Source organism: Bradyrhizobium sp. 141, assembly GCF_023074055.1.
In the GTDB taxonomy this organism is placed as follows: domain Bacteria; phylum Pseudomonadota; class Alphaproteobacteria; order Rhizobiales; family Xanthobacteraceae; genus Bradyrhizobium.
Map to the genome: position 1 here is coordinate 1 of NZ_JADPKR010000081.1, position 113,204 is coordinate 113,204.

Genomic DNA, 113,204 nt, shown 5'->3' on the forward strand with positions numbered 1-113,204 from the left:
AAGGCCTCGACGAAATCCTGACCGTCGTCCGGTTGAAGCTGCCGAAGGAGCTTCGTCGATCGCTCGCCTGTACCAACATCGCCGAGAACATGATGGGCACCATTCGCCGCGTCACGCGCAACGTCAAACGCTGGCGGGATGCCGGTATGGCCTTGCGATGGGTCGCGGCCGGCATGGGCTTCCGACGATTGAAGGCGCATAAGCAATTGTCGGTTCTGCGTGCGGCCCTTCAAGCTCGCCACAATCGCATGACGACCAACCCCGTTGCCCACGTCACGAGGGCCGCGTAACATTCATTCCGGCAACGTCGGCCCGACGTAGTTCAACAGCGATCGGGACATCCCCTTGTCGAGGCCGTCACCCGAAACAGCAGTAATGTCGGCGATCAACCCCACTGCAGCTTCACCCAGAAAGCTAAACCTGATATCCGGCTTCTTGCCGGTTGCGAGCGCCTGCTCAGACGTGAGCTTTCCTATTTTGCTAGAAGCATAGAGGAAAATTGTCTCCCACATCGCTGCCAGTCGGTCGCTACCTGGCTTGTTAAGTGCGAGCGGCAGCTTTGTCGCACTGATCATGGTCGAGCGCTTCATTTAGGTCATGAAGGCGCTGCTGAATTGCCCTCCTGGAAAAGACAAAGATGGGAATTCCGAGGCGATTTAGGGTCAGTCAGCTCTGCTGCTGTTTGCAGAATCGGTCGGAAACGACGCGGTGCGCTCTTGGCGTTTCGTCGATGTTGCGGTGGAAATTCTCCAAATGGTCTCTGAAGAATTGGTATTTTGGGCTTGTTACAGCGTCGGTCAGCTCGTTATAGACGGCGCGGAAATTCGAGAAATCGCTCATATTCGCCCTGGCTCAGCAATGGTATGTAGACAATACCATGCGAACGTTTGTGCTACACTGTCTGGTATAAACGAACCATCAGATCATGGACTGATAATCGTCATGAAGGTGGGCCGGGAAGAATCGGGTCTTCGCCGAACGGGCGGTTGATAATCGACAGCGCATCAGGCGCAGTGAATACGCGGTTGCGGGCATAGCCAGTCCGCTCCACGAGAATCTTGCGCTCGACAAGCTGCTCCACTGCTTGGGAAGCTGCCTGCACAGTGATGTCGAGAAGCTTAGCCAGGCGCTTCACGGTTAGAACTGGATAATGGGGTAATACATCGAGCGCGCGAAGGCTGGCAGAGCCCTGCCGGAATTTCCGACGTTCGCGCCACATAGCGCCAAGTGTGGCCAAGGCCTCGCGCGTCTTGAGTAGCTCATCGGTCGTGCCGACCACTGCATCTGCCATGAACCCCACGGCTTCGTGCCATTCCAGCCGTTGCTGCGCTGCCTTGAGGGAGTCGTAATAAGCCGTCTTGTGGGCCTCGATGTAGGGCGAGAGATAAAGCGGCATCATTCCCTCTGCCGCCATCATCAGCGGTAACAGCAGACGCCCAACGCGGCCGTTGCCGTCGCGGAATGGATGGACCGCCTCGAAATGCGCATGCGCCACTGACATTCGCACGATGAAGCTCTGGTACATCGCCTGCATCCCCTCGCAGCGCATGTATTTCACGGTGTCTTCGAGGCAGGCCGCGATATCGGCAGGTGGCGTTGGATTATAGGTCGAATACGCGATGTCGCCTCTGCCGCCGATCCACACCACCCGCTCTCGGAAATCTCCGGGCTTGTCATTATAGTCAGCATCGCCACGCATAACGGCACGATGCAAATCCTGAGTCAGAGCGGTCGTGAACAATTTCAGCTTTTCTTTGCGCGCGCGGGGCAGAAAATTATCGAGCGCGAGTGCGTAGTCGCGCACTTGCGCGACGGCTTCGCCCTGCGGGGAATCTTCGCTTTCCTCAACTGACAGCAGTTCGTCGAGTGTGCTGTTCGTCCCTTCGATCGACGAACTGCTTACAGCCTCGCGCCGGGGCAATATGCGGCTGATGAAATAGGGGTCCTTGAGTTCCGCCGCGAGTGTCTCAATTCGGACAAGGGCCGCGTCCGCCCCCTTAAGCCGTGCGAGGACCGGACCCACCGCAATCCCCTCCTCGGGCGGCGGCAGTGGAACGACCCCGTAATGCGAGTCGAACGGCGACGGTAGCCGTTTCAGTCGCTCCCGGATGGCATGGCTGAGATGGTCGCGATTCACGGAAAACCTTGGGTAAGAAAGCTCTATGCCTGTCCATATTCAATGTTATTGCTAAAAACTTCAATAAAGATTCAGGATTCCGGTCTGAATGCAAAGAAATTCGGCTATTTTTGCCTTTCTGGCATTGGGGAACGCATTTGAAATGTCGCCCGGCCGCATAGCCAGCGTCTCGCCTTGGGACAAGTGTTCTTATTTCTGCTCATTAAACGCAGAGCCAAATGCGGATCTGGGCTGCAGCCCACCCAATTGTGGCGGGCTCCCCTCCACCCGTCGAATTTCCGGCTGAAGGACCACTCTCATGCCTGCCGCAACCGCTTACGTCCTCCATGTTCCGGAGGGCCGGCGTGACATTATTCTGAGCTACGCCGAAGAAAATCGGCACGACGCCACGCGGTACGTCGCCGAACCCTGCCGAGCTTTTCCTACGGTAGCAACACGTTGGTCGTGCTGGCGTGCTTTCGCGACGGGCGCGATCACGCACATCGCCGACGGCCGAAAGGGCATGTCGGCGGGGACCGGGTTGGCCCGGCTCAACATGACCGAGTTGCAGAGATTGGAACGGCCCCTTCCATTTGAAGAACTTGTCGGCCTCGTTCCCGGAAGATTCAGGGCCCCCCTTCGTCGGCACCGGCGGATTGCTGCCGCCAAAGACATTCGCGGCCGCGGTGGACGCGTTGACGGCGCGCGATCCCAACCTGGCCGCAAGGCTGGCGCGGTTTTCGGAGAACCGCGCCCGGGCCATCCCGGGTCTGAGATGGAAAGAAAGAGAAAATCTTGCCGTGCAAAAGGAATCCCTGGGACTTGCACTTGCGATCGCAGGGGTGCCGCGGGCTGAAATGCTCTCTTGGTCGCCGACGCCTGGAAGACCGGCTTCGTTCCTCGAAGGCTTGCCGGGCGCACGCGTCCGCGAAGACGTGATGATCATCAAGGATTTCACATCCTTGCCCGGATTCAACGCCATCCGCGATGCTTCCAAGGTCGCGGCCATGATCTTTGTGAATCCGACCGATCGCCGTCAGGCACTCACGGTGATCATGGCGAACCGGACGCCCCTGGAAGAACAGACCGGCGCCGACCTTATCTGCTACAACGAGACCTACGGCGCCTTCGTGCTGGTGCAATACAAGGCGATGGAACAGGCCAAGGACGGCCCCGAATTCCGCTGGCGGGACGGCGATCAATTCACGCAAGAAATCCAGCGCATGGACGTGTTGCTGGCCGAACTCGCCAAGTGCGGCGCCGACCGCGCGCCCGAGGGCTACCGCCTTTGCAACAATCCGTTCTTCCTGAAATTCTGTCCACGCGTCGTGTTCAATCCGAACGACGAGGGCTTGTTCAAGGGAATCTATCTTCCGCTTGACCTTTGGAAGAGCTTGCATACGAACGGACGGTTCAAGGGGCCGAAGGGCGGCAACGTTATTGGGTTCGACAATGTCGGACGACGGCTCTCCAACACTGAATTCATCTCGCTCGTCACCAACTCCTGGGTTGGCACGACCATCCTGCAGTCTGCCGAACTTGAAAAAGTTATCCGGTCGGTTCTCGAAACCGGGCGAACCGTGATCTTCGCGGTCAAGCGCGAGACAGCGTCGGATGATTCGGACGGAATTCCAAGGTCAACCAAGAACAGCAACGACGCACTCTCGCCGCTGTTTACATCAGCCCCACAGCTAAAAGCCCGCGGTCCTTGCTCCTGAGATCGCAAGTATCCGATAGAACTCGACTCTCCAACATAGAGATCGACGCCCGGAGGACGCGGTCGCATCGAAACGAAACGTGGGCTGCATGTGATCGCCTCAATCTGAAACAGACCCCACTGTGGGGCCTGCCTTTGGGCGAACTGCAGCAAGACCGGCGCCAGAGGAGGCGGGCGCGAGGTGCTGAGGCCATTCGTATGATCTCGAAGGCGTCCGGTGGGCCGTCGCCGCCGCTCGTTGGGATGTTGAAATCCCGGGCGGCAAGCTCCAGCTCGAGCTCAGTGATCCGCTCAAAGATGCGAGCAGCAATCGCCTCCGACTCTTCCGCGGTTAAGGATCGAATGCCCCGCAAAGCAAGCTCGTCTCTGAGAACCTTCGCCACAATTAATTGGATGGCCATTGGATCAATAGTCCTAAAACGAATCCAACCGCAACCGGAGGGTGAGCGCAAGTGGTTAGGCGGTTTCCCGCGGTGCTCCGGCTAGCCCTCTCGGCATGGAATGCCGAAGCTGTCGCAGGTAATCGTTCGCTCATTGCTTAGGCCAGCTGATTGCTTCGGAAACACCCCCGGCGTTCGCGCGCTGGGGTTTTTTTTGCTTGTCAGGCCCAAGGCGGTCGACCTAGGCTGCTGTCATTGTTAACCGGGAGGCGGACGTGGCGACAGGCATTGTGAAGTGGTTTAACGCGACCAAAGGATTCGGCTTCATCCAGCCCGATGACGGCGGCCAGGATGTTTTCGTGCATATTAGCGCGGTGGAGCGCGCCGGCTTATCGGGCTTGGCTGAGGGCCAAAAGGTCTCTTATGAAGTTCAACTTGATCGGAAGCGCGGCAAGAGCAGCGCAGAAAATCTGCGCGTTTGACGACTGCCGCAACATTAGATCGGCGGTTTTGATCACTGCACTTTTTGCCCGAGGTCTCTCAAGAGCGCGTGGAGAAAGTCGCTGGCATGGTCGTAACGCGCGTTGCCATCCGTGATTTGATGGGCGCGCGGCTCCATTATGCGACCAACGGTTTCGAAGCCGAGCAGGTCAACTTTGTCCGACCATTGCTGCAATAGGCTTTCAGGAATGTCTTCCGCAGATCCGAACAGCTTCAAAAGGCAATGTTCGCCCTCGTGTTTGTGGTCGTGATGAGCCTTCGCAGCATAGAAGGCGAACAACCCACGAAAGGCATCACGGGAAACGGCAGGTTTTGCCATTGCAATGTCCCCCGAAAGAGCTGAGTTCTTAATGAGCCGAAGTCTGAAGCCGTCGTGAAGGAAAAGCTAGCAAAAAGTCGATTCATTCGCAGTCGATGTTAAACAAAGAGGCCGCCCGAAGGCGGCATCAGTTGTGTATGACGCCGATTTAAGATCGTGCTCAAAGCATGAGGTCACCCACGGCGCCGGCACGACCCAATCCCTGGCATTCAACCTATTGCAGACGGTGCGCTCTTACTCCGAGAAATAGCGAAGTAGGGCAAATACGGACCGGTGTCACGGAGCGGCGCCGTAGGCCGGAGGCTGTGGATGACGTTCCGGCCTCCCAAGAGTCTGAGCGCACCATCAGCACGATGTCGTTGAGCGCGCGCGCATAATCGGGATAGGGGGGAGCCTCGCGGCTCCGCCCCTCCCACACCACCGGACATACGGGTCCGTATCCGGCGGTTCGCTGGATTAAGCGGCAAGAGTTGTTCTATTGCCGCTGTAGTTTGGATATCAGCAACCGTGGCCTCGGCTTCGACTCCTCCGATCAGCGCCAGTCCGAGTTTCACCCTTTCTCCAAACGGAGGCCGGATGCCCGGAATTCAGCCGCATGCCGATGCTATGTCGCTTCATCTACTCGTCACTTCCAGCGTTCAGGCCTTCAGCGAAACTCGTTCCGCCTACTATGCCCTCTGCTGACTTCTGCACCGCGCTCAACACGCCTCACGGCGGGTTCAGTCCGGCAGGACCGGACAACGCCACAGATCTCCCGAGGTAAGTTCGACCGCCTTCACCGCGCACCCGCCGGATTTACCACCCCGGCCGTTGATGACCGTGGACTTCGCGATCCGTTGCTCGCTCGTCCGGCCGGGCGGGCCTCTTTTATCCGGTTCTTGTCCATCGGTTCGCGGCTTTGCTCCACGCTTCCTTCAGACCCTGACTCGCGGCAACGCCCTTGCGCTTCGCTAACCCTTCGCCGCCATCAGGCTGGGCAGAAGACTTTCACCTCCAAGCTGTCGAACATGCTCGGCACACAACGAAATAGGCCGCCATGGGAGGCGGCCTTTAGTTCATCTTCCTGCGGAGCTTCTTGATGAGCGCGCGCTGGCCTTCGATATCCTCTTGGACAGTCTGCCGCAATTCTTCTTATCGGGCTCCCGATGGTGCAGGGAAACGACCTCAGCCGTGGGCAAGGCAGGCTGAGGCCGTCCGCTACTTGGGGAACGGCGCCGGAGCCATCCCTCAATGAGCTCGATTGCCAATTGTTCCCGAAGAAGGGGCCGCCGGGGAACAAAGGGTATCGATCATCCGGAACACCAAAATAAACTTGGCACGGTCCGTGCAAGCAAGATGAGTATCCGGGATTTTGTTAGTTCCCTCTCGGGGCTGGACTGATCGCCGCCGGGACAATGTATTTCGATCCCGGCGGCGTATTCATTCGGCTACAGGCTCAAAGCCGATCCAGACGCTTGCCGAGCATTGCGAGGCACATGCTCGCCCTCAGCGCGTAGCTCGCCAGCCTGAGGGCGCATGGTTACGGCGAGAAGCTGGATCATCCTCTGCCGGATCGTCAAGCTCGCTGTCGTCGCCTTCGTCGTCGGGCTCCAGTTGCATATGGTTTTCGGTCGCGTCCAGAAACCGAATAAGCCGGTCAATCTCGTCTCTGGCCTCCTTGCGGAGTCTCCCGATAGCCTGGAAGATTTGCTCGGGGGAAGATGGCGCTGACGACGTCGTCCTTGTCCGGGAAATTCTCCGGCAACCTGACGTCGGACGACATTATCGCTAAGCTACGCGCCGCGAGCTCCTCGCAGATCAAGGAACTACCGGCCGGTAAGATCAAGACCTACAAGGCCGTCAAGGACCGCACGGGGCGCTCGCTAATCGTCGACAGCACGGGCCACATTGCAGAGGTTGCGAGCTTGTTAGACGGGCAGCCGAAGCCAAAGGTCGTTGCTGGACAGCGTACCGGCCGGCGTGGCTATCTCCATATCGAGGACGCGAAATGAGCCGGGCTCGTCATCATACAGGTAGCGAAGGTGCCAGACCGGGCCAAGTTCTGGTGTAACGGCGAAGTCATCTAAGGCAGTCGCGACGTATCGAACGGCATCGCGATGTGCTATCGGCGCGGAGAACATCGCGTCCAGCAGCGTGGCAAGGCTCATACCTTCAAGGAGCATGGTTCGCGCGACTTCGTCTCCGTAGACGAGCCTGAGGGCCGATACGAGGGCCGCGATAGCGTCAGGGTTCTTTAGAGGCACGGCAGATTCGTTTCAGGCCAAAAGCCGGACCATTGACGCAAGGGCGTGCGGACGGCGGTTGCGTGTTTTCGCAGGGCCATGGACGTCCGCTACAACACCTCAGCACGAACCTGAGCCACGCCACGATCCGTAATCCCCAAGCTGCGCGCGGCGGCGAGCGAGAGGTCGAGGACGCGGCCACGGACCCATGGTCCGCGATCGGTGATTCGAACCACCACCGACTTACTCGTCTCAAGATCAATGACGCGGACTCTCGTGCCGAACGGCAGACGGCGGTGCGCCGCGGTTAGTAGATTCCGATCAAACGATGAACCGCTCGCTGTCTTCCCTTTGGCATACGAATAGTACGAGGCTTTTCCGGAAATGGCTCGATTGAAAGATTGACCGCCTGAACGATCTTTCAAGGCCTCTTGTCCGTCCGGAGGTTGCGCTTGCGGCTCATCCTTCTTTATCTGGTCGAGTCCTTCAGGAGCGGGCTCCGCGTGAGCCTTTGGAATGATAGACCATCTCTCATTAAATGTTTGCCCAACAGCAGGGGTCGCGTGAAGCCCCGACCAAGCGGAGACCATTGCAATCACAATCATTCCAGAAAGCGGACGCATGATCGACCTCGCTACAAATCACAAAACAGAGAAACAATGCAAACTCATAAGGCGCGTTCCGGCACATCTGGGATTCATATGCTGAGAGGTGATTTCATACCGATGTTTCTGGAATGTGTTCGGAACGTAGACGCAGTGCAGCAAGCAGATAGCCCGCTGCAACGCATCACGTTAATCGGCGAGCAGTTCTAGAGCTCTCTGGCGAAGCGAGCGTCAACACCGCGTGTGCGTGCAGGCGATTCAATCAGTAGCGTGAATGTCTTCGCCTGACTATAGAGACTAGGAGGACATTGAACGGACCGCGACAATTCAGTGGGGCGAGAGGCCGCGTAAGACGCTGCGTACGTTATCCAGCCTCGCTCGCAGTGGATCGCAAACGGACGTAACGACCGGCTCGTCACGTTGGTCCGTCGTCGCCGCTCGTGGGGATGTTGAAATCCCGCACGGCAAGCTCCAGCTCGAGCTCAGTGATCCGCTCAAAGATGCGAGTAGCAATCGCCTCTTCCGCGGTTAAGGATCGAATGCCCCGCAAAGCAAGCTCGTCTCTGAGAATCTTCGCCACAATCAAATGGACGGCCATTGGATCAACAGTCCTAAAACCATGATCCAACCGCAACCAGAGAGCGAGCGCAAGTGGTTGGGCAGTGTCCCGTGGTGCTCCGGCTAGCCGTGTCGGCACGGAATGCCGAAGCTGTCGCAGGTATCCAGGCTATCTGATTGGTCGCGGTGCACTTTGCTTGAGCACGAGCTGACCAGCGTCTCCAGCTTCGATTGCTCTTCGCTCAAGCGCCTTTCGACAAACTGGCGCTCAAACTCGGTCAAGCTTGTTTGCAATAAGTGGCGATAGCGTTGAATATTGTTGCGATGTGCACGCGCCAACTGGTCGTCAATCATCGTCGTCTTCCTTTGACGAATGCTAATTCATTCCTTTTTTGCTTCACGGGGTGAGGTGGCCCCGAGGCAACATTCCAAAACGTCGCCGGAGCGGAGTATCTTCGCTCCGGGACGTCGCCATTCCCCTGACCGGGGCATTACATCCCGGCCATCTATTCTGACGGGACTTAGATGAGGGATGCAAAGAACACCCAAAGGGACAGTGCGCGCAGCGCTGTCCTTAAAACTAGTTGGCTTTTCTGCTGCAATCTGTGAACTACTTCACAAGCGAAACGGACATCGTCTGTTACTGATATCTCCCGAAGGTCTCAAGCAGGTCGGACGTCAAGCTCTCGTGCAAGCGCCGACCATGTGGCGCTGACCGGAGAGGAGGCGGGGGTGAATTTTCAGGTCACGGTGCTGAAGATCCTGGTGAGCTACCCGGACGGATTTGCCGTGATGGACGACCTCAAGCGCGACATGGCGATCCTGGCGACCGGCGGTCGGGACTAGGCCGATCGCACCAAGCGGCTGGCCGCGCGCGTGCCGGACCTGGACATCTTTTCGCAAGGCCTGGTCGCGCGCGAAAATGGCGGCTGGAAGATCACCGTCAAGGGGCGGACGGTGCTGGAGTTCATGGAGGCGCGCCCGGTCGCCGACCAGGCGATAGAGGCGGTATCAGCCGTAGACGCGCCGCTGCCGTCGCTGCCGCAGCCGGCCGAGCGGGCGAGGCGGCGTCGCGAACGTCGCGAACGTGCCCGCGAGGCCCGTGAACGGGCGCGGGCGAAGGCTTCCTACTCTGCCTAGCGGCCCCGTTCAGAACGCTCCTGGACGAAGCCGTAGCTCATTGCGGCGAGGAGAGCGCGCGGATTTGTCCGTCAGCGTCCGAAACCGCCGACCTCCGGATCACAGTGGCATCGCCCAAGTCACCCATCGGCGGATCCGGAACGGCTGTCCCCACGGGCAAGCAATCGAGCCTTTGCCACGGCAACGAAATCGCGCTTCGCGCATTGGTCGACGGGACAGGGTATCGACCCAGATGACGCCATGGCTCGGAGCAAGCAGTTCCTACTCGAGCAGATCGCCCGCGCGCAGCGTTTCGCGCCGGCGATGAATACCGACGCCGATCGGGAAAGATTCGAGAAGACGGCGGCCGAGCTGCGACGCGAATTGGATGCCGTTGAAGCGGCGGAGGGTCGGTCGTCCGCGGTCGGCGGGAGCAGGCGGTCCAAACGAACTCGTCTGCGCAGCCGGCGCCCGAGACCGCAGATCAGGCGGTAACGGCACCAGCGGCGAGTTCGGGAGGCGATCAGGGCCCAACGACGGACTAGCCGTTCTCAAGCTGCTCTGGCTGTGCGTCACGCGACGACGAGGTTCGATCCGACAGAGCGGAGAGGCTGATGACCGCCAGTCCGAGACGGATCTCGATCATCATGCTCTCGGATGGAGTTCTGATTTGCCCCCGCCCCGCCGGCGTCCATCAAAAGCAAAACGCGATGATTGGTTGCGCGTGAGGTACGAACCGCTGTCGCGGATGCACAGTCTTCCTCAAGGACGACTTCGCGCGGCCGCCTTTCGATCGACGTTCATCGTCACCCGAACGCCCCGGCCTGGCGCGGTTTGGACGTCGAGGTCCGTTTTTCCGCTTTCTCTCAGAGTCTGGACGATAAGCGCGCCGATCTTTCCCGGAACCGGCCAGACGCCGCCTTCGGGCAGACCGACGCCGTCGTCGGCGATGACGACACGATACCGGTCCTCGCTGTGGCGCACGCATTCGACCGTGATCACGCCGCGGTCGCGGCGACGGCATGTTTGAAGGAGTTGGTCAGAAGCTCGTTCGCGACAAGTCCCACAGACAGCGCGGTGTTGACCGAGACCGGCGCGTAGTCCGTGTTCTGATCGAGCCGAATTCCCTCGACGGCGCAGGTGTTCATCACGGCGGCCGCGATCTGGCTCAAATAGTGGCCGAGATCGACTTCGTCTCCCGCGCCGTCGCTGGAAAGCGCCTGGTAAAGGAGGTGCAAGGATTCGATGCGGCCGGCAAGCGTCTGCAGGTTGACCTTTTCGCCCCGCCTTTCGTTGCGCGCTTCGAGCCGTATGAGCGCGACGATCAGTTGCAGATTGTTCTTCACGCGATGCTGCAGCTCCCGCAGCAGGGTGTCCTTGTCGCGAATCCGGCGCGCATACTCCTCGCGCTCCGCGCGCGCCCGGTCGATTATGTCGATCAGCGCGACTATGCGATAATTTTCGCTCCCGTCCTCGTTCTGAATGAGACCGGACAAGGCCTCGACGACAAGCGGTTTTGGATGCTCCGCACGAAAGGTGCCGAGAAACTCTTCTCCGCTTCGCAGCATTGCCAGGTCCAGCGTGACCTTCGAATCGTTTTCGTCCTTGAATCCGGCCAGGATCGACCAGCCCTTGCCCGCGCAATCCGTGTCCCGGTCCAGGAGAGTTTCGAATGCTTTGTTCGCGTAGCAGATGCGCTGATCGCCGCGAAAGAATTTCGAGACGACTAGGGCAATGGGGATGTAATCGAGGAACTACTTGAATTCTTCCGTCTCGATGGCCCTTCGAGAGTTCTGCCGAGTCGAACTGATCGTTGATCTGCTGGGCGGTCTCGGACAGCTCCGGATCAGGTTGCTCGGACGACATCGTCGGCCCTTTCCTCGACTTCCTTGCGCGGCTTCGGCACCTCGTTTCCATGGCCGGCAATTCACCCAGCGGTCCGCGGGGGAGGCGCTTTTGCTGCGGATGCTAGGGCACGCGCGCGCCATCTGCAATCGGGAACGGAATGCCGCCGGATCGATTAATCGACATGTCCGAACGCGTGATCTACGAAAGCAGCAATGGCGATGTCTGGCTCTTGGCGCGCGCCCCGGCGTCGCAGATGCCGGCCGTGAAGCACCGGCCGAACGTCAGCTCTGGCGGCCGGTCGTCCTATACGGAGATCGGCAAATTCCTGCGCAATGGGGCCAGTGGCCCGGAACACCAGGCGCTGCTGCAGCTCATCGGCACCCTACTCGACGGCTGACCCGCCGGGCCCGCGCGCGATGTTCGTGCAACGGCGGGAGGTTGCGGTCTCTCAGACGAGGCGGTCTGCGCGGCTGGACCTGTCGGCGCTCGCCCCGTGCGGGTCCGAGGCGGCTGCTGCAGTCTGCGCGGTGGCGCTTAGCAGTTCACAATTCAATTGCGCTCCATAATGAGGAATCGAACAGATGCATCCTTTGTCAGCTCCCGATTTCGCCGGCGGCGCTGGAGCATGCAGCGGCGAGAGGGGTTATCAGACAGCGAAGGAAACGAGGGCGGCCTTGGGCTGCCTAGAAAGGAGTTGTTGTCGATGACGATGATCGCCCCAAACATGCGCTCGCGCATAGGCCCATCACGCTTAGCCAGCCAGAAAACGGCCGACGCTTGAAGAAGCCGGCAAAAACCCGGGAAGAACTCGAGGCCGCGATCAGGCTGGAAATGGAGGATATCAGCGAGTTGCCGACGGATCTCGCCATCTCGGTCGTGCCGCACGAGGATACCTGGAAGGTCACGATCATGACGCACGGACCGCAAGATGCGGGTCGCACCGACATGATCGCGGCGATCGCGGCCTGCGCAGCCAGTTCGACCTTAAAGGTTGACCTTTCCGCGCGGATCTCTTGGCTCTTTCATCGAACGCCTTCGACAGCGGTCTGCCGCCTTTCGCTTGCGCAGGGCGTTGCGCTCGCACCTGAGATACGGCGAGCTGGGAGAGAGGGCCTTTGGATGGCCCGCGTAAGTCCTAATCGGGCTGTCAGGCCTCGCCGGGCCCGGTGAAGACCGACGCCGGCGGCGTGATGCGTGGCACCGGCAGCGGGCGTTCGGCCCCTCCGGACCGCAAGGGCTCGCCCTTTGCGTCGTACCGCTTGGCGAGGTCCAGCAGACGACGCCGAGTGAACGGGTCGGCAGTCTCGGCAAGGGCTCGAACCCGGTGCGCGAGACCCCGATAGAACTCCTGCTCCATGACGCACTCCCACGATCACTGCCCAAAGTTGAGTACGTCCTTACCCGGGGAGTCAAGACGCGGTGCCGCCGGAAAAAGTTTCGGCATCCGCTTGAGTCGGCGCGGTCGCTGGAATTAGAGTTGCGGTGCGGGGGAGATCCGATGGCGGTGCTTTTTTCGATCAGGAAGGCGTGTCCGGTCTGCGGCAAGCCGATGGTTGCCGTGCCCGACAAGATCGACGAGCGGCGGTCGCGCTACGTTTGTACCCGACCCGCTGTGCAACCCGACGGCCCGCAAGTGGGCAGACAGTCCGCTGCGCCCCCCGACGAAGTAGTTGTCGGACGCTGGCGCGGGATGCGGGCGGCTGCGACGCCGTCGGCTTCTGCATTCGGAAATCCGGGAGATTCCGCCCGGTGAGGAACGACACCGGCGCGGTCTCGTTGGTGCTTCGGGCCCCGAAAATGCCTGGCCGGCGTGGTTCCGCCCCCAAGCCCCCAAAAGCCCCCAAGGCGGGGCTGCGCTCCAGGCCGCGATCCAGGATGCATTGTGCGGCGCTCCGGCGCTTAATCTTTCCGTTTCCCTCAAATGAGGTCGCTTTGCGACAAGTGCTACGCCGGGGCGGCACGGAACGTCTCGATCGGGGTCCGGCAGCCGCGGGGGACCTAGCGCTAGGCCCATTCACCGACTTGCCTCCCGCGACCAGGAGCCCGAGGCATTGCCGAAGCGCTCGCCAAAGGGCAGCCATGCCCAACTTCAGGCCTTCATGTCCAGATCGTCATGAGCCATCAATGCCGCAACTGCCGGTGAATCCGATGGCGGGCGATTTCGTTGCCACGCGCGTCGACCACCGATAGTTCGGTGTCGTCGTAATCCCGGTCATCGGTGCCGATCTCGACGGCGACGCGCGCGCCGTAGGCGTCCGCTTCGCGCGGCGTCGCGAATTCCATTCCCTCGTCGTCCACCGACACGAAGCCGCCGTCCCGGATATGAAAGAAGTACCTTCTCTGCATCGTTGCCTTTGAGCCTTCTGGAACCCAGGTCGGCATCGTGACGCGTGCATGTGGTCATAGGATGACGACGTCGGGTCGTCCCTCTCCGGAGGGCGCGGCGGCCCGCCGGGACGGCGGGCTCACAGCTGGAATCGCTTGCCCGTCACGCCGAGGTCGTCGCCCGCGACGCACCCGCCGGCAGATCGCCGACGTCTCCGATCTCGATCCAATCCTGTGGAATTTCGGAAACGCTCTCCCAGGCCCGGGGCGGCATCGCCGTCGATCCCGGCGACGCTGACGACGATCATGCGCTCCTCCGGCGGAGAACCGAGATGGTCCGCAGCCTCTTTTCGATCCGGCTCGTCCACACCATTGAGGTCGATCGCCCCGTACCCGGTCGCCGTTCCAGGCGTCGCTGCCGAATCCTTGGTATGGGACGACCTGGGGCCGCCCGGCGCCCGGACGGGTCAGCCGTCGCTATGAGACCCACCGCAGAATTCGCCGAACGCGGCGCCGCCCCGCACAGGTCAGCGTCCGGGCGAGAATCGACGAGAGGAGGGAAGCACGCCTGCCCCACTGACGCCTCCAAATCGCCTGAGGTTGATGGCCTGCCGGGCCGATCCGGTGGTACACAGCGGTGGTCACAAAACTCGACCGGTTTTTTGCATCCTTGTTTTTAGGCGGTTTTAGTGTATTCGCGGGATCGGGGGAGGGAGTCCCACTCTCTCCGCCACCGATTTTCAGCGACGAAAAATCCTTCAAAATCAGAGGTTTCGTGAACCGATGGCTTTTTGCGGTGGACACTACGGTGTAGCACTCTCCACCATGATTTATGGCGCGTTCGGACGAAATTCTCGACTCGAAAGTCCGGGCGACAGAGGCGATCGGCGCTGAATCCTCGCGCAGCCGCTGGATCGACGCTCGCGTCGCTTGGAGAGCGCAAGGAGCGTACCGTGAGGGCCGACGGCGAGGGGGTTTCAGGTGCTCGACGGCAAAGAGGGCGCGCCCTCACGGGTCAATTTCACTCCGTTCCCACCAGAGAGGGCTTGTCCGCCTCGCGAGTCATTGCTTCCCGTGCACGTCGTCCGCGGCTGCGCGCAACCTGCTGGGCCCGAGAAAGCCGTCCTGCCCGACGCGCGCCTCGCTCCGAGATAGCCGCTCTCCGAGTGATGGAACGGTATTGCGTTTCGTAACGATATAATCCAAGAGCAGTTCTGCGCCGCAGGCAGCACTGAGCCGCTTTCTTGCAACCTTGAGACTGGCATGAGATGCCTATCGCGCAGCGGTCGACACAGCGCAACCTGATGATCAGCGAGACCAAATGGCGCTCAAAAGACACTCCACTTTGCTCCGGGAAAATACATTTCGCCCCAATCAGCCCGTTGTAGTGAAAGAACTAAAGAGCTCTTGTTGAAACAAGAGCCCTGATCGGGTGGTCGAACCGGCGGCAGCTTATGATTCGCTTCCGTGAGTTAAGTCGCCGCCTGCGCGATAGAGTTTCCGATTCTCACTAGGCAATTCGCTTGGACCTGGCCCACATACTTGCAAGTCTCGGTGGCCAACATGAAGAAGGATCTACACGAGGCCTCCACAGCCGGGAATTGGTGCGAAAAACTCTAGCCAAAATCGTCACACTCGGCTGCCGCCCCTGATCGATGAGCTGTCCCTGGTTAAGGGTGACGGTCGCATCGCCGCGCGCATGAAAAGCCTCGCCAGGGTCGATCTCCTCATCCTTGATGGTGTGAACGGCCTCACCTCAACGGCATCATAGTGCCAAGGCGTGGCCGCCAGAGCGCCACAAAGAAGGAAGACCGTCCGCGACGAAGTTTACGTTGATCCGCCACAACGTCAGGCCGCCGTAGCTCGCGATCGCCGAGCTCGGGGATCTTCATACACAGCCCTGTCTGCCAATCCGTAGCGATCAGAGATGCAAGCTGTGCTTATGACGTAGGGGCGATCGCCAGATCCACAGCACGGAGGCCGCGCCCAGCACGCTGCTGGCCAATAGCGTAGTGCACAGGCCAGGCCCGGCGCCGACCACACCGCCAAGCAGTGCACCTAGTGGTGCAAGCCCCCACACTACGCTTCGGATGCTCGCGTTGACACGACCCTGCACCCGGTCCGGAGCTAGCGCGTATCGAACGAGGACCTGGTGTACGTTGTAGATCTCCTGACCGAACCACAGCACGAACTGCGAAAGCGCCACGCACACGATTGCCGCCCATCGCGGCTGCGTGAGAAGCGCTGTCAGAGTCATGCCTGCGGCGCTGAGCGCCAGGGCGACCATCAACACAGGCCCAAGGCCTATCGTGCGGCCGGCCCACGATGCGGTGAGCGCACCCACCACACCACCGAGGGCGCCGATGCTGAGTACTACCCCTGTCGTCCAGCCGTCCAAAGCTAGATGCTTCGTCAAATAGAGCAGAAAGACAGCGGAGTAAGCGTTGTAGCAGAAGATGAAGCTGCCGGTGGCCAACGTGACAGCACGCAGAATTGGGTTGCCAAACACCGTCGTCAGTCCTTCCGTGATCTGACCGAGTACCGAACCTGATCCAGCGGGCGGTGGCTCAGCCGCCCGCATTGGCACCAGTAGCAGCAACGCGGTCGCGAGCACGAAAGAGGCCGAGTCGGCGAGAATTGCGAACGGCGCGGAGAACGCGCTGACTAGCCAGCCTGCGAGGAATGGACCGACTGCCACAACGCCAGATCTGCTGAGCTGCCAGGAACTCTGCGCCCTGACGAGTCGAGCCCGATCCACGACCGTCGGCACACATGCCAAATAGGCCAAGTCGGCGATAACTGCGGCCGTCCCGACAAGCGTGGTCGCCATATATAGCAGGAACATTCCGAGTTGCCCAAGGCTGGCGAGAATCGGAATCGTTGCGAGCGTCACCGCCATCACCAAATTGGCGGTCAGCAGGATGCATCGGTGTGGGAGGCGGTCCACGAGCACCCCGGCGAACAGGCCGATCATCAGGTTCGGCGCCCGGCCGCAGGCAAGCAGTAGCCCGGTCTGTGCCGGGCCGGCCTCCAGCAGAGTGATTGCCGTCAGCGGTAGCGCCAGCACGGTCACTTCGGAACCCAATTCCGACACCGTACGCCCGGCGAGCAGTGCCAAATAGCTGCGTGGCAATCCACGAGCTGTTGTGGAGATCTCAGCGGGATTCACGCGTCGATGACCAGGCTCGAGGCCGACAAATAGCCCAATCGGGCCAATTCACTGCCGGCGATGCCCTCGAACTCCGCGATCTGCGCGGGCGTCAAATCCTGCGTGTGGCGACCAAGGCGACCGGCGTGCAAAGGCTTGCCCGTGGACTCGGCCGCCGGGTGGCCGTAGGGCCGTTCGAACAATGCGTGCTCACATTCGGCGTGTCGCAGCACGGCCCCGTCCCAGGGCAGGTGCAAGTGATTCAGAACTCGCATAAGGCTGGAGCGGGGACTCGTCACCAGATCTTCATAGCGAACCTCAAGATAGCGCTCTGGCGGCGCGAGGCGATGCGGCTGAGATACAATCTCGCGCCAGCCGTGCGCGGCTTCAGCTACGGTCCGGTAACCCCACTCCGGTACGGTTCTCAAATGCGAGGCCGCTAGGTCGCGACCATCGCGTACGATGTGCACGAAATGCGCATCTGGCCACAGACCAGCGAAGACGTCGATTTGGGCGATCTTGCGTTGCAGCTTCAGGCCCCATCGCTTGGCTCCGGTTTGCGCTCTGCGGAACTCACCAATCTCGTTGATCAGACTGCATCTGTCGGTGAACGAAACGATGTCGCTCGCTAACTCCTTCATCACGTTCGTGACGAGTCTACGCACGTCGTCGAAGTTCAAGCCGAACCGCAGGCATTGCACTACGAAGTGCGCGCCGTCATACCAGAACGGGTCGATTGCGCTTTTGACAATGCCGGTGACCCGTGGGTCATTAGCAGCGAGCAAGTCGGTCGCGTCCAGGACATGCGGGCCGAGGTTCGGCGGTTCTAGGAAATCGATCTCCGGCCCAACGACCAGATCGCGATGCGAATCCAGCACGACGCTCAGCAAGGTCGTGCCGGACCGGTTATCGCCCCCGAGCAGAACCGGCGAGGTGGAGAACGCGGCGGCCTCGGGCATGGCGGTGTCCCCTATTCGACTTCTCGTGTTCATGGATGGCTCGGCTCGGTGAACCAACGCCGGACCGAATCCGCGGTTGCGAGGAAGTGATCACCAGCAAACCGCACCGCCGCGGCCATCAGGTCCGTATCGCGGCCAGTACTCTCTAGTCGGACCAGAGCCGCCGGCAACGCCTGCCCGGCGGCTTCAATCGCGGCCTGCACGTCTGCATCGGACAGCGCGGCAGACGGCATGAAACGGCCACCGTACTGCATAAGGAAGCCGCGCGACCACATCTCCTGGAAGAACGCGAAACCAAGATCGGCGTTGGCAAACACGACGTCGAACATCGTGGGCCATGCGAACGCGCGAGCCCGCACCTGTTGGCTAGCGAAGACCCCGTTGAGACCGTTGATAATTTGCATGCCAACCTGTCGCATCCGGGCGAGCGCGGCGCCGTTGCGCAGGGCGTCCAGGGTGCTCAGCGCTGCCGCAAATGGGGTGATCTCGCGTTGATAGGTGTTGCCCAGGTAGGTCTTCTCGGCGGCGTTGAGCACCTCCGCTCGCCCTGCGACCGCCGAAAGTGCCATGCCGTTGGCCAGTCCCTTGCTAAGTGTGATCAGGTCGGGTGCAAGCCCGACCGCGGTGTGATAGCCGCCGAGGCCGTAGCGGAATCCTGTCATAACCTCGTCCAGGATAAGCAGGGCGCCGCGCCGGTGGACGAGATTTTGCAATTCCCGGTGATATTCGGGTGGGAAGAAGTTGACCTCGGGTGTGATGATTACCGCGGCGACGCGCTGCTCACCGGAAAGTTTCTCGAATAGGTCGAGATCGTAGCGGAAGTCGACACTGTCCCGGTCCCGGTCGGGTAGCCCCATCGCGGGACGGTCCTGCAAGTGCCAGTCGTGCCAACCGTGATACCCGCTGGTAAGCACCAGATTCGTACCCATGTGCGCGCGAGCTAGGCGGATTGCGGCGGTCGTAGCGCAGGAGCCGGTGCGGAAAAACAACGAGCGTTGCGCTCGTGGGAATATCTCCGCGAGCCGTTCGGCCAGCTCGATCCGGTGCACGGACAATGGCCCGGGCAGGATGCCGCCGGTGCGGCGCAGCTCTGAGACGACATGATCGACGACCGGTTCATATCCGGCTCCGAGCGGTGCAGCTCCACTACAGGAGGTGAGATCCACGTATCGTCTTCCGTCGACATCCCAGACATGCGCGCCGGAGGCACGGCTCATCACGAGGGGAAAACGCCGATTGAGATCCCATTTCTCTGACGCGGTAACCCGTAAGGCACGGCGCAGTGCCGATTTGTGCGTATCCGTCACCGCCAACGTGGCATGGGGCGTGCTGAACATAAGAATTCTCCAGTCTCAGCCGATCAGGCCAGTTGCGTGATGATTCTGCGCGCGATCCGCAGCGCATTCGCCTGAATGGTGAAGGTCGGGTTGACCCCTCCGGGATACGGGAAGAACCCGCCGTCCGCGACGTAGAGATTGTCGATGTCGTGCACGCGACCCCAGCGGTCGACCACGGACTCCCTTGGATCATTCCCCGCTCGACAGCCACCATGCAGATGACCGCTACCGAACTGATACATGGACTCCTCGTAAGCGATCTTTTTCACGCCCGCCGCAGCAAGCAGGTCCGACGCGCGCCGGGACAAATAACCTAATCGCCGTTTGTCCAGTGGATGAGTCCGGTATTCGAGAATGATGTTGGACAAGCCTAGCTGATCGTAACTGTTAGCTAGTCGAACCGCGTTGCTGCGCATAGGTTGGTCGGCCGCCAGGAAATGCACTCTCAGCGTGACGTTTCGGCCACGGACCTCCCGCTGTGCCGGACTAGCTTCGTAAATAAGTCCGCCTAGCCCGGAGGGTGCCTCGGCGTCGAGGTAATGATCGGTCATTGCAACAGTTGAGAACGGCCCGCCGGGCGGATGCGAAGGCACGCGGTCGATCGTGACGGTGCCAGACACGTAGCCGCTGACCTTGAAGCAGATGCCGCGCCCGAGCATGCCACTGGCGTTGCCGATGCCGTTAGGCGCCGCTCGCTGCGCTGAGCGTAGCAACAAGGCGGCAGATTGAATCGCATTGCCAGCGAGCACCACGCAGCGGGCGCGGACCCGGGCGCGGTGCCGAGTGACCACGTCCAGCCATTCCACGGAGTCCGCGCGGCCAAGGCTACCAAGCGCGATATGTACAGCTTTGCTGCCAGGGGCGATCGACAGCGCGCCCGGCGGCAGGGAGACGTCAGTGAACGAGGACCGCGCATCGGCCCGCGCGCCGCTTGGACAGAGGTGTTCGTTACAGGGGCCGCAGCGGTCACAAGCCGCGTGGCCGCGGTACGGGATAGAATTGATTGCCAGCGGGGTGGGAAATGGCAGCCGGCCGAGACGTCCGCCCGCAGTCGCGATCAGTTCGCCCTGCAAGCTATATCTGTGCGGCGGCAGCACGGCGGGATCGCTGGGGGGCTCGAGCGGATCGGCACCAGCTAGTCTAGCTATCCCGATCCGCTGTTCGAGCTCCTCGTAGTAGGGACGTAGTATATCGTAATCGACAGGCCAGACCGGATCGAGCGCGTCCGCGGCGACATGCGCTCTCGCGTCGAAATCGACGGTGCGATAGCGGAATGCGATGCCTGCGTACAATGTCAACCCACCGCCGAGCGCCGAGACTGTCCAGGGTCGACCCAACGGCCTCAATGTACCGGTAGGAGAGCGCGCCAGGGCGGCATCATCGACGCCGTTTCGAACCGTTGCCAGTGAGGCACCGGCGGGAAGCGTCCGGCCTGCTTCGAGGACGAGCACCCGGAATCCTTTTCGGGCGATCTCGTGGGCGACGATTGAGCCACTGGCGCCACTGCCAACTACACATACGTCAACGGACTTGGACGTCATTGTCCCACCTGTCGCAAGAGACATCGGCCAAGACTCATGGCGAAATGTCTATCAATGGGCAGGACGGCTGCGTAAACTGTTACTGCCCGCATCGAACGTACGGCCGGTCAGACCGTCGCGACCCACTTTGAAATTCTTACAATATGACGCTCCGTAAGGATCAAGTGCTTTGAGCGGTCTGTTGCCTGAATACGTTCAATATCCGCGGAGGTGGCGAGCGATGAATTTTGAAAGACAAGCCGGTATCCTCAAAGAGCACTTGGCGATGAAGCGGGCGGCAACGAGCCGCGCTGACATATCCCCATCGGCGGAAGGCTACCTTGGCGTTGAGCGCACGCCATGATCATACGGGCCCTTCTTGCACTGCCGAAACGAAAGCTCCGCCTTTTTGAGTTCGAACGAGAGATGTGTTCGCCAGTGAGCGACAATAGCTCTCGAGGGCAAGACGAAATTAAGGGTATAGCAAACAAACCCCGATTCAGAGGGGCACAGATGTCAAGCCATACAAGGCTGGTGAGGTTCAAACCCTGGAGAGGCACGCGAGACCAATAAAGGCTGCGCTGATGATGCAGCCTATCAAGATATTTTAGCGGTCTGCCCATACGCCTTCCGGTGCGGGCATCTAGACCTTTCATTTTCGTTTTTGGGCATTGCCTTCATCTTCATAAAACGACGCAACCTTTCAGCGTTGATTGGCCCGGAGATTGGGACTTTATTCTTGGCCTCTGCCAGCCTCTAGCAAGCTGGATCCGTACCCCTCACCAACGGGGTGCATAGCCCCTAACTTCCGCAGGAGCCTGGCGCATCTCTTTAGTTCAACTTGTAGGAGGCCTGGAAGAACGTTCCCCATCGCTCCATGCTGTACTTCGCAAGAGCATGGGTCTGATCGGGTATACAGCCTCTGCAGTTGGTGACGTCGCTATCGTTTTTGGTCCACATTGCCCAATACCGCGCACCAACGCCGATGCTGAAATTATTGGTGAGGAAGTAGGATAACATAGTTTCGATCTGAACGCCCGCACCGCCGTTTCCGCGCTGATAGTAGACTCTAGTTTTAGGATCAAGAAGATGATGATCGCGACCATTGAAATCGGTCCACGGCAAATAGGCAACGTCGGCGCCTAAACGCCAGCGTTCGAGCAGCATGGCCTCGGCGCTGAGACCGACGCGAGGTGCATTCCAGTCAGTGTCTTGACTGCCAATGAGCCTCCGATCGCCCGGCGCCAGGCACGCAAGGGTGGGGGAGGCGATCTGTAGGCATCCTACCGTATCGGACTTCTGGCCGTAGTAAGTCCATCCGAGAAAAGTGCCCAATTTGTAGGTGCCGTCGCGGAGAAAATCGTAACCAACATCGGCCGTGTAATACGTCAACCTCCCATTTGCCTGGCTTGATAACATATTGCTATACGCGCGGCCGTAGATGCTCGAATCTTCGTTGTTGTGTTTGAAGCGTCCGACACCAATATTGCCCTTCAGGAAGATCCCCCAGGGGTTATCAAGGCGGGCAAAGAGTTCGCCGGAAACGCCATCTAATCCCTGATAGGTGAGCCTTGAGCTAGGAATAGCGCTCTCTCCAGGCATCGGGGGTGGGAGGGTGAAGTCCCACTGGAATGTTCCCCGGCTGAGCCAAGCCCGTGAGCCGCCTTCAATCGACCAATCATCCGTATATGCAACGGGCTTCGCTTTGGCAGTCGCTTTATCCGAGTACAACGCCGCATCTGACCGCGCTGGACCGCTGGGATCGCCCCAGAGATGGTAATTCAGGCCGATTTTTCCGACGTGATAGCTGCTAGAAAGGCTGCTTGTGCTGGGGGGATGATCGCAAATGGCGGACCCTGCATGGTCGGGGGTGTCGCCAGACGTGTCCCATCAAAGCTCATGTAATCGTACTCGAATTTCAAGGACCAAGCAGGCGTGAGCGCTTGCTCAATGCCGGCTCCGACGGTCCAACCGAAACGGCCGTAATCGAATTGCGTGACGTGCCGCGGAAAGCCGGCAAAGCTTTCATCCCAGAATTCGTCGTTGTTGGCGATCTCGCCGCGATTGTTTTGCCAGGCCACCCCTGCCTTGACGTAGCCCAGCGTGCGGCCCTGCGGGCCAAACGCGTAGCCGACACGAGCGGTCCCTGAGACAAAGACGTTTGGACCTGCCTTGCAGGTAGCAATCACGACATTGCCTGAGAAGGCAAGGCAGCTGTTCGTGCCATCGGAGACAGCATGGCTCGCGTCTAACTCGGCGCCGAACACCCAGCCATTCGTCTGCCAATTGTAGCCGATCTGTCCTCCGGCCAGAAACACAGGCGTGTTGACGATGTCGCCATAAATTGATGGACCGTAGGGGTCACTGAAGGAAGTGCGGCCATGGCCGCCGCCGCCGTGCACGCCGATATATCCTCCAGTCCAGCTCCACAGAGCCACTTTCATGGCCGGATGGAGATCCGCTGAATGGGCGGCGCCAGATGCGACGAGTGCAAATGCTGCTGCGCCCCAAAAAAGAACTCCAGATCCCATATCACCTCTCAACAAACGACGATCTTCAACGCAGCTCGAGGCGTGCGTTGTGTTATCGCTTCTACGCCGCGTGTGGTGTGCAGGATCCGGGCCAGCGCGCGCTATGCACATTGCCGGGTTTTTTGGTCGCGATGTCATCTTTCCGACAAGACCCGTTGTGATCGAAACAAGCCGTGCGTCTTTGGTGAAACACAACGCATGCTGTACCCGGCACCGCCGATCGACCGTTCCAGCCAACGCTCTTGCAAAAGGCGGTGATTGCTTCAATCTTCTTGCACCCGCGCGGTGAAATAGCAGTCCAAGAAAGTTCAGCTGAGATAGATCAAATCGCAGCTGAATTGCTGGACATATAAACACCGATCGCAAACGCTATCTGGGCCGCGTGATCACAGCAGCAGGCTATGTCAGCTGGGAGGAGTTCATGGCCGACCAGGGGCGACTGGCAGATAACGTCTGCCGCTATGAGGCGGGACACTCTGGCGTTCCGCGCAAGGGGCAGCCCTGTTACAACGAATTGCGATCTGCGGCCGTTGCGGACGGCGCATGAGCATGCGCTACACGGGCCCGAATGCCGATTATCCGGTCTATTGCTGCCGTTCAGATCGGGATCAGCAAGGCAGTGCACTTTGCCAGGAAGTCCGGACCTTTGGCGGTTGACCCGCTGGTTGAGCCGGTGGTCCTCGATGCCCTGGTGCCGGATCAGATTGAGATCGCACTCGCGGCGGCGGGCCAACTGGAGCAGGAGAGCCGTCAGCTCGGGCGCCAGGCGCTTCGGGTGGAGCGCGCCCGCTACGAGGCCGAGCGCGCTCGGCGTCAGTATGACGCCGTAGAGCCCGAGAACCGTCTTGTGGCGCGCTCGCTTGAGCGGGTTTGGGAAGAGAAGCTGCGTGTCGTCGAGACGGTCGAGTAGCAGGATCGGTCATCCCCTCCGGAAGCGGCCAACTTGACCCAGCAGAGCGGGCGCGGCTCAGATAGCCGTACACGGCGCCGTTGCTGACGCCGACGCTCCGTGCGAAGGCCCGCTCCGGTGCGCCTTGAACATGCTTCAACTGAAGGACTTCCTTGATCCGGCGCATCGACAATCTCTCGGGTAGGCATTGGGCTTCCTCGTTAACGACGAGGTCATCCCTAAGCCGTAGAGTTGTCGGCCGAAGCGGCGCAAGCCTCCGAAAACCTTGCTCACGATCCCCTGAAATCCGCGCTCACGATCCTGCGAAACGCGCACGCATTGGATTTGGCTCGCGCCGATAAAGACCAGATGCTCCTGCGTTCCGAATGGATTCTCACTATCAGCGCTTCCAAGAGGAGGCGCTCAGTTGGCCAAGAACCAATCCGGGATGACCAGCTGGCTATTTGCCCCCCGGTGACGCCGCTAAAGAAGCCGGCAAAGACCGGTCAGCCGAAAATCTCCAAAAATCGCAAGCTGGCGCTAGGATTTCAGTTGCGGTCTCCCGCTGAGAAAGCGGTGACATACGACACACCCGAGCGCTTACTTGTGACTTATTTCGCCGCCGGCTTCATCATCGCTTCGACTTCTGCGCGAAAAGCCTGGCGCGATGCATCACGCGAGTAGAACATGAGGCCGCCCGGATAGACCGTGAGTTTGACGCGCGGCCCTGAGGCAAAGGCGGGCAACTGATCGAGCACGAGCTGCGAGCGGAAATAGGGCGTTACGAGGTCGAACAGGCCGTGCCCGACCAGCACCTTCATTTTCGGATCCGTCGCAAGGATCTGGCGCAGCTCAAACAAGGACTGCGGGGGACCGGCGCCAAAATCCCAGGCCCGCGTAACCGCGGCGTTGCTCAACTCATAAGAGCCATCTGGCCGCCAGTTCAGCTTGCGCGTCAGGAGATCGACGGCGGCACTGGTCCGCGGCGCCCGACGCGTCTCGCCCGAGGGATCGCCAAATCCGGGGCTACCGAAATCCGGATAGGGATCGAAGCCACGCACGGAGGCGTCGTAGAGGCCGGTCACCTCGCCGTTGTTGCGGTCGAGCTCGCGGCTGAATTCGGTAATACCGAAGCGGCCCCCGAGCCTGCGGCTCACCGTCTGGTCAATGCCGGTTAGCGTGGCGACCTTGTCAGCCAGCCGCGTGGTCGCCTCCTTGTCCACCTTGCCTTTGACGAGGTCGGTCAGGAACTCGCCGCGCGCGTAAGCTTCGACGTCGGCGAGATCGGTCCGCTTCACCGGTCCCTTGGCTCCGCGCACGGTCGCGACATAGCTCGGCAGCGTTGCGACGTATTGAAGAAGGCTCGTGCCAGACTCGCGGTAGTCAAACACGGGTGAGATCATCATTTTCCTCGCGGCCTACCAGCAACTGGAGCCTGGGATGCGCGGACCGCGCGCCGGGGAGCCGCGGCCGGCGGTACTCGGCGATGAGGGACTGCCAGCGCTTTACGATGCGCGATATGATGCGGCGCTGCTTTGGTATCGATACTTGTTTCTGGGTCGTGGCAAGCCCAGCACCCACGTGCGCGTTCTGGCCCGGCTCGATGCGGAAACCCTGAAAGCCGGTATTCCGGAAGACCTGAGGGCGCTTCTGAATCATGTCATCGCCGCGCTCGGCGTCGCGCCAGTGAGGTAACGATGCCGCTCGTCGCACCGGATGCATGGCGGCCAAGCGGCATCGCCGATCTCGAGCCAAACGCCTGGCATGTTCTCCGCCGTCAGGGAAACACCTGCGTGGTCGCGGGCCCCGGCGCCGGCAAGACCGAGTTTCTGGCGCAACGCGCCGCTTATCTCCTGGAGACCGATACATGTCCGGCGCCGCACCGCGTTTTGGCCATCTCCTTCAAGACTGACGCCGCCGAGAACCTCGCAACTCGTGTGCGCGAACGCTGCGACCGCACGCAGGCCGATCGGTTCGTGTCGATGACCTTCGACGCGTTCACGAAGAGCCTCGTTGACCGCTTCTTGCTGGCGCTTCCGGCCGACTGGCGCCCGACCAAGCCCTATGAAATCGACTTCCCCAAACGCCGGCAGGTCGAGGATTTCCTGACACGCGCGCGCCTTGCTGTACCTCAGCCGTGGCAGGCGGCCATTGCCGGCTTCAGCCCGTCCGATTTTGAATCCAAAATTGTCGGGTCCTTTCGCTTGCCGCTTCAGGCCATGGCGCCTACTGTGGCGATCGAGTTTGTGGTCGAGCGCTGGTGGACCGAGTTGCTGCGTCGGCCCGGCCGGTCTCTCCTGACGTTCATCATGCTGAACCGGCTAGCGGAATTGCTCTTGCGCGCCAGACCGCAGATCGCCCGCGCCTTGCAAGCAACCTATCCGTTCGTGTTCGTCGACGAGTTCCAGGACACGACTCACGCGCAGTATGACTTCCTGCTCTCCGCTTTTGGTCATCGAGGCATCACCGTGACGGCCGTTGGCGACGACAAGCAGCGCATCATGGTATGGGCGGGCGCGCGCACCGATGCGTTCGATCGTTTCGAAGCGGAATTCGCCGCCCAGCGCGTGCCACTGCTGTTTAATTTCCGATCATCGCCGGATCTTGTGCGCATTCAGCACGTCGTGGCGCAGGCGCTCGACGCGGGCGCCATCCCAACCGTCGCCCAATCCGGCCGGCGCGTGGATGGCGACGTCGCTCAGGTCTGGACATGCCCCGCCGCGGCCGGTGAGGCGCAGCATCTGGCGCGGTGGTTGGCTCAGGACATGGCCGCTCGCGGAACCCGGCCTCGCGACTACGCCATCCTCGTGCGGCAGACCGCGGATCGGTTTGAGGAGCAGCTTGCGCCAGCGCTAGCGGCATTCAACCTTCGTCTGCGTAACGAAAGCCGCGCGCTTGGTCGGACCACGCTGCAGGATCTCCTCGTGGACTCCTATGCTGGAATTGCGCAAGCCTTGCTGCGCCTTGGCGCCGTCCGCCGCGCGCCGGATTCTTGGCAGGTGGCGTCGGACGCAGTGCTCCGGCTGCGCGACGTCGACCCCGACGACGAGCTGGCTAGTCTGCGCGCCGAGGAAGGCCTGAGCACGTTTCTGCAGAGGGTGCGCACCACTATGGCGGCAACGCCGCCCTCGGCGGCAGTGGCGGAAGCGCTTGCCGATCAGGTACTCGCCTTCGTCGATGGGCGCGCCCTTGCCAGGTCCTTTTCGGAGTATGCGACGGGTGAAGCGCTCGCCATCGCGCTTGAAGCCTTTCGACTGCATTTCGCTGTGTGTGCGGACGGCAGCCCCGATTGGGCGACTTGCCTCGATCGCTTCGCGGGCGTCGACCAAGTGCCGTTGATGACCGTGCACAAGAGCAAGGGTCTGGAATATGACACCATCCTCTTCGTCGGTCTCGACGACGCAATGTGGTGGAGCCACAGCGCCGGCAATCCCGAAGGGATCGCGACCTTCTTTGTGGCGCTATCGCGCGCCAAGCAGCGTGCAATCTTCACCTTCTGCCGCGAGCGTGGTCAACGCGCTCGCGTCGCCGACCTCTATTATACGATGAGGGCTCCTGCTTTATCCTATAGCGACCGAGCCTACTCCACATCCCTACGGCATGCCCATCCGCTTACGACCCGAATGCAGCACAATGCAGTCACTTAAGAACTGCGATCAACTGACCCACAAGCTTTTCGCGATCTGCGGCACGCAGCTTATCAAGATTGATCTGCTTCCATCGGACTGCGGGAAGCTCTGCCGCTCCATCAACGCCCAGCAGAGCCCAATCTGGCTTCCCGAGCTTGAATCCGATCAGAAATTCCCGATGCTCCTTCGGCATCTTTCCAGATACCTCGGCGATCAAGTCCTCGCGGGCTCTCAATAGTTTATCCAGCGAGACCGGATCTGAGGTCATACCCTCGAAGCCGTGCTCGAATTCCTGGCGGATATCCTTTCGCCGCGGCGCCACGACCTCCGAAATAGGCCGATCATGGCTGATGAGATAGACGATGAAAGCGCGCCTCAGGTCGTCGCTGATGCCCTCATTCGCCAGAAGATCGCGGATGTCAAAAAGATCGCGAGGATGTTGGCGGTCAAGGGCGGCGACGATTTTTCCCGCGTAGAGGTCGGAAAACGAGACGACTTGTGTCTCTGCAAAACCAAAGCTCTCCTCGACGTTCGGAAGCACGGATCTCATCTCGGGATCGAAGACGCAACCACGAAGGACGGGAGTGACTTCGATCTTGATCTGAGCGCCAGCCCTTTGAAGTGTCAGCTTGGTAACGATGCCTTCCGCGCGGTTCACGACCTCATTCACCTTGACGCCCGGAATTCCCTTGCCAATGGCGACAGCCATTCTTTTCATGCCCGCATCGATCGCGGCCAGCGATTCCGGCCGGCCGGCGACAGGCAGGTAGGTTAAGTCGATATCGACTGACAAACGCGGCATATCGCGCACGAATAGATTGATCGCAGTCCCGCCTTTGAGAGCAAAATCCTTTTCCGCCGCAACGAATGGCAAGGTCTCGATCAGCAGCGCAACCTGATGCCGATAGTGTTCAGACAGGGGCACTGAGATCCTCCGGTACGGTGATCAGGTATGTCGGATCGAGCCTTCCGCCTTTCACCAGCATGCGCTTTCCTTTCCCCAAATCGACCTTGTCACGGTCTATTTGCTTCAGCCATGAATGGTTGTGCCGGTCGGCAAACCAGAAGAACAGCCTTTTGACTTTCACGCTTCGGCAATCGTCCAGCAGCTTTTGCAGCTTGCGGGGACTGAGGTTGCGCAAGCCTTCAACAAGCATGTCAGCCTGGTGGAAGCTCTCGCTATTCGGCAGCTCGTCGAGCAGTTCGAGCAACGCGCGCTCGGGCGATGAGACGGTGAGCGGCCATTCGCCCTGGCCCCATATCTGCTTGAATGGGCCTGCCTGGAATTCATCGGCGGCTGCGCCGGTATTGTTCTGGACATTCCAGGCGAAGTTCTTGAGCCCCTTCGTCACCGGATCGGCTTTGAAGAGCGTTGTGCTCTTGCGGAATGTGAAGCGTTCCTTGAGCGGAAGCTTGGACAGCCAGCTGGGCGGAGCAGTGGGACCATACAGATAAACGACGGTCGGCCCTTCAGCCCGGAGGTAGTGCGAGAAGCCCTGCAATTCGAGCGCGGTTCGCCCTCCGACGATCAGGGGGCGCTCAAGCAGCGTCTGAAGCGATATGACGGCCTTCTGCCATGTCAGAGTGCCAAGCGGACGCTTGAAGGTGCCACGCGTCGGCTGAACCAGCCAGCCAGCCGAGACGTACTGGCTGCGCAGACCTGTCGAATAGCCATGTTTCGTCATCCACCCAGCATCGACCAATAGGCCTTCCGGGAGGGTATGTTCAAGGTGGTTTAGTTTCCCGCCTGAATGCCCAGTCATACTAAGCAATATAGCAATATTTCAAACCAACGGCAAGTTTATAGATTTGCAAATTTGCTAAGCCTGACTATGCAGAAATCTCATGATCAAAACCTGGCTTGCCGGGGCACGCCCAATCACATTTCGATCTCCAATGCGCAGCCATGGGTGAAGCGAGGCGAAAAAGGGAAGCCGTCTTAAACGGGCCGTGTCCATGCAGCTCGGGGAAGACCGCGCGCCTTTGTTGCTTCAACGGGCAGGGCTGGCACAAGCCGTCCGCAGTCCTTGGACTCAAAGCGCTGCCTGCCACGGGACGTGTCGAAAAATGTTACATGAAGGAGCTGGGATCATGCGTTCCCCCCATCTCGGCCGAGCATATCATTTCGGATTCCGTCTGCCGCGTATTGATGGGCGACGGTGAGTTCTCGATCTCAGGCGTTCCGTGGCTGGAAGCGGGCGAAACGAAGATCATGCCGCCTCTCCAGACAAAATGCCTCTGTACCAAGCACAACAGCGCGCTTAGCCCGCTCGATGCCTCTGCACATTACTTCTTCGCCTCCCTCAAATCTTATCTCGAACACGATGCCGGGTCGCGACACGCCATTCTATCCGGGCATGACCTCGAACGCTGGATTTTGAAAACCGCCAAAGCAGCTGCCGTGTCCCGGGACCTGGCACGTGGAAGACAACGACTGTCGGGCGCGTTCTCGCGGGATGAGGCAATTCTCGACATGCTTGACGACCCCCGGCATTGGCCCGCAGGGGCGGGGCTGTACTGCACCATGAACAGCGGCAACATCATGGAAAACATGCCGCGCTTTCAGTTCCAGCCGCTGACCGACGAGCAGGATGATATTAAAGCGTTGGCGATTAACATCATGGGCTTTCGCTTCAAGTTGCTGCTCGAAGCGCCTGATCTGAGCAAGTATCCGTCCTTGGCCGGTGCCAGATATCGACCTAGCCGAATCCTGATCTCGTATCCAACATCAACGAATTGGGTGACCCTGAGCTGGGAGGATGGCAAGCAACATCAGGAATTGACCGTCCAATGGCTTCACCGGCGTTGACCCTTCGCAACGGACAAATCGTTCTGCGTCGGGTGCCGCACGGGCCGGGATGGTGCGAGCCGCCCATCAGGGCTGGCTGTCCCAGTAAGGCGCCGCCGCCGCATTGGCGTTTCCAGTTGCAGTCGAGCCATTCGGATGCGTGTGGAGCCGATGCATGAGCTTCCCGATCGAGCCCGGAGCCGGCGAGGTGGACGAGCGAGGGCTCTTTCTCGTCCAGGCCCCAGACATCCGCGCCAGGGTCTTGCCGCTGTTCGGCTTCGATCCTAGGCGATCCGACGACCGCCCGGTCGGCCACGGCACCACCTTTCGTATCGACCCATGGTCCCGCTGTCTCACCGCATTCCACGTCCTGGAGGATATCTTCGAGGTTGACGAAGCCGGTACCGGGGCGGTGCTTCGACCGGGGCTGCGGCTTGCAGCGCTCGAGGTCGAAGGAACAGGGTTCGGCCTGATTGGACTACGCGCGGACGCTTGGCGACCACTGGCTGGATCGTATGCCTTCTGCGGCGTCGAGGCCCCGCCGTTCCAGACGCCGCGTCTTCGGAATCTGACGGAACTGGTCGTGTTGAGAATCCGCCCTGCGACGCAATCCTCCGAGGGCACTCCGTACTGGCCGCTCGATCTGCGGCGGTGGCGGCCTGTGCGCGGCGAGCGCGTGCTCACACTCGGCTTCCCGAACCTCGATGAAGAGGGCCGCGAGGAACGGCCGATCTCCCAATACCTGTATGGGTCCTTCGGTGAGATCACGGACGTGGAGCCGGCGGACGGGGCACGCGGCCGCCCCTGGCCGGTGATCAGAGTCGCAGCCGAATGGCCGGGCGGCATGAGCGGCGGCCCGGTGTTCAACGAGACCGGCAACGTCATAGGCGTGGTCAGCAGCGGTATCGCCGGCGGGACCGGTACGGCAACCTTCTTCTCAGGCTGGAACATGGCCGAGCGGATCTTGGGTTCGATCGATCCCAACAATCCCGGACGCTTCCTGTGTCACGGCGTTTTTGACGATGCAGGCGAGCTCGTCCACGCGACGCAGGATGCCGAGCAAGCGAGGCGCTTCGCCGAGACTCGCGGACTGACAGACCACGCCGTCGTTTCTGTCGACCCACACCGGGAAGGCTGGATGCGCGTGAATGGGCGATAGTGACGCGCATGAGTCGGGAACGGTCCCACCGCGAGACTTCCCCTTCTAACGAGCGCCATCGCCGGGTTGGCCGGCCGCTGGATTACCAAACAAGAACGAGAAATCGCACTGAAGCTTGGCGCTAAGTTCGTGGTCAGGGAAACGCTCCATCGCCGCCGTCCAAACCTTCGCTGCCGTTGCCGCGTCACCGCTGTTCCAGTGAGCGCCACCAAGATCGAACATCGCAACAGCATAGTCTGGATCGAGCGCAAGCGCCTTTTCGTAGGCCTCGATCGCCTCTCTCCATCTATCGAGGCTGGCGTAAGCCGCAGCCAGCTGAAACCAGCTCATGGCGTCCGGTTGAACGATCTGGGCCTGCTCCAGCAGTAGCGGCACGCTCTCATCGAACCGCTCCAGAGCTTTGAGGGCAATCGCCAGGCAATAGCCGTAATCGCCGCCCGCCAATTCATAGGCCTTACGAAAACAGCGCTCCGCCTCCGCCCAGTCCTCCTCATCCTGCGCCCAGCGGCCCAGACGATCCCAAGGCAGCGCGGCGTTCTCGGAGTCGATGTGGACAATGTGGCGATCAAATTCCTCGCGGAACTCGCCGTAGCTCTTTCCGATGTTCTCCCCTCGGCCGCGCAGATAGAACGTTGTCATGAGAAGCTCCCACCTCGCGGCGGGGTCCTCGGGGTTCGCCCTTACATAGCGTTGCCAGAACGGCGCGGCTTGGCGGGCGTTGTCCACACTCGCGCGCCCAGAGCCAGCGACCAGACGGCGACACCAGGGCCAAATCCAACGGTGGCGATCGGCCTGAGCCACCAGGCCATTGATTTCGCGAAACGCTGCACGGCCGTCGCCAAGGTTGAAAAGGACGTTGGCGCGCCAGCCGGTGACCGCAGAGATCCGGCCCTGCTTTTGATCCGAGAAGACGACCTGGTCGAGATGACGCAAGGCGTCCTCGTATTTGCCCAGGCGGACATAGTGGGTGCCCAGCGCGTTGTGGACCTCCGCAAGGTCGGAATTCAACCGTAAAGCTTCGCGGTAGTGATCCACCGCCTGTTCATGGTCACCGAGCAGCGCGTAACTTGAGCCAAGGTTTTTGTGGATCTGAGCCGCCAGTTCGGGTGTACTGCGGAGAGTTGATGATCCTCGTCAGGAATCCGTAGTCCTGATTGATGCCGCCGAAGCCCCGAAACAGGTTCAGCAGCTTGGACCCCTCCTTGCGCTCAATTCCATCCCGGCACCTCTCGAGCCAATCGTCCAAGAGGTCGATTCCTTCTCCGCGTCCGACCACGCCGATCCGCAGTTCGGTTCGACGCAACTCGTCTCGCTTGACCGAGAATGTCACCGAGGTCGATGATGTGCTTCTTGCAGTTGAAGGCGAACTGGTCAGTAAGCAGCCCATTCACCGATGCCTGGCTGTAGGACGACCGCTTCTTCCCGAGCATGAGGATGAACAGTTCGTCGAACGTGTTGTAGTAGGCGCGGTCCATGAACTGCTGAACTGTGAACTTCACCTTTTCCAGCGTGGTCGTCGAAGTGATCTGGAATGCCACCCGATCGTGATCGTCGCCGAGATCGATGCCGGGGAAGTTTTTCTGCTTTCGGTTCAGATTGGTGAGATGTGGGAGGTTATATACTGACTTCAGGATGGGGATGAACGCGTCCTCCAGCGCCAAGTTGATGTCGGTTCGACCCTGGGAGGTCGCCAACTCGACTTGAACGATGATGCGGCTGACTACGTCGCGAAGTTGATTCTCGACTTCAAGCTGCCTCATTCCGTGTCCCCACCTTATGAATGGCGCACTTAGTAGTGGGAACGCAGGGTGAACATTTCAAGGGCCGGGGCCAGCCATCCCGTCCAGAAGTTCGCTTCGCTGCCAGTTTCTGCTGGAAATCCACCACTCGCCGCCTGCGGCAAACGGGGCCATCGCAGATGAACTCACAGAAACCGAGAGGCCGAGCCGCGAACGACGAATCGGAGGAACTACGGCTATCTCAGGCGAAAAAGCACGGCGCATCCCGAAGTCCCTGCGACTCGCCATGGAAGGGCAAAGTTAAATCTACCCCTCGTTCATGCTATGGCGCTTCCAGCGCCCCAGTGAAATCAGGTCGTTTTTATTCTGTTGCGATATCGTCAAACCAGTGTTCTCGGGGATCGTCTATCACGCCAATTATCTGCGCTACATGGAGCGCGGACGGACCAATCATCTGCGGCTGATGGGCGCCGAGCAGCAGGCGCTGTTCGAGCAGGTGGAGACCGACAGCGTCGGCTTCGCCTTCGTCGTGCGCTCGATGCATCTGGACTTCCTCAAGCCCGCGCGGATGGACGACGTGCTCGACGTCGTGACCTGGCCGATCGCGGTGAAGGGTGCCTCCATCATGCTGGCGCAGGAAGTGAAGCGGTGTGAGGACGTGCTGGTGAAAGCCGAGGTGCGTGTCGCCTTCATCAGCGGCGGCCGCGCCCAGCCGATCCCGAAATCGATCCGGACGCTGATGAAGGCCGATCTGATTTCGTGATCGGCCGATAAGGGACGGCCTATCGACTCCGCGGCGTGTGGCGATAGATTGCGCTCCCGCCAACCATGAGGCTCATCATGTCGCGCCCGCCGCTTCCGCCCTTCACCCGTGAGACCGCCGCGCAAAAGGCGCGCATGGCCGAGGACGCCTGGAATTCGCGCGATCCGGTGCGGGTCTCGCTCGCCTATACCGAGGACAGCCGCTGGCGCAATCGTTCGGAAGTGCTCCAGGGCCGTGAGGCCATCGTCGCGTTCCTCACCCGCAAATGGGAGAAGGAGCAGGACTACCGCCTGATCAAGGACCTCTGGGCCTTCGACGAGAACCGCATCGCCGTGCGCTTCCAATACGAATGGCACGACGCCGGCGGCCAGTGGTATCGCTCCTACGGTAACGAGCAGTGGGAGTTCGACGAGCACGGCCTGATGAGGCGCCGCGAGGCCTCGATCAACGACATCGCGATCGCGGAGAAAGATCGGCGGTTTCACTGGGCAGCGCCGGGGCCGCGGCCGGCGGATGTGCCGGGGCTGGGAAGCGATCCGTTCTGATATTCCGCAAGCGACGCATCAACCCTGTGGGAGAGGGTGCCGAGCGAAGCTCGGCGGGTGAGGGGTCTCCATCCTCACGAGCAGTCCAGCGAGTGGATAGAACCCCTCATCCGGCGCTTCGCGCCACCTTCTCCCACAAGGGGAGAAGGGAAGGGGAGCGTGCCGCGTAGCTAGGGCCGCCGCGCCAAAAACCGCGTGATCGCCCCACCGAGCTTCGCGTTGTCCATCGGCTGCACCAGCGTCTCCCGTGCCGTGGCGACGATGTCATCCGGTGCCTTGCCCTCGCGAAGGTCGCAGCACACTTGCGCGAATTCCACGTCGAACTCGGGATGCGGCTGCACCGTCAGCGTGGTGCCGTTGGCGTAGAGCAGGCCGGCATGTGGCGCGAACTCGGACGAGAGGATCGTGAGCGCATCGTTCGGCGGCTCGATCACCTGATCCTGATGTGAGCAGGCAATGGCAACCGCTTCGCCGTCGACCACGCCGTTCTCCGGCAGCACCTGATAGACGTGCCGGCCGATGCCCCAACCGTTGTCCGACTTGCGCACGGTGCCGCCGAGCGCCTGTGCGATCAGCTGATGGCCGAAGCAGACGCCGACCATCGGCGTCTTGTTGGCGTAAGCGGCGCGCACGAAATCTTCCAGCGGCGCGATCCAGTCGAGCCCATCATAGACGCCGGCCGCCGCGCCCGTGATCAGCACCGCCTCGAGCTTGCGGGGATCGGGGAGTGCATCGCCATTCGGGATGCTGATGACATCCACGGTGACCTCCGGATCCTCGGCGCGGACCATGCGCTCGAACATGTCCGGGAACGAGCCGTGACGCTCGCGATATTTTTGCGGGACGAGCCCGGTCTCGATGATGGTGATGCGTGCCATGTGCCACCTGCGGAGACAGGGAGAGTACAGCAGGACCCGCGGGGCGTCCAAGTCAACCGGGCGCAAAATCCCGCGTGGACTCCTGCTCGAGTTCGGCGAGCGCCTTGCGCATGGTCTCCACCAGATCCAGCGCCACCGGTGAAGGACTGCGCTGCGCCGGAAAGACGGCGGAGAATTCGAAGTCGATGCGCGGCAGGAAGCGACGCGCGACCACGCCGCGGGTGGAGAATTCCCTCGCGGTGAAAGGGTCGCAGATCGCGACGCCAAGCCCTGACGACACCATGCCGCACATGATCTCCGACAACGTGGTCTCGACCCTGAGCACGCGGCGGACCTCGTGACGATTAAAGACCTGGTCGACGAGATGCCGGCTCGATGATCCCGCCGACAGCGAGATGAAGGTCTCGCCCTCGAAATCGCGCGGCTCCAAAACTTCCTTTTCAGTGAGGCGATGACCGGTCGGCAGCACCGCGACGCGCGCGGGCGCCGGCAGTCGCAGGCTCGGCAGGCCGGAATGGGCGATCGGCACCTCGGCAAAGCCGATGTCGCACTGGTTGTTCAACACCCAGTCGACCACGATCGGCGAGATCACGCCGAAGAAGGCGAGGTTGAGGTTGGGCCGTTCCTTCAAGAAGTGTCCGGCCAGCCGCGGCAGATAGCCGTTCGCCAGCGCCGGCAGAGCGGCGATGCGCAGCGAGCCGGTGCGGCGGCCGCGGATTTCCTCGGCCGCTGCCGTGATACGTTCGAGGCCGACGAAGGAGCGCTCGACTTCAGTATAGAGCGCCATTGCCGCGGCAGTCGGGACGAGACCCGTGCCGCGTCGCTCGAACAGCTCCATCTTCAGCAGCGCCTGGAAGTCGCGCAGCAAGCGGCTGACGGCGGGCTGCGTCACCACCATCAGTTTCGCCGCCTCGGTGACGCTGCCGGTGAGCATCGTCGCGCGGAAGGCCTCCACCTGCCGTGAATTGATCCGCACCATCTCGAATTCCATTCATAACATTTTGACATGCAGAAGGTGCCATTATTCATTGGACGATGGAAGCTTGGGTTTGCGATCTTTTTCATCAGAGCTGGAGCCAGCCCGCTTTTTCGGCAGATTGGAGGGGTTCAAACCTCCAAATCGCGTCAAAACCCGCCGAACAGGGGCCGGAGCCCTGGTCGGAAAGGATTAACGCGGAAGGAAATGCGGAAGGCGCTCCGGCCGGAGATTTGTCGGCACGTCACCTCATTCCGGTATGGAGATCGGTCCACATGAAGACTTTTCGCCTTCTGACCGCGGTCAGCATCGCAGCGCTCATCGCCGTCCCGTCAGCCGTCTCGGCCCAGCAAAAGACGCTCTACGTCGCCGGCTACGGCGGCTCGTTCGAGAAGACGATCCGCGACGAGGTGATCCCGGCCTTCGAGAAGGAGAACGGCGTCAAGGTCGAGTACGTCGCCGGCAACTCCACCGACACGCTGGCAAAACTCCAGGCGCAGAAGGGCAATCAGCAGATCGACGTCGCCATCGTCGACGACGGTCCGATGTACCAGGCGATCCAGCTCGGCTTCTGCGGCAAGCTCGAGGGACTGCCGGCCGATCTCTATGACACCGCGCGCTTCAAGGACGATCGTGCGGTCGCGATCGGCATCGTCGCGACGGGCCTGATGTACAACACCAAGGTGTTCAAAGAGAAAGGCTGGGCGCCGCCGACCTCGTGGAACGACCTGAAGGACACGAAATACGCCAAGCAGCTCGTGATCCCGCCGATCAACAACACCTACGGCTTGGAGGCGCTGGTGATGCTGTCGAAGATGAACGGCGGCGGCGAGACCAATGTCGATTCCGGCTTCAAGATCTTCAAGGAAGAGGTCAATCCGAACGTGCTCGCCTATGAGCCATCGCCCGGCAAGATGACCGAGCTGTTCCAATCCGGCCAGGCCGTGATCGCAGTGTGGGGCACCGGCCGCGTGCAGAGCTTTGCCAATACCGGCTTCCCCGTCGATTTCGTCTATCCCAAGGAAGGCGCTGCGACGCTGCTGACGACGGCGTGTCCGATCAACAAGCCGAATGCCTCGCCGCTGGCGGCGAGCTTCGTCAAGATGCTGCTCGATCCAAAAATCCAGCTCGTGATGCTGAAGGATTACGGCTACGGCCCGGTGCTGAAATCGCTGGTGATCCCGCCGGAGCTCGGCAAGATGGCCCCGATCGGCGAGCGCGCGGCCAAGCTCTACAATCCGGACTGGACCGTCATCAACGAGAAGCGCGAGGAGTGGACCAAGCGCTGGAATCGCGAGGTCGAGCGCTGATCTGATCGTCGCTAGCGGAGACAGTGCATGGCCTATCTCGAGCTCGATCGGGTCGCAAAGCAGTTCGGCGCGCAGACTGTGGTCGACGACTTCAGTCTGTCGGTGGGGAAGGGGGAGTTCATCTCCTTCCTCGGCCCGTCCGGCTGCGGCAAGACCACGACCTTGCAGATGATCGCGGGCTTCCTCGACCCCACGCGCGGCGCGATCCGCCTGGAGGGCAAGGATCTGACCGCGATCCATCCCGCCAAGCGCGGGCTCGGCATCGTGTTCCAGAGCTACGCGCTGTTTCCGCACATGACCGCGGCGGAGAACGTCGCGTTCGGCCTGGAAATGCGCAACGTGCCGCGCAGCGAGCGGGCCGAACGCGTGCGTGCCGCGCTCGCGATGGTCGGGCTCGCCGGCTACGAAGACCGCCATCCCCGCCGGATGTCCGGCGGGCAACAGCAGCGCGTGGCGCTGGCGCGCGCGCTGGTGATCAAGCCGAGCGTGCTCCTGCTCGACGAGCCGCTGTCCAATCTCGACGCCAAGCTGCGTGAGGAGATGCAGATCGAGCTGCGCCAGATCCAGCGCACCATCGGCACCACTACGATCCTGGTCACCCACGACCAGAACGAGGCGATGTCGCTGTCCGACCGCATCGTAGTGATGAGCCAGGGCCGCATCGAGCAGATCGGTTCGCCGCAGGAGACTTATGAGAAGCCGGCCTCGGCCTTCGTCTCGCAGTTCCTCGGCAAGACCAACGATTTTGCCGGGGCGATCGACCGGAGCGTCGCGCCGGCGCAATTGATGGCGGGCTCCTGGAGCGTGCCCGCGCCCCCTGGCCTCAACGGTCCCGTGACCGTCAGCATCCGCCCCGAGCGCATCGGCTTTGGCGATGCCGGCCTCGGCGCGAAAATCGTCACGCGCATCTTCCAGGGCAATCACTGGCTGTTCCAGTGCGAGAGCGAATGCGGCCCGGCGATCGTGATCCGCCAGAACGACGGCAAGGCGCAGCCGGTCGAGGGCGAGGCGGTTCGTCTCACCTGGCGGTCCGAGGACATGAGCGTACGTGCGAGGGATGTGGCATGAGCGCCGCCGCCGAAGAACGCGACGCACGTGCGCCATGGGCCCTGACGGCGCCCGCCCTGATGCTGTTCGTCGGCGTGCTTCTGATCCCGCTCGCGATGACGGTGATGCTGTCGTTCCACGATTGGGGCCAGTACAAGGGCATCGAACCGGTCTTCATCCTCAAGAACTGGCACGAGATCGCGACCGATCCCTACTACGCAGAAATGTTCTGGCGGACCTTTCGGATCGCGATCCTGACCACGCTGCTCACCGCCCTGCTGGGTGCGCCCGAAGCCTACATCCTCAACCGCATGAGCGGCCGCTGGAAGAGCTTCTTCCTGCTGATCATTCTCGGACCGCTGCTGATCTCCGTGGTGGCGCGGACACTCGGCTGGGCGCTGTTGTTCGGCGGCAACAACGGGCTCGTCAACAAGCTGCTGATGTCGGCCGGTCTGATCCGCTCCCCCATTCCCTTCATGTTCACCGAAACCGGCATGGTCGTTGCGCTCGCGCATGTGATGATGCCGTTCATGGTGCTCTCGGTGTGGGCGGCGCTGCAGCGGCTCGATCCGCAGATCGAGAATGCCGCGATGTCGCTCGGCGCGGGCCCCGCCACCATCATCCGCCGCATTATCATGCCGCAGATCATGCCGGGCGTGCTGTCCGGCGCCATCATCGTGTTCTCGCTCTCGGCCAGCGCCTTTGCGACGCCTGCCATCATCGGCGGCCGCCGGCTCAAGGTCGCGGCGACGCTCGCCTATGACGAATTCCTCAACACGCTGAATTGGCCGCTGGGGGCTGCGGTCGCCACGCTCCTGCTGGTCGCGCTGGTCTTTATCGTCGTCGGCAGCAACGCGCTGATCGAACGCCGCTATGCGGAGGTGTTCCGATGAGACGGAACGGCCCGCTCGCGCTGATCTTCCATGCCATCTTCGTCATCGTCATGGTGGCGCCGATCCTGGTGGTCTGCCTGGTCGCATTCACGCCCGAGGGTTTTCTCTCGTTGCCGACCAACGGCTTCTCGCTGCGCTGGTTCAGGACGATCGCGAACTACCCGGAGTTCATCCACGCTTTCTGGGTCAGCCTCGGGCTCGGCGCGCTGTCGTCCCTGGTGGCGCTGCTGTTCGCGGTGCCCGCCGCGCTCGCGATCGCGCGCTACCGCTTCCGCGGCCGTGACGCGCTGGCGGCGCTGTTCCTGTCGCCGCTGATGATTCCCCATGTCGTGCTCGGCATCGCCTTCCTGCGCTTCTTCACCTCGGCCGGGCTCGGCGGCAGTTTTGCCGCGCTGATCATCGCGCATGTCATCATCGTGTTTCCGTTCGCGCTGCGGCTGACGCTGGCGGCAGCGACCGGCATGGACCGCACCGTCGAGATGGCTGCGGTCTCGCTCGGCGCCAACGGCTGGACGCTGTTTCGCCGCGTGACGTTGCCGCTGATCCTGCCCGGCGTCATCAGCGGTTGGGCGCTCGCCTTCATCCAGTCGTTCGACGATCTCACCATGACCGTCTTCCTCGCGGCACCCGGCACCGAGACGTTGCCGGTACGCATGTTCCTTTATATCCAGGACAACATCGATCCGCTGGTGACGTCGGTCTCGGCCTGCGTGATCGCGATTACCATGACCGCCCTCATTCTGCTCGATCGCTTCTACGGGCTCGACCGCGTGCTCGCCGGCAAGGGCGATACCGGACGATAGGAGAACTCATGTCTGGGGAATACGACGTCGCCGTGGTCGGCGGCGGATTGCTCGGCTCCGCCATCGCGTGGGGCCTTGGCCGGCTCGGCAAGAAAGTGGCCGTGCTCGACGAGGGCGACATCACCAAGCGCGCCTCGCGCGCAAACTTTGCGCTGGTCTGGGTGCAAAGCAAGGGCCTCGGCATGCCCGCCTATACGGTCTGGACCGTGCAGGCGTCGCAGGCGTGGGGCCGGCTTGCCTCCGAGCTGAAGCAGCAGACCGGCCTCGACGTCTCGCTCCAGCAGAACGGCGGCTTCCATCTCACGCTCGGCGAGGACGAATTCGGCCAGCGCACCGAACTCGTCACGCGCATGCACAACCAGACCGGTGCGGCCGACTACAGGATGGAGATGCTCTCCGCATCCGAAGTGAAGAAGTCGCTGCCGCTGATTGGTCCCGAAGTGTCCGGCGGCAGCTATTGCCCGCTCGACGGCCATGTCAATTCGCTGCGCACGTTCCGCGCGTTCCACACCGGCTTCAGGGCGTTCGGCATCGACTATCTTCCGGAGCGCCCGGTCTCGGCGATCAGCAAGAGCAGCGGCGAATTCCGCCTGACCACGCCGAAGGGCGAGTTGCGCGCCGCAAAAATCGTGCTCGCCGCCGGCAATGCCAACCAGACGCTCGCGCCGATGGTCGGCCTCTACGCGCCGATGGGCCCGACCCGCGGTCAGATCGTGGTGACCGAGCGCACCATGCCGTTCCTGCCGCATCCGCTGACCACGATCCGCCAGACCGACGAGGGTACGGTGATGATCGGCGACAGCAAGGAAGACGAACTCGACGATCGCGCGCTGAAGCACTCCATCAGCGCCGTGATGACCGATCGCGCGCAGCGCATGTTCCCGCATCTGTCGCGGCTCAACGTGGTCAGGAGCTGGGCCGGCATCCGCGTGATGCCGCAGGACGGCTTTCCGATCTACGACCAGTCGGAGACGCATCCCGGCGCCTTCGTCGCCTGCTGCCATTCCGGCGTGACGCTCGCCTCCAACCACGCCTTCGAGATCGCGCGCATGGTGGCAGAGGGCGCGCTCGAGCCGGAGCTGGTCGGCGCGTTCTCGGCGAGCCGCTTCGGCGGCGCGGGCGCTGCGAACGACAGCGGCTACTAGAGATATTGAGGAAGCCAGGATGTTCAAACGATCCGAACAGGACAAACGGCCACCAGTGCAAATCTTCGTCGACGGCGTTGCCGTCGCGGCGCGCCAGGGCGACACCGTCTCTGCGGCGCTGCTGGCATCCAGCTGCGACGCGCGTCGTTCCACCGCGGTGAGCGGCGCGCCGCGTCTGCCCTACTGCATGATGGGCGTGTGCTTCGATTGCCTCGTCACCATCGACGGCGTCGGCAACCGCCAGGGCTGCCTTGTGCCCGTCGCCGAGGGGATGCAAATCGAGATCCAGAAGGGCAAGCGGGAGATCGGAAGATGACCATGGCTCCCAAGCGCGAAGCCTATGACGTCGTGGTGATCGGCGCGGGGCCCGCTGGCCTTGCCGCCGCCGCGACCTCCGCCGAAGCCGGCCTGTCGACGCTGCTGCTCGACGAGAATATCGGCCCGGGCGGACAGGTGTTCCGCGCCATCTCGTCCACGCCGGTGACCGAGCGCAATCAGCTCGGCGCGGACTATTGGGCCGGTGCCGAGCTCGTGCAGGCGTTGCGTGCGAGCAGCGCCGAGGTCATTCATCGTGCCACTGTATGGAGCCTCGACCGCAATCTCGACATCGCCGTCTCGATCGGCGGCGCGTCCGCCTTCGTCAAGGCGAAGCGCGTGATCCTTGCGACCGGCGCGCTGGAGCGGCCGTTTCCGATTCCCGGCTGGACGCTGCCGGGCGTGATGACCGCGGGTGCGGCGCAGACGATGCTGAAATCGTCGGCGCTGGTGCCCGACGGACGCACGGTGATCGCAGGGCAGGGGCCGCTGCTCTGGCTGCTTGCCGCGCAAATCCTGCGCCTCGGCGGCCGCATCGACCGCATCCTCGACACCACCGAGCGCGGCAATTACTTCGCAGCGCTCCCGCACGCCTTCGCTTTCCTGACCTCGCCCTATTTCGCCAAGGGCCTTGCAATGATGCGCGAGGTGAAGACCAAGGTGCAGGTCGTCTCCGGCGTCACTGACCTCTCGGCGTCCGGTGACGGCCAGCTCGCGAGCGTGAGCTATGTCGCGGGCGGCAAACGTGAGACCATTCCTGCCGATCTGCTGCTGCTGCATCAGGGCGTCGTGCCCAATGTCAATCTGGCGATGGCGGCAGACGTCGAGCATCGCTGGGACGACCTGCAGCTCTGCTGGTCGCCCGTGCTCGATGCGAGCGGCAATTCGACCGTTCCCGGCATCGCCATCGCAGGCGACGGCGCGGGCATTGGCGGCGCGACGGCCGCCGTGGTCCGCGGTCGGATCGCGGCGCGCGCGGCGGTGGAAGCGCTGGCGCCCGCGACGGCCGCAAAGCTCGCACCGATGGCAACGCTTCGTTCCGATCTCGCCAAGGCTGAACGCGGCCGCGTCTTCCTCGACACGCTGTTCCGCCCGGCGCCGCAGTTCCGCATCCCCTCGGGTGATACCATCGTCTGCCGCTGCGAAGAGGTGACGGCAAAGGACGTGCTCGACTCCGTCGCGATCGGTGCGACCGGGCCGAACCAGCTCAAGGCCTATCGCCGCACCGGCATGGGGCCGTGCCAGGGCCGGCTCTGCGGCCTCACCGTCACCGAGCTGATGGCGCAGGCGCGCGGCAAGACTCCGCAGGAGATCGGCTATTACCGGCTGCGCGCGCCGGTGAAGCCGATCACGCTCGCCGAGCTCGCCGCCGTTCCGAAGACCGAAGCCGACGTCAAGGCGGTGGTGCGCGGATGACCAAAAACGTGGATGCGATCGTCGTCGGCGGCGGCATCCACGGATGCTCGACTGCGCTGCATTTGTGCCTTGCCGGCCTGAAGCCGGTGCTGATCGAGAAGGACTATGCCGGCCGCCACGCCTCGGGCGTCAACGCCGGCGGCGTCCGTCAACTCGCGCGGCACATCCCGGAGATCCCGCTCTCGATCCGCTCGATGGGAATCTGGGAGAAGATTTCAGATCTCCTCGACGACGATTGCAGTTTTGAGAGCTACGGCCAGGTGTTGGTTGCGGAGAACGATGAGGAGCTCGCGGTCTGCCGCGCGCGTGTCGCTGAGCTCAATGCACTCGGCTTCACCCATGAAGAGCTGATCGATGCAGCTGAATTGCGGCGCCTCGTGCCGGCGGTCGCCGAATCCTGCCCCGGCGGCGTGGTCTCGCGCCGCGACGGTGCGGCCAACCCGGCGCAGACAACGACGGCGTTCCGTCGCAAGGCCGGGCAACTCGGCGCCATCGTGCGCGAGGGCGTGGCAGCCACCAACATCCGGCACAGCGACGGCCTCTGGCATATCGACGTCGGCACTGAAACCTTCGCCGCGCCGGTGCTGGTCAACGCCGCCGGCGCCTGGGCCGGCAAGATCGCAGCCGCGCTCGGCGAGCCCGTGCCGGTCGAGACCGTGGCGCCGATGTTGATGATTACCTCGCGCGTACCGCACTTCATCGATCCCGTCGTGATCCTGCGCGGCCGCAAACTCTCCTTCAAGCAATTCTCCAACGGCACCGTGCTGATCGGCGGCGGCCATCTGGCAACGCCGTACCAGGATCGCAACGAGACGGTGCTGGACTGGAAGAGTCTCGCGACCAGCGCATGCACCGTGTTCGAGTTGTTCCCGGTGATGCGCAGCGCCACCATCGTCCGCGCCTGGGCCGGCATCGAGGCGAAGATGAAGGACGATATCCCCGTGTTCGGTCCGAGCAGCCGCCACAAGGGACTCTATCACCAGTTCGGTTTTTCGCTGCACGGCTTCCAGCTCGGCCCCGGCGCCGGCGCTGTCATGGCCGAGCTGATCGTCAACGGCGGCACCCAGACCCGTATCGGTGATCTCGGCATCGACCGCTTCCATCCCACGACGCTCTAGTAACAAGAGGACATCATGAGCATCACCCGCAGCATCCGCACGCCGATCATGCACCGCGCCGTCGAAGCAGGCGGCTTCGTCTTCCTCGGTGGCACCATCGCCGACGACACCTCGGTCTCGATGGGCGACCAGACCCGCAACATCCTCGGTAAGATCGCCGGCTATCTGAAGGAAGCGGGAACCGACAAGTCGCGCGTCGTCAGCGCTTCGATCTTCGTCACTGACCTCTCCAAGAAGAAGGAGATGGACGCGGCCTGGACCGAGTTCTTCGGTGACAATCTGCCGACCCGCGCCACAGTCGGCGTCGCCGATCTCGGCGGCGGCGCGCTGATCGAGGTCGTGGTCACCGCCGTGAAGGGCTGAACGCAGGCTATCGAACGACAGCGCTTTCCTCGCGCTGTCGTTCCCTCGAACCGTGGCTTGATCTTGCGCTTCTGCAGGACTAGTTAGAGGGCTCGCAATCAGGAACTTCGCAGCCATGGATTTTACCCCCACCGCAACGCCCATCCGCCTTGCTCACGGGGAATTCCATGCCTGCTTCAATCATCCTGTCGAACCTGTCGCTGTCCACGCCTGACGGCCGTCCTCTTCTTTCCAGCATCGATCTGACATTCGCTGCCGAGCGCACTGGTCTCGTCGGCCATAACGGCGTCGGAAAGACGACGCTGCTTGCGTCAATTTTGAGGGAGCATGTTCCCCGGTCCGGACGTGTTCAGATCAACGGCACCATCGGCCTGCTGCGCCAGGACGTTCGACCGCCTCCGGACGCGACGGTAGCTGATCTGTTCGATGAGCGGCAGGCATTGGAGCTGATGCGCCGTGCGGAGCGGGGGGAGGTCTCGGCCGACGACATCGCCACAATCGACTGGACACTCGAAGCGCGGCTTCAAACCGCGCTGGCGCGCCTCGGTTTCGATCCCTCTCCTGAGACGCAGCTCTCACGCCTGTCCGGAGGCCAGATCACGCGGGTGCGCCTCGCCGCACTGGTCTTCGCCCAGCCCGACTTCCTGCTGCTGGACGAGCCCACCAACAATCTCGACCGGGAGGGACGCAAGGCGGTGACCGATCTCCTCGCCGCCTGGCGCGGCGGCGCGATCGTCGTCAGCCACGATCGGAACTTGCTCGAAACCATGGATACGATCGTCGAACTGACATCGCTGGGCGCAACACGATACGGCGGCAATTTCAGCCGCTACCGCGAGCAGAAGGCCGTCGAGCTCGCGGCCGTCAGGCACGATCTGGCGCATGCCGAGAGACGCCTGTGCGAGATCGATGGCAAGGCGCAGGCGACCGCCGAGCGGAAAGATCGCAAGGACAGCGGCGGGAAGAAGAAACGGGCGAAAGGCGACATGCCGCGCATCCTGGCCGGCGCGCGCAAGGACCGCAGCGAGGATACTGGCGGCAAGCTTGCGCAAATCGCCGAGCGGCGGCGCGCCGAAGCGCTGGAAGCTGCCGACACGGCACGTCGCCGCATCGAAGTTCTTCAGCCGCTGTCGGTGAAACTGCCCGCGACTGGTCTGCCGGCGGGTAGGGAGGTGGCTTGGCTCGACGGCGTCACCGCCGGCTATCGGCCGGAGCAACCGGTCTTGCGTGATCTGTCGTTCACGATCGTCGGTCCGGAGCGCGTCGCCTTAGTCGGGCCCAACGGCTCGGGCAAGACGACGCTGCTGAAACTCATTGCCGGCGAGTTGCGCCCCTTCTCGGGCACTGTCCGGGTCAGGCCCGACTTCGCGCTGTTCGACCAGAGAATCAGCCTGCTCGATCCCGCGCTCTCGATCCTGGAAAACTTCGGCCGTCTCAATCCAGCGGCGGGCGCAAATGCGTGCCATGCCGCGCTGGCCCGGTTCATGTTTCGCGCCGGTGCTGCCTTGCAGGTCGTCGGCAGTCTGAGCGGCGGGCAAATGTTTCGTGCGGGCCTTGCCTGCGTGCTGGGCGGGACGAGGCCGCCGTCCCTGCTGATCCTGGACGAGCCGACCAATCATCTCGACATCGAGGCCATCGAAGCCGTTGAAGCTGGCTTGAGAGCCTATGACGGCGCGCTGCTCATCGTTAGCCACGACGAAACGTTCTTGCAGGCGATCGGGATTGGGCGGCGGATCGATGTCGCCACCAAGGTGCTGCACGGCGGGATCATCTGATCCCGCCTGGCGGTCCGGATATAGCAGTGATTATCAAAAACCCGACGCCCTGCCCCCAGCGCGTCGGGTGGAAAAAATGAGTATCAATCCGTGATCCCAACGCCATTGTTGTGACTCGTGTCGCATCAATTTGCTACTCCGGGAAACTACCGCATCAGACCGGGCGTGGGGCTATGCACCACCGCCCGGCTCCAGCGCTTCGCCGATCTCCAGCGGATGGGCCATGGTCTCGTGCAGGGCGTCGCGATCGAGCTCGCCTTCGGAAATGCTGATGACGACGCAGGCGACGCCGTTGCCGATCAGATTGGTCAGGGCGCGGCATTCGCTCATGAACTTGTCGATGCCGACCAGGATGGCGATCGACTGGATCGGGATGTCAGGCACGATCGAGAGCGTCGCGGCGAGCGTGATGAAGCCGGCACCGGTGACGCCCGAGGCGCCTTTCGAGGTGATCATCGCGATGCCGAGGATGCCGAGCTCCTGCCAGATCGTCAGATGCGTATTGGTCGCCTGCGCCAAAAACAGCGTCGCCAGCGTCATGTAGATGTTGGTGCCGTCGAGGTTGAAGCTGTAGCCGGTCGGGATCACGAGGCCGACCACCGACCGCGAGGCGCCGAGATGCTCCATCTTCTGGATCATTTGCGGCAGAACAGTCTCGGAGGATGAGGTGCCGAGCACGATCAGCAGCTCGTCCTTGATGTAGGCGATGAAGCGCAGGATCGAGAAGCCGGCGAGCCGGGCGATCGCGCCGAGCACGATCAGCACGAACAGCATGCTGGTCAGGTAGAACGTGCCGATCAGGGCCGCGAGGTTGAGCAGCGAGCCGAGACCGTAGGCGCCGACCGTGAACGCCATCGCGCCGAAAGCGCCGATCGGGGCCACGCGCACGATGATGCGGATGATGCCGAAGAACATCTTCGCCGCCTTGTCGATCGCGTCCGCAATGGGTTCGCCGGCCTTGCCGAGGAAGGCGATGGCGAAGCCCGAGAGGATCGAGATCAACAGTACCTGGAGCAAATCGCCGCGCGCGATGGCGCCCAGATAGCTGTCGGGGATGATCGCCATCAGATGAGCGACGATGCCTTCTTCCTTGGCCTTGGTGACGTAGGTCGCCACTGATTTCGGATCGATCGTGGCGGGATCGATGTTGAAGCCGTGTCCGGGCTGCAGAACCTCGCCGACGAGCAGGCCGACGGCGAGCGCAACGGTCGAGACCGTTTCGAAATAGACCAGCGACTTCAGCCCGACCCGGCCGACGCGCTTGAGATCGCCCATCGAGGAGATGCCGTGCACCACGGTGCAGAAGATCACCGGCGCGATCATCATCTTGATCAGCGCGATGAAGCCGTCGCCGAGCGGCTTCAAGGCCTTGCCGAGATCGGGATAGAGGTAGCCGATCAGCACGCCGAGCGCGATCGCGATCAGGACCTGGACGTAGAGGATCTTGTACCAGGGCTTGTGCCGGCGGAGGACGGCTGGCTGGATCGCGACTTGTGTCATAGAGTGAGCCCCGGAACGCATTGATCTTGCAGGATTTGGATCCTGCTTGACCTGCACCATGTGATGGCCGCCGCAGAAGTGACAATCACATTTTTGTCGGATCGCACGAAGATCGATCGCTGCACCGCAATTGGGGGGAACATGGCGACCGCAACGGACTCCGACCGGCAGACGCAAGGCTATTTTCCGCGCTGGAAGCTCAAGACCTCGGGCGTGATCATGCCCGAGGAGCGGCTGTCATGGGGCCAGACCGCGGTGTCCGGCTTCCAGCATTGCGTCGCGATGTCGGGCTCAACGATCATCGCGCCGCTGCTGATGGGGTTCGATCCCAATGTTGCGGTCCTGTTCTCCGGCATCGGCACGCTGATCTTCTTCGTCATCGTCGCCGGGCGCGTGCCGAGCTATCTCGGCTCGAGCTTCGCGTTCATCGCCGTCGTCATTGCCGCCACCGGCTATGCCGGGCAGGGCCCGAACCCGAATTTGTCGGTTGCGCTCGGCGGCATCGTCGGCGCCGGGGTGCTGTACGGCGTGATCGCGCTGATCGTGATGTGGTCAGGGGTCGGCTGGGTCGAGAGGCTGCTGCCGCCGGCCGTCACCGGCGCTGTGGTCGCCGCGATCGGCCTCAACCTCGCGCCCGTGGCGGTCAAGGCGGTGAGCGCCAGCACCTTCGACACGGGAATCGGGCTCGCGACCGTTCTGATCATCGGCGTGGTTGCCGTGGCCGCTCCGGGCCTGTGGCGCAGGCTGCCGATCATCCTTGGCGCAATCGGCGGATATCTTTTGTATTTGCTGTTCGCGAACGGGCTCGGCTTCGGCAAGCCGATCGACTTCGCGCAACTCTCGGCCGCGCCGTGGTTCGGGCTGCCGAGCTTCACCACGCCGACGTTCCAGGCCGACGCAATCTTCCTGATCGCGCCGGTTGCGGTCATCCTCGTCGCCGAGAACCTCGGGCACATCAAGGCTGTCGGCGCCATGACGGGCCGGAGCCTCGATGCCTATCTCGGTCGCGCCCTGTTCGCCGACAGCCTCGCGACCATCGTGGCGGCCTGCGGCGGCGGCACCGGCGTCACCACCTATGCCGAGAATATCGGCGTCATGGCGGCGACGAAGGTCTATTCCACCTTGTTGTTTGCCTTCGCGGCCACGGTATCGATCCTGCTCGGCTTTTCGCCGAAATTCGGCGCGCTGATCCTGTCGATTCCCGGTCCCGTCATCGGCGGCCTCTCGATCGTTCTGTTCGGATTGATCGCGGCGATGGCGGGCCGGATCTGGGTCGAGAATAAGGTCGACTTTGCAAATCCTGCAAACCTGATCACCGCCGCCGTGGCGTTGACCGCGGGCGCGGGCGACCTGACGCTCAAATTCGGCGCATTCACGATTGGCGGGATCGGCACCGCAACCTTTGGCGCCATCATCTTGTATCAGATCCTGACCTCGCCGCTGGCGAGACGTGCGGAGTGAATCCCAGCGATGCGCTGAGGAGATGGAACAAAAAGCGCCTTCCGCCGATGATGAGGCATTCCGGAGAGAACCCATGCCGCAACCAGATCGCTCGACTTCGTTTCCCTCGCGCCTTGTCGGCCAATACGCACTGGTGACCGGCGCCTCACAAGGCATCGGTCGCGCCGTCGCCGTCCGGCTCGCCCAGGAAGGCGCGGCCGTTGCCATCAATTATTTCGATCATCCTGAAAGGGCCGAGGAGACGCTTGCGCTCGCGCGGACGGCATCGGGCGATCGCGGCCATGGCAGGCTCGATCACATCATCGTCAAGGCCGATGTCGGCAGCGAACAGGACGTCGCGGCGATGTTCGAGACGATCCTTTCGCGCTGGAAGCGCCTCGACTGTCTCGTCAACAATGCCGGCTTCCAGCGGGAGTCCCCCAGCGAAGCGCTCGACATCGAAACCTATCGCCGCATCATCGACGTCAATCTCAACGGTGCTGTGCTCTGCGCGCAGAAGGCGCTCGCCCATTTCGTCGCGCGCGGCGGAGGCGGCAGCATCGTCAACTGCTCCAGCGTCCATCAGATCGTTCCAAAGCCCGGCTATCTCGCTTACTCGATCAGCAAGGGCGGCATGGCCAATTTGACGCGCACGCTGGCGCTGGAGTTCGCCGGCCGTGGCATTCGCGTGAATGCGGTCGGCCCGGGCGCGATCGACACGCCGATCAACGCGGCCTGGACCGGCGATCCCCAGAAACGCGGCGTCGTCACCGGCCACATTCCCATGGGGCGCGTCGGCACGCCGGAAGAGATCGCCGCCGTGTTCGCCTTCCTCGCCTCCGACGATGCGAGCTACATCACCGGGCAGACCCTCTACGCCTGCGGAGGTCTGACGTTATTCCCCGAGTTTCGGGACAACTGGGCGAGCTGACTTCAGTTTGGGGCTGTGGGGGTGGCGGTCGGGCCGTGTAGGGGTCTGCGGCGCCGTGTGCTATCGACCGTGGACGACGCTGCCGCTATTGGCAAGCGCCGACACATGAAGGGCTCGTGACCACAACCATCAACATCAATGCCTACAGTGACGCGCTGGTGGTCCTCGGCACTGCCGGCGTCGTGGTGCCGATTGTCCGCCATTGGGGCATCAATCCCGTGCTGGGCTATCTCGGTGCTGGCGCCATCCTGGGTCCGCTCGGGCTTGGCTCGCTCGTAAAGGACCTCCCGCTCCTGTACTGGTTCACGGTGGCGGACGCAGAGAACGTCGAGGGGATCGCAAATCTCGGTATCGTGTTCCTGCTCTTCCTGATCGGGCTCGAGCTGTCTTTCCGAAGGCTCGTCACGATGCGACGCCTGGTGTTCGGGCTTGGCGGCCTGCAGGTGCTGATGACGTCCGCGATGATTTTCGGTGTGGCGCTCCTCTCCGGGCAGAGCTCCGACACGGCCGTCATCCTTGGCGCCAGCCTTGCGCTGTCCTCGACAGCGATCGTGCTCGAGCTCCTGTCCAGCGAGAGGCGGCTTGCGACCACGACCGGGCGCGCCAGCTTCTCGGTGCTGCTGGCCCAGGACCTTGCAGTGGTTCCCATTCTGGTTTTCGTCTCGGTGCTCGGCGCGGGGAGTGATGGCTCCGTCCTGACGCACATCTCCAGTGCGATGCTTAAAGCCGCGCTGGCGGTCGCTGTCCTCATTCTGCTCGGACGGCTCCTGATGCGTCCGCTCTTCCAGATGGTTGCAGGCACCCATTCGACGGAGTTGTTCGTCGCCGCGACCTTGTTCGTCATTGTCGGCGCGGGCCTGGCCGCGCACCAAGCCGGCCTGTCGATGGCGCTTGGAGCATTCGTTGCAGGACTGATGCTGGCGGAAACGGAGTATGGCAAGGCCATTGAGGCCACCGTCGAGCCGTTCAAGGGCCTGCTGCTCGGCATCTTCTTCTTCACCGTCGGCATGGCCATCGACTTCCGCGTGTTCATGCGCGAGCCTGGTTGGCTGCTCGCCGCCGTTATTGGCATTCTCGCCGTCAAGGCGATCGTGGTCATCGTCCTGGGCCGCATTTTCAGGCTCTCGTGGCCGGCGGCGATCGAGAGCGGCTTCCTGCTGGGCCCTGTCGGCGAATTCGCTTTCGTCAGCATCGGAATGGCGGCGGCCGGCGGCCTGATCGAGCCTCGCGTGTCGAGCTTTGCCATCGCCATCACGGCCGTGACGATGGCGTTGACACCGTTCTTGAACATGCTCGGACGACGGCTGGGCGCCAAGCTTGGCAGCGAGCGCACGCCAGATCCCGAACTGGCGGTTCGCCCGCCTGGCGACCAGGCACAAGCCATCGTGGTCGGCTACGGCCGCGTCGGAAAGGTCGTCTGCTCGCTGCTGACCAGCCACGGCCTGAATTACATCGCGGTCGATCATGAGGCCGTCGCTGTGGCACGCGACCGCCGCGACGGTCACAAGGTCTATTTTGGTGATGCGACAGAACCGGGTTTCCTCGAAGCCTGCGGCCTGATGCAGACGACCGGTGTGATCATCACCATCCAGTCGCGGCCGGCGATTGATGCTGTCGTCGAGCGGATCCGCGCGGTGCGGCCGGATGTGCTGATCGTTTCACGTGCGCGGGACGCCGATCATGCCCGCCACCTCTATGCGATCGGCGCAACCGATGCGGTGCCCGAAACCATCGAGGCAAGTCTGCAGCTTTCCGAAGCCGCATTGGTCGGCCTCGGGGTTGCGGTCGGGCATGCGATCGCCTCGGTGCACGAGAAGCGGGACGAATTCCGGCTGACGCTGCAGCAAGCCGCCCGCATTGCAGGACAAGAGAAAGCTCGTTCGCTCGATCTGACAGGGCGCCGGTCCCCGCGATAGCCGCCTAGCCGGGCCGCTGCGCGCCGCGGACTGCCATGATCTGGCAAAACCCGCCCGCGCGAACTACATCATGCGCCATGACCAATGCTCCGCTGGCAAACCCTCCGCTCCAGGATTTCATCGGCCGCCACGAACGGCTGTTCGTGCTGACCGGCGCCGGCTGCAGCACCAATTCGGGCATTCCCGATTATCGCGACAATCATGGCAACTGGAAGCGGACCCAGCCGGTCAATTTTCAGGCCTTCATGTCGGACGAGCAGACGCGCCGGCGCTATTGGGCGCGCAGCCTGATCGGCTGGCGGCGGTTCGGCCAGGCGAGGCCGAACGATGCGCATCACGCGCTGGCCCGGCTCGAGGCGAGCGGGCGCTGCGGGATGCTGCTGACCCAGAACGTCGACCGGCTGCATCAATCCGCCGGCCATCGGCAGGTGATCGACCTGCATGGCCGGCTCGACCTGGTCCGCTGCATGGGCTGCGGGGCGAAGATGCCGCGCGAGGAATTTCAGCAGGCGCTGGGTCGCGCGAATGCGGCGTGGTTGACGCTCGATGCTGCCGATGCGCCGGATGGCGACGCCGATCTGGAGCACGAGGATTTTTCGTCCTTCCAGGTGCCTCCTTGCGAAGCCTGCGGCGGCATCCTCAAGCCCGACGTCGTGTTCTTCGGCGAGAACGTCCCGCGCGACATCGTCGCTACCGCGCAGGACCATCTGTCGCAGGCCGACGCGATGCTCATCGTCGGCTCCTCGCTGATGGTCTATTCGGGATTCCGCTTCGTGCAGGCTGCCGCGCAGCGCAATATTCCGATTGCGGCGGTCAATCTCGGCCGCACCCGCGCCGACGATCTCCTCACGCTGAAGGTCGAGGAGCGCTGCGAAGCGGCGCTTGCATTCCTGCTCTGATCGCGCCGGCGCCGAACACGCCTTGCCTATTGCATAGGTGCCAAGCAGAATGGCCGGACGCGGCGTTTCCTCGTCGTCCATGGCATGGAAATTGCTGCGTTTTTGGACCAGTCTTGACGATCAGCACGGAGAATTTGGAATGCTTGAGGGAGCCGAGGTGCGGCTTGCCGTCGATATCGGTGGCACGTTCACCGACATCGTGCTGGACGTGGGCGAGGTACGGAAGACGCGCAAGCTGCTGACGACGCCGCAGCGGCCCGAACAGGCGGTGCTGGACGGCATGCGCCTCATTCTCACTGACGCGCGCGCGCATATCAGCGACATCGACGTCTTCATTCACGGCACGACGCTGGCGACCAATGCGATCATCGAGCGCCGCGGTGCCAAGACGGCCCTGATCGCGACCGAAGGCTTTCGCGACGTGCTCGATATCGGCACCGAGAGCCGTTACGACCAGTACGATCTCGGCATCGACAAGCCCAGGCCGCTGGCGCCGCGCAGCCTGCGTTTCACCGTGCCCGAGCGTGTCGACGCCCACGGCGTCGTCCGCCTCCCGCTTGACGAAACTTCGGTGCGCGCACTCGCGCCGAGATTGCGTGGGCTGGGCGTCGAGAGCGTCGCGATCGCCTTCCTGCACTCCTACGCCAATCCCGAGCACGAGCGACGTGCAGCCGCGATTCTCGCCGAGGAGATGCCCGGCATCTCCGTGACCGTGTCCTCCGCCGTATGTCCCGAGATTCGCGAGTATGAGCGCACATCGACGGCGGTTGCGAACGCCTATGTGCAACCCCTGATCGACGGCTATCTCGCCCGCATGGCCGACGCCTTGCAGGTCGAGCAGTTCCGCGGCGCGATCTACCTCGTCACCTCCGGCGGCGGCGTGACGTCAATCGAGACGGCGCGGCGCTTTCCGGTGCGCCTCGTCGAATCCGGCCCCGCCGGCGGCGCCATTTTCGCGGCGCAGATCGCGGCCCGGCTCGGCGAAAGCAAGGTGCTGTCCTTCGACATGGGCGGTACCACCGCAAAGATCTGCCTGATCGAGAAGTACCAGCCCGAGACGTCGCGCGTGTTCGAGGTCGATCGTGCCGCGCGTTTCCTCAAAGGCTCCGGCCTGCCGGTGCGCATTCCCGTGATCGAGATGGTCGAGATCGGCGCCGGCGGCGGCTCGATCGCCCATGTCGATGCGATGAAGCGCGTCACCGTCGGGCCTGAAAGCGCCTCTTCGGAGCCGGGACCGGCCTGCTACGGCCGCGGCGGCCAGCGTCCGGCCGTGACGGATGCGGACGTTGCGCTCGGCATGATCGATCCCGATGCGTTTGCGGCCGGCACGATCAAGCTCGATCCTGAGCTTTCGAAGCAGGCGCTGCTGCGCGACGTCGGCGAGCCGCTCGGCCTGTCCGCGGAAACCGCGGCCTATGCCGTGCACGAAGTCGTCTGCGAGAACATGGCGAGCGCGGCGCGTGTCCATGCGGTCGAGCGCGGGGAGATTGTCGGCCAGCACACGTTGATCGCCTTCGGTGGTGCCGCGCCGCTGCATGCGGCGCGCGTCGCCGAGAAAATCGGCGTGTCCCGGGTGATCGTGCCCTCGAATGCCGGCGTCGGCTCGGCCGTCGGGTTCCTGGCCGCTCCGATCGCCTATGAACTGGTGCGCAGCCGTCATGTCCGGCTCGACGATTTTGATACCGAAGGGGTCTCCGACCTCTTGCAGGAGATGGTGACCGAAGCGCGCGCATTGGTCGAACCTGGCGCGGCCGGTGCGCCGGTGCGCGAGCGCCGCGCCGCCTTCATGCGCTATGTCGGCCAGGGCCATGAGATCTCGGTCGAGCTGCCGAACCGGCGGCTGACGGCGGCCGATCTTGCCGGCCTGCGCCAGAAATTCGAGGCGGACTATTCCGCGATGTTCGAGCGGCCGATCCCGGGCGCTGCGATCGAGGTACTGAGCTGGTCGGTGCTCGCTACGACGGAGGCGCGTAATCCATCCGCCGTTGCGGCCGTCACGCGTAAGCCCGCCGGCAAGGCTGTCGGCAGCCGCAAATTCTTCGACGGCCGCGCCGGCGAAGTGATCGAGATCCCGCTCTATCGCCGCGAGGACATGGCGCCCGGCGCGACCATTGCCGGGCCCGCCGTCATTGCGGAGGACGAGACCTCGACCTTCGTCTCCACCAGTTTTGACGCCCATATCGACGGTGCCGGCAGCATCGTCATGGAACGAAAGGCGGCCTGATCATGAGCAAGGCAAGTGGCGCGAGCCTGATCGACCTTCAAATCATGTGGCACCGGCTGATCGCCGTGGTCGAGGAGCAGGCGCAGGTGCTGCTCCGCACCGCCTTCAGCCCGATCGTGCGCGAATGCGGCGATCTCTCGGCCGGCGTGTTCGACCTCAGGGGACGGATGCTGGCGCAGGCCGTGACCGGCACGCCCGGACACGTCAACTCGATGGCGGAATCGGTCAAGCATTTCATTGCCCATTTTCCGATCGAGACGATGAAGGAGGGCGATGCCTACATCACCAACGATCCCTGGATGGGCACTGGCCATCTCAACGACTTCGTCGTCACCACGCCCTGCTTCAAGGACGGCAAGGTTGTCGCGCTGTTCTCCTGTACCAGCCATCTCATGGACATCGGCGGCATCGGCTTCGGGCCTGATGCCACCGACGTGTTCATGGAAGGGCTCTACATCCCCATGCTGAAGCTGATCGACCAGGGTGTCGTCAACGAGACGCTGATGGCGATGATCCGCACCAACACGCGGCTGCCCATCGACACCGAGGGCGACACCTATTCGCTGGCCGGCTGCAACGACGTCGGCTGCGAGCGCCTGGTCGAGATGATGACCGAGTTCGGCATCGACACGCTCGACGAGCTCGGCGACTACATCTGCGACCGTTCCCGCGAGGCCGTGCTGGCCGAGATCGCAAAGCTGCCGAAGGGCAGTTGGCGCAACACCATGGTGGTCGACGGCTACGATGCCCCGGTGACGCTGGCCGCGACGCTGACGATTTCGGATACGGGCATTCACGTCGATTTCGACGGCACCTCGGCCGCCTCGAAGTTCGGCATCAACGTGCCCTTTTCATATACCACGGCCTATACCGTGTTCGGCCTCGGCTGCGTCGTTGCCTCGCAGATCCCGAATAATGCCGGCTCGCTCTCGCCGCTGACGGTGTCGGCGCCATCAGGCGCGATCCTCAATGCGCCCAAGCCCGCACCGGTCGCCTCGCGCCACATCATCGGCCAGATGCTGCCTGACGTGGTGTTCGGCTGCCTGCGCCGGATCATTCCGGAGCGCGTGCCGGCGGAGGGCACCTCGTGCCTGTGGAATCTCAACGTGCGCGGGCAGACCCGCTCGGGCGTCGGCGGCAATTACGGATTCTCGATGGCGGTGACCTCCAATGGCGGCACCGGCGCGCGCTTCGGCAAGGACGGGCTGTCCGCCACCGCCTATCCCAGCGGCGTGCGTGGCACGCCGGTCGAGATCGCGGAGACGCAGACGCCTTTGATCTTTTGGCGCAAGGAGCTGCGTCCGGATTCCGGCGGGGCAGGGCGCACCCGCGGCGGCCTCGGCCAGATCATCGAGGTCGGCAGCGGCGTCGACGCGCCGTTCGATATTCTGGCGGCGTTCGACCGCATCGATCATCCGCCGCGCGGCCGCGATGGCGGCAAGAACGGCGAGGCCGGCTATGTCGGCCTGAAGTCCGGAAAGAAGCTGCGCGGCAAGGGCTTTCAGGAAGTGCCGCCGGATGACCGTCTCGTGGTGCTGACGCCCGGCGGTGCCGGCATCGGTGCGCCAGTCGAGCGAGATCGGGCTGCCGTCAAAGACGACATCGAAAGCGGCCTCGTGTCTGCCGACAATGCGGCTGCAGTTTATGGATATGCGCGGTGACGTCATCCGGCGTCGGGCATAGCGAACGGAGGGGCTCAATGATCACGCGACGGAACTTCACCGCGGGCGCAGCGACGCTGCTCGCCGCCGGCCACATCTCCACCCGCGCCCAGGCGGCGACGACGAACTGGGACATGTCGACGGTCTGGCCCGACGGCAATTTCCACACCCAGAACGCGATGGCCTTCGCGGACGAGGTGAAGAAGCAAAGCGGCGGCTCGGTCGCCATCACCGTGAAGGCCGGCGGCCAGCTCGGCTTCAAGGGACCTGAACATCTGCGCGCCGTGCGCGATGGCTTGGTGCCGCTCGCCGACGTCCTCAACATCCAGCAGGTCGGTGACGAACCCTTCATGGGCGTCGAGAGCATCCCGTTTCTCTGCGGCTCCGTAGACGAGTTGAAGGTGCTGCACAAATATGTGCGGCCCGAATACGAGAAGATCGCCGCGCGCAACAACCAGAAGATCCTCTACATCGTGCCGTGGCCGACGCAGTATCTGCATCTCAAGGCAAAGGTCGCCGACGTCGAGGGTCTGAAGAACATCAAGATCCGCGTGCCCGACAAGAATGCGGTCGACATGCTGAATGCGATCGGCATGGCGGCCGTGATGATTCCCTGGGGCGAAACCATTCCCGCGCTGGCGTCCGGCGCGGTGGCCGGCGTCTCCACCTCGTCGGTGTCGGGCGTCGACGGCAAGTTCTGGGAATTCCTGAAATATGTCTACCCGACCAACCACGTCTGGTCGTCGCAGATGCTCACCGTCAATCTCGATTCCTGGAAGGCGATCAGCGCCGATCAGCAGAAGCTCGTCGCGGATGTCGCCGCGAAGATGGAGCCGGGTTTCTGGGCGAACTCGCTCAAGGCCGACGTAGATAGCCTCAACCGCCTCAAGGAAGGCGGCATGGAGGTGGTGCCGGTCTCGGGCGCGATGATGACGGACATCCGAGCCAAGACCGGGCCACAGTTAGATGCCTTCCTCAAGCGCGTGCCGGCGGCCGACAAACCGGTGCGGGCTTATCTCGCCGACATGAAGCGTGGTTGAGGGTAAGGCCGTGGTGAGCGTTTCGCCCGAAGCATCGCAAAGCCTCAACGCAGCGGCGCCAGCGCCGCTGCGCATCCTGCTCGACGGCATCGACCGTCTCGGCCGGCTCGACGGCTGGATCGGCGGTGGCTGCCTCCTGGCGCTGACGCTGCTGATGCTGTGCGAGGTCGCAACCCGCTTCCTGTCGAACTTCCTGCCGTTCTTCCCGCCGACCATCTCGATCGCCTGGGAATATTCCTCTTATCTGATGGCGGCGTCCTTCACTTTCGGCGCCGCCATGACGCTGCGAGTCGGCGGGCACATCCGTGTCGTGCTGCTTCTCAAGAACGCGCCGGCGCCGGTGCAGCGCGCGCTCGAGATACTCTCGGCGGCGGCGGGCTTCGCCTTCATGGCGTTCTTAAGCTCGGCGATGGCGAAGTTCGCCTTCGGCGCCTATGTGCGCGGCCAGGTCTCGACCTCGAGCGACACGCCGCTGTGGTTTCCACAAGCCGTCGTCACCTTCGGCATGCTGTTGCTGACATTGCAGTTCCTGGCGCGCGCGATCCAGGCCGTTCTCGGCCTGCCGCTGGAGGATCACCGCATGAAGGCCTCGCCCGTCGAATGACCGCTTCGCTCGCTCCAGGACTCAGGACCGCATGACCATCGAAGTCGTAGCTCTGTTCGCGATCCTGTTTGCGCTGCTGGCCTGCGGCGTGTGGATCGGCCTCACGCTTGCGCTCACCGCGACGCTTCTCCTCGCGATGTTCCGCTCGATCCCACTCGACAAGCTATTGCCGCAATACGCCTGGAATATCCTGACCACGCAGGAGCTGCTGGCGCTTCCGCTATTCATCCTGATGGGTGAGCTGCTGTTCCGCACCCGCCTGTCCCGCTCGCTGTTTCAGGGCCTCGCGCCCTGGGCCGGTCTTCTGCCCGGCCGGCTGCTGCATGTGAACGTGATCGGCTGCACCATCTTCGCGGCGATCTCGGGCTCGTCGGCGGCGACGACGCAGGTGATCGGCCGCATGTCGCTCAACGAGCTCTTGCGTCGCGGCTATTCCCGCGACATCGCGATCGGCTCGCTCGCCGGCGCCGGTACGCTCGGCTTCCTGATCCCGCCCTCCAACATCATGATCATCTACGGCGTGCTCGGCGACGTCTCGATCTTGAAACTGTTCACGGCCGGCGTGCTGCCCGGCCTGCTGCTCGCCGCCACCTTCATGGGATGGGTGATGCTGCACACCACGCTCAAGCCCGCGATGGTGCCCGACATGGAAGCCAAGCTCTCGCAGGTGCCGTGGGGCGAGCGCTTCGCCGCGTTGAAGGATCTCGCGCCGGCGCTGTTCCTGATCGCCTGCGTGCTCGGCTCGATGTATGGCGGGCTCGCCACGCCGTCCGAGGCCGCCGCCGTCGGCGTGCTCGGTGCCGCGCTGGTCGCCTGGGCGCAGGGATCGATGTCGCAGCAGGTGATGCGCGACGTGCTGATCGGCTCGGTGGTGACGTGCTCGATGATCGCGCTGATCGTGCTTGGCGCCTCGATCCTCGGCAACGCCGCCGCCTTCCTCGGCATCCCGCAGGCGGTGGCCGCCTTCGTCAAGGGGCTCGGCCTGTCACCCTTCATGCTGATCGTGGTTCTGATCATCTTCTACCTGATCCTCGGTTGCTTCCTCGACGGCTTCTCGATGATCGTGATGACGCTGCCGATCGTGCTGCCGATCGTGAAGGGGGCCGGCTTCGACGAGATCTGGTTCGGCATCTTCCTGGTGCTCGCCGTCGAGATGGCGCAGATCACCCCGCCGGTCGGCTTCAACCTGTTCGTGATCCAGGGCCTCACCGAAGATGGTCTCGGCTACATCGCGCGCGTCACGTTGCCGTATCTGGTGATCATGATCGGTTTCGTGCTGCTGCTGACGCTGTGGCCGGGCATCGTCACGGTACTGCCGCGGGTGCTGTACGGGTAAATTGCAGGGCAATCGCATTTGAGGTGAGGAGACAGCGCAGCGGTCGTCTCGAAGGGCGAGGCGCGCACACGGGTGCCGCCGAAACGTCATACGCGATGACCCTGCCCGGAGTTGGTCCCTCCCACCTACCATCCCGTGTGTTGCCCGACGGGCAAAACACGCCAGCGCTGGGTCGATAGCCCTAAGCGAAAATATTCGAATTTACAGAAGTTCGGTTTTACCGTACAAGCCTGACATCCCGCCCGCCACAAGGGGCGTTTCGCGATCGTCACGGGACGCGGGCTGGGATGCGGTGGCCGCGACGGCGTCGGCGTGCGATGTGGATTGCAGGGCGGGGAAACCCGTGAGCAGTGACAGGCGCGATACGACACGGTGCTGACAGCGTCTTCGAATGGCCTCGACGGTGAGCGCACGCCAGCCGTGGAGGACCCAGCGGGGATGTGCGCGGACGGAGAAGTCGTGTGGTCCTGACGCCCGGGGTCTGTGCGTCAAGTCCTGCGGTGATGTGGCGGCCAACCGGCGCGCACATCGTAAGCCGCAGGGCGACGGGGGCAATAGTGCATCGCTCCCCGAGGAGAGCACGAAGGACACCGTGAAAACCATCACGCAGGGAAGGCCGGGCGACCGGCATCACCTGTTGTCCACCCCGTGCGCGCTTCTTCAGCACACGCGGGACTTCGGGTGCCAGCCGGCGCCCGGCCTTCCCTGCGCCCTTGCTTCAGTTAGGGGCGGAAGAAGACAGCAAAGCTCGGGCGAAACACGCCGCGAGGATGAGCCGCCATGTCTATCGCCAACAGCGGTCTCGTGCCCGGACGCAGCGCAACGCGCCGCGTCTTCGCGGCGTGGTGCGCTGCAGAGCCGGGGCCCATGCATCAGCCGAATGCGCAGCCTTCTGGGTCCCGGCTCTGCGCAGCAGCGTAAGAACGCTGCAGCGCGTCCGGGACACGAGAGACGCGCGCTATGGCCATCGTCGTCCCCGCCCCGTCGGCAAGGACGACGTGATGATCGAGGACGAGCGATGCGGCGTTCAATCCGAACTATGCCGCCGCCTTCTTCCGTGCCTGCTCGGCCTTGTACAACTCGAACTCTTCTGCAATCGCCTTGGCAAAAGAGGGCCGCTGGCGCATGCGTTCATAATACGCCTTCACGTTCGGCCATTTCGCAAGCTCGATCGGCGGAGTCGCCATGGTCCAGTTGATGACCGTGGCGAGATAGGCGTCGGCCACGCTGAAATGGTCGAGCAGGAAGTCGCGCCCCTTCAGGTAATTGTCGAGATAGTCGAGCCGCGACAGATTCTTCTCCAGTGCATAGGCCTTGGCTTCCTGCGGCGCCTTGCGGTCGAGCAGGGGAATGAACAGGCCCTTGTGCAGCTCGGTGCCGATGAAGCACAGCCATTGATGCAGGCGCGTTCGCTCGATGCCCTGGGTAGCGCCGAGCCCGGATTGCGGGAAACGGTCCGCGATATATTGCAGGATCGCTGCGTTCTCGGTCAGAACCACGCCCTCGTCGGTGCGCAGCGTCGGCACGAGGCCAATTGGATTGACGGCGCGGAAGTCGGAGCCGTCGCTCAGCACTGTCTTGGTCGGCGGGTCGACCTCGAGATAGTTCGCCTCGGCGCCGGCTTCGTACAGCGCGACGCGTGTTGCCATCGAACAGGCGAGGGGCGAGAAAAAGAGATCCATCTGTAGCCTCCTTGGGGCACTTCTTGAGTCTTCGCTCAACCTGGCCAGATTGATTTTTGTACTATCTTGCATAATATAGGGTTGGTCAAGGATTATTTGCGAAATGGTACAAAAATCGAAGGGGCCGCCAGCTATGCCGCCCGAACAGCCCAAGCGCCGCGGCCGCCCGCGCGCCTACGAGCCCGAAGTCGCACTCGGCAAGGCGCTCGACCTGTTCCGCAGGCAGGGCTTTGCCGCGACTTCGCTTGACGATCTCAGCGAGGCCACCGGCATGAATCGCCCGAGCCTCTATGGCGCCTTCGGCGACAAGCGCGAGCTCTACATCAAGAGCTATCAGCGCTACCGCGAGGAAGCGGGGGCCTCCTTGGCTATGATCTTTCGCGAGGAGATGCCGCTGCGCCAGCGGTTGGAACGCATTTTCGCCTCCGCGCTGAATATCTATCTGTCCGGCGAGACCGGCCCGCGTGGCTGCTTCACAGTGGTGACGGCGGCGTCGGAAGCCGTCGGTGATCCCGAGATCCGCGCCATGGTGCTTGACGGGCTCACCGAGCTCGACAAGGCCTTTGCGAACTGCTTCCGCCGCGCCAGGGAGAAGGGCGAGTTGCCGGAGAGCGCCGATCCGGTCGCGCTGGCACAGATCGCATCAGCCACCATCCACACCATCGCCATCCGCTCGCGCGCGCGCGTGGCGCGAAAGGATCTCGAAGCCATCGTGAAGGGTGCGATCGATGTGATGGTGGGGGCCGGCAGCTGAGCTGTCGTTCCGGACAACGGTCGGACAACGGGACTACACCGAATATGAGGCACCAGCCTTCGCGAAAATCCCGAAGCCTAATACCCCCGCGCCCGATCCACCACGTTCTCCAACGCACCGCCGGCCTCGAACCGCGCGATCTGCTCGGCGACATAGGCCGAGATCGCGTCCGCGTCGGTGTCGGCGGCATTGTGCGGCGTCAGCACCACCCTGGGATGGGTCCAGAACCGGCTGTCCGCCGGCTGCGGCTCCTGCACGAAGACGTCTAGCGAGGCGGCGCCCAGCGTGCCGTCGTCGAGGCAGGCCAGGATGTCGGCTTCGTTCTGAAGGCCGCCGCGGCCGGCATTGATCAGCACCGGCGCGCCGAGCGGGCCGTTGCGGTTGAGCTTTGTGAAGACGTCGCGGTTGAGAATGCCATGTGTGTCGGGCGTCAGCGGCAACAGGCTGACGAGGATGTCGGTCTTGCGCAGGAAGGCGTCCATTCCGTCCGTGCCATGGAAGCATTCGACACCATCGATCGCGCGGGGGCTGCGGCTCCAGCCCGCGACCCGGAAGCCGAGCCGCCGCAGCACGTCGGCCGCGTCGGCGCCGAGCGTTCCCAACCCCATGACACCCACCGTGACCGCGCCGGCCGGCCACTGATATTTCGGCTCCCAACGCTTCTCGCGCTGCGACTGCCTGAGATAAAGCTCCTGACGATGATGCATCAGCACATGCAGCACGACATATTCGGTCATGCGGTTGGTCAGGTCGGGCACGGCGACGCGCACCAGCGGCACATCGGGCAGGCTCCTGTCCGCCATCAACGCGTCCACGCCGGCGCCGAGATTGAAGATCGCCCGCAGATTGGGGAAGGCGGCGAGATCGCCCGGCACCGGCTTCCACACCGTGGCATAGTGCACCTCGGCAGGATCGAGCCCGGAATCCGGCAGCAGCACCACGCGGCGGCCGCCGCAGACCGCGTCGAAGCGGGCCTTCCAGCGCTCCGGCAGCCAGTTCTGCTGCGTGCTGTTGATCAGGACGGCCAGTGTGCCCATGGTCATTCGAAGTGCCTCGTCGGGTTCCGCTGAAGAAGCGCCCTCCTTGGCACGATCCAACGGTTTTTTCCTGCAAATTCTTTCCGCAGCCCTGTCGGGGCGAGGCATATTGGCGCGTCTTCAGCACAGACGAGGAAAATGTCGACCATGCTCTATGCCATCCTTTGCTATCACGATGAGGACTTCGTCGGCTCCTGGAGCAAGGAGCAGGACGAGGCCGTGATGAAGAAGCTCGCCGCGGTGCAGGAGAAGCTCACGCAGCAGGGCCGGCTAGGGCCGGTCGCGCGGCTGCTGCCGACCACGGCGGCGGCGACCTTGCGCAAGGAAGACCCGCCGCTGGTGCTGGACGGCCCCTATGCCGAAACCAAAGAGCAGCTGCTCGGCTTCTACATCGTCGACTGCCGGAATCTCGACGAGGCGCTCGACGTCGCTCGCGACCTCGGCGCGGCCAATCCCGGCGGCGCCTATGAAGTGCGTCCCGTCGGCGTGTTCCGGCCCGGAGGAAACCTGACGTGAGCGAGGCCGACACCGCCTGGATCGAAACCGCGCTGACCTCGGCGCGACCCCAGGCGGTCGGCGCGCTGCTGCGTTATTTCCGCGATCTCGACACCGCCGAGGAGGCGTTCCAGAACGCGTCGCTGCGCGCACTCAAGACCTGGCCGCAGAACGGGCCGCCGCGCGATCCTGCGGCCTGGCTGATCATGGTCGGCCGCAATGCCGCCATCGACGAGGTCCGCCGGACCCGCAAGCAGCAGCCGCTGCCGGAGGACGACCAGGCGATCTCCGATCTCGACGACGCCGAGGGCGCGCTGGCCGAGCGGCTGGACGGGTCGCACTACCGCGACGACATCTTGCGGCTCATGTTCATCTGCTGCCATCCGCAATTGCCGGCGACGCAGCAGATCGCGCTGGCGCTGCGCATCGTCTCGGGCCTTACCGTGAAGCAGATCGCGCGCGCCTTCCTGGTCTCGGACGCGGCGATGGAGCAGCGTATCACCCGCGCCAAGGCGAAGGTCGCGGAGGCGGGGACGCCGTTTGAAGCGCCCGGCGCGGTCGAGCGCTCCGAGCGGCTCGCCGGTGTCGCGGCGATGATTTATCTGATCTTCAACGAGGGCTATTCGGCGAGCGGCGACACCGCCGAGATCCGCAAGCCGCTCTGCGAGGAGGCGATCCGGCTGGGGCGTTTGCTGCTCAGGCTGTTTCCGAGCGAGCCGGAGATCATGGGCCTCACGGCGCTCATCTTGCTGCAGCACGCGCGCAGTGCCGCGCGCTTTGCCGCGGATGGCTCGCTGATCCTGCTGGACGACCAGGACCGTTCGCTGTGGAACGGCACCATGATCGCGGAAGGGCTGGCGCTGATCGACAAGGCGATGCGCCACCGCCGCAGCGGGCCCTATCAGATCCAGGCCGCAATCGCCGCGCTGCATGCCCGCGCGTCGACGCCGGAAGAGACCGACTGGGCGCAGATCGACCTGCTCTACGGCGCGCTTGAGCTTGTGCAGCCGTCTCCCGTGGTGACGCTTAACCGCGCGGTCGCGGTCTCCAAGGTGCGGGGGCCGCAAGCCGCGCTCGAATTGATCGAGCCCTTGGCGCCGAAGCTCGCCAACTACTTCCATTTCTACGGCGTGCGCGGCGCCTTCCTGATGCAGCTCGGCCGCAACGACGAGGCGCGCGTCGCGTTCGATCGCGCCATCGCCCTCGCCAACACGTCCGCAGAGGCCGCCCACATCCGCATGCATCTCGATCGCCTGATCCGGGACAGCCAGCCGAAGGGGGACATCCGGCAGGGCGCGAAGGCGACCTAGGCCCATTTGCCTCCACATCGTCATGCCCGGGCTTGTCCCGCCTGCGCGGCCGAAGCCGCTTCGGCGAGGCGAAGGCCCGGATATCCACGTTCTCTCACTTTCTTGGCTAGGACGTGGATGGCCGGGACAAGCCCGGCCATGACGTGGCGTGAGGCTGTGCCAAAAAATCTGTTTCCGACTTTGTCGGCCCCACCGCTCCTCCTTCGTCCTAAGCCCGTATCCACGGAGCCCCTCATGCTGAAAGCCATTGCCATCATCGCCGTCGTGCTCGCCGTCGGCCTAGCCGGTGTTCTCGTCTTTGCCCTGACGAAACCCGACACATTCCGCGTCGAGCGCAGCCTCGCCGTGAGGGCGCCGACTGACGCGATCTATCCCCTGGTCGCCGATTTCCACCGCTGGACCGCCTGGTCGCCCTACGAGAATCGCGATCCCGCCATGAAGCGGACCTTCGGCGGAACCGCGGAAGGCAAGGGCGCGACCTATGCCTGGGACGGCAACAACAACGTCGGCGCCGGCCAGATGGAGATCCTGGAGGCGAGCGGACCCTCGAAGCTTCGGATCAAGCTCGATTTCGAACGGCCGTTCGAGGGCCACAACACCGCCGAGTTCACCTTTGTGCCGCAAGGCGATGCCACACTGGTCACATGGGCAATGTATGGTCCGGCCCCGTTCCTGTCCAAAGTGATGCAGGTGTTCATCAACATGGACAGCATGATCGGCAAGGATTTCGAGGCCGGCCTCGCCAGCCTGAAGAACCTCACCGAGAAGCAATAAGCCTCACGACCAACGAAAAGGAGAGAAACGATGCTCAATCCCTATCTGTTCTATCAGGACAATTGCGAAGCAGCGTTCAACTATTACGCCAAGGTTCTCGGCGGCAAGATCGATGCGATGATGCGCGCCTCGGACGCACCGCCGGAGGTGCCCGCCACGCCAGGGCGCGAAAAGATGATCATGCACGCGCGGATGTCACTGCCCGACGGCAGCGTGCTGATGGCTTCCGATTCCCCGCCTGAGCATTTTCACAAGCCGCAGGGCTTTGCGATCTCGCTCACGGTTAGGGATCCCGCGGATGGCGAGCGCAAGTTCAACGCGCTCGCCGACGGCGGCGCCGTCAACATGCCGTTCAGCAAGACGTTCTGGGCCAAGGGCTTTGGCATGTGCGTCGACAAGTTCGGCATTCCCTGGATGGTGAACTGCCCGGCGGAAGGAATGTGACGGTCGCGACCGCCTGCATGATCTAACGAGTCGCAGTCCCCTCTCTCCATTTTGCGGGAGAGGGGATTCAACGCGTCAAGTCCGGATCAATCGTGAGCTCGCTCAGCGGAGCGATCCGGTCACGTCTTCGCCTTGCTGCGGCGACTGAACGCAGCTGGGGCAGATCACGAGCTTGGTGCCGAGCTGCTTGTCGTTCTCCGCTTCGATCTCGTCATGCACCGCCCACCAGGCCTCGGAGTATGGCCGCAAGGTGCCGAGCACTCTCTCCCGGTCCTGATTGGGATCGCTTGTCGCAGCTGCCTGATTCGTCACGCGCTGCTTTGTGACGTGCGGGCGCTTCGGCGCTATGTTGGGGTCTCGGCCGAGACCGTCCCATGCGATCGGACGACGCTCCTGCGCGACTGCGCATCCCATGAGCGCTGCGCAAAAAGTGAGCAAGACGAAGCCGTGTCGAATCATGCCGGACCCCTGGGCGCGGTACGCCGCGCGCAAAAAGCGCGTGAGAAGGTTTGCGTCGCGTCGGTTGAAATGGAACTCAAGGGAAACGGCGTGGCCCGCACGGCTGAATATGGCAACTTGCTCTCGCATCACTTTGCGAGCGCAGTGAGGCCGCTTCGTGAAATGATGCGGATCGCATCGCACAACAACTGGCGTAATATTAGGCTGTGAACTCCGCGTCAAAATCGCTAGTTCTATTTCACAATAAGTACAAACTGGGATGGACGTCTTGGAAGGGAGCGACCGATGGCGGCGGCGCTACAAATCAACTTTGCTCTTTGGGGAATGCTCATCTGCGCCAGCGTGAAGCTTGCGCCGGTCGTCCAGGTCTTTTTCTAGACGGCAGTTCCCTGGCTGAATTGTGCAGCGGTTCCGATCGATGATCGTCACCGGCGGCTATCGCGCGTGATCGCGAAGTCGTCACCGGCAACGCGGATAGATTGCGGCGAGATCGCGCCCCTTCAACAGTAGTAGCCGGGAGCTCAGGCCGCCGTGGCGGCTGATCCAGTCGCGCACCGCGCCGGGATAGGCGGCAAGCACTGCCTCGGATGCCTGGGGCTCGGCATAGAAGCGCCCGCGCCGGTCCACTGAACGTGCCGCATGGAAGCCGAGCACGGCGCGCTTGGTGACGCAGATGCGCTCGCCCGGCACGATGCTCAGCACCAACGTGCAGGCAGACAGGCAAGGGCCGTCGATCACCACGCGCTCTCCGCTCTCGCGCACCTTCTCGAACAGATCGAGGAACGGCCCGACCTGCCCGCCCGGAGACTGGATGATGCGGATTTCGGCGGCAGCGGGCGTGATGGCCAGCAGTGCGACTGCAAGCATCAGGCCTTTGACGAAAGCGTGTCGCATGGAGCACTCCACAAGCTCGGTTTCGTAGGGTGGGCAAAGCGCAGCGTGCCCACCATCGTCACCGCAAATCCGGAGAAATGGTGGGCACCGCGCTCGCGCGGCTTTGCCCACCCTATAATTCGTGACCCACCCTACATGTTCTACCCGTTGCGGCGTTGACCGCGCAGCGTCGGCAGGCCGATGCCTGCCGCATCGAAACCGCCATCGACGGCCAAAATTTGTCCGGTGATGTAGCTCGCGCTTGCCGAGCACAGGAAGTAGATCGCTTCCGCAAGCTCCTCCTCCAGGCCGTAGCGGTTGAGCGGAATCGCGTCGTGATAATCGGCGCGGATCTCCTTGGTGTGCACCTGCTTCGCCATCGCCGTGTCGACCGGCCCCGGCGCGACCGCATTGACGCGGATGCCGAGCGAGGCGAGCTCGACTGCGAGCTGCTTGGTCAGGTGCGCGAGGCCTGCCTTGCTGGTGCCGTAGGCCGAGCGCAGCGTCGAGGCGCGCACCGCCGAGATCGAGGTGATGTTGACGATAGCGCTGCCATTGGCCTCGCGCATCAAGGGCACGGCCGCCTTGGTGCAGAGGAACGGGCCGGTGAGGTTGACCTCGAGCACACGCCGCCAATCGGCCTCCGACGTCTCCATCAGCGGCGCGAACACCGCAATGCCGGCATTGTTGACCAGCGCATCGAGCCGACCGAATCGGCGCTCGATCGCCGTCATCGCAGCGTTCACTGCGGCTGCGTCGGAAACGTCGCAGGTCAGCGCCAGCGTCGCCTCGCTTTGGTCGATTTCGGCGACCGCCCGGTCGAGCAACTCGCCCTCGATATCGAGCAGCGCCACGCGCCACCCCTCGGCGAAAAACTTCTTCGCGGTCGCAAGCCCGATGCCGCGCGCGGCTCCGGTGACGAGGGCAACTTTTTGCGGGTGAGCGGGCATGGGAAATTTGTCCTCGGCAAGTTTACGGGCGGGAGTGCGGGGTCCTTTTACTGCGGTTTTGTCCGAGGGAGGAAGAGGCAGGCGAGGGATGCGTACAGCTGGCAAAAAAATGGCCAAATCCGTCCCCCTGAAGGCGGCCGCTTCTTCAGCGGCCCTCGAAGGGCGACGGCCCGGCTGCATCGGGGCCGATTCATCCTTCGAGGCTCGCCGTGCTTTGCACGGCAAGCGCCTCAGGATGACGGGGAGGAGAAAGGAGTCTAAGCCAATTCCGCCGACGCGCGTTGCATATTGGCCGACATATCCGATGTCACGATGCTCTGCTCCTCGACTGCGGCGGCCGTGGAGGCGATGAACTCGTTGACGCCGGCAATCGCGGCCTTGATGGCGGTGAGCGAGCTGGCGACGTCGCCCGAGATGACGTTGAGCGCGTCGATCTCGGAGGTGATCGTGTCGGTCGCCTGCTTGGCCTGGTTTGCGAGGCCTTTCACCTCGGAGGCGACCACCGCGAAGCCGCGGCCGGCTTCGCCCGCGCGCGCCGATTCGATCGTGGCGTTGAGCGCGAGCAGGTTGATCTGGCTGGTGATGCCCGAGATCATCTCGACGATGCCGCTCATGGCTTGCGCCGCTGCCGCCAGCTTCTGAGCTTGGCCGTCCGCCGCCTCGACCCTCGTCGTGGCGACCTTGGAGGTCTCGCGCGATTTCGCCATGGTCTCGGAGATCTCGCGGATCGAGGCGCTCATCTGTTCGCTGCCGGCCGCGACCGCCTCGATCAGCCCGCGCGCATTGTCGGCCTTCTTGCGGCCGATGGCCTGTGCGGTGATGTCGGTGGCGTATTTCACCACCTTGTACGGCTTGCCGTTGAGATCGAAGATCGGGTTGTAGGAGGCCTGGATCCAGATCTCGCGGCCGCCCTTGGCGATCCGCTTGTATTCGGCGGCCTGGTATTCGCCGCGGTTGAGGGTCTCCCAGAACTGGCGATAGGCTAGGGAATTTTTCTCATTTGGCTCGACGAACATGGAGTGGTGCTGGCCCTTGATCTCCGCCAGCGAATAGCCCATCGCCTTGAGAAAATTCTCGTTGGCGGTTCGGATCGTGCCGTCCATGTTGAATTCGATCACCGCCTGTGACTTCTGGATGGCGGCAAGCTGTCCGTCATTGTCGGCCACCTTCATCTTTTGCGCTGTGACGTCGGTGGCGAACTTGACGACCTTGAACGGCTTGCCGTTCTCGTCGAGGATCGGATTGTAGGTGGCGATGATCCAGATCTCCTTGCCGCCCTTGCCCAGCCGTTTGTATTCGGCGGCCTCGAACTCGCCGCGGTTCAGCTTGGCCCAGAACGCGGCATAGGCCGCGCTCGCGCGATCCTCAGGCGTCACGAACATGCTGTGATGCTTGCCCTTGATCTCGTCGAGCGAGTAGCCCATCGCGTTCAGGAAATTCTCGTTGGCGGTGACGATGGTGCCGTCCATGTTGAACTCGATCACGGCCTGCGCGCGGTTGATCGCGGCGATCTTGCCGGAATCCTCCATGGTCTTGATCTTGTACGCCGTGATGTCGGTGGCGAACTTGATGAAGCTGACGACCTTGCCGTTCTCGTCGCGCAGCGGTGCGTAGGAGGCGTGGACCCAGACTTCCTTGCCGCCCTTGCCGAAACGCTTGTACTGCGTGGTCTGAAATTCGCCGCGGTTCAGGCTGGCCCAGAAATCGCGGTAGCGGGCGCTCTCGCGCTCGGCCGGGCTGACGAAGATGCTGTGGTGCTTGCCTTTGATCTCGGCCAGCGTATAGCCGCTCATCTTCAGGAGGTTCTCATTGGCGTCGAGAATGGTGCCGTCGAGACCGAATTCGATCACGGCCTGCGACTGATCGAGTGCCTCGACCTCAGCGACGGCGTGCCTGACCTTCTTGCTCTGGAAATTGAACACGTATGCCCCGCAATGTTCTGACGTGAATCGGCAAGACTAACGTACTGTTGCCCTTGGGTGAAAAGTTTCACGGGCTAGTTGAACATTTGTAAATCGCTGCAACCCGCCGGCAGGGTCCGCTGTTGCATGTGCGCCGGCCATGTCTCTCAAGTTGCAAGCGTTCTCCGCTTATAAGCACGGCGCCGTTCATAGGAGGACCGTATTTGTACGGAAGCGCGTGTGGCAATATTTTTCGCATCGTATTGCCGCAGCGGCGCGTTCGCTTCGCCGGCGGCAGGTGCTGCCCGGAGGACGGTCGTTTCCTGCCCCAGCCCCGCCAGCGCCGGCCGCCCAAATAATTTTCGCCTGCGTGTCGGTTACGTAAGGGGTCGTTCGTCTTGAAGGTGAGCGCGGACCTGCGCCTTGCAGCGCATCCCGGAACGACCGCAGACGCCAGGACACGACCCATGCGATTCATGATGCTGATGATCCCGCTCGGTTACGAGAGCGCGCCGCCGGACGTTCAGCTCGATCCCGAGCGTGTCGCGGCGATGATGCGCTACAACGAGGCCCTGAAGGACGCGGGCGTGTTGATCACGCTCGATGGCCTGCATCCGCCATCGATGGGCGCACGGGTTTCGTTTGCGACCGGTGAGCCCATTGTCGCCGACGGCCCATTCGCCGAGGCCAAGGAAGTCCTGGGCGGGTATTGGATGATCGAGGTTGCCTCGCGCGCCGAGGCGATCGCCTGGGCCAAGCAGTGCCCGGCCTCGCCGAACGAAATCATCGAGATCCGGCAGGTGCAGGAGATCAGTGACTTTCCGCCTGACGTGCAGGCCGCAGCCGCCGGCTTCGACGATCTGAAGAAGTAGCCACAGCGGACGCGAAAATTCGCAGGCTGTCGTCAATCGATCAAGAAGGAGAACACCGATGAGCACCGAACACAAATTTCTCGCCGTCTATCTGGGCAGCATGAGCGGGTCGAAAATGGCGGCCTGGCGCGCGCTGCCCGAGGCCGAACGGAAAGCGAGGGAACAGGAGGGCATGGCCGCCTGGCACGGCTGGGTCGAGAAGCACAAGGACGTCATCGTCGAGATCGGTGGCCCGCTCGGCAAGACCCGCAGGATCGACGCGAGCGGCATCACCGAGATCAGCAATGCGCTGACCGGCTTCACGGTGGTGCGCGCCGCCTCGCAAGAGGAAGCTGCAAAACTGTTCGAGAACCATCCGCATTTTGCGATCTTCCCGGGCGAGGCGATCGAGGTCATGCCCGTGCTGCCGATTCCGCAGATGTAGCTGCAGACGAGGCCAATCCCGGGCGCGATGCCGTCGCTCCGGCCCGGCGTCACCCGGTGGAAGTACGGGGTTAATCACGCCGGATTCCCCGCTAGTGACCTTCACGCCCGGCTCATGTAAAGATCGTTCACATGAGCTGGCGCAAGGAGCAACGCCGCGCCGAGCGCGGCTATCACCACGGCAATCTGAAGGAGGCCCTGTTGCAGGCCGCTCTCGGCCTGATCGCCGAGAAGGGCGCGGCCGGCTTCACCTTCGCCGATGCCGCACGCATGGCTGGCGTCAGCGCGGCGGCGCCCTATCGGCATTTCCGCGACCGCGACGAGCTGTTGTCCTCGATCGCCCAGCGCGGTTTCGAGCAGTTCGAGGCGCGCCTCACCGCGGCCTGGGACGATGGGCGGCCCGATACGGTCACTGCGTTCGAGCGGGTCGGCAGGGCCTATCTTGCTTTCGCCCGCGAGGAGCCCGCCTTTTACAACGCGATGTTCGAGTCCGGCCTGCCGGTCGATGCCAATCCGGCACTGCAGGCTGCGAGCGAGCGCGCTTTCAACATTATGCGCGCTGCGGCCGAGCGGCTCGCGGCGCTGGCGCCGCCCGGCACGCCGCGGCCGCCGGCGATGATGATGGCGCTGCACATCTGGTCGATGGCGCACGGCGTGGCCTCGCTATTCTCCCGTGGGGACGCCGCGCGACGAAAATTGCCGATGTCGCCGGATGAGCTGTTAGAGGCCGAAGTGTTGATCTATCTGCGTGGCCTCGGCTTCCCGACCGATCGCCGTCCGCCAGCCAAGAGCGCCGAGCCTCCGCCGGTGCCACCGGAGGCATCCTCCGGTTCGGGCGTGCCGCCCGGCGGTCCCTGGGGCAAGCCGAAATAAAATTACGCGAATAATCACGCGGGCGTGTCAGGCGGCTGGCTTGACAAAATCGCGGGATGGTCTAGCTATGTAAATGTTATTTACATTCACAACGGCGCAGATGCCGTGATGGAGATGGGAAATGGCCTACACCGCTGATGTCAATCGATGGCGCGGCCCTTCGGATCAGAACTACGAGCGCCCCCGCATGCTCGATACGCCCTGGCATCCCGGCTGGATCGCCGTGACCATCCTCGGCTTCATCATCTGGTGGCCGATCGGACTTGCCCTTCTCTTTTTCACACTCGGGAGCAGAAGAATGTCGTGCTGGAGCCACCAGGATCGCTGGCAGAACAAGATGGAGCGGATGCAGTACAAGATGGATCGCATGCGCGGCCGCATGGAGCGCCGTGGCTTCGGCTTTGGCTTCGGCCCGCCGTCCTCCGGCAACCGTGCCTTCGACGAATACCGCTCTGAGACGCTGCAGCGCCTCGAGGAGGAGCAGGTCGAGTTCAGGAACTTCCTCGACCGTCTGCGTCACGCCAAGGACAAGGAAGAGTTCGACCAGTTCATGGCGCAGCACAAGACGCGTCCGACCCCGCCGCCGACCGATCAGCAGCAGGGCTAACCTTCAAGGCTGACATCTCTCAAAGCCTTCAGGCGCATGCCCCCAAAGTCCTGATGGCCCCGAGCCGCCCGTCTGCACAACACGCAGGCGGGCGGTTTGCTTTGGGACATCTGCTTCAATATCGCGCGCGCGGAAGAAGAGACACGGTCGGACTTCGGCCGCCATCCTCAGGCGAGGTCAAGCTCCTACACAACCGAAGGTCTGGTCCGGCCCATTCAGCAACCGAATCTCCTCTTGCAACCAGAGGGTGTTCTGCGTAATCTCGCGACGTTTCACTCGATGATATTTTGGCTGAATATTCGGGAGTATTTTCGTGCGGATCGTAACGATCGTTCGGAAGGTAGCCCCTCGCTGCTATCCCAATTATCTCAAGGCCTTTGAAGACGGCGACGAAATCTTCGAGCGCTTCAAGATCAATACTCCGCTGCGCATCGCGCACTTCCTCGCCCAGGCCCTGTATGAGACGGGCCGCGGCACGGTGCTGTTCGAGAGCCTCAAATACAAAACCTCGGCGCGTCTTCGTGAGATTTTCGGCGTCGGCCATCACAGCGCGGCGATCCGTCCCGACGAGGTCGATCAATATCTCAACAACGATCGCGCGTTGGCCGAGCGCGTCTACGGATTGGGGAATCCAAAGAAGGCGAAGGAGCTCGGCAATAGCAAGCCCGGAGACGGCTACAAATATCGCGGCGGTGGCCTGTTGCAGACGACGGGCGGAGCCAACTACTTGCGCATGGGCAAACTTGCAGGCGTGGACTTCTACAGCAATCCGGATCTGATTGTTGCACCCGAAGCGGCTCTCCTTCCCGCCCTTCACGAATGGAATGAGGGAGGCCTGAACGCTTATGCGGATCGGAACGACATCCGTACGATCACGCGGGTCATCAACGGTGGCTACAACGGCCTGAGCGGTCGTACCGAGCTCTTCGAGATCGTGTGGAGCGTAACAGGCAAGAGCGGCGCGAACCAGGTGGCCTGGAAAACCGCAACCGCGTCTGATGAAACGCGCGAGCTTCAGGAGGCCCTGAACGATCTCGGGGCTGAGCCGGCGCTTGTCGTGGATGGACGATATGGTCCTGCCACCGCGCAGGCGGTCGAGTGGTTTCAAAGCCACGCCAAGATACCGGTCGATGGAAATGCAGGCGTGGTCACGCAGGCGGCGTTGAATCTCCGCTTGAATGCCCGAACGGCTTCGGAGCGCACCTAGAGCGCGCTTGTCGCCTTTTGCGTGCGAGCTTCGCCGGAGTTTCGAAGATGGATGTCTCGATATTGAGGGTCGAATTTTAGCGAGTCTGATTGCGCAAAAGGAAAATAGCATGACCGATGGCGAAAAGATGCTGAAGCTGGCTGAGTCCCGCATTGGCGAGAAATACGTCAACGTCTGCGTGCCGAAGAACAACAAGAACTGGCACGGTCCATGGGACTGTGCGGAGTTCATGTCCTGGCTGGTGTATCAGGTCGGCGGATCCCTGTACGGGTGTGTCGACGACGACGGCAATCCTGCAACGGTCGAGGCCTACACGGGGGCCTGGAAGAGCGATTCACAGAAACTTGGAAAACGCGTTCCGTGGCGGCAGGCAGCTACAACGGTGGGAGGCATTCTCCTTCGCTATCCGCCCGGACCAGGCATGATGGGACACATCGTCGTGTGTGACGGCGAGGGCGGCACCGTGGAGGCGATGGGCACGGCCTATGGCGTTCGTCGCGGCAAGGTGTCGGGCCGGAATTGGGATACGGGCGTCTTTCTACCAAACTTTACGTATGGGGACGCGGGTGAAGAACTCGACCTGGCTGGGCCGAGCCAGCTGTATGCGCTCGGGCAGCAGGACATGAAGGCGTCCGTCGTTCGAGCTATTCAACGCGCCTTGAAAGAGCTGGGGTTCAATCCGGGGCCGATCAACGGTGAATACAACGACCTGACGGTGGCGGCGGTGGCGGCCTTTCAGGCGACCAAAGGACTCATTGTCGACGGACAGGTAGGGCCGCAGACGGCAAGACGGTTGAAGGTCGAACTCTAAAGCATGATCCGGAAAACTGCGCAGCAAATGCGGAGCGCGTTTGCGCGGAGATCATGCTCGAACAACAACCTGAAGCGCGATGACGATTCATCCTGATCGCATCGCGCTCCGGGGACCGGCGCGGCTGTTCTTGGGTCCAGGAGGTCGCTTGATCTGTGGGGTTCAGCGCACTGTCACGAGCTGCGCGCGAACCGAAGCGAGGAAGTGTTCGTAGGCGTGATCCACGATCTCGTTGAGCGATCGCGTTCGCGCGAAGATCGCCTTGGCTTCAGTGAGAAACTCCTCGCGGGTCGGGATCTTCGGCAGATGCAGGTGTGTCAGCGCGTCGACGCCGTCATGCGCGCGATTGAGGATCTCGTGCAGCGTCGGCAGTTGCAGCTGGGCCGGGTCGGCCCGGTGCAGTGCCGATGAGATCGCGTGCGCCAGGGCCTGGGCATCGAACCGTCCGGCAAGCTGGTGGGCTGCCCGGTTGATGACCCGGGCGCCGAGCGGCTGCTCGTTGCGCAGCACCTGCTCGGGCGGCGCCTTCATGCTCCAGACGATTCCGAACCAGGACAGCACTTTCAGGACGTAATAGGTGATGTCGATCTCCCACCAGCGAAAGCCCTGTCGCACGCTGCTCTGGTAGGCGTGGTGATTGTTGTGCCAGCCTTCACCCAGGGTGAGCAGCGCCAGCAGCCAGTTGTTGCGGGAATCATCGCCCGTCACGTAGCGCTTGCGTCCGTGCACATGGGCGAGCGAATTGATGCAGAAGGTCGCATGATAGACCAGCACCGTGCTCCACAGGAAGCCGACGACCAGACCCGACCATCCCGCAACCAGGAAGCAGAGCGCCGCCAGCACAAAGGCCGGTAGAAGCTCGAGCCGATGCAGCCATACCAACTCCGGATAGGCCGCCAGATCGCCGACTTTCACGAGGTCGGTCGCGTCGTGCTGCCGGTCGAAAATCCAGCCGAGATGGCTGTACAGGAAGCCGCGGTGACGCGGTGAATGCACGTCGTTTTCGGTATCGGAATGTAGATGATGGTGCCGGTGCTTGGCCGCCCACCACAACACGCTCTTCTGCGCGGTGCTTTGCGCAAGGCAGGCCAGGATGAACTGAAACACCCGGCCGGTTGCAAACGCCCGATGCGAGAAGTAGCGGTGATAGCCCGCCCCGATCGCAAACATCCGCACGACATACAGCGAGATGCAGATCGCGACGGCCTGCCACGTGACGCCCGACCAGATCGCCGCAAAGCAGCCGAGATGAACCAACAGGAAGGGCACGGCGGAGGGGTACATGATGTCGTCGTGGTGATCGTCGGCGGGCGCGTTAGGCGACATGTTTCAGCGTGACCTTAGGTAACGGGAATCCGGGATTGCAGCGGCAGCATCGAGGGCCGCCGGGTACGAAAAACCCGCGGATGGCGGACCACCGCGGGGGTTTGAACCAGCTGCTTTGCCTGGGATATCCCCGGCCAAAGCCGCGTCGGCCGAAAGCCTCGACTGACTATATGGTCGCGGACGCCCGGCACGCAAGCTCGTAGCCTCACGGGGAACTGCGGCGCGGTGCTCCGGTAGCGCCGTGCTGCTCGCGGCGTGGTGCGCGAGGTGCCCACGGGCTATATTTGAGGCGTGAAGGAAGTCCCAAAACACTGGAGGCGGCGATGACGGCAGCTGAGACCGCGACGAACGATCGCCTCTGGCAGAAGATACGCGATGAGGCGCGGCGTGCGGTCGCATCCGATCCCGTCTTCGGCAAGTCGCTTGCCGAAGCCGTCCTCGCCCATGACGGCTTTGCGGCGGCTTTGGCCGATCTCATCGGGCGCAGGCTTGGCGGCAGCGTCGCCGAGCAAACGCGTTTCACCGCCTTTTCCCGCGACGCCTTTCGCCACTCGCCGGAATTGATCGAGGCGTCCGGGCGCGACTTGCAGGCCATCGTGCGCAGCGATCCCGCCATCGCCGGCCTGTTGGCGCCGCTGCTGCATTTCAAGGGCTATGTCGCGCTGCAAGCCTGGCGCGTCTCGAACTGGCTCTGGCATCACGATCATCGCGATGCAGCGCTGCTGTTTCAGAACGAGGCGTCGAACGTCTTGCAGGTCAGCATTCATCCGGCGGCCAGCATCGGCTCGTCCGTCTATCTCGACCACGCCACGGGCATCGTGATCGGCGCCAATGCCGTGATCGGCGACGAGGTCACGATCCTTCAGAATGTCAGCATCGGCCGCGGCAACGAGCTGCCGACGCGCTCGCCGCGCATCGGCCGCGGCGTCTTCATCGGCGCCGGAGCGACCATTTTGGGCGATATCCGGATCGGCGATTTCGCCAGAATCGGCGCCGACACGCTGGTGACCTCCGACGTTCCCGGTGGCTGCACCGCGGTCGGAAATCCTGCACGATTGACCAACTGCCCCGAGCCCGTTTCGGCGGCCTGACGAGCCGTCACCTCACGAGCAGATGCAGCGGGGCGGCCCGGTCAACACCGAAGTCATGTTCGCCGAGGTCTGCCCCCGGCGACACGTCGTTGCCTCAGGCGGCGCGGCGGTGGCTTTCGCCGCCATGATGGGGCGTGACCGGCTCCGAGCTGGTCTGGCCCGGTGCATCCAGCACCGCGACGTGATGTCGGTAGACCATCTCCCAGCCCTTCCATCCCGTGAACAGGAGGATGCCGACCACGATCAGGGACAGCGCCAGGCCCCACGGCTTGACCGCAGTCTCCGCGCCTTGCGCGTAACGGAGGTAGAAATTGATCAGGGCCAGCACGACCGCCGCGAGATTGCCGACCATGTGGTACCAGGCATCGTTGAGGCGGCGGATGCGGGGCTCGCTCAAGAAGTCCGTAAAGCCGGCCGCGGCCGCAACGAGCGCCATGACGATGCCGGCGCCGATCAGCCACATCGCGGCTCTGGCCCAGAAATTGTCGCCGGTTCCAATGAAGGCCAGATCGACGATGGGTGCGCCGACCAGAAATGCGACGGGGAATGGGATGATCATGGGGTGAAGCGGGTGATCGCCGATGGCGGCGGTCGTCTTGGGGTTGATGGTCATGGCAGGACCTCGCGGGAAGTGATTTTCGGTACAATTTTCCGGAGGAGGGGTGGTTCCTCCCGGGACAGGGCTGAAACTCGTGCCCCGGACGCAACGCAGCGCCATCGGCGATGCGTTGCGGAGCCGGGGCCCATCTCTCCCGCACTGCCCGCGGCTTCTGGGTCCCGGTTCTGCACCGCAACGCCAAGAGGCGTTGCGGTGCAGAACCGGGACACGGGACCGGGCCTAGTCGCCACCCCTCAACCGCCTGCGCCGCCTGCCTTTACTGCAGCCTAATTCACCCCTGGTAACCTCGCATTAACCAACGCCGGGCTCTGGTATGGATGGACAGTCGCGCCCAAAGCCCGAAGTCGGGGCCACGGTCAGGGACTCGGGTCGAGGCCCATAGTTTTGACATCTTGGCAGGGAATGCAGACGGCCGGCTTTGGACGAGCCCCTGCACCCCAGAAAGACAAGGCTTTGAGCGGGCTTGCCGGCTGCGCCGATTCTAGCGCGGCTATTGGGGAACTGGCAGCCATTTGCTGGCCGGGACATCGGGTAACGATCGCCTTGAGAGGATACTGCTTATGAATCCGGCCGACGTGGCTCAGTCAGCCCTTCCGGTTGCCGCTTCCGCGGACGTGTCGCTGATTGCGCTGTTCTGGCAGGCTCACTGGATCGTGAAAGCGGTGATGCTGGGGCTTCTGGCTTGCTCGGTCTGGGTCTGGGCGATCGCCATCGACAAGATCTTCCTGTTTGCCCGCACCCGCCGCTCGATGGACCGTTTCGAGCAGGCGTTCTGGTCCGGCGAATCGATCGAGGAGCTCTATCGCACGCTCTCGGCCAAGCCGACGCACTCCATGGCAGCCTGTTTCGTCGCGGCGATGCGCGAGTGGAAGCGGTCGTTCGAGAGCCATGCCCGCTCGGTCGCGGGTCTCCAGATGCGCATCGATAAGGTCATGAACGTCTCGATCGCGCGCGAGGTCGAGCGGCTGGAACGCCGCCTGCTGGTGCTCGCCACCGTCGGCTCCGCAGGCCCCTTCGTCGGCCTGTTCGGCACGGTCTGGGGCATCATGTCGAGCTTCCAGTCGATTGCGGCGTCGAAAAATACCTCTCTGGCGGTGGTGGCGCCGGGCATCGCGGAGGCGCTGTTTGCGACTGCCGTCGGCCTTATCGCCGCCATTCCTGCCACTATCTTCTACAATAAGTTCACGTCCGAGGTGAACCGACAGGCCCAGCGCCTCGAAGGCTTCGCCGATGAATTTTCCGCCATTCTGTCGCGTCAGATCGACGAGCGGGGCTGACGGGCGGCATGTATAGTGTGAAGGGCAATTTGGGCACTCGATCATGGCGATGAACGTTGCGAGTTCGTCCGGAGGCGGCGGGCGCCGAGGCCGGCGCAAGCCCGTCGTGGCCGAGATCAACGTCACGCCGATGGTCGACGTGATGCTGGTGCTGCTCATCATCTTCATGGTGTCGGCGCCGATGCTGACAGTCGGCGTGCCGCTCGACCTGCCGCAGACCCAGGCCAAGAGCCTCGAAAATAACGACCAGAAGCCGATCCAGATGTCGGTCGACATCAAGGGCAAGGTCTTCATCAACGACGCCGAGATCGCGATCAACGAACTGGTGCCCAAGCTGAAGGCGATCACGGACGCGCGCGGCGGGCTCGAGGAGCGCATCTATCTGCGCGCCGACAAGAAGGCGGATTACGGCACGGTGGCCAAGGTGATGGGCCTGTTGTCCGGCGCCGGATTCAAGAAGCTCGCCCTCGTCACGGAAGCGGATCAGGGGTAAGCCGTGAAGGTGAACGTCGACAAGACACTCGTTGCGTCGATTGCCCTCCATGTCCTCGTGCTGGGGTGGGGGCTCGTCACCTTCAGCAGCAAAGCCTATGTCGCACCGGAAGAGTCGCTCCCGGTCGACATCATCTCCACCGATCAGCTCGCCAAGATGATGGCGGGGCAGAAGACGGGGGAGAAGGACAAGCCGAAGCCGAAGGTCGAGAAGATCGCGGAGCCCAAGCCCGAGGAAGACGCCGTCGGCAAGGTCACCGAGAAGAAAGAGCTGATCAAGACCAACTCGCAGCCGGAGCCGCCGCCGAAACCCGTCGAGAAGCCGGTCGAGAAGAAGCCCGAGCCGCCGAAGCCGGTGGCCGAGGCGAAGCCAAAGGAAGAGCCGAAGCCGCAGGAAAAGAAGCCTGATGCGGCCAAGGAAGATCCGATCGCCGAACTCCAGAAGAAGCTGGACACCAAGAAGCCGCCGCCGAAGCCGGTGGAGCAAAAGGTTGCGGCGGTGCAGCCGCAGCAGCCGCCCAAGCCCAAGGAGCGCTCCTTCGACCCCGCGCAGATTCAGCGCGACCTCGACAAGCGCGCCGCGACCCGGCACGAACTCACAGGCTCCGCTCTGAATGCGTCGGCGGCGCTGGGATTGGCGACGGGAACTGCCGCCAACAACGTCGCGACCTGGCGTGGTGCATTCCAGGGCGCGGTCAAGCGCTGCTTCACGCCCACCTATAACGGCCAGGATGCCGATCAGTACGAGGCCGACATCGACATTCCCATGAAGATCGATGGATCGCTCGCCTCGGAGCCGATCGTCGTCGCGGTGCGAGGACCGTCGCGGTCGATCGCGCAAGCGGTGGCGGAGAGCGCCAAGCGCGCCATCGTGCAGTGTCAGGTGTACTCGTTCATGCCGAAGCAGCAGTACGAGAGCTGGAAGCTCATTCCCATGACTTTCGGCCTGAAAGATATGTTGTGACATCCGAACAAAAGAATTTTGCAATGAATGACGTCCGATCGATGAACCGCCGCCGCTTCATGACCCTGACGGGATCGACGCTCGCGATGCTCGGGGGCGGACAGACCTTCGCGCAGGGCCAGCCGCGAATTCGTATCGATCCGACTGAGTTTCAGCCGATCCCGATCGCGATCACCAACTTCCTGCCAGGCTCGCCGTCCGACGGCGACGTCGGCAACGGTGTCACGCAGGTCATCACCAACAATCTGAAGCGCTCGGGCCTGTTCGCCCCGATCGACCAGGCCGCCTTCATCGAGCGCATCAACAACATCGACGTCGCGCCGCAATTCCAGAACTGGAAGACCATCAACGCGCAGGCGCTCGTCACCGGCCGCATGACGCGCCAGCCTGACGGCAGGCTCAAGGCCGAATTCCGCCTGTGGGACGTGGTCTCCGGCCAGCAGCTCGCCGGCCAGCAATATTTCACCTCGCCGGAATACTGGCGCCGTATCGCCCACATCATCTCCGACCAGATCTACGAGCGTATGACCGGCGAGAAGGGCTATTTCGACAGCCGCGTGGTGTTCGTGGACGAAAGCGGGCCGAAGGAGCGCCGCGTCAAGCGGCTCGCGATGATGGACCAGGACGGCGCCAATGTGCGCTATCTGACCCGCGGCTCCGACCTGGTGCTGACGCCACGCTTCTCGCCGAACTCGCAAGAGATCACCTATATGGAGTTCGGCCAGGGTGACCCGAAGGTCTATCTCTTCAACATCGAGACGGGCCAGCGCGAGATCGTCGGCAACTTCCCGGGCATGACCTTTGCGCCGCGCTTCTCGCCGGATGGCCAGCGCGTCATCATGAGCTTGCAGCAGGGCGGCAATTCCAACCTGTTCGTGATGGATCTGCGCTCGCGCTCGACCACGCGCCTCACCGACACGCCGGCGATCGACACGTCTCCTTCTTATTCTCCAGATGGCGCCCGGATCTGCTTCGAATCCGATCGCGGCGGCCGGTCGCAGATCTACGTGATGGCCGCGGGCGGTGGGCAGGCGCAGCGGATTTCCTTTTCCAAGGACGACACCAACGCCAGCTATTCGACGCCGGTGTGGTCGCCGAAGGGCGATTACATCGCCTTCACCAGACAAGGCGGCGGCCAGTTCTCGATCGGCGTCATGAAGCCCGATGGCAGCGGCGAGCGGCTGCTCACCTCCGGCTTCCACAACGAGGGCCCGACCTTCTCGCCGAACGGCCGCGTGCTGATGTTCTTCCGTGATCCCGGCGGTAACGGCGGGCCCTCGCTGTACAGCGTCGACATTTCGGGACGCAATGAGCTGAAGGTGCCGACACCGGGCTTTGCCTCCGACCCGGCATGGTCGCCACTCTTGTCCTCGACAGCGGGCCAATAAATCACCCGTTCAGACCCGCGATGTTGTCGAAAAAGCGCGCGGATTTTTTCGGGTTTGGTGAGGAAAGCAAGCTTTCCTTCACCTTGAGCCCGGCAAGGCTTGCCTAGTTGCTTGAAATATCAGCAGAAACAGGTTCGCTATTGCCGAAAAACAACTCGACTTTAACGATGTTCCCTCAGAAAGACTTCATCTGGGCTGGGTAAGACTACGCGCCAAACAGGACGCGTAACAAGCCAATGCAACTGGCCGACCAGAAGCAGAGTGATCGAGACGAGCTGGAGCCGATACTCTACGCCGCTCTCATCAACTCCATGGTGCAGAATTTCTGGGCGATCTTCTTCGGCTCGGCCTCCGCGGCCGTGGCCGCGGTGATGACTGCGTTGAAGACGGGCGACGTCTGGCTGTGGCCACTCGCGTTCCTTCTGATTGCGATCGGCACCGCGCGTGCATTCCAGATGCGCGGATACGAGAACCGCACCCGGCCGCTGTCATTCGAAGAGGCCAAGCACCTGGAGCCGCGTTACTGGATCGGCGCGCTGAGCTACGCGGCGGTGCTCGGCGTGTGGGCCTTCGTCGTCATCTACAACAACAACGATCCGGTCGCCGACATGCTCTGTGTCGCCATCGGCATCGGCTACACCGCGGGCGGCGCCGCCCGCAATTACGGACAGCCCCGGGTGATCCAGTGGCACGTTGCGCTGGCCTGCGGTCCGATGTCGCTCGCCCTGCTTCTGCACGGCGGATTCTACCACATCGGTCTTGCCATCCTGCTCGTGTTCTTCTTCATCGGGCTCAAGAACATCAACCTCAGCCTGCACGCGATCTTCGTCAAGGCGTTGACCTCGAGTTTCCGCGAATCCGCGCTGGCGAGCCAGTTCGACACCGCGCTCAACAACATGCCGCACGGCCTGTGCATGGTTCGCGCCGATGGCCGCCTTGCGGTGATGAACCACCGCTTCGGCGAGCTGATGGGCTTGCCCGAGGACCTCGTCAAGCGCGGCGCCACTGCCGCCGATATCGTGTCGGCCTGCGTTACTGCCGGGTCGATCTCGGCGGAGAGCGGCGACCAGATCCTGGCCGAGATCGAGCATGGGCGGGTCCGCGAGATCGTCACTGCCGATCCGGATTCCTCGCGCGGCCGTACGCTGGCCTGGACGTTCCAGCCGATGACCGGCGGCGGCACGGTGCTGCTGCTGGAAGACATCACCGAACGTACCAATGCGGAAGCCCGCATCAGCCATCTGGCCCGTTACGACGAGCTCACGGCACTGCCCAACCGGGTCAGCTTCCACGACGAGATCGAGCGGCTGCTGAAGAATTCGCATCATTCCGAGCGGCTCTCCGCGCTGCTCTTCGTCGACCTCGACCAGTTCAAGCAGGTCAACGACACGCTCGGTCATCCCTGCGGCGACCAGCTGCTGTGTGCCGTCGCCAACCGTCTGCGCGAGATGCTGCGCCCCGAAGATTTCGTCGCCCGCTTCGGCGGCGACGAGTTCGTCGTGTTCCAGCAGAACATCTCTTCGCCCGAGGATGCCGCCGCGCTTGCCCGCCGAATCGTCGAACGGCTGAGCGAGCGCTACCGCATCGACAATCACCTGGTCGAGATCGGCGCCAGCGTCGGCATCGCGCTGACCTCGCCGGAAGGCGCCAGCGCTGACACGCTGCTCAAGAACGCCGACATGGCGCTGTATCGCGCCAAGGCGGACGGCCGCGGCACCTTCTGCTTCTTCCGGGACGAGATGGCGGCGACCGTCGAGGCGCGCCGCATCCTCGAGCTCGATCTGCGCAAGGCGCTCGCCAACGAGGAGTTCGAGCTGTTCTATCAGCCGCTGGTCAATCTGAAGTCCGGCAAGATTACCACCTGCGAGGCGCTGCTGCGCTGGAATCATCCGGTGCGCGGCACGGTCTCGCCGGTCGACATCATTCCGGTCGCCGAGGACATGGGCCTGATCGTCGATCTCGGCCGCTGGATCCTGCGCCGGGCTTGCATGGAATGCATGAAGTGGCCGGATGGCGTCAGCGTCGCGGTCAATTTCTCGCCGCAGCAATTCCACCAGCGCGACGTGCTGAGCGAAATCCGCTACGCGCTCGAAGTGTCGGGCCTGCCGGCGCATCGGCTGGAGATCGAGATCACCGAGTCCTCGCTGCTGCGCAACACCCAGCTCACCCACGACATCCTGTCGCAATTGCACGCGCTTGGCGTGCGCATCTCGCTCGACGATTTCGGCACCGGCTATTCCAGCCTCAGCTATTTGCACAATTTCCCGATGCAGAAGGTGAAGATCGACCGCTCCTTCCTCGAAGGCATCGACACCGACCGCCCGCTAACGCTGCTGCGCGGCGTGGCGCGGCTATCCGCCGATCTCGGCATGGCCGTCGTGGTCGAGGGCATCGAGACCAACGAGCAGCTCGATCTGATCAGCGCCGACGGTACCGTCTCCGAGGCGCAAGGCTATCTGTTCAGCCGGCCGGTGCCCGCCGTGCGGATGCGCCAGCTGCTCAATGCCTCGCATGGACGGCGCGGCGAAGGCCAGCTTCAGGTGGTCGGTTTCGCATAAGTCCATTTCCCGAAACGTCCCATCATTTCAGAATGTTGCAGGGTCACCGTAGTGCTACGGTGATTAACCCTAACCGTTCGATTGCTTTGCATACTTGTTAAGGAGGTGTTAATAAATCATCGCGCCCGCGCAAGTTGTCTTGCTGGAATTGGCTTTGGATGCCGCAGGCGTGAGTGTGGGTAAGGAGTTGGAATGCAGTCCTCAGCCAGATCTGTCATTTCGGCTGTTGGACGGGGAGCGGAGCTTCTGACCGACGTCGATTATCATCTTGCGGAAACCGTCGCGGAGAAGGAGGAGATCTACAATCTCCGCTACCGCGCCTATCTGCGGGAAGGCGCCGTCAAGCCCTCGGGCGATGCACGGGTTACCGACCGCTACGACGAGTTGCCGAACGCGTGGACCTTCGGCGTCTATCTCCATGGCGAACTCTGCAGCTCGGTGCGCATCAGTGTGCTGACGTCGGAATGGCAGGAATCCACCTCGGCCGATGTCTTCCCGGACATCCTGGTGCCGCGGCTCGATCGCGGCGAGGTCATGATCGACCCGACCCGCTTCGTCGCCGATCCCGACCAGGTCAAGCGGGTTCCGGAATTGCCCTATCTGACGACCCGTCTCGCCTACATGGCCTGCGAGCATTTCAATGCCGATCTCGGCCTCGCCATCGTGCGTCCCGAGCATCAGGCCTTCTACCGGCGGGTGTTCCTGCACGAGACCATCGCCGAGCCGCGGCTGGTTCCGGGCCTCACCAAGCCGTTCGGATTGATGGCGGCGGACTTCCCGACCTTCCGCAAGAAGGTGTTCGAGCGCTATCCGATCATGCGGTCGACCGCCTTCGAACGGCGCATGTTGTTCGGGCGTGGTGGCCAGCGTCAGGTGCCGCAGCGGCCGGTGCTCGTGGCGGACGCCGCGCACGCCTGATTCCTAAAGCCGCGTCACGGGCCGCGTCCCTCGCCCGCCTCAGCCTTTTCGGCCTAAAACTCCAGCAAAAACGGCACTTCTGCCGGTTGGCGCGGCTTGCCTTCACCCTTGCGCCACATTTACAACCCATTAACCATGACGGGTGCTTTTCGCTGGTTGGGGGCATTTGATCGGCTGAGGCAAGGTTCCGTCAAGGTTGACGGAACGTTCGCTTAACCAACCCCCTGTAGACCGGACAGCAGTGGACTAACGTGAGCGTGGAGGCTCCGGAATGAAACATCCTATGCGTATCCTCCAGGGATTGAAGCTGGTCGCGGTGCTCGCCGTCGCGCTGTCGATGGGCGCCTGCGCCAACAAGAATGCTGCGACGGATGCGATGGCCAATGCGGCAACGCCTGGCAGTCAGCAGGATTTCGTGGTCAACGTGGGTGACCGCGTGTTCTTCGAAAGCGACCAGACCGATCTGACCCCGCAGGCGATCGTGACCCTGGAGAAGCAGGCGCAGTGGCTGCAGACCTATCCGCGCTACAGCTTTACCGTCGAAGGTCATGCCGACGAGCGCGGCACCCGCGAATACAACATCGCGCTCGGCGCCCGGAGAGCCCAGTCGGTGCGTTCGTTCCTCGCCTCGCGCGGCATCGATCCGAACCGCATGCGCACGATCTCCTACGGCAAGGAGCGGCCGGTCGCCGTCTGTAACGACATCTCCTGCTGGTCGCAGAACCGTCGTGCCGTCACGGTGCTGAACGCGAGCTCCTGACGCCGAGATACTGACACTCAGTCAGGCGCCGTTCATCTTCAGAAACCGAATATGCCGGCGCCCTCTCGGGCGCCGGTTTCGTTTCAGCAATCCGTGACAGAAACCCCGTGGTGCCAGTCACAGTTTTGGCGTACTCCCCTTCAATGTGTGGCGCGTCGAATGTTCCGTCGCAGGCCATTTCGCTTTCGTCGTCAGGGCAAGATGTCATCCAGATTTAAGGTCTTTACCGGCACCGTGGCGATGGCCACGCTGCTCTCTTTCGGCTCGCCCGCACTCGCGCAGACGGACGATGATCCCGAGATGCGGATCGAGCGGCTGGAGAACCAGCTGCGCCAGCTCACCGGCCAGAACGAGGAGCTGCAATACCGCAACCGCCAGCTCGAAGAGCGGCTGCGGGCGCTCGAAGGCGGCGCGCAAGGTGCGCCCGGACAGGCGCCCAATGTCGCGGCGATGCCGCCCGCCCAGCTCGCACCAGGTCAGGTCGCACCGGGCTATCGCCAGCCGCAGCAGCAGGCCGCGCAGCCGAATTACGAGCAGCCGCAGATCGCCGCGCCTGCGCCGATCATTCAGGAGCAACCGGGGCCCGGTGCACCCGGCACGCGCCGCCGCGGCGATGCCTTCGATCCGAACCAGAATCCGAGCGCGCCCGGCGCGCCGCGCGCGCTCGGCGGCGGCCAGCAGCCGATGCAGGCAGGACCTCCCGGTGCGGCGCCCGGCGGCCGCGGCGCGGGCGAGCCGCTCGATCTCGCCAACACCAGCCCCCGTTATCAGCAGCAGGCGGCTCCTCCTGCCGCGCAGCCCGGCTATCCGCCGGCCCAGTCCGGGCCATCAGGCGGCACCGGCCTCGCCACCCTGCCGCCCTCGGCAACGCCGCGCGACGAGTTCGATCTCGGCATCGGCTACATGCAGCGCAAGGACTATGCGCTCGCCGAGCAGACCATGAAGACCTTCACGCAGAAATATCCGAGCGATCCGCTGCTCGGCGACGCGCAATACTGGCTCGGCGAGAGCTATTTCCAGCGCCAGCAATATCGCGACTCCGCTGAAGCCTTCCTCGCCGTCACCACCAAATACGAGAAATCGGCCAAGGCGCCGGATGCGCTGCTGCGGCTCGGCCAGTCGCTCGCCGCCTTGAAGGAGAAGGAAGCCGCCTGCGCCGCCTTCGGCGAGGTCGGCCGCAAATATCCGCGCGCCTCCGCCGGCGTCAAAGCCGCGGTCGACCGCGAGCAGAAGCGGGTGAAGTGCTGACGTCCGGGGTCCTGACAACGCGGATGGTGCTACGCTAGTCGTCGTAACCATCCGCCTGCGACGGTCAGGGCCCGCGTCATGTCAGACGACGACAATTCTCCGATCTCGGCGCGCGAGGCGAAGCGGCTCTTTGCCGGCCTCAAAGCTGCGCCGGCGCTGGTGCTCGCCGTCTCCGGCGGCCCCGACTCGGTCGCGCTGATGTGGCTCGCGGCGCGCTGGCAGCGCAGCCTCGCGCGCGGCCCGCGTCTCACCGTCGTCACGGTCGATCACGGCCTGCGCCGCGAGGCGGCGCGCGAGGCGCGCGAGGTCAAGCGGTTCGCCGTTGAGCTCGGACTAGAGCACCGGACCCTGCGCTGGCGCGACGCAAAGCCGAAGACGGGGCTGCCGGCGGCCGCGCGCGAGGCCCGCTACCGCCTGCTCGCGCAGGCCGCGCGCGCCGTCGGCGCGAGCCATGTGCTGACCGCCCATACCCGCGACGACCAGGCCGAGACCCTGGTGATGCGGCTGTTGCGCGGCAGCGGACTTGCCGGGCTGTCGGCAATGGCGTCCCTCAGCGAGCGTGACGGAATCGTGCTGGCGCGTCCGCTGCTCGACGTCCCCAAGGCGCAGCTGATCGCGACCTTGAGGCGGGCGAAGGTCGGTTTTGCCGACGACCCCACCAACCGCGACACCGCCTTCACCCGGCCGCGGCTGCGCGCGCTGCTGCCGCAACTCGCGGCCGAGGGCGGCGATGCCCGCACGCTCGTGCGACTCGCGACAAGGCTGGCGCGGGCCAATGCGGCGGTCGAGGTGCTGGCGGACGGCGCCGAGCGCTTCCTCCGTTTGCGGGATCGCGACGTTGCGCCGCAGGCGGGCATTCGAAGCTTCGAGGCCTCAAGCTTTGCCGTCCTGCCGGAGGAGGTCCGGCTGCGGCTCCTGCTGCGGGCCGTCAACGCGCTCGGACATGAAGGGCCGGCGGAACTCGGCAAGGTTGAATCCCTCCTGGCCGTGCTCGATCAGGCCATCGCCGCAAATCCTCGCGCAGCCGCAAATGGCCGGCCGGCCTTGCGGCAGACCCTTGCGGGAGCCTTGATCAGCCTTGCCGACGGGCGTATCCACATCGCACCGGCGCCGGCCCGGCGGCGCAGGGGTGCATGAAGGCGCCCCTCCGGGGCCGCACGAGGTCGGATCATGACACCGGCCATTTCGGCCCCGTCCCGTCAGGACACCTTAACCAGGCAGGAAAAACCCCGCTTCGGTCGCCATTATTTCAGCGGGAATCGCTCTAAGATGGGCTAAATAGTCCCATCTCGTTCCCTTGGCAGCGACCGGGGCGGCACCTAAATTGTATGCGTCTAACCGAGAGGATTCCTTGGGGATTTTCTCTAGCTCGCCCAAGTAACTCCTGAAGGACCAGGCCGCGATCCGCGCGACCACGAAGGAAGATCGATGAACGCCAATCTGCGCAATTTCGCCCTCTGGGTCATCATTGTTTTGCTGCTGTTGGCGTTGTTCACGCTCTTCCAGAATCCGGGTCAGCGGGCCTCCTCGCAGGACATCGCCTTCTCGCAGCTCCTGAGCGAGGTTGATCGCGGCAATGTGCGCGACGTCGTGATCCAGGGCCCCGACATCCACGGCACCTTCACCAACGGCTCCAGCTTCCAGACCTATGCGCCGAGCGACCCGACGCTGGTGAAGCGCCTGTACGACAGCAAGGTTCAGATCACCGCGAAGCCGCCCGGCGACAACGTGCCGTGGTTTGTCTCGCTGCTGGTCTCCTGGCTGCCGTTCATCGCGCTGATCGGCGTGTGGATCTTCCTGTCGCGGCAGATGCAGGGCGGCGCCGGCAAGGCGATGGGCTTTGGCAAGTCGCGCGCCAAGATGCTGACTGAAGCGCATGGCCGCGTCACCTTCGAGGACGTTGCCGGCGTCGACGAAGCCAAGCAGGACCTTCAGGAAATCGTCGAATTCCTGCGCGACCCCGGCAAATTCCAGCGCCTCGGCGGCCGCATTCCGCGCGGCGTGCTGCTGGTCGGCCCTCCCGGCACCGGTAAGACCCTGATCGCGCGTGCGGTCGCGGGCGAAGCCAACGTGCCGTTCTTCACCATTTCGGGTTCGGACTTCGTCGAGATGTTCGTCGGCGTCGGCGCCTCCCGTGTGCGCGACATGTTCGAGCAGGCCAAGAAGAACGCGCCGTGCATCATCTTCATCGACGAAATCGATGCCGTCGGACGTCACCGTGGCGCCGGTCTCGGCGGCGGCAATGACGAGCGCGAGCAGACGCTGAACCAGTTGCTGGTCGAGATGGACGGCTTCGAGGCGAACGAGGGCGTGATCCTGATCGCCGCGACCAACCGTCCCGACGTGCTCGATCCCGCGCTGCTGCGTCCGGGCCGCTTCGACCGTCAGGTCGTCGTGCCGAACCCCGACGTCGTCGGCCGCGAGCAGATCCTCAAGGTGCATGTCCGTAAAGTTCCGCTGGCGCCGGATATCAACCTCAAGACCATCGCGCGTGGCACGCCGGGCTTCTCCGGCGCCGACCTGATGAATCTCGTCAACGAAGCAGCGCTCACCGCCGCCCGCCGCAACAAGCGGATGGTGACGCAGGCCGAGTTCGAGGAGGCCAAGGACAAGGTGATGATGGGCGCCGAGCGCAAATCGCTCGTCATGACCGAGGAAGAGAAGCTGCTGACGGCCTATCACGAGGGCGGCCACGCCATCGTCGGCCTCAACGTCGTCGCGACCGATCCGATCCACAAGGCGACCATCATTCCGCGCGGCCGTGCGCTGGGCATGGTCATGCAGCTCCCCGAGCGCGACAAGCTGTCGATGTCGCTGGAGCAGATGACCTCCCGCCTTGCGATCATGATGGGCGGCCGTGTCGCCGAAGAGCTGATCTTCGGCCGCGAGAAGGTGACCTCAGGCGCGTCCTCCGACATCGAGCAGGCCACGCGTCTGGCCCGGATGATGGTGACGCGCTGGGGCCTGTCCGAGGCACTCGGCACCGTGTCCTATGGCGAAAACCAGGACGAGGTTTTCCTCGGCATGTCGGTGTCGCGCACCCAGAACGCATCGGAGGCGACGGTCCAGAAGATCGACACCGAGATCCGGCGTTTCGTGGAAGAGGGCTACAACGAAGCGACGCGTATTCTCACCGAGAAGCGCGCCGATCTTGAAGCTCTTGCCAAGGGCCTGCTCGAGTTCGAGACGCTCAGCGGCGACGAGATCGTCGATCTGCTCAAGGGCAAGAAGCCGAACCGCGAATCCGTGCTCGAGCCGACCACGCCGCGCGCCTCCGCGGTGCCCCCGGCCGGCAAGACGCCGCGGCCGCGGCCCGATGCGGATCCCGGCCTGGAGCCGCAGCCGCAGGCGTAGTCGCGGGGCGACAGATCAGATTGAAAAACGCGGCGGAAACGCCGCGTTTTTTGTTGGCGGCGTTTGCAAGTGCGAGACGGCGTCCTGTACGCGCCGTGATAGCGAGTCTCTCTTCACAGGCCCAAGAGGTTGTCCTAGAAAACGGACAGCCAAAACGTGGGAGGGGCAGGTGCCATGAGTTGGGGAGCGCTCTGCAAGCCGCGCGCTCGCGGCAGGCTTTTCCTGGCTGTCATTCTCGTTTTCGCCGTATCAGCACCGTCAGCAAGCGCACAAGACTCCCGCGGTTCGGCGGACGCGACTGCCGCAAGCGCAGCGGGACCGGTGTTTTCGGACAGCGGCCCCGATGCGGCGGCATATGGCGCGGCTCTGGGCTATCCCGTCGGTACGCGCGGGACCGCCACCGAACGCGACAAACTCGTCGGAGTCTACAGCCATTTCGACGAGCTCTACCGATCACGTCCGATCCGCCGCGCGGCGACACCCTGGCAGTTCAAACGCGCACCAGAGCCGACCATCGCCTACAGTTTCGGCCCGGACCGGCTGACCATTGCCGATTACCTCAAGCGCAATCCGGTGACAGGGCTCCTGATCGCCCGGGACGACACCATCCTGTACGAGCACTATCAATATGCGCGGACCGACCGCGATCGCTTTCTTTCGCAGTCCATGGCCAAGACGATGGTCGCGATGCTGGTCGGCATCGCGATCTCGGAAGGGCGGATCAAGTCGATCGACGACCTGGTCTCGACCTACGTCTCTGGTCTTGCAGGAACGGAATATGGCAACACATCGATCCGGGCCTTGCTGAACATGGCCTCGGGCGTGGAGTTTTCCGAAGTTTATGACGGGCACGATGACATCGCCCGGCTCGGGCGAGCCCTGTTCGTCGGAGAGGCGAAAGATCCCGCCGCCATCATCGCGCAATTCAACACGCGCGGTGCGCCGCCGAATACCAAATGGCACTATGCCAGCGTGGAAACAGAGATCCTTGGCTTGGTCCTGCGGTCCGCCACGGCTACTTCAGTTGCCGACTATCTCCACGACAGGATTTGGAATGCGATCGGCACGGAGGCCGACGCCTCATGGGCGATCGACGGCAGCGGGCAGGAGATTGCTTTTTGCTGCGTCAACGCAACCTTGCGCGACTATGCGCGCTTCGCCCGGTTGCTCGCGCATGACGGCGCCTGGGAAGGCCGCCAGTTGATCCCGCGGCAGTGGCTTTTGGATGCCACGTCCGTCAGGTCAGCTGATGGTCATCTCGCGCCGGGCGTGGCCACATCCTATTTCGGCTACGGCTATCAGGTCTGGCTCCTTCCCGGCGAGCAGCGCAGATTTGCCCTGCTCGGGATTCGCGGCCAGATCATCCTGGTCGATCCGGCGTCGAAGCTCGTCATGGTGCACACGGCCGTCCGCCCAACACCGTCCGAGCCGGGAGCCCTGAGAGAGCCGCTGGCGTTGTGGTTCGCGGTGCTTCAACAGCTTGGGAAATGATGATCTGCGTCTCGCCCCGCTGCAGGCGGGGCGAGATCGTTGCTCCCAGTGCAACTCGCTCAGATCAGGAAGTCGGTCGCGTGCAGATTCGCCGCGTTGACGTCGTCGAGCGTGATGGAATCGTTCGCCGACAGGTGGATCACGGCGTCGCCGGCGGCATTGTCACTGATCAGGCTCGACAGCGCCGCCCAGTCCGCGAACCCGTAATTTTGCACGTTGATCAGGTCGTGCTCGGTCGCGGTGCTGCCGACCGCCTTGTTGCCCTGATCGAAGTCGGTGATCAGGTCATTGCCGGAGCTGGTGTTGAAGACGAAGGCATCGCTGTTTCCTCCGCCCGAAAGCTGATCATCGCCGGTGCCGCCGTTGAGGATATCCCTGCCGCCGGTGATCGAGCCCGGCGTTGCTGGGGCATAGTTCGCGGCATCTCCATAGAGGTGATCGTTGGTCCCCCCGCCGGTGAGAATATCGTTACCGCCTTGGGCATTGCCGGACATGGTCCGCGCATCGCCGAAGAGCTCCGGGTGCGCAAACTGGACGGTGTCGATGCCATCGAACGCGAGTGTGAGAATGTCATCTCCCCCTTGGGCATTGTCGGTCAGCGCGGTCACCGAATCTCCGTAGCCGAATCCGCCCGTCATGACGACGTCAGTGCCGAAGGTGAAGGTGATGTTGTCGTTGCCGCCATGCGCATCGCCGCCGATGGAGCCGATGGCATCGCCACTGGCCGTCGCAAAGCCCTGCAGGGTGTCCACGTCGATGTCGATCGTGTCATTGCCGCCCTGGGCCGTGCCGCTCATGGAACCACCGGCATCACCGGCGTACACGTGGTCGTAGCTTCGCCAGCCCACAGCGCCCGTGATGGTGTCACTGCCGCCGTGCGAATTGCCCGACATGTCGCCGGCGACATCGCCGAAAACGTGCACGTCGGTGTACAACGAGTCGGCCTGGACATTGATCGTGTCGTTGCCGCCCCTGGCGTCGTCGGTCATCGCCTGGGCATCGCCGACCACGAGGAAGGCGTTCCAGCCGAAATTCTGATTGACGGTCAGGGTGTCGTTGCCGCCGCGAGACTGGCCATGCAACGTCGTGTTGGCGTCACCAAAGATCGTGACCTCTGTTTCGGGCTGGGTGACGGTTACCGTTACGGTGTCGTTGCCGCCCCAGGCATCCGTTGTGGTCGGAAAGTCCGGATCTCCGTAGAGGGTTTCGATTTGGCCAAACTGGTCGAGCAGGACGTCGATGGTGTCGTTGGGCAGATATTTCATGGCGTAATTCCCATTTCATTGCTGGAATTCGAGACAGAGTTGGATCGCGGCAACTTCCGCTGCGCCGCGCGGCGACGCTCGTCGTCGCGCGGTCGCAATCGCGATGTCGCCTCGCGTGGCGGGGCGACGTCGCTCTTGCTCTGCTTGCTCAGATGATGAAGTCGGTCGAATGCAGGTTCGCCGCCTGAATCCCGTCCAGCGTGATCGAATCATTGGCGGAGAGATGGATCACGGCATCGCCGGCGGTGTTGTCGCTGATCAGTTTCGACAGCGCCGTCCAGTCTGCAAAGCCGTAATCCTGCACGTCGATCAGATCGTGTTCCACCGCGGTGCTGCCGACGGCCTTGTTGCCCTGATCGAAGTCGACGATCGTGTCGTTGCCGGAGCCGGTGTCGAAGGCGAAGAGGTCGCTGTTTCCGCCGCCCCACATCCGGTCGTCGCCGGCTCCGCCGTTCAGCGTATCGGCGCCACCGGTGATCGAACCTGGTGTCGCCGGTTCATAGATCCGCGCATCGCCATACATGAAATCGCGGCCTGCGCCGCCATTGAGGATGTCGTTGCCGCCATGGGAATTGACCACCATCGTCGGCGCGTCGCCGTACATCTGCGAGCCGGCATCCGTGTACTGGCCGTCGAGCTTGACGGTGAGCACATCGTCGCCGCCTTGAGCGAGATCCATCAGGGATGTCGCCGAATCCCCGAACAAGTCTCCGTCTGAGATGGCGCTGTCGCCGTTCAAGGTTACGGTCAGGTTGTCGTTGCCGCCATGCGCGAGACCCCTCAGGGAACCGATGGCGTCGCCGCTGACAGTCGCCCCGCCGTCCGTCGTGAGCACGCTGACATCGAGCGTGTCGTTGCCGCCGTGCGCGGTGTCCATCATGGAACCGCCGGCATCGCCGGCGAACAGGTTGGCGCCGCCGCGCCACGCGACCGAGCCTGTCATGTCGTCATGGCCGCCCTGCGCATTGCCGGACATGTCGCCCGCGACATCGCCGAAGGCCGAGATCGTCGTGTAGACGGTGCGACCGGCATCCGCGACGATGGTGTCGTTGCCGCCCTTGGCGTCATCGATCATGGACTGAGTATCGCCGATCACGACGGCAGTATCCCAGCCGCCGTCGATCTCGGCGATCAGCGTGTCATTTCCGCCTTGGGAGTGACCAAGCAACATCGTGTGGTCGTCGCCGAAGATCGTGAGTTTTGCATTGAGCGCGGCGACGGTGGCCGTCACGGTGTCGTTGCCGCCCACGACGTCGGTGGATGCCGGAAAGCCGGGATCTCCATATACGGTCGCGATTTGGCCAAACTGGTCAAGCGTGACGTCGAAGGTATCGTTCGGCAGATGCTGCATGGCGTAACTCCCATTTCATTGTCGGAAGCGCGCCTGACGCCTGCAGAATTTTTTTGCAAGTCGCGTTGTTGACCACGCTTCACCGGGAGGAGTCTACCTTTGGTAGATGGCAGAGATTTGTAGGAAATCGGGAGAGAGTTTGATTGCATGCATGGAGCTGCGGCGGCGGCCCTTGCCCGGTTCCAGCTTCGTCGCGCAGCGCGGCGCGATAACTTGACTATGATGACAATCGCTGCAGCGACGTCCCCACTTCGATAGCGTCGCGGCACTTCAAGTGCGGCGCGCGCGCTCTCATTTGCGCACGCGCCAGACTGTCCAACCGGGTTTCGACACGGCCTCGATTTGCTCAAGAAAGTCTGGAGTTCCGCCCCGGCCGAGCTGCGCGGCGAGGCCCTCCGGCGCGATGCGGACCAGGTCCTCCTGATCGGCAGAATGGTTGCAGGTCAGGACGTAGTCGACCCGTCGCTCGCGGAACATTGCGCGTGCAGCCTCCGGTGTTGCCGTCATCGTCTGCACCATGGCGAGGTTGCCGTCATTGTTGCGGTGGTAGGGACCAGCGAACACGGAATGGCCCGTCGCAGCCAGGATCGCGGGACCCGAGTCGATCGGTGCCATCACCCGCCCTGGCGTCAGGGCGGCGAGGGGCGCGGCGCTGGAGATGGTCTGGCAGGAAACGGCAGGATCGGGCGTTGCGATTGTGTAGCCGCCGGTCCCCGCGGCGAGTGCCGGCCAGATCGCAAAGCCGATGCCGCCAAGTGTGGCGGGCGATACGAGCAATGCGGCACGTACCAGCCCCCAATTGGCCACGGCACGGTTACGAAGCGCGACGATTCCGAGGACGCAGAGCGGAGCGGCAACGATGTTGGCGGCGGCGGCGCCGCGCAATTCCCACAGGCTGACACCGTACAGCGCTGCGAGTGTGACGGTCGAGACGATCCAGCGAAAGCGCGTCTGCGGCATGTCGCGGATGTTGGCGGCAAGGCACAGGCCGAGCGTCAGCAACGGAAACGCATAATACCCGAGCAGCTTCTGCGGTTGCATCCGCGCCAGCTCCGTCACCGACATGGTCTCGTTGACCCGGTCGAGCCAGAAGCTGACGAGCAGGGGATCGACCTGCGCATAGGGCGAGGCAACGCAGCTCGGATAAGATTTGAAGAATGCGCCCAGCAGGAGTGCACCCACAATTGCAGCCGCTGCAAGGCGCGTCCACAACGAGCCGTGTAGATAGCTGACGCCGGCCACCGCGAGCAGCGCAATGCCGCCGCCCGCGGACAAGAGCAGGATCGGGCCTCCGAAGGCATCGCAGACCGGCCTGGCAAGATTGCTCATCGGGAGCAGCAGCAGCGCCAGCAATAGCGCCGATCCGGCGAGGCCTGCACCAAAGGCGCTGGCCGAGCGCAGGACCTCGGCGCCTTTCCAGATCAGGAGCCCTACCACGGCCGCACTCGCCACGGCGATGGCCGGCAGCATTTCCAATCCGATCGCCAGCGAAAGCGCCGCGAGACATCCCGCCGAGGCAGCCTTGGCTGCCGAATGTTCGAGATCGATGATGCACAGCATGAAGCCGAGCAGCAACACGATCTGCATATTGTGATGATCGATGGCGCCGGCGCGGAAGTGGATCAGAGCAGGGATCGACAGCGCGGTGACGAGGATCGTGGCAAGCTGTACCCGCGGCCGCTCGGCCAGGGCGCTCGCCTGCCCCGCGATCGTCGCTGTGAGCCAGAGCGCGGCGCCCAGCAACAGCGAGGGCCATGCGACCAGTGTCAGCGCTTCCGCAGCGTGCTGGCCGAGCAGGGGGCGAAACAAGAGGATCAGCAGGGCCAGGGGTGCATCGACGATGCGGGACCAGTGCATCGCAATTCCGGGCGGATCGAGCCGGTACTGGGTCAGGTCGAACCAGCCCTGGCCCGCCAGGAGATCGCGCACCTCGACCAGTCGCATCGCGTCGTCGGTCGACAACGTGTCGAACACGCCGGCCTTGATCGCGGGAAATCCGAGCGCCACCACGATCGCCGCCCAGGCGATCGTGAGCACGATCGCGGGATTCGGCGTCGCGCTGGATCCTCGCTCGTTCGGCAGGAGTAGGGACGGCATCGTCCCGCGCCTCAATTTGAGACCGCGGGCGTGGACCTGCTATCCGCGCTCTGCCCGTCCTCGCGCACATGGATCACTGCGATGTCGTCCGCATAGATCCGCTTCCAGCCCTTGAGCTGGTCGAGGATCTGCGGGCCCGGCGCATCGGCAACCAGGAGCGTCGCGTCGATCTTGTACTCGTCGAGCAGGCGCGGCAGCAACTCGGGCTTCCTGCCCTCCGTCGCCTTGAAGAAGTCCATGACGAATTTCTCGCCGTAGAGTTCGGCGCGGCCGTCGACGAAGACCGGAATGTCGCGCGAGATCAGGTAGCCGCCGAACTGGTAGGCGTTGAAGAGGCGCTGCACCTTGCGTTGCTCGAGCAGGTCGACCGCCGCAACCGGCGTCTGCGTCATCGTGAAGGTGAAGCGGTGATGCCCCATGTAGATCGACGTCGAGGTCCAGCTTGCCGCCACGATCATCAGCGCGCCGAGCGCTGTGACATAGCGCGCCGGCCAGCGGTCGGCCCCAGTGGCGTCGGGCGCCTGGCGCGGGAACATCTGGCCGAGCGGCTTTGCCAGCACCAACGGCACTATGAACGCAAATGCTTCGATGCTCCTGACATGGGTCAGTGCGCTCCAGGTCAGGAACAGGATCAGGAAGATCCGGGGCGCCGACAGCACCAGGCCACGATAATAGCCGAATGCGATCAGGCCGAGCAGGGCGCCTTCGAAGGAGGTGAACGTGGCGAAGTTCGCCGGCGCCCATTCGAAGATCAGCGACAGCAGCTCGCCAAGGCCGAGGATGTTGGTCGCGCCCTGCAGCGTCCGCCAGCCATAGGGCGTGCAGCAGCTCGCGATCAGCGCGCCGATTCCGAACAGCACCCAGCGCATGAACAGTCGAAGGCGTTGTCCCTTCTCGGCATGCTCGACCGCCTCCAGCGAGATCGGGCCGATCAGCGCCAGGCCCAGCACGAAGCCGCCATGCAAATTGGCCCAGAGCGCCATCAGCGGCAGCCAAGTCCAGGACGGCGCGCTCCTGCGGTCGGCAGATGCCATCAGCAGGCCCACCCACGCCACCATGACGGGCAGCGCCAGGATATGCGGACGCGCCAGCACGTGATGGATCGATAGCAGCAGCGCCAGCATCGCGAACAGCACGGCGCGCGGTGCCTCGATCTGCATGTCGAGCAGATAGACGAAGATTGCGAGCGTGAGCGCAACCGCGACCGCGGCGAGGATGACGGGACCTGCCCAGCCCCATTGCGCATGGGAGAAGGCGAACAACACCTGCGACAGCCATGACGTCGAAATCCACGGCGCGCCGGTTCGCGTGAAGGAATAGAAGTCGGTGGTGGGCATGGCGCCGTGATCGAGGATCCATTGCCCGATCTTGATCTGCCAGAACGAGTCGGAATCCTGAAGCAGCGTGTCGCCGAGATAGAGGTAGAACAGATAGGCGCCGGCACCGACGCACAGCGGCACCAGGGCCCTCGCGCGGCTCTGCACCGCGATGCTGTTGGCAAAGGAAAGGGACATGCCGCCTCGTCGTCCTGTTGTTCTTGTCGTCGAGCATGATCCGGACCCGGAGGGCCGCGTTAGCGCAAAGCAGGTAGCGGTTTTCCGAAAGGATCGTGCTCAAACATTAGCCCGAAGCGCGATGAACCATTCGTCTCGTCGCGCTTCAGTCCGAGCGGTCGGCATTGGACCACGGCCGTCATAACTTCGGGTAAACCGGCCGCACCATGCCGGTTTCATGTCCCGACAATTTAACGGATTGTTTTTGAATTCAATTTACCATTGGCGAATACACGCAACCCGCTTGCTGTTTACGCAGTCGAATTAACTGCGGCGCAATTCTTTGCCTCTACGTTCGGTTTCATGGTCGGGCGGCGCTGGGAAGCCGAAAAGACCGGATCAGTTGTAAGCCTCGTGTACTCATTTGGAGCACTCTATGAAGAACATCGTTGCGCGTTTCGTGAAGGATGAATCCGGCGCCACCGCCATTGAATACGGCCTGATCGCTGCCGGCATCGCGCTGGCGATCATCACCGTCGTCAACAATCTCGGCACCACGCTGAACACCAAGTTCACCTCGATCTCGACCAGCCTCAAGTAAGGCCGGACGAACCAGAGATTTCCGAGAGCCCCGTCCTTGACGGGGCTCTTTTCTTATGGGCCAAAGCCCGTCAGTTCAGCTCGTCAGTTCAGCCTGTCAGTTCTCTTGGACGAGGCTTGCCAGTCCCGTCGACGAAGCCGGCGCGGAGGACCCGCGCGGCGCGCGGCTCCGGGCGAAATAGAATTTCGCGGCCCAGATCGAGGCTGCGGCGAGCGCTATGCCGGCCGCGACGTCGATGATGTAATGCGCGCCGATCACCGGCGTCGCCGCGATCATCAGCAGGTTGAGCGCGGCCACGATGCCGCCGAGGCCGCGCACCGGCCACAGCGCCCACATGTAGAGCACGGCCGAGGCCGCGTGAAAGCTCGGAAACGAGACGATGCCGGAGAGAGAGAACAGCCGGAGCTGATGCAGGCTGCCGTCCCGAAGCGCGAGAATGTCGCGCAGCTGTCCGGCATAGACCGCGGTGTTGATCTCGGGGAAATGCGCGGCCGGCAAATTCAGTGCGTAAAAGGTGCCGATCGCGGGCACCACCGCGGAGATCGTGATGGTGACCGCGAGCGCGAGGCTCATCGCGAGCATGAACAATTGCAGCCGCACATAGCGCGCCGTCAGTGCCAGCACGACGGGAACGCCGAGCAGCGGAATCTTGATCAGTACGTAGGCGCGCGCGAGGCAGGTCGCGAGCCAGGGATGATCGTTGACGTAGCGCGCGATCGGTTCGGGATCGAGGCCCAGCGCCCGGTCGATCGCGAGCAGCGCTTGGTCCTGGAGCGGCCAGTTCAGCTTGCCCGCGACGTAACTCAGCGGTCCGACAATGGCGCAGGTGAGAATGACCTGTCCGATGGTGCCGAGCGAAAACACCAGCTTCGGATCCGCAAGCTCGCCTTTGACGATCCGATGGCCATAGGCGACCGCGAGCAGCGCCACGGCGATCGCCACGGTCACGCCGTAGGCGACCGGCTCGAGACTCAGTCCGGTGGAGGGAAGGCCGAGCGCCAGCAGGGTCCCCATCCCGAGAATCGGAAACCAGTTGAGGTGGAAAAGCTGCCAGGCGGTCCGGGAGTCCGTGTCGTGCATGGTGTACCGGGATGGAATTGCATTGCCTCCTTACCGTTACGGACCGGCTTTAAGTTGGCGATAAGAAGTGTGGTTATCGGACTTACAACCTCTGCGCCGTATTTTTAGATGTTTGGTGCGCGGCCTCTCTGAGCTGTCGCTCCGGTCCAATCGCCGTGGCGCGTCATGCATTTCACATCTTGTCATTCACCCTGAATAGTTGTTCAGTCCTTGCGGGGCGATTTGCATCTTTTGCGTGACGAAGCGTTCGGCCGCAGGGCGTGCGGCAGGCGTGTGGGACAGGAAGCGCGCCATGGTTTATCGGCGGACGCATCAAGTGGTTAAGCGCCTCGCGGCGCGGCGCAGCGCGATTCTAACGGCGGCGCGGGAGACGGCGGCGGAAGGCGGGATGGCGGCGGTGCAGATCGCGCCGGTCGCAGTCCGGGCCAATGTCGCGGCCGGCACGGTCTACCGCTACTTCCCGTCCAAGGCCGAGCTGATCTCCGAACTCATCGCCGAGGTCTCCCGCGACGAGCTCGCGGCGATCCGCCGGGCGGCCGATGCCGCGCCGGGGCCGTCCTCGGCGTTGGCCGCTGCCGTGACAACCGTGGCGGTCCATACCCTGTCGCAGCGCCGGTTGGCCTGGGGCATCCTGGCCGAGCCCGTCGATGTCGATGTCAGTGCCTCGCGTGTTGCCAGCCGGCGTGAGATCGCGGGCGAGATTGCTGCCCGAATCGACGCTGCCGTGCGCGCCGGTCACCTGCCGGCGCAAGACACCGCGCTCGCCGCCACCGCGTTGCTCGGCGCGCTGCATGAGGCCCTGGTCGGGCCGCTCGCGCCCGACAATCTCGACGATCCCGCCAAGATGCGCGACGCGGTGCAAACCGTGACGCTGCTGGCGCTGCGCGCGGTCGGCGTCATGGACGCGCGCGCCCGTGGTCTGGTGGTGCAGCAGACGCTGCTGCCGACGACGAAGGCGCTGGTTGGCGCGTAAAATCGGCTGCGCGACCGGGGCGGCGGCCTGACCCTGCTCAGGTCGTTGACTGAGCAAGCCTTTTTGCAAAACCGCAGCAAGCTCGCCGGAGGCTCCGGTTACTTTGCATGGGGTTGTTTTTCGAGTTTTGTTTGGCGCGCCCTGGCCGACCTACAAGTTCGCGTCGCCTTCGGGCCCGATCGAGGCGATGCGCACCATGTTGGTGGTGCCGGGGATGCCGAGCGGCACGCCGGCGACGATGATCACGCGCTGGCCGGCGCGGACGAAGCCGTCCCGGAACGCGATCTGGCCGGCGCGGCCCACCATGTCGTCCTGGTCGCGCGCGTCCTCCGCCACCACGCAATGCACGCCCCAGACCACCGCGAGCCGGCGGCCGGCGGCGATGTTCGGGGTGATCGCCACGATCGGCGGCTTCGGCCGTTCGCGCGCGACACGCACGGCGGTCGAGCCCGAGCTGGTCCAGCAGATCAAGGCGGGCAAATCGAGCGTCTCGGCGATCTGCCGTGCGGCATCCGCGATGGCATCGCCGGCGGTCGATTCCGGCGTGGGGCGCTGCGCCATGATCACCGAGCGGTAGGTCGGGTCGCGCTCGACCTCCTCGCCGATGCGGTTCATGGTCGAGACCGCCTCGACCGGGAACTTGCCGGCCGCCGATTCCGCCGAGAGCATGATGGCGTCGGCGCCCTCATAGACGGCGGTGGCGACGTCCGAGACTTCGGCGCGGGTCGGCACCGGCGACTGGATCATCGATTCCAGCATCTGGGTCGCGACCACCACCGGCTTGCCGGCGCGACGCGCCATCCGCGTCATCTGCTTCTGCAGGCTCGGCACGCGCTCGAGCGGCAGCTCGACGCCGAGGTCGCCGCGCGCCACCATCAGCGCATCGGAGGCCTCGATGATGTCGGCGAGGCGGTCGATCGCCTGCGGCTTCTCGATCTTGGCCATCACAGCGGCGCGGCCGCGGATCATCTTCTTGGCTTCGACCACGTCGTCGGCGCGCTGCACGAAGGACAGCGCGATCCAGTCGACGCCGGTGACGAGGGCCGCCTCGAGGTCGGCGCGATCCTTCGGCGTCATCGCGGAGACCGGCAGGTCGGTGTCGGGCAGGCTGACGCCCTTGCGGTCGCTCATCTTGCCGCCGACCACGACACGCGTCACCGCGTGCTCCTTGGAGGTTTCCTCCGCGATCAGGCGCACCTTGCCGTCGTCGAGCAGCAGCGCGTGGCCGGGCCGCAGCGCCGCCAGGATCTCCGGATGCGGCAGGTGGACGCGCGTGGTATCGCCGGGCGCCTTGTCGGAATCGAGCGTGAAGGTCTGGCCGTTCTGGAGCTGGACCGAGCCTTCGGCGAAGGCCCCTAACCTGAGCTTCGGGCCCTGGAGATCGACCAGGATGCCGATCGGCCGGCCGTAGCTGCTCTCGACGTTGCGGATCGTCGCCACCAGTTCCCGCATCTTGTCATGCGGGGTGTGGCTCATGTTGATGCGAAACAGGTCGGCGCCGGCCTCGAACAGGCGGCGGATCATCGCGAGATCTGAAGAGGCCGGTCCCAGGGTCGCGAGAATCTTGATACGGCGAAGACGCCTCATGGCTTACTTCCAGACGGTGGCGAGGGAGCTGGCGGGAGGCCAGGCGCGGCGGGGGGCGTACCACCGGGCGGGCTATTGGGCAAACCCGGAACCCCGCCCGGGCCGACCGGACCGGGCAGGCCGGGTACGCGTTGCTGCGCCGGCTGTTCGTTGGCGTCGGTTAGCTGCACTGTCCACGCTCGCTGCTCGCCGGTGTCGACCTCGAAATAGCCGGTCCGGTCATAGCCGCGCGCGAGGCAATCCTCCGTGCCGCGGATGGTGAACTCCTTGTCGCGCGAGCACATGAAGGCCTGCCCCGACCACTCGCCGCCGCGGTCATAGTCGATCGCGTAGATGTAATAGTAACGGGCGACCAGCGTTCCCCGCAGCAGGGTCTCGCAGGAGCGGGACGAGATGTTCCACCAGCCTTCGGTGGTCCAGCCCTCGGCGTCCTTGTAGCCGAGCGCAATGCCGACCCGGCTCGAGGTGTTGTTGCAGAGGCGGAAATCGGCAGAGGCCGGACTGGCGCAAAGGCACAGCAAGGCGATCACCAGCACCGGGACCAACCGGGCGAGCAGGCGAAGCGGGGAGCGGGGAGATTCGGCAATCATTGTCGCGGTAGCTATACCAGATCATTGACGATTTGGCGTAGGGCCGGGAACGGCCCCAAGCGAGCGGCAATTCCGTCGTCGGGCCGGTTTGCGCCGGGATATGGCAAAATCTGTGACAGGGCCCACCTGATCCCGTAAGGGTGACCGCATCGGGTCAGGCCCAAGGGGATACCAAGGGATACAGCCATGGCAATCGACGACAAAACCAGAACGGAGCTCGAGGCGGCCGCTTTCCGGCGGCTGGTCGATCATCTGAAGACGCGGACGGATGTCCAGAACATCGACCTGATGAATCTGGCGGGCTTCTGCCGCAACTGCCTGTCCAACTGGCTCAAGGAAGCCGCGGACGCCCAAGGCGTCGCCTTGAGCAAGGACGAGAGCCGGGAGGCCGTCTACGGCATGCCCTATGAGACCTGGAAGTCGAAATACCAGGGCACGGCCACGTCCGAGCAGCTCGAGACGATGAAGAAGGTCCATCCCCACGGGCATTGAGCAGCCTCGGCCCGCCGTCGCCGCGCGCTGAGTCGCACCACACAACAGGTTTCTTCAAGCTGCCGCAGGAAGATGTGGGCGCGCTGTGGACGAGCGCGATGCTTGCTTGAACGCGGGGGACGCCAACCCTAAGGGTTCTACCCAGCACGCGCGGTGAGGATGCCGGCGTCACCTCGTTTTGCCAGTTCCATTGGGAGTACCTAGATGGCCACCTCCGCCGCCGTCCGCGACGACGAGCCCGCGACGAAATTTGCCAAGGACCAGCTCAAATCCATCATCGAGCGCATCGAGCGGCTGGAGGAAGAGAAGAAGGCGATCTCCGACGACATTCGCGACGTCTATGCCGAGAGCAAAGGCAATGGCTACGACGTCAAGGCGCTGCGCACCATCGTGCGCATGCGCAAGCAGGACCCGAACGAGCGCGCCGAGGCCGAGACCATTCTCGAAACCTACATGCAGGCGCTGGGAATGCTCTGAGGCGTTGGCGCCTCAAGCACTGCTGACGTAGCCCGGATTACGCTTTCGCTCCATTCGGGCTACAAATTGCGCGTGTTCGTTTGGGAACGGAGACGCGAATGATTGCGCCATCGCTGCCGCGTGAGGTGAACCGGGCCTTCGGCGCTCTTCCGGCGCCGATCGGCAAGCGGCTGCTGCAGGTGCGCGACCTGATCTTCGCGGCCGCTGCGGCGCATGACGATGTCGGCAAGCTCACCGAAACCTTGAAATGGGGCGAGCCGGCCTATCTGACGGAGGAGACCGGCAGCGGCTCCACGATCCGGCTCGGACGTCTCAAAGAGTCCGACCACGCCGCCGTCCTGTTCAACTGCAGGACGACGCTGGTCGACACCTTTCGCGAGCGCTTTCCCGATCAGTTCGAATACCGGCAGACGCGGGCATTGCTGGTGCCGACATCAGGTGCGCTGCCGAAGCGGGAGCTATCGGTCTGCCTGTCCCTGGCTCTGACGTATCATCTGGGTCGGCCGGGGAAGAGAGCGCGTTAGCGGATTCGCAGCCCTGATGTGCGAAGCGAGCTGGAATGCTCTGAGGCGTCTCGCCTCAAACGCCGCTGTCGTAGCCCGGACGGAGCGAAGCGAAATCCGGGGTCTTGCAAGCGTGGTCGGAATTCCCGGACGACGCTTTCGCTCGATCCGGCACAAGCGCGGCGCGTTGCACTTCGTCCGTGGACGGAGATCGCCGTCTCAATGGCTGCGTCCACGTTTGGAGTCGCGTCGCGCCTGCGATTGCTTGTTGGCCTGCGAGACTCTTCCGATTTTTTCCCCTGGAAGTTTGTAAATTCGGCGACGGCTTGGGATGGACCGCATGCCGTCATGTGAAGTCGGGGGCGTCTGCGGCCGGGAAAACTGACGTGCCCGACGGAGCGCCAACGCCCGTCGTGCCGCTTCTCCGAGCTCCCGTCGTGCTTCAAACTTTCGGATGCGCCTTAGCTCGTTCTTGATGCGCTTGATGGCAGCAGCGAAAACCGATTGCCGCCGGTTGGCGTGCTCTGCCGTTCCGGAGAAGCTCTTGCCGCGCGGGTCGGCTGTGCCCTTTGTTTCGCGGCGTCGATGCCGCGACAAGGTACGCTCCCTGTCGCGCAGATCCCGCAGGCGGGCACGAAGGCGCTCGAGTCCATCGCGCTCCATCTCTCCGACCATGGGATGGTGCGTCTTCATGATGACCTCGCGCTCGTCGTGGTTCAGGAGGCTGAGCTCAGACTTGCACGGAACTGACATCGCGCGCTCCTACATCGCTGTGGCGACATTTCCTCGGGGCCTTCAGGGCTTTCCGTGGAATGCCACAATGCGCGTCTGGAATGTGCAGCGATACCGGGTGATTACCCGTCGGAAGTGGTGGAATTTCCCTTGGTGCAGATGCGCACCATGCCTAGCCAATCCGAATCCGTCGTCGCGGACCAGCGGGCGCAGGAAGCGCTAGTCCGGGCGGAAAGGCCTGGAAGCCTCAGCGCAGCGCGGCGGTGCGCACGACGAACGAGGTGGTCTCGAGCTTCGTGGTCGCGCTGCCCGAAAAGCTGTCGCAGGACAGGCCGTGCATCGGATCGTCGACAAAACCCATCGCGATCACGGCCCGTGGCTTGACGAAATAGGCGCGCAGTGCGGCCGTGTCGAGCTCGCCCATCAGCGTGACCGACATCGCACGGCTGGCGCTCGGGGACAGCATCACGATCTTGAGCCAGATGCTCTCGCCCTTGGCGGCGGAGAGGCGGGTTGCAGTCGCGACCGCGCCGTCGACGCTCTTGCCGACCACCGTGTTGATCTCCGTCGCCTGAGCCATGCTGCGCGAGGAGGCGGGACGGGTGGAACGCGGGATCGGTGCGGAGGCCGCGACCACGTTGGCGCGATCGACCGGCGAGGCGGCCGGCGCGTAGGCCAGCGCCTGAAGCGCCGTATTAGAGACACTCGCGGTTGGTTGCGGATCGGTGGCGGCGGCAAGGGCCTGCCGCGCCTTCAATGCGGCGACCTGGGCCGGCGTCGCCTGCTGCGGCGCGGCCGGGACATCATCCCAGAAGCCGCGGGCATTGATGATGTCGGCCGGCGTCTCCGGCTTGCCGTCAACAGATTTGCCGGCCGCCGGCTTGTCAGCCACCGGCGCGGGCTTCGGCTTGGGCGGCGCGACGAGCTGTGCATCGGCCGAGGCGAGCTGGATCGTGGCGGCCATCTGCGGCTTGGCGCGCGGCGTCGGCACCGGATCGGCGGGCTTGGCTGCGGCTGCGACGACGGTCGGTGCCGCCGGCTTCGCGGCCGGGGCGGGCGCGCCCTCGTCATCCTCGTCGCTGCTGCTGGCCGGAGCTGCCGACTTGCCCTTGAACAGGGCGGCAAAGAAATTCGGCTTGCTGCCGGAATCGTCGCCGCTGCCGCGTCGCTCGATCTCGGCCTTGGCGAGCTCATAGTTCTTCAGCGGCACGCCGTCGGTCGGCAGGTGCACCGTTTTTCCATCCGGGAAGACGCGGGCGAGCTGGTCATGCGTCATGCGCGGCCAGTGCCGGACGCTGCCGGTGTCGAGATGCACGAAGGGCGAGCCGGAGGTTGGGTAGAAGCCGACGCCGCCGCGCTGAAGGCGCAGGCCGGCGAAGCGGATCTGCTCCAGCGGCACGCCGGGAATGTAAAAGTCCATCGCATGGCCCAGCATGTGCTGGCTGGCGCGCGCCACACCGGAGGAGCGGCGGCGAAGCATGGCGTTGGTGGCGGGGGAGCGGTAGGAGGAGATGATCTGGATCGGCTGTTTGGCGTCGACGTCGCGGTAGACTTCCCAGAGGATGTCGAAGAGGCGACGATCCATGACCGTCTCGTCCTGGGTGCGCCAGTCGCGCAGGAAGTGGTTGAGCTGCTTCAGCGCCGCCTCGTCGTAGCGGCCGTCGCGCTTGAAGGTGACGGTGAGGTCTTCGCCGGAATGGGTGTGGTGGAAGGAGAGCGTCTTGGTCTCGTTCAGCGCGGCGGCGTTATGAACCGAACCTGCGGCAGCAAGCAGCAATGCGGCAGCGAGGCCGATCCTGGATCCGGCCTTCACTCCCGCATGGGACAACGACAGCACAGCGAAGCGTGCAAGACCAGTCAGCACGTATGAGCCCACCCAGTCGACGAGCGTTCAAAATGGACTCTCCCGCCAACCCCGTTAGCGCGCGAAAGAGGATGAACGCTTTATTAAAGCGAGAAGGTTAATTCGAGGTTGACCTTCCCGCCCCCAAACCAAGTCAGAATACAAACCTAACCGGTTGACTGTGGCAAAAAAACGCCCACGGCCCGGGCCCAGGTGGACAATGGTTAACGTTAAGCGGCCCCGTCCATGGGACGGGGCCGCTGATTTCGTTGCAGAATTCGTCGATTCGGGTTTAGCGGGTGAACACCCGCTGCTGCTGAGGCCGGCGGCCGACCGGGGCCGGCGGCGGGGTCGGGGCTCCGCCTCCGAACAGCCGCTCGAAGAAGTTCGGGCCAGACGAGCCGAAGCCGCCACCATTGTTGGCCACCGCCACGCCTGAGGGCAGGGTCGTCGCCGGGCGCGAGTAGCTCGGCTGCGAGTGTGCCACGACGGCCTCGAGGTCCTTGCCGCGGTTGTTCTTCAGGATGTTGATCATGGTCGCGTCGCGGCCATAGACGTCCTTGCGGAATTGCAGCTTGCCGGCGTCATCCACGAACGCGGTCTGATAGGTGATGTTGACCGGGACCGGGGTCGGGAATTTCAGGTCGATCTCGCTCTTGCCGTACATGCTGCGCACGCGCTCGGGCGTGTATTTCTCGTTCGGCATGACGATGTTGAGCAGCACCGAGGCGTACTGATCGGGGTTCTGTACGCGCATGCAGCCATGGCTGAAGGCGCGATCGTCCCTGGCGAACAGGTTCTTGTCCGGCGTGTCGTGCTGATAGACCAGGAACTTGTTCGGGAAGTTGAAGCGGATGCGGCCGAGGGCGTTGGCTTCGCCGGGAGGCTGGGAGATGTGTACCGAGCCGTCGCGGTTCTGCTCGAGCTTGAGGCCCATGCGCTGGAGCACGGTCGGGTCCTGCTGCAGCGCCGGCAGGTACTCGTTGTAGACGATCGACGGCGGCACGTTCCAGGTCGGATTGACCGTGATGTACTTCATCGTCTCGGTGAGCAGCGGGGTCGCATGCGTGCCGGGCTTGCCGGTGACGACGCGGGTGGTCCAGACCTGCTGGCCGCGCTGCATCACCTTCAGCGTGTAGTCGGGAATGTTGAGGATCACATAGGCATCGCCCAGCGCGGGCGCGCCGAGGTCGCGCGGCAGCCAGCGCCAGCGCTCCATGTTGACCAGCACCACGTCGATCTGCTTGTCGCGCTTCGGGGTGTTGAGCGCCTTGACCGTCTTGTCGTCGAGGATGCCGGTCGCCTTCATCTCGGCGCTGCTCTGGAATTTGCGCACGGCGTCGGCGACCGCCGCGTCATAGCGGGTGTCGTTCGCGCTCTCGGCGAGGCCGAGCTTGGCGCGCAGCTGCGGCACGCGCGGATCTTCCACGACGATCTCAGCCTGCTTCTTGCCGGCCGGGGTGTATTTCAGCGCCGGACCGTCGGCGATCTCGATCACCGGGCCGTTGCCCTGGCCGCGAAGCTCCGCGAGCTTCGCCTTCAGCTCCTTGTAGAGCTTGTGCGGCGGATTGTAGCTGTCGAGCGCTGCGGATGCGTCCGTCGCGGTCGTGACCTTGGCGAGCACATCGTTCGGGTCAACCGGATGCTCGGGATAGAGGATGTCGCCGCTGACCTGTGACCAATGCATGCGGCCGCTCTGGGCCTGGCGCGCATAGTCGAACATGCTGGCGGTGAGCTTCAGCTCGGCATCGGCGAGCGCATCGGGCGTGGTGGCGCTGGCGAAATCCGGCACCGCATAGTCGGCAGGGTTGAGACCGTCGGAGGCCGCGTCCTTCAGCCGCGCGATGACGCCCTTGGCCGCAGCGGTCAGGCTGCCGCCTTGCGTCCAGACCGGCGCGAAGTCGCGTGCGCCATAAAACTTCTCGATCGTCGCGCGCTCATTCTTGCGGTCGAAATAGCGCGACGTCTTGGCGCCGATGATGTCCTTGAGCTTGTCCGCGACCGGCTGGTCGGCGGCCGGAACGTTGCTTGCGGCCTTGACCGGCTCGGCGGCCGGCGCCGCAGCGGGGGCCGCAGGAGCGACCGGCGGGGCGGTTGCGGTGTCAGCCTTGGCAGGTTCAGATTTGGCGGGCTCGGTTTTTGCGGGCTCGCTCTTCGGCGCCTCGGTGGCAGGCGAGGTGGCGATGTCGGAAGGCTTGGTCTCCACCTTGTCGGGTGCCGGTGCGGCTGCGGCCTTCACGGGCTCCTTGGCGGAGTCCTGAAGCGTCGCGGTGGTGTCGAGCTTGATGTCGGACGCGGTCGGCGGCGGGACGTTGGCCGGCTCGGGACGCGGGATCGCGGCTTCGATCGCGAGTTCGGCAGCGCTGCTGCGCGCCTGATCCTGCGCCAGGGCTGAACTGGCCGACACCGTGAGGAAGGTCGCCGCGACCGTCATCAAGACACGGTCAAAGCCCGCACGGTGGTTCAAACAGTCACGCATTGTGTCGCACCCCTTGGGTGAACTGTCCCTCGTGGAACAGCTTCGTTATCGCCTATGAGCTTCGGCAAAATCGCGCCGGCCTCTCGAAAGTTGCACGCCTGCACGCAACGATTCATACGCAGACGATATACAGGCCCCGGATTTGCAGCCAGCGCGAACCGGGACAACTCACGCCAAACTGACTTCAAGGCAGCCTCTTGGCAACGGATTGTGCGGTTGCGCTACGCGCTTTTCCCTGTGTCTGTCACTTCCAAGTCACGGTTCAAGAAGCAGTCGAATTCTGTCGCCTTGCGAACGGCTTACAGCCCGTCGCGCATCGTCCCGCGAACCTCCGTTCGCATGAGGCTCAGTGCGTCTCTTCGCCGCTTTTCCCGCCATGTCCGGGAACCCCGGCCTCATCGAGTTTGCGGTAGAGGGTGGAGCGGCCGATTTTGAGGCGGCGGGCCACCTCTGACATCTGGCCGCGATAGTGCGAGATCGCGAAGCGGATGATCTCGTTCTCCATATCCTCGAGGGCGCGGACATCGCCGGTCGGGGTCAGCATGGCGAGAGTTCCCGCGGCCGGGAGCGGCACGATGGGTATTTCATTACCTGATACCATAGAAGGGGTCGCCGCCGGCTCGAGCATCAGCGGGGCAGTCGGAATCTCCGTTAGGGGATACGGCTGCGAGGCGAGCAGAGGGAAATCGCCGAGGCCGAGCTGGTCGCCCTCGCTCATCACCACCGCACGATAGACCGCGTTTTCAAGCTGGCGGATGTTGCCGGGCCAGTCGAGCTGGGCGAGATGCGCCATGGCCTCGCCACTGATGCCGGTGATCTGGCGGTTCTCCTCGGCGGCAAAGCGCGCCAGGAAATGCCGGAGCAGATGCGGGATGTCCTCGCGCCGGGCCCGGAGCGAGGGGATCGTCAGCGGCAGCACGTGCAGGCGATAGAACAAGTCTTCCCGGAAGTGTCCCTGTTTCACCCGCTCCAGCAGCCGGCGATTGGTCGCCGAGACGATGCGGACGTCGACCTTGACGGGCTTGCGGCCGCCGACTGCCTCGACCGCGCCTTCCTGGAGCGCCCGTAGCAGCTTGACCTGCGCGGTCAGCGGCAGCTCGCTGACCTCGTCCAGAAACAGCGTGCCGCCATGGGCTTCGACGAACTTGCCCATGTGCCGCTCGGTGGCGCCGGTGAAAGCACCCTTTTCGTGACCGAACAGAATGGACTCGACGAGGTTGTCTGGGATCGCGCCGCAATTGACGGCGACGAAGGGCTTTGCCTTGCGCTCGCCGCTGCCATGGATGGCGCGCGCGAACAGCTCCTTGCCGACGCCGGACTCGCCTTCGATCAGAACGGGAATCGCGGAGTTCGCCGCCTTCTGCGCGGCGCGCATCACGCCTGCCATCGCTTCGGAGCGGGTGATGATGTCGGAGAAGGTCAGCCGGCCCTCGCGGCTGTGCCGGATGCGCTGCAATTCGCCCTTGAGCGCGGAGGCGTTGAGAGCATTGCGCAAGGACACCTGGAGCCGCTCCACACCGACTGGCTTGACCACGAAATCGGCCGCACCGGCGCGCATCGCCGAGATCACGTTGTCGATGCCGCCATGGGCGGTCTGCACGATGACGGGGACGCTGAGGCCGGCTTCGCGAATCTTCGCCAGCACGCCCATGCCGTCGAGGCCGGGCATCACGAGATCGAGGATGACGGCGTCGATCGCCGCTGCGTCGGGGGCGGTGAGGGCGGTGATGGCGGCGTCGCCGGAATCCACGACGACCGTCTCATAGCCGCATTTCTGCACCATGTTCTCGACCAGCCGGCGAGCTACGGCGTCGTCGTCGGCGATCAAAATACTGGCAGCCATGGTGTTCCCCGCACGCTACTACTATCTGTCTCGAATCGGGGCACTCTGGCCGAAGCCGATTAACGCACTCTTAAACCTTGATGCCCCAGCCCGCCGTCGCGATTGTTGAACACAGGTTTCCCACACAATGAATTCGCGTTCCAAGTCTGCTCTCGAGAAGTCTGCTCCCCGCAAGCCAGCCGTCAAGAAATCCGTCGCCAAGAAATCCGCCAAGGCAAAACCCTCCGCAAAGCCTGCGAGCAAAACCGGCAGGCTTCCGGAGTGGAACCTGGCCGATCTCTATTCCGGGATCGATGCGCCGGAAGTGGCGCGCGATCTTGACAAGATGGATGCCGATTGCGTCGCGTTCGAGACCGACTACAAGGGCAAGCTCGCGACAGGGACAGCAAACGAAGATGGCGGAAAATGGCTCGCGGGAGCCGTGCGACGCTACGAGGCGATCGACGATCTTGCCGGCCGTCTCGGCTCCTATGCCGGTCTTGTCCATGCCGCCGACAGCGTGGACCCCAAGATTTCAAAGTTTTACGGCGATG

104 protein-coding genes and 4 pseudogenes (1 of these 108 running past the window's edge) are annotated in these 113,204 nt (G+C 63.3%); 62 read left to right on the plus strand and 46 right to left on the minus strand.

Annotation, left to right across the window (positions count from 1 at the left end):
- Window positions 1-290, plus strand: a pseudogene (locus tag IVA81_RS22225) (IS256 family transposase); the annotation flags it as partial.
- Between the two features lie 3 nt (window positions 291-293).
- On the opposite strand, the gene IVA81_RS22230 reads toward IVA81_RS22225, so the two are convergent.
- The 3 genes from IVA81_RS22230 to IVA81_RS22240 form a co-directional block, all read right to left on the minus strand.
- On the minus strand, window positions 294-590 hold the full coding sequence (locus IVA81_RS22230; protein WP_247321861.1) for a hypothetical protein: 297 nt from the start codon (window positions 588-590) through the stop codon (window positions 294-296).
- A 76-nt stretch (window positions 591-666) separates the two neighbouring features.
- Window positions 667-840, minus strand: a complete 174-nt coding sequence (locus IVA81_RS22235; protein WP_247321863.1) for a hypothetical protein — start codon at window positions 838-840, stop codon at window positions 667-669.
- Window positions 841-940: 100 nt separating this feature from the next.
- Entirely contained in the window at window positions 941-2,137 is a 1,197-nt protein-coding gene (locus IVA81_RS22240; protein WP_247321865.1) for a Fic/DOC family N-terminal domain-containing protein, read from the minus strand.
- A gap of 572 nt (window positions 2,138-2,709) precedes the next feature.
- Here IVA81_RS22240 and IVA81_RS22245 point away from each other — a divergent pair.
- Window positions 2,710-3,834 (plus strand): hypothetical protein, encoded by a 1,125-nt coding sequence (locus IVA81_RS22245; protein ID WP_247321866.1) that lies wholly within the window; start codon window positions 2,710-2,712, stop codon window positions 3,832-3,834.
- A gap of 654 nt (window positions 3,835-4,488) precedes the next feature.
- On the plus strand, window positions 4,489-4,695 hold the full coding sequence (locus IVA81_RS22250; protein WP_060912597.1) for a cold-shock protein: 207 nt from the start codon (window positions 4,489-4,491) through the stop codon (window positions 4,693-4,695).
- A 32-nt stretch (window positions 4,696-4,727) separates the two neighbouring features.
- On the opposite strand, the gene IVA81_RS22255 is transcribed toward IVA81_RS22250, so the two are convergent.
- A complete protein-coding gene (locus IVA81_RS22255) occupies window positions 4,728-5,033 on the minus strand; it encodes a hypothetical protein (protein ID WP_247321868.1) in 306 nt (101 codons plus the stop codon).
- A gap of 1,700 nt (window positions 5,034-6,733) precedes the next feature.
- Between IVA81_RS22255 and IVA81_RS22260 the strand changes: the two genes are divergently transcribed.
- Entirely contained in the window at window positions 6,734-7,024 is a 291-nt protein-coding gene (locus tag IVA81_RS22260) for a hypothetical protein (protein ID WP_247321869.1), read from the plus strand.
- Between the two features lie 341 nt (window positions 7,025-7,365).
- Here the strand turns inward: IVA81_RS22260 and IVA81_RS22265 are convergent, their stop codons facing one another.
- The 3 genes from IVA81_RS22265 to IVA81_RS22275 all read right to left on the minus strand — a co-directional run bounded on the left by IVA81_RS22265 (window position 7,366) and on the right by IVA81_RS22275 (window position 8,772).
- Window positions 7,366-7,878, minus strand: coding sequence for a septal ring lytic transglycosylase RlpA family protein (locus tag IVA81_RS22265; protein WP_247321870.1), 513 nt, complete (start codon window positions 7,876-7,878; stop codon window positions 7,366-7,368).
- A gap of 397 nt (window positions 7,879-8,275) precedes the next feature.
- Window positions 8,276-8,458: a hypothetical protein gene (locus tag IVA81_RS22270; RefSeq protein WP_247321871.1), complete on the minus strand. Its 183-nt coding sequence runs from the start codon at window positions 8,456-8,458 to the stop codon at window positions 8,276-8,278.
- 83 nt (window positions 8,459-8,541) lie between these two features.
- Window positions 8,542-8,772 carry a hypothetical protein gene (locus IVA81_RS22275; protein ID WP_247321872.1) on the minus strand — a complete coding sequence of 77 codons (231 nt, stop codon included), beginning with the start codon at window positions 8,770-8,772 and terminating at the stop codon, window positions 8,542-8,544.
- 378 nt (window positions 8,773-9,150) lie between these two features.
- Here IVA81_RS22275 and IVA81_RS22280 point away from each other — a divergent pair.
- Window positions 9,151-9,558, plus strand: a pseudogene (locus IVA81_RS22280) (hypothetical protein).
- A 741-nt stretch (window positions 9,559-10,299) separates the two neighbouring features.
- Here the strand turns inward: IVA81_RS22280 and IVA81_RS22285 are convergent.
- On the minus strand, window positions 10,300-10,539 hold the full coding sequence (locus IVA81_RS22285; protein ID WP_247321873.1) for a hypothetical protein: 240 nt from the start codon (window positions 10,537-10,539) through the stop codon (window positions 10,300-10,302).
- Window positions 10,536-11,105, minus strand: a complete 570-nt coding sequence (locus IVA81_RS22290) for a sensor histidine kinase (RefSeq protein WP_247321874.1) — start codon at window positions 11,103-11,105, stop codon at window positions 10,536-10,538. The genes IVA81_RS22285 and IVA81_RS22290 overlap by 4 nt, the downstream gene beginning before the upstream one ends.
- A 461-nt stretch (window positions 11,106-11,566) precedes the next feature.
- Between IVA81_RS22290 and IVA81_RS22295 the strand changes: the two genes are divergently transcribed.
- A complete protein-coding gene (locus IVA81_RS22295; protein ID WP_247321875.1) occupies window positions 11,567-11,782 on the plus strand; it encodes a hypothetical protein in 216 nt (71 codons plus the stop codon).
- 750 nt (window positions 11,783-12,532) lie between these two features.
- Here IVA81_RS22295 and IVA81_RS22300 read toward each other — a convergent pair.
- From IVA81_RS22300 to IVA81_RS22340, 9 genes are all read right to left on the minus strand, one after another.
- Entirely contained in the window at window positions 12,533-12,742 is a 210-nt protein-coding gene (locus IVA81_RS22300) for a hypothetical protein (RefSeq protein WP_247321876.1), read from the minus strand.
- A gap of 764 nt (window positions 12,743-13,506) precedes the next feature.
- Window positions 13,507-13,767 carry a hypothetical protein gene (locus IVA81_RS22305; RefSeq protein ID WP_247321877.1) on the minus strand — a complete coding sequence of 87 codons (261 nt, stop codon included), beginning with the start codon at window positions 13,765-13,767 and terminating at the stop codon, window positions 13,507-13,509.
- 83 nt (window positions 13,768-13,850) lie between these two features.
- Window positions 13,851-14,018, minus strand: a complete 168-nt coding sequence (locus IVA81_RS22310; RefSeq protein WP_247321887.1) for a hypothetical protein — start codon at window positions 14,016-14,018, stop codon at window positions 13,851-13,853.
- Between the two features lie 1,613 nt (window positions 14,019-15,631).
- A complete protein-coding gene (locus IVA81_RS22315) occupies window positions 15,632-16,828 on the minus strand; it encodes an MFS transporter (protein WP_247321890.1) in 1,197 nt (398 codons plus the stop codon).
- A 47-nt stretch (window positions 16,829-16,875) separates the two neighbouring features.
- Window positions 16,876-17,817 (minus strand): sulfotransferase, encoded by a 942-nt coding sequence (locus IVA81_RS22320; protein ID WP_247321901.1) that lies wholly within the window; start codon window positions 17,815-17,817, stop codon window positions 16,876-16,878.
- Between the two features lie 29 nt (window positions 17,818-17,846).
- Window positions 17,847-19,154 (minus strand): aminotransferase class III-fold pyridoxal phosphate-dependent enzyme, encoded by a 1,308-nt coding sequence (locus tag IVA81_RS22325; RefSeq protein ID WP_247321902.1) that lies wholly within the window; start codon window positions 19,152-19,154, stop codon window positions 17,847-17,849.
- 23 nt (window positions 19,155-19,177) lie between these two features.
- A complete protein-coding gene (locus IVA81_RS22330; RefSeq protein ID WP_247321904.1) occupies window positions 19,178-20,695 on the minus strand; it encodes a GMC family oxidoreductase in 1,518 nt (505 codons plus the stop codon).
- Window positions 20,696-21,505: 810 nt separating this feature from the next.
- Window positions 21,506-22,405, minus strand: a complete 900-nt coding sequence (locus IVA81_RS22335) for a hypothetical protein (protein ID WP_247321906.1) — start codon at window positions 22,403-22,405, stop codon at window positions 21,506-21,508.
- A gap of 50 nt (window positions 22,406-22,455) precedes the next feature.
- Window positions 22,456-23,205 carry an outer membrane beta-barrel protein gene (locus IVA81_RS22340; protein WP_247321908.1) on the minus strand — a complete coding sequence of 250 codons (750 nt, stop codon included), beginning with the start codon at window positions 23,203-23,205 and terminating at the stop codon, window positions 22,456-22,458.
- 568 nt (window positions 23,206-23,773) lie between these two features.
- On the opposite strand from IVA81_RS22340, the gene IVA81_RS40710 reads away from it, so the two are divergent.
- Window positions 23,774-24,115 (plus strand): hypothetical protein, encoded by a 342-nt coding sequence (locus IVA81_RS40710; RefSeq protein ID WP_247322344.1) that lies wholly within the window; start codon window positions 23,774-23,776, stop codon window positions 24,113-24,115.
- A 4-nt stretch (window positions 24,116-24,119) separates the two neighbouring features.
- Here the strand turns inward: IVA81_RS40710 and IVA81_RS22355 are convergent.
- Window positions 24,120-24,281: pseudogene (locus IVA81_RS22355) on the minus strand (IS21 family transposase); the annotation flags it as partial.
- Between the two features lie 424 nt (window positions 24,282-24,705).
- Window positions 24,706-25,500: pseudogene (locus IVA81_RS22360) on the minus strand (peptidase S10); the annotation flags it as partial.
- Between the two features lie 34 nt (window positions 25,501-25,534).
- On the opposite strand from IVA81_RS22360, the gene IVA81_RS22365 reads away from it, so the two are divergent.
- Together IVA81_RS22365 and IVA81_RS22370 are read left to right on the plus strand one after the other, a co-directional pair.
- Window positions 25,535-25,789: a hypothetical protein gene (locus tag IVA81_RS22365; RefSeq protein WP_247321912.1), complete on the plus strand. Its 255-nt coding sequence runs from the start codon at window positions 25,535-25,537 to the stop codon at window positions 25,787-25,789.
- A gap of 2 nt (window positions 25,790-25,791) precedes the next feature.
- Complete coding sequence (locus IVA81_RS22370) at window positions 25,792-27,741, plus strand: ATP-dependent helicase (protein ID WP_247321914.1); 1,950 nt, start codon at window positions 25,792-25,794, stop codon at window positions 27,739-27,741.
- Here IVA81_RS22370 and IVA81_RS22375 read toward each other — a convergent pair.
- Together IVA81_RS22375 and IVA81_RS22380 are read right to left on the minus strand one after the other, a co-directional pair.
- Window positions 27,734-28,648: a nucleotidyl transferase AbiEii/AbiGii toxin family protein gene (locus IVA81_RS22375; protein WP_247321916.1), complete on the minus strand. Its 915-nt coding sequence runs from the start codon at window positions 28,646-28,648 to the stop codon at window positions 27,734-27,736. The two genes, IVA81_RS22370 and IVA81_RS22375, sit on opposite strands and share 8 nt — an antisense overlap.
- Complete coding sequence (locus IVA81_RS22380) at window positions 28,635-29,486, minus strand: type IV toxin-antitoxin system AbiEi family antitoxin domain-containing protein (RefSeq protein ID WP_247321917.1); 852 nt, start codon at window positions 29,484-29,486, stop codon at window positions 28,635-28,637. The genes IVA81_RS22375 and IVA81_RS22380 overlap by 14 nt, the downstream gene beginning before the upstream one ends.
- 311 nt (window positions 29,487-29,797) lie before the next feature.
- Between IVA81_RS22380 and IVA81_RS22385 the strand changes: the two genes are divergently transcribed.
- Complete coding sequence (locus IVA81_RS22385) at window positions 29,798-30,532, plus strand: hypothetical protein (RefSeq protein WP_247321918.1); 735 nt, start codon at window positions 29,798-29,800, stop codon at window positions 30,530-30,532.
- Window positions 30,533-30,686: 154 nt separating this feature from the next.
- On the plus strand, window positions 30,687-31,670 hold the full coding sequence (locus IVA81_RS22390; protein WP_247321919.1) for a serine protease: 984 nt from the start codon (window positions 30,687-30,689) through the stop codon (window positions 31,668-31,670).
- A 45-nt stretch (window positions 31,671-31,715) separates the two neighbouring features.
- Here the strand turns inward: IVA81_RS22390 and IVA81_RS22395 are convergent, their stop codons facing one another.
- Window positions 31,716-32,771 (minus strand): tetratricopeptide repeat protein, encoded by a 1,056-nt coding sequence (locus tag IVA81_RS22395; protein ID WP_249812807.1) that lies wholly within the window; start codon window positions 32,769-32,771, stop codon window positions 31,716-31,718.
- Window positions 32,772-32,878: 107 nt separating this feature from the next.
- Complete coding sequence (locus IVA81_RS22405; protein WP_247321921.1) at window positions 32,879-33,430, minus strand: SMEK domain-containing protein; 552 nt, start codon at window positions 33,428-33,430, stop codon at window positions 32,879-32,881.
- 409 nt (window positions 33,431-33,839) lie between these two features.
- Here IVA81_RS22405 and IVA81_RS22410 point away from each other — a divergent pair, with 409 nt between their 5' ends.
- The gene (locus IVA81_RS22410; protein WP_247322319.1) at window positions 33,840-34,172 is read left to right on the plus strand and encodes a thioesterase family protein; all 333 of its coding nucleotides are present in this window, start codon (window positions 33,840-33,842) and stop codon (window positions 34,170-34,172) included.
- A 77-nt stretch (window positions 34,173-34,249) separates the two neighbouring features.
- The gene (locus tag IVA81_RS22415) at window positions 34,250-34,717 is read left to right on the plus strand and encodes a nuclear transport factor 2 family protein (RefSeq protein ID WP_247321922.1); all 468 of its coding nucleotides are present in this window, start codon (window positions 34,250-34,252) and stop codon (window positions 34,715-34,717) included.
- Window positions 34,718-34,887: 170 nt separating this feature from the next.
- Here IVA81_RS22415 and IVA81_RS22420 read toward each other — a convergent pair whose 3' ends face one another.
- Window positions 34,888-35,595: a type 1 glutamine amidotransferase gene (locus IVA81_RS22420; RefSeq protein WP_247321923.1), complete on the minus strand. Its 708-nt coding sequence runs from the start codon at window positions 35,593-35,595 to the stop codon at window positions 34,888-34,890.
- Window positions 35,596-35,647: 52 nt separating this feature from the next.
- The gene (locus IVA81_RS22425) at window positions 35,648-36,574 is read right to left on the minus strand and encodes a LysR substrate-binding domain-containing protein (RefSeq protein WP_247322321.1); all 927 of its coding nucleotides are present in this window, start codon (window positions 36,572-36,574) and stop codon (window positions 35,648-35,650) included.
- Between the two features lie 272 nt (window positions 36,575-36,846).
- Between IVA81_RS22425 and IVA81_RS22430 the strand changes: the two genes are divergently transcribed.
- The 10 genes from IVA81_RS22430 (at window position 36,847) to IVA81_RS22475 (ending at window position 46,756) form a co-directional block, all read left to right on the plus strand.
- On the plus strand, window positions 36,847-37,881 hold the full coding sequence (locus tag IVA81_RS22430) for an ABC transporter substrate-binding protein (RefSeq protein ID WP_247321924.1): 1,035 nt from the start codon (window positions 36,847-36,849) through the stop codon (window positions 37,879-37,881).
- Window positions 37,882-37,908: 27 nt separating this feature from the next.
- Window positions 37,909-38,949, plus strand: a complete 1,041-nt coding sequence (locus IVA81_RS22435) for an ABC transporter ATP-binding protein (RefSeq protein ID WP_247321925.1) — start codon at window positions 37,909-37,911, stop codon at window positions 38,947-38,949.
- On the plus strand, window positions 38,946-39,821 hold the full coding sequence (locus tag IVA81_RS22440) for an ABC transporter permease (protein ID WP_247321927.1): 876 nt from the start codon (window positions 38,946-38,948) through the stop codon (window positions 39,819-39,821). The genes IVA81_RS22435 and IVA81_RS22440 overlap by 4 nt, the downstream gene beginning before the upstream one ends.
- Entirely contained in the window at window positions 39,818-40,624 is an 807-nt protein-coding gene (locus IVA81_RS22445; RefSeq protein ID WP_247321928.1) for an ABC transporter permease, read from the plus strand. Before IVA81_RS22440 ends, IVA81_RS22445 begins: the two co-directional genes overlap by 4 nt.
- An 8-nt stretch (window positions 40,625-40,632) precedes the next feature.
- The gene (locus tag IVA81_RS22450; protein WP_247321930.1) at window positions 40,633-41,769 is read left to right on the plus strand and encodes an FAD-dependent oxidoreductase; all 1,137 of its coding nucleotides are present in this window, start codon (window positions 40,633-40,635) and stop codon (window positions 41,767-41,769) included.
- A gap of 19 nt (window positions 41,770-41,788) precedes the next feature.
- Window positions 41,789-42,085: a (2Fe-2S)-binding protein gene (locus tag IVA81_RS22455; protein ID WP_247321933.1), complete on the plus strand. Its 297-nt coding sequence runs from the start codon at window positions 41,789-41,791 to the stop codon at window positions 42,083-42,085.
- Window positions 42,082-43,500, plus strand: coding sequence for an NAD(P)/FAD-dependent oxidoreductase (locus tag IVA81_RS22460; RefSeq protein ID WP_247321935.1), 1,419 nt, complete (start codon window positions 42,082-42,084; stop codon window positions 43,498-43,500). Before IVA81_RS22455 ends, IVA81_RS22460 begins: the two co-directional genes overlap by 4 nt.
- Window positions 43,497-44,618: an FAD-dependent oxidoreductase gene (locus IVA81_RS22465; protein WP_247321936.1), complete on the plus strand. Its 1,122-nt coding sequence runs from the start codon at window positions 43,497-43,499 to the stop codon at window positions 44,616-44,618. Before IVA81_RS22460 ends, IVA81_RS22465 begins: the two co-directional genes overlap by 4 nt.
- Window positions 44,619-44,633: 15 nt before the next feature.
- On the plus strand, window positions 44,634-44,981 hold the full coding sequence (locus IVA81_RS22470; protein WP_247321939.1) for a RidA family protein: 348 nt from the start codon (window positions 44,634-44,636) through the stop codon (window positions 44,979-44,981).
- Window positions 44,982-45,148: 167 nt separating this feature from the next.
- Window positions 45,149-46,756 (plus strand): ABC-F family ATP-binding cassette domain-containing protein, encoded by a 1,608-nt coding sequence (locus IVA81_RS22475; protein ID WP_247321941.1) that lies wholly within the window; start codon window positions 45,149-45,151, stop codon window positions 46,754-46,756.
- A gap of 171 nt (window positions 46,757-46,927) precedes the next feature.
- Here IVA81_RS22475 and IVA81_RS22480 read toward each other — a convergent pair whose 3' ends face one another.
- Window positions 46,928-48,256 (minus strand): dicarboxylate/amino acid:cation symporter, encoded by a 1,329-nt coding sequence (locus IVA81_RS22480; RefSeq protein WP_247321943.1) that lies wholly within the window; start codon window positions 48,254-48,256, stop codon window positions 46,928-46,930.
- A 141-nt stretch (window positions 48,257-48,397) separates the two neighbouring features.
- Here IVA81_RS22480 and IVA81_RS22485 point away from each other — a divergent pair, with 141 nt between their 5' ends.
- The 9 genes from IVA81_RS22485 to IVA81_RS22525 all read left to right on the plus strand — a co-directional run bounded on the left by IVA81_RS22485 (window position 48,398) and on the right by IVA81_RS22525 (window position 60,307).
- A complete protein-coding gene (locus IVA81_RS22485) occupies window positions 48,398-49,717 on the plus strand; it encodes a solute carrier family 23 protein (protein WP_247321946.1) in 1,320 nt (439 codons plus the stop codon).
- 73 nt (window positions 49,718-49,790) lie between these two features.
- The gene (locus IVA81_RS22490; RefSeq protein WP_247321948.1) at window positions 49,791-50,627 is read left to right on the plus strand and encodes an SDR family oxidoreductase; all 837 of its coding nucleotides are present in this window, start codon (window positions 49,791-49,793) and stop codon (window positions 50,625-50,627) included.
- A gap of 116 nt (window positions 50,628-50,743) precedes the next feature.
- Window positions 50,744-52,543 carry a cation:proton antiporter gene (locus IVA81_RS22495; RefSeq protein WP_247321952.1) on the plus strand — a complete coding sequence of 600 codons (1,800 nt, stop codon included), beginning with the start codon at window positions 50,744-50,746 and terminating at the stop codon, window positions 52,541-52,543.
- 77 nt (window positions 52,544-52,620) lie between these two features.
- A complete protein-coding gene (locus tag IVA81_RS22500; protein ID WP_247321958.1) occupies window positions 52,621-53,442 on the plus strand; it encodes an NAD-dependent protein deacetylase in 822 nt (273 codons plus the stop codon).
- 139 nt (window positions 53,443-53,581) lie between these two features.
- Window positions 53,582-55,666: a hydantoinase/oxoprolinase family protein gene (locus tag IVA81_RS22505; RefSeq protein WP_247321960.1), complete on the plus strand. Its 2,085-nt coding sequence runs from the start codon at window positions 53,582-53,584 to the stop codon at window positions 55,664-55,666.
- Between the two features lie 2 nt (window positions 55,667-55,668).
- Window positions 55,669-57,327: a hydantoinase B/oxoprolinase family protein gene (locus tag IVA81_RS22510; protein ID WP_247321963.1), complete on the plus strand. Its 1,659-nt coding sequence runs from the start codon at window positions 55,669-55,671 to the stop codon at window positions 57,325-57,327.
- A gap of 38 nt (window positions 57,328-57,365) precedes the next feature.
- Entirely contained in the window at window positions 57,366-58,367 is a 1,002-nt protein-coding gene (locus tag IVA81_RS22515; RefSeq protein ID WP_247321967.1) for a TRAP transporter substrate-binding protein, read from the plus strand.
- 10 nt (window positions 58,368-58,377) lie between these two features.
- Window positions 58,378-58,971, plus strand: coding sequence for a TRAP transporter small permease (locus tag IVA81_RS22520; protein WP_247322323.1), 594 nt, complete (start codon window positions 58,378-58,380; stop codon window positions 58,969-58,971).
- Window positions 58,972-59,002: 31 nt separating this feature from the next.
- Window positions 59,003-60,307 carry a TRAP transporter large permease subunit gene (locus tag IVA81_RS22525; RefSeq protein WP_247321971.1) on the plus strand — a complete coding sequence of 435 codons (1,305 nt, stop codon included), beginning with the start codon at window positions 59,003-59,005 and terminating at the stop codon, window positions 60,305-60,307.
- Window positions 60,308-61,344: 1,037 nt separating this feature from the next.
- On the opposite strand, the gene IVA81_RS22530 is transcribed toward IVA81_RS22525, so the two are convergent.
- Complete coding sequence (locus IVA81_RS22530) at window positions 61,345-61,989, minus strand: glutathione binding-like protein (RefSeq protein ID WP_247321973.1); 645 nt, start codon at window positions 61,987-61,989, stop codon at window positions 61,345-61,347.
- Between the two features lie 103 nt (window positions 61,990-62,092).
- Between IVA81_RS22530 and IVA81_RS22535 the strand changes: the two genes are divergently transcribed.
- Window positions 62,093-62,743 carry a TetR/AcrR family transcriptional regulator gene (locus IVA81_RS22535; protein ID WP_247321975.1) on the plus strand — a complete coding sequence of 217 codons (651 nt, stop codon included), beginning with the start codon at window positions 62,093-62,095 and terminating at the stop codon, window positions 62,741-62,743.
- A 77-nt stretch (window positions 62,744-62,820) separates the two neighbouring features.
- Here the strand turns inward: IVA81_RS22535 and IVA81_RS22540 are convergent, their stop codons facing one another.
- The gene (locus tag IVA81_RS22540; protein ID WP_247321979.1) at window positions 62,821-63,786 is read right to left on the minus strand and encodes a glyoxylate/hydroxypyruvate reductase A; all 966 of its coding nucleotides are present in this window, start codon (window positions 63,784-63,786) and stop codon (window positions 62,821-62,823) included.
- Between the two features lie 141 nt (window positions 63,787-63,927).
- Here IVA81_RS22540 and IVA81_RS22545 point away from each other — a divergent pair, with 141 nt between their 5' ends.
- The 4 genes from IVA81_RS22545 (at window position 63,928) to IVA81_RS22560 (ending at window position 66,803) form a co-directional block, all read left to right on the plus strand.
- A complete protein-coding gene (locus IVA81_RS22545; RefSeq protein WP_247321982.1) occupies window positions 63,928-64,296 on the plus strand; it encodes a YciI family protein in 369 nt (122 codons plus the stop codon).
- Window positions 64,293-65,585: an RNA polymerase sigma factor gene (locus IVA81_RS22550; RefSeq protein WP_247321983.1), complete on the plus strand. Its 1,293-nt coding sequence runs from the start codon at window positions 64,293-64,295 to the stop codon at window positions 65,583-65,585. Before IVA81_RS22545 ends, IVA81_RS22550 begins: the two co-directional genes overlap by 4 nt.
- Window positions 65,586-65,819: 234 nt before the next feature.
- A complete protein-coding gene (kdpF, locus tag IVA81_RS22555) occupies window positions 65,820-66,359 on the plus strand; it encodes a K(+)-transporting ATPase subunit F (protein WP_247321986.1) in 540 nt (179 codons plus the stop codon).
- Window positions 66,360-66,389: 30 nt separating this feature from the next.
- Complete coding sequence (locus tag IVA81_RS22560) at window positions 66,390-66,803, plus strand: VOC family protein (RefSeq protein ID WP_247321988.1); 414 nt, start codon at window positions 66,390-66,392, stop codon at window positions 66,801-66,803.
- Window positions 66,804-66,905: 102 nt separating this feature from the next.
- On the opposite strand, the gene IVA81_RS22565 is transcribed toward IVA81_RS22560, so the two are convergent.
- Window positions 66,906-67,262: a hypothetical protein gene (locus IVA81_RS22565; RefSeq protein ID WP_247322325.1), complete on the minus strand. Its 357-nt coding sequence runs from the start codon at window positions 67,260-67,262 to the stop codon at window positions 66,906-66,908.
- On the opposite strand from IVA81_RS22565, the gene IVA81_RS22570 reads away from it, so the two are divergent.
- A complete protein-coding gene (locus IVA81_RS22570; RefSeq protein ID WP_247322345.1) occupies window positions 67,251-67,472 on the plus strand; it encodes a hypothetical protein in 222 nt (73 codons plus the stop codon). The genes IVA81_RS22565 and IVA81_RS22570 overlap by 12 nt on opposite strands.
- Window positions 67,473-67,721: 249 nt before the next feature.
- Here IVA81_RS22570 and IVA81_RS22575 read toward each other — a convergent pair whose 3' ends face one another.
- From IVA81_RS22575 to IVA81_RS22585, 3 genes are all read right to left on the minus strand, one after another.
- Window positions 67,722-68,156 carry a hypothetical protein gene (locus tag IVA81_RS22575; RefSeq protein WP_247321989.1) on the minus strand — a complete coding sequence of 145 codons (435 nt, stop codon included), beginning with the start codon at window positions 68,154-68,156 and terminating at the stop codon, window positions 67,722-67,724.
- A 140-nt stretch (window positions 68,157-68,296) separates the two neighbouring features.
- Window positions 68,297-69,085, minus strand: coding sequence for an SDR family oxidoreductase (locus IVA81_RS22580; protein WP_247321991.1), 789 nt, complete (start codon window positions 69,083-69,085; stop codon window positions 68,297-68,299).
- 257 nt (window positions 69,086-69,342) lie between these two features.
- Window positions 69,343-71,007 (minus strand): PAS domain-containing methyl-accepting chemotaxis protein, encoded by a 1,665-nt coding sequence (locus IVA81_RS22585; RefSeq protein ID WP_247321992.1) that lies wholly within the window; start codon window positions 71,005-71,007, stop codon window positions 69,343-69,345.
- A gap of 446 nt (window positions 71,008-71,453) precedes the next feature.
- On the opposite strand from IVA81_RS22585, the gene IVA81_RS22590 reads away from it, so the two are divergent.
- The 6 genes from IVA81_RS22590 (at window position 71,454) to IVA81_RS22615 (ending at window position 75,779) form a co-directional block, all read left to right on the plus strand.
- Entirely contained in the window at window positions 71,454-71,858 is a 405-nt protein-coding gene (locus IVA81_RS22590; protein WP_247321994.1) for a YciI family protein, read from the plus strand.
- Window positions 71,859-71,916: 58 nt separating this feature from the next.
- Window positions 71,917-72,282: a hypothetical protein gene (locus IVA81_RS22595; RefSeq protein WP_247321995.1), complete on the plus strand. Its 366-nt coding sequence runs from the start codon at window positions 71,917-71,919 to the stop codon at window positions 72,280-72,282.
- A gap of 131 nt (window positions 72,283-72,413) precedes the next feature.
- Window positions 72,414-73,154, plus strand: coding sequence for a TetR/AcrR family transcriptional regulator (locus IVA81_RS22600; RefSeq protein WP_247321996.1), 741 nt, complete (start codon window positions 72,414-72,416; stop codon window positions 73,152-73,154).
- A gap of 121 nt (window positions 73,155-73,275) precedes the next feature.
- Window positions 73,276-73,761, plus strand: coding sequence for a DUF2852 domain-containing protein (locus IVA81_RS22605; protein WP_246923664.1), 486 nt, complete (start codon window positions 73,276-73,278; stop codon window positions 73,759-73,761).
- A 313-nt stretch (window positions 73,762-74,074) separates the two neighbouring features.
- A complete protein-coding gene (locus IVA81_RS40715; RefSeq protein ID WP_247321997.1) occupies window positions 74,075-74,968 on the plus strand; it encodes a peptidoglycan-binding protein in 894 nt (297 codons plus the stop codon).
- A gap of 109 nt (window positions 74,969-75,077) precedes the next feature.
- Window positions 75,078-75,779 carry a peptidoglycan-binding domain-containing protein gene (locus IVA81_RS22615; protein WP_247321998.1) on the plus strand — a complete coding sequence of 234 codons (702 nt, stop codon included), beginning with the start codon at window positions 75,078-75,080 and terminating at the stop codon, window positions 75,777-75,779.
- 162 nt (window positions 75,780-75,941) lie between these two features.
- Here the strand turns inward: IVA81_RS22615 and IVA81_RS22620 are convergent, their stop codons facing one another.
- Window positions 75,942-77,105, minus strand: coding sequence for an acyl-CoA desaturase (locus tag IVA81_RS22620; RefSeq protein WP_247321999.1), 1,164 nt, complete (start codon window positions 77,103-77,105; stop codon window positions 75,942-75,944).
- Window positions 77,106-77,428: 323 nt separating this feature from the next.
- On the opposite strand from IVA81_RS22620, the gene IVA81_RS22625 reads away from it, so the two are divergent.
- A complete protein-coding gene (locus IVA81_RS22625) occupies window positions 77,429-78,196 on the plus strand; it encodes a serine acetyltransferase (protein ID WP_247322001.1) in 768 nt (255 codons plus the stop codon).
- Window positions 78,197-78,290: 94 nt separating this feature from the next.
- Here the strand turns inward: IVA81_RS22625 and IVA81_RS22630 are convergent, their stop codons facing one another.
- On the minus strand, window positions 78,291-78,809 hold the full coding sequence (locus tag IVA81_RS22630) for a DUF2231 domain-containing protein (protein WP_247322005.1): 519 nt from the start codon (window positions 78,807-78,809) through the stop codon (window positions 78,291-78,293).
- A gap of 566 nt (window positions 78,810-79,375) precedes the next feature.
- Between IVA81_RS22630 and tolQ the strand changes: the two genes are divergently transcribed.
- From tolQ to IVA81_RS22685, 11 genes are all read left to right on the plus strand, one after another.
- Window positions 79,376-80,092: a protein TolQ gene (gene tolQ, locus IVA81_RS22635; RefSeq protein WP_028138400.1), complete on the plus strand. Its 717-nt coding sequence runs from the start codon at window positions 79,376-79,378 to the stop codon at window positions 80,090-80,092.
- 43 nt (window positions 80,093-80,135) lie between these two features.
- The gene (gene tolR, locus IVA81_RS22640) at window positions 80,136-80,585 is read left to right on the plus strand and encodes a protein TolR (protein WP_246923690.1); all 450 of its coding nucleotides are present in this window, start codon (window positions 80,136-80,138) and stop codon (window positions 80,583-80,585) included.
- Between the two features lie 3 nt (window positions 80,586-80,588).
- Complete coding sequence (locus IVA81_RS22645) at window positions 80,589-81,548, plus strand: cell envelope integrity protein TolA (protein WP_247322007.1); 960 nt, start codon at window positions 80,589-80,591, stop codon at window positions 81,546-81,548.
- Window positions 81,549-81,571: 23 nt separating this feature from the next.
- On the plus strand, window positions 81,572-82,936 hold the full coding sequence (gene tolB, locus IVA81_RS22650) for a Tol-Pal system beta propeller repeat protein TolB (protein ID WP_247322010.1): 1,365 nt from the start codon (window positions 81,572-81,574) through the stop codon (window positions 82,934-82,936).
- A 236-nt stretch (window positions 82,937-83,172) separates the two neighbouring features.
- The gene (locus IVA81_RS22655) at window positions 83,173-85,494 is read left to right on the plus strand and encodes an EAL domain-containing protein (protein WP_247322013.1); all 2,322 of its coding nucleotides are present in this window, start codon (window positions 83,173-83,175) and stop codon (window positions 85,492-85,494) included.
- Window positions 85,495-85,686: 192 nt separating this feature from the next.
- Window positions 85,687-86,412 carry a hypothetical protein gene (locus IVA81_RS22660; protein ID WP_247322016.1) on the plus strand — a complete coding sequence of 242 codons (726 nt, stop codon included), beginning with the start codon at window positions 85,687-85,689 and terminating at the stop codon, window positions 86,410-86,412.
- A 271-nt stretch (window positions 86,413-86,683) separates the two neighbouring features.
- Window positions 86,684-87,172 (plus strand): peptidoglycan-associated lipoprotein Pal, encoded by a 489-nt coding sequence (gene pal / locus IVA81_RS22665; RefSeq protein WP_018317777.1) that lies wholly within the window; start codon window positions 86,684-86,686, stop codon window positions 87,170-87,172.
- Window positions 87,173-87,373: 201 nt separating this feature from the next.
- On the plus strand, window positions 87,374-88,420 hold the full coding sequence (gene ybgF, locus IVA81_RS22670; protein WP_247322019.1) for a tol-pal system protein YbgF: 1,047 nt from the start codon (window positions 87,374-87,376) through the stop codon (window positions 88,418-88,420).
- Window positions 88,421-88,498: 78 nt separating this feature from the next.
- Window positions 88,499-89,557, plus strand: coding sequence for a tRNA lysidine(34) synthetase TilS (tilS, locus tag IVA81_RS22675; protein ID WP_247322022.1), 1,059 nt, complete (start codon window positions 88,499-88,501; stop codon window positions 89,555-89,557).
- A 291-nt stretch (window positions 89,558-89,848) separates the two neighbouring features.
- Window positions 89,849-91,774: an ATP-dependent zinc metalloprotease FtsH gene (ftsH, locus tag IVA81_RS22680; RefSeq protein WP_247322025.1), complete on the plus strand. Its 1,926-nt coding sequence runs from the start codon at window positions 89,849-89,851 to the stop codon at window positions 91,772-91,774.
- 321 nt (window positions 91,775-92,095) lie between these two features.
- Complete coding sequence (locus IVA81_RS22685; protein WP_247322028.1) at window positions 92,096-93,265, plus strand: serine hydrolase; 1,170 nt, start codon at window positions 92,096-92,098, stop codon at window positions 93,263-93,265.
- A 59-nt stretch (window positions 93,266-93,324) separates the two neighbouring features.
- Here the strand turns inward: IVA81_RS22685 and IVA81_RS22690 are convergent, their stop codons facing one another.
- The 4 genes from IVA81_RS22690 to IVA81_RS22705 all read right to left on the minus strand — a co-directional run bounded on the left by IVA81_RS22690 (window position 93,325) and on the right by IVA81_RS22705 (window position 99,492).
- On the minus strand, window positions 93,325-94,530 hold the full coding sequence (locus tag IVA81_RS22690; RefSeq protein ID WP_247322031.1) for a hypothetical protein: 1,206 nt from the start codon (window positions 94,528-94,530) through the stop codon (window positions 93,325-93,327).
- Between the two features lie 148 nt (window positions 94,531-94,678).
- Window positions 94,679-95,881 carry a hypothetical protein gene (locus tag IVA81_RS22695; protein WP_247322034.1) on the minus strand — a complete coding sequence of 401 codons (1,203 nt, stop codon included), beginning with the start codon at window positions 95,879-95,881 and terminating at the stop codon, window positions 94,679-94,681.
- Window positions 95,882-96,172: 291 nt separating this feature from the next.
- Window positions 96,173-97,978 carry a hypothetical protein gene (locus tag IVA81_RS22700; protein ID WP_247322045.1) on the minus strand — a complete coding sequence of 602 codons (1,806 nt, stop codon included), beginning with the start codon at window positions 97,976-97,978 and terminating at the stop codon, window positions 96,173-96,175.
- Between the two features lie 11 nt (window positions 97,979-97,989).
- A complete protein-coding gene (locus IVA81_RS22705; protein WP_247322048.1) occupies window positions 97,990-99,492 on the minus strand; it encodes a hypothetical protein in 1,503 nt (500 codons plus the stop codon).
- Window positions 99,493-99,907: 415 nt separating this feature from the next.
- Between IVA81_RS22705 and IVA81_RS22710 the strand changes: the two genes are divergently transcribed.
- On the plus strand, window positions 99,908-100,072 hold the full coding sequence (locus tag IVA81_RS22710) for a Flp family type IVb pilin (protein WP_247322051.1): 165 nt from the start codon (window positions 99,908-99,910) through the stop codon (window positions 100,070-100,072).
- A 96-nt stretch (window positions 100,073-100,168) separates the two neighbouring features.
- Here the strand turns inward: IVA81_RS22710 and IVA81_RS22715 are convergent, their stop codons facing one another.
- The gene (locus IVA81_RS22715; RefSeq protein WP_247322053.1) at window positions 100,169-101,152 is read right to left on the minus strand and encodes a phosphatase PAP2 family protein; all 984 of its coding nucleotides are present in this window, start codon (window positions 101,150-101,152) and stop codon (window positions 100,169-100,171) included.
- Window positions 101,153-101,444: 292 nt separating this feature from the next.
- Between IVA81_RS22715 and IVA81_RS22720 the strand changes: the two genes are divergently transcribed.
- Complete coding sequence (locus tag IVA81_RS22720) at window positions 101,445-102,125, plus strand: TetR/AcrR family transcriptional regulator (protein ID WP_247322055.1); 681 nt, start codon at window positions 101,445-101,447, stop codon at window positions 102,123-102,125.
- 150 nt (window positions 102,126-102,275) lie between these two features.
- On the opposite strand, the gene pyk is transcribed toward IVA81_RS22720, so the two are convergent.
- Complete coding sequence (gene pyk, locus IVA81_RS22725; RefSeq protein WP_247322059.1) at window positions 102,276-103,712, minus strand: pyruvate kinase; 1,437 nt, start codon at window positions 103,710-103,712, stop codon at window positions 102,276-102,278.
- Window positions 103,709-104,302, minus strand: coding sequence for a DUF1036 domain-containing protein (locus IVA81_RS22730; RefSeq protein WP_247322062.1), 594 nt, complete (start codon window positions 104,300-104,302; stop codon window positions 103,709-103,711). The genes pyk and IVA81_RS22730 overlap by 4 nt, the downstream gene beginning before the upstream one ends.
- A 186-nt stretch (window positions 104,303-104,488) precedes the next feature.
- Here IVA81_RS22730 and IVA81_RS22735 point away from each other — a divergent pair, with 186 nt between their 5' ends.
- The 3 genes from IVA81_RS22735 (at window position 104,489) to IVA81_RS22745 (ending at window position 105,795) form a co-directional block, all read left to right on the plus strand.
- Window positions 104,489-104,794 carry a DUF1244 domain-containing protein gene (locus tag IVA81_RS22735; protein WP_247322065.1) on the plus strand — a complete coding sequence of 102 codons (306 nt, stop codon included), beginning with the start codon at window positions 104,489-104,491 and terminating at the stop codon, window positions 104,792-104,794.
- A gap of 204 nt (window positions 104,795-104,998) precedes the next feature.
- The gene (locus tag IVA81_RS22740; RefSeq protein WP_014492426.1) at window positions 104,999-105,271 is read left to right on the plus strand and encodes a DUF2312 domain-containing protein; all 273 of its coding nucleotides are present in this window, start codon (window positions 104,999-105,001) and stop codon (window positions 105,269-105,271) included.
- Between the two features lie 98 nt (window positions 105,272-105,369).
- Window positions 105,370-105,795, plus strand: a complete 426-nt coding sequence (locus tag IVA81_RS22745) for a DUF1801 domain-containing protein (RefSeq protein ID WP_247322069.1) — start codon at window positions 105,370-105,372, stop codon at window positions 105,793-105,795.
- A 198-nt stretch (window positions 105,796-105,993) separates the two neighbouring features.
- Here IVA81_RS22745 and IVA81_RS22750 read toward each other — a convergent pair whose 3' ends face one another.
- The 4 genes from IVA81_RS22750 to IVA81_RS22765 all read right to left on the minus strand — a co-directional run bounded on the left by IVA81_RS22750 (window position 105,994) and on the right by IVA81_RS22765 (window position 112,671).
- Window positions 105,994-106,527, minus strand: a complete 534-nt coding sequence (locus tag IVA81_RS22750) for a hypothetical protein (protein ID WP_247322072.1) — start codon at window positions 106,525-106,527, stop codon at window positions 105,994-105,996.
- A 226-nt stretch (window positions 106,528-106,753) separates the two neighbouring features.
- On the minus strand, window positions 106,754-108,370 hold the full coding sequence (locus tag IVA81_RS22755; RefSeq protein ID WP_247322074.1) for a DUF882 domain-containing protein: 1,617 nt from the start codon (window positions 108,368-108,370) through the stop codon (window positions 106,754-106,756).
- A 271-nt stretch (window positions 108,371-108,641) separates the two neighbouring features.
- Window positions 108,642-110,828: a L,D-transpeptidase family protein gene (locus IVA81_RS22760; RefSeq protein WP_247322076.1), complete on the minus strand. Its 2,187-nt coding sequence runs from the start codon at window positions 110,826-110,828 to the stop codon at window positions 108,642-108,644.
- A 346-nt stretch (window positions 110,829-111,174) separates the two neighbouring features.
- Window positions 111,175-112,671, minus strand: a complete 1,497-nt coding sequence (locus IVA81_RS22765) for a sigma-54 dependent transcriptional regulator (protein ID WP_247322079.1) — start codon at window positions 112,669-112,671, stop codon at window positions 111,175-111,177.
- A 127-nt stretch (window positions 112,672-112,798) separates the two neighbouring features.
- Between IVA81_RS22765 and IVA81_RS22770 the strand changes: the two genes are divergently transcribed.
- Window positions 112,799-113,204 carry the start of a M3 family oligoendopeptidase gene (locus IVA81_RS22770; protein WP_247322082.1) on the plus strand. It continues 1,487 nt past the right edge of the window, so 406 of the gene's 1,893 nt are visible here — the first part of the coding sequence; it begins with the start codon at window positions 112,799-112,801; its stop codon lies beyond the right edge, outside the window.

Excerpts from the sequence above, each read along its gene's own strand:
- IVA81_RS22230 (WP_247321861.1), bottom strand. The coding sequence starts at position 590 with ATGAAGCGCTCGACCATGATCAGTGCGACAAAGCTGCCGCTCGCACTT.
- IVA81_RS22235 (WP_247321863.1), bottom strand. The coding sequence starts at position 840 with ATGAGCGATTTCTCGAATTTCCGCGCCGTCTATAACGAGCTGACCGAC.
- IVA81_RS22255 (WP_247321868.1), bottom strand. The coding sequence starts at position 5,033 with ATGGCAAAACCTGCCGTTTCCCGTGATGCCTTTCGTGGGTTGTTCGCC.
- IVA81_RS22260 (WP_247321869.1), top strand. The coding sequence starts at position 6,734 with ATGGCGCTGACGACGTCGTCCTTGTCCGGGAAATTCTCCGGCAACCTG.
- IVA81_RS22265 (WP_247321870.1), bottom strand. The coding sequence starts at position 7,878 with ATGCGTCCGCTTTCTGGAATGATTGTGATTGCAATGGTCTCCGCTTGG.
- IVA81_RS22270 (WP_247321871.1), bottom strand. The coding sequence starts at position 8,458 with ATGGCCGTCCATTTGATTGTGGCGAAGATTCTCAGAGACGAGCTTGCT.
- IVA81_RS22275 (WP_247321872.1), bottom strand. The coding sequence starts at position 8,772 with ATGATTGACGACCAGTTGGCGCGTGCACATCGCAACAATATTCAACGC.
- IVA81_RS22290 (WP_247321874.1), bottom strand. The coding sequence starts at position 11,105 with ATGCTGCGAAGCGGAGAAGAGTTTCTCGGCACCTTTCGTGCGGAGCAT.
- IVA81_RS22295 (WP_247321875.1), top strand. The coding sequence starts at position 11,567 with ATGTCCGAACGCGTGATCTACGAAAGCAGCAATGGCGATGTCTGGCTC.
- IVA81_RS22300 (WP_247321876.1), bottom strand. The coding sequence starts at position 12,742 with ATGGAGCAGGAGTTCTATCGGGGTCTCGCGCACCGGGTTCGAGCCCTT.
- IVA81_RS22305 (WP_247321877.1), bottom strand. The coding sequence starts at position 13,767 with ATGCCGACCTGGGTTCCAGAAGGCTCAAAGGCAACGATGCAGAGAAGG.
- IVA81_RS22310 (WP_247321887.1), bottom strand. The coding sequence starts at position 14,018 with ATGATCGTCGTCAGCGTCGCCGGGATCGACGGCGATGCCGCCCCGGGC.
- IVA81_RS22320 (WP_247321901.1), bottom strand. The coding sequence starts at position 17,817 with ATGCCCGAGGCCGCCGCGTTCTCCACCTCGCCGGTTCTGCTCGGGGGC.
- IVA81_RS22325 (WP_247321902.1), bottom strand. The coding sequence starts at position 19,154 with ATGTTCAGCACGCCCCATGCCACGTTGGCGGTGACGGATACGCACAAA.
- IVA81_RS22330 (WP_247321904.1), bottom strand. The coding sequence starts at position 20,695 with ATGACGTCCAAGTCCGTTGACGTATGTGTAGTTGGCAGTGGCGCCAGT.
- IVA81_RS22340 (WP_247321908.1), bottom strand. The coding sequence starts at position 23,205 with ATGGGATCTGGAGTTCTTTTTTGGGGCGCAGCAGCATTTGCACTCGTC.
- IVA81_RS40710 (WP_247322344.1), top strand. The coding sequence starts at position 23,774 with ATGCCGATTATCCGGTCTATTGCTGCCGTTCAGATCGGGATCAGCAAG.
- IVA81_RS22365 (WP_247321912.1), top strand. The coding sequence starts at position 25,535 with ATGCGCGGACCGCGCGCCGGGGAGCCGCGGCCGGCGGTACTCGGCGAT.
- IVA81_RS22370 (WP_247321914.1), top strand. The coding sequence starts at position 25,792 with ATGCCGCTCGTCGCACCGGATGCATGGCGGCCAAGCGGCATCGCCGAT.
- IVA81_RS22380 (WP_247321917.1), bottom strand. The coding sequence starts at position 29,486 with ATGACTGGGCATTCAGGCGGGAAACTAAACCACCTTGAACATACCCTC.
- IVA81_RS22385 (WP_247321918.1), top strand. The coding sequence starts at position 29,798 with ATGAAGGAGCTGGGATCATGCGTTCCCCCCATCTCGGCCGAGCATATC.
- IVA81_RS22390 (WP_247321919.1), top strand. The coding sequence starts at position 30,687 with ATGAGCTTCCCGATCGAGCCCGGAGCCGGCGAGGTGGACGAGCGAGGG.
- IVA81_RS22405 (WP_247321921.1), bottom strand. The coding sequence starts at position 33,430 with ATGAGGCAGCTTGAAGTCGAGAATCAACTTCGCGACGTAGTCAGCCGC.
- IVA81_RS22410 (WP_247322319.1), top strand. The coding sequence starts at position 33,840 with ATGGAGCGCGGACGGACCAATCATCTGCGGCTGATGGGCGCCGAGCAG.
- IVA81_RS22415 (WP_247321922.1), top strand. The coding sequence starts at position 34,250 with ATGTCGCGCCCGCCGCTTCCGCCCTTCACCCGTGAGACCGCCGCGCAA.
- IVA81_RS22420 (WP_247321923.1), bottom strand. The coding sequence starts at position 35,595 with ATGGCACGCATCACCATCATCGAGACCGGGCTCGTCCCGCAAAAATAT.
- IVA81_RS22425 (WP_247322321.1), bottom strand. The coding sequence starts at position 36,574 with ATGGTGCGGATCAATTCACGGCAGGTGGAGGCCTTCCGCGCGACGATG.
- IVA81_RS22430 (WP_247321924.1), top strand. The coding sequence starts at position 36,847 with ATGAAGACTTTTCGCCTTCTGACCGCGGTCAGCATCGCAGCGCTCATC.
- IVA81_RS22435 (WP_247321925.1), top strand. The coding sequence starts at position 37,909 with ATGGCCTATCTCGAGCTCGATCGGGTCGCAAAGCAGTTCGGCGCGCAG.
- IVA81_RS22440 (WP_247321927.1), top strand. The coding sequence starts at position 38,946 with ATGAGCGCCGCCGCCGAAGAACGCGACGCACGTGCGCCATGGGCCCTG.
- IVA81_RS22445 (WP_247321928.1), top strand. The coding sequence starts at position 39,818 with ATGAGACGGAACGGCCCGCTCGCGCTGATCTTCCATGCCATCTTCGTC.
- IVA81_RS22450 (WP_247321930.1), top strand. The coding sequence starts at position 40,633 with ATGTCTGGGGAATACGACGTCGCCGTGGTCGGCGGCGGATTGCTCGGC.
- IVA81_RS22455 (WP_247321933.1), top strand. The coding sequence starts at position 41,789 with ATGTTCAAACGATCCGAACAGGACAAACGGCCACCAGTGCAAATCTTC.
- IVA81_RS22460 (WP_247321935.1), top strand. The coding sequence starts at position 42,082 with ATGACCATGGCTCCCAAGCGCGAAGCCTATGACGTCGTGGTGATCGGC.
- IVA81_RS22465 (WP_247321936.1), top strand. The coding sequence starts at position 43,497 with ATGACCAAAAACGTGGATGCGATCGTCGTCGGCGGCGGCATCCACGGA.
- IVA81_RS22470 (WP_247321939.1), top strand. The coding sequence starts at position 44,634 with ATGAGCATCACCCGCAGCATCCGCACGCCGATCATGCACCGCGCCGTC.
- IVA81_RS22475 (WP_247321941.1), top strand. The coding sequence starts at position 45,149 with ATGCCTGCTTCAATCATCCTGTCGAACCTGTCGCTGTCCACGCCTGAC.
- IVA81_RS22480 (WP_247321943.1), bottom strand. The coding sequence starts at position 48,256 with ATGACACAAGTCGCGATCCAGCCAGCCGTCCTCCGCCGGCACAAGCCC.
- IVA81_RS22485 (WP_247321946.1), top strand. The coding sequence starts at position 48,398 with ATGGCGACCGCAACGGACTCCGACCGGCAGACGCAAGGCTATTTTCCG.
- IVA81_RS22490 (WP_247321948.1), top strand. The coding sequence starts at position 49,791 with ATGCCGCAACCAGATCGCTCGACTTCGTTTCCCTCGCGCCTTGTCGGC.
- IVA81_RS22500 (WP_247321958.1), top strand. The coding sequence starts at position 52,621 with ATGACCAATGCTCCGCTGGCAAACCCTCCGCTCCAGGATTTCATCGGC.
- IVA81_RS22505 (WP_247321960.1), top strand. The coding sequence starts at position 53,582 with ATGCTTGAGGGAGCCGAGGTGCGGCTTGCCGTCGATATCGGTGGCACG.
- IVA81_RS22510 (WP_247321963.1), top strand. The coding sequence starts at position 55,669 with ATGAGCAAGGCAAGTGGCGCGAGCCTGATCGACCTTCAAATCATGTGG.
- IVA81_RS22515 (WP_247321967.1), top strand. The coding sequence starts at position 57,366 with ATGATCACGCGACGGAACTTCACCGCGGGCGCAGCGACGCTGCTCGCC.
- IVA81_RS22525 (WP_247321971.1), top strand. The coding sequence starts at position 59,003 with ATGACCATCGAAGTCGTAGCTCTGTTCGCGATCCTGTTTGCGCTGCTG.
- IVA81_RS22530 (WP_247321973.1), bottom strand. The coding sequence starts at position 61,989 with ATGGATCTCTTTTTCTCGCCCCTCGCCTGTTCGATGGCAACACGCGTC.
- IVA81_RS22535 (WP_247321975.1), top strand. The coding sequence starts at position 62,093 with ATGGTACAAAAATCGAAGGGGCCGCCAGCTATGCCGCCCGAACAGCCC.
- IVA81_RS22540 (WP_247321979.1), bottom strand. The coding sequence starts at position 63,786 with ATGACCATGGGCACACTGGCCGTCCTGATCAACAGCACGCAGCAGAAC.
- IVA81_RS22545 (WP_247321982.1), top strand. The coding sequence starts at position 63,928 with ATGCTCTATGCCATCCTTTGCTATCACGATGAGGACTTCGTCGGCTCC.
- kdpF (WP_247321986.1), top strand. The coding sequence starts at position 65,820 with ATGCTGAAAGCCATTGCCATCATCGCCGTCGTGCTCGCCGTCGGCCTA.
- IVA81_RS22560 (WP_247321988.1), top strand. The coding sequence starts at position 66,390 with ATGCTCAATCCCTATCTGTTCTATCAGGACAATTGCGAAGCAGCGTTC.
- IVA81_RS22565 (WP_247322325.1), bottom strand. The coding sequence starts at position 67,262 with ATGATTCGACACGGCTTCGTCTTGCTCACTTTTTGCGCAGCGCTCATG.
- IVA81_RS22575 (WP_247321989.1), bottom strand. The coding sequence starts at position 68,156 with ATGCGACACGCTTTCGTCAAAGGCCTGATGCTTGCAGTCGCACTGCTG.
- IVA81_RS22580 (WP_247321991.1), bottom strand. The coding sequence starts at position 69,085 with ATGCCCGCTCACCCGCAAAAAGTTGCCCTCGTCACCGGAGCCGCGCGC.
- IVA81_RS22590 (WP_247321994.1), top strand. The coding sequence starts at position 71,454 with ATGCGATTCATGATGCTGATGATCCCGCTCGGTTACGAGAGCGCGCCG.
- IVA81_RS22595 (WP_247321995.1), top strand. The coding sequence starts at position 71,917 with ATGAGCACCGAACACAAATTTCTCGCCGTCTATCTGGGCAGCATGAGC.
- IVA81_RS22600 (WP_247321996.1), top strand. The coding sequence starts at position 72,414 with ATGAGCTGGCGCAAGGAGCAACGCCGCGCCGAGCGCGGCTATCACCAC.
- IVA81_RS22605 (WP_246923664.1), top strand. The coding sequence starts at position 73,276 with ATGGCCTACACCGCTGATGTCAATCGATGGCGCGGCCCTTCGGATCAG.
- IVA81_RS22615 (WP_247321998.1), top strand. The coding sequence starts at position 75,078 with ATGACCGATGGCGAAAAGATGCTGAAGCTGGCTGAGTCCCGCATTGGC.
- IVA81_RS22620 (WP_247321999.1), bottom strand. The coding sequence starts at position 77,105 with ATGTCGCCTAACGCGCCCGCCGACGATCACCACGACGACATCATGTAC.
- IVA81_RS22625 (WP_247322001.1), top strand. The coding sequence starts at position 77,429 with ATGACGGCAGCTGAGACCGCGACGAACGATCGCCTCTGGCAGAAGATA.
- IVA81_RS22630 (WP_247322005.1), bottom strand. The coding sequence starts at position 78,809 with ATGACCATCAACCCCAAGACGACCGCCGCCATCGGCGATCACCCGCTT.
- tolQ (WP_028138400.1), top strand. The coding sequence starts at position 79,376 with ATGAATCCGGCCGACGTGGCTCAGTCAGCCCTTCCGGTTGCCGCTTCC.
- tolR (WP_246923690.1), top strand. The coding sequence starts at position 80,136 with ATGGCGATGAACGTTGCGAGTTCGTCCGGAGGCGGCGGGCGCCGAGGC.
- tolB (WP_247322010.1), top strand. The coding sequence starts at position 81,572 with ATGAATGACGTCCGATCGATGAACCGCCGCCGCTTCATGACCCTGACG.
- IVA81_RS22655 (WP_247322013.1), top strand. The coding sequence starts at position 83,173 with ATGCAACTGGCCGACCAGAAGCAGAGTGATCGAGACGAGCTGGAGCCG.
- IVA81_RS22660 (WP_247322016.1), top strand. The coding sequence starts at position 85,687 with ATGCAGTCCTCAGCCAGATCTGTCATTTCGGCTGTTGGACGGGGAGCG.
- pal (WP_018317777.1), top strand. The coding sequence starts at position 86,684 with ATGAAACATCCTATGCGTATCCTCCAGGGATTGAAGCTGGTCGCGGTG.
- ybgF (WP_247322019.1), top strand. The coding sequence starts at position 87,374 with ATGTCATCCAGATTTAAGGTCTTTACCGGCACCGTGGCGATGGCCACG.
- tilS (WP_247322022.1), top strand. The coding sequence starts at position 88,499 with ATGTCAGACGACGACAATTCTCCGATCTCGGCGCGCGAGGCGAAGCGG.
- ftsH (WP_247322025.1), top strand. The coding sequence starts at position 89,849 with ATGAACGCCAATCTGCGCAATTTCGCCCTCTGGGTCATCATTGTTTTG.
- IVA81_RS22690 (WP_247322031.1), bottom strand. The coding sequence starts at position 94,530 with ATGAAATATCTGCCCAACGACACCATCGACGTCCTGCTCGACCAGTTT.
- IVA81_RS22695 (WP_247322034.1), bottom strand. The coding sequence starts at position 95,881 with ATGCAGCATCTGCCGAACGATACCTTCGACGTCACGCTTGACCAGTTT.
- IVA81_RS22700 (WP_247322045.1), bottom strand. The coding sequence starts at position 97,978 with ATGCCGTCCCTACTCCTGCCGAACGAGCGAGGATCCAGCGCGACGCCG.
- IVA81_RS22705 (WP_247322048.1), bottom strand. The coding sequence starts at position 99,492 with ATGTCCCTTTCCTTTGCCAACAGCATCGCGGTGCAGAGCCGCGCGAGG.
- IVA81_RS22710 (WP_247322051.1), top strand. The coding sequence starts at position 99,908 with ATGAAGAACATCGTTGCGCGTTTCGTGAAGGATGAATCCGGCGCCACC.
- IVA81_RS22715 (WP_247322053.1), bottom strand. The coding sequence starts at position 101,152 with ATGCACGACACGGACTCCCGGACCGCCTGGCAGCTTTTCCACCTCAAC.
- IVA81_RS22720 (WP_247322055.1), top strand. The coding sequence starts at position 101,445 with ATGGTTTATCGGCGGACGCATCAAGTGGTTAAGCGCCTCGCGGCGCGG.
- pyk (WP_247322059.1), bottom strand. The coding sequence starts at position 103,712 with ATGAGGCGTCTTCGCCGTATCAAGATTCTCGCGACCCTGGGACCGGCC.
- IVA81_RS22730 (WP_247322062.1), bottom strand. The coding sequence starts at position 104,302 with ATGATTGCCGAATCTCCCCGCTCCCCGCTTCGCCTGCTCGCCCGGTTG.
- IVA81_RS22735 (WP_247322065.1), top strand. The coding sequence starts at position 104,489 with ATGGCAATCGACGACAAAACCAGAACGGAGCTCGAGGCGGCCGCTTTC.
- IVA81_RS22740 (WP_014492426.1), top strand. The coding sequence starts at position 104,999 with ATGGCCACCTCCGCCGCCGTCCGCGACGACGAGCCCGCGACGAAATTT.
- IVA81_RS22745 (WP_247322069.1), top strand. The coding sequence starts at position 105,370 with ATGATTGCGCCATCGCTGCCGCGTGAGGTGAACCGGGCCTTCGGCGCT.
- IVA81_RS22750 (WP_247322072.1), bottom strand. The coding sequence starts at position 106,527 with ATGTCAGTTCCGTGCAAGTCTGAGCTCAGCCTCCTGAACCACGACGAG.
- IVA81_RS22760 (WP_247322076.1), bottom strand. The coding sequence starts at position 110,828 with ATGCGTGACTGTTTGAACCACCGTGCGGGCTTTGACCGTGTCTTGATG.
- IVA81_RS22765 (WP_247322079.1), bottom strand. The coding sequence starts at position 112,671 with ATGGCTGCCAGTATTTTGATCGCCGACGACGACGCCGTAGCTCGCCGG.